We start from the raw sequence: 102057 nt of genomic DNA on the forward strand, positions 1-102057 counted from the left end.
GCCTACCACAACAATAACCATACCGGCAACGATTGGCGGGATTATGTGTTTTACCACTTTACTCAGGACTTTTAAATATCCCAGGGCGACGATTACCAGGCCGCTTATGATAATACTTCCAAAGCACACGGCAAACCCCTGTTTGGAGGCTATCGCGATAATCGCTCCAAGGGACGCGAATGACATGCCCTGGATAACCGGATATTTAAGGAAAAGGCCAGCCTGGATCACAGTCGCTAGACCACAGGCCAAAAACGTCAGCGCAATAAGTGCAGTGGCATCTGAAATGTTCAGCTGCATAACTGCTATCAGCACTACAGGCCCCAGGAACAGGTTGCATGCAAGCACGGATTGAAACCCAAGGAACAATGCGGAGCCCACACCTATCTTCTCATCGATCCCTACCATTCTGATTTCTTTTTCATTTGAACTCATAAAACTCTCCTCTCGATTTACACATTATTATCAAATGACGTATACGGACACTTCTTGGCAGATTATTTCTTTCCGTATGTCATAACTGTGTCAAACATAGCTTCCACATTCTCTCTCTTCGCGTTGTCTATTGATCCGTCTGTATCAAATATATAGCCGCCGCCTGGAGCGCAGATATCGATCAGCCTCTTGCATTCGTCAATTACCTGCTGCTTTGTTCCATATTCAAGCAGATAAATCGGGAGATTTCCGCTCAGACAGGCAATATCCCCAAGAACTCTTTTGGCTTCCATCATATCGGCCTGTTCAAAATGAATGATGACTTTCCCTTTCGGAAGATCAGCCAGCTGCTGGATTCTTGTGTTGTACTTTCCCTCCGTGTACAATACAGGTGTTACCCCCATATCTACAAGTGCATTGATGATTTTCTTCAGTGGCTTCCAATATAATCTCTCATAATTTTCACCGCTCATAAATCCATCCATACCTTTATGCATCGGGAAGAAAACTCTCTTTACAGGCAGAGGTACAAGATTGAAGTATTCATAAGAAGCAATCTGTATGTCAGCAAGCATATAACATACCGCTTCCATTTCATCCGGGCATTCAATCTGGTCCGAAAGGGCAGCCAGTGAACCACGGAAATAGTCACCTATAATATCAAACGGAACTTCCCCCGCTCCCGTCATAAATGGAGGGTAGCCCATTGCGGCAATCTGGGCCGAAACGGCATTTGATGCTTCAGCAGCCAGGGCATCTTCTTTCCCTATCTTTGCAAGCAGTTCATAGGCCTCAAAGGCAGCAGGAGAATACAGAGAGCTCAATGGAGTCGTATTAAGTACGATAGATGGAACAAATCGGATATCACTCAGTCCTTTTAACGCTGGAAATGCACGTGGAATATACTTCCTGATCATAAATCCCGTGAAATCCGTGAGAAGTTCCGGATACTCCTCCTGTGTCATGTATTCATATTCCTTTACCTGATAGGTGGAAAAGTCAGGTACCCTGGTTCCTGGCCTGCCAGGCCAGTCTATCATTTTTGATTGTGCGATTTCATTTGCCCGTCCGCTCGGAAACGCAAGATGGGTAGTCGCATCCGGCTGGAAATCCTGGTAGAATTTTATAAGCGCCTCGCTCGCCCTTGGATAATTGTACATTGAATCTTTATATGTACAGTTGTCCAAAAAATATGGCAACGCACCCAGCATCGGAACAATCGGAACACGGTCAGCTTCTTTTAATGCAACGGAATCTTCAACTCTTTTGATTCGTTCATTGAATTTATCCTGTCCTTCTTCAGAAATAGTCGTCGTATCCAAATCCTTTACAAACCAGGATGAACTGGCTGATTTGTTGACATTTTCTTTTTCCATATCCTCATTAACCTCCTTTTATATTATAAATATATATAACGGTAATAACAAATATGATTCATACAGCAGGATTATGTACAATATGCATTACTTTTTCATTATATTATCATATATTATTGTATAATACTCATAGTTAAAGTGGATGTATCTATACGTTTTTGACATAGTAATAATTCAATTTTCAGATATTTCTATTAATCTAATCAAGTCCAAGTATATGAGCTGTTTCTTTATCCATCTGTTTATAAAGTTCAGGATTTGCAGTCAGAGATATGCCGAAGGAAGGAATCATCTTATGAAGTTTATTTTCCCATCCCGTCATTTCATCAGGGAAGCATCTTTCAATAAGTTCCAGCATAATGCTCACTGCCGTAGAGGCTCCCGGGGATGCACCTAACAATGCAGCTATTGTTCCATCAGCCGATGTGATTATTTCCGTGCCAAACTGGAGCGTGCCTTTCCCGCCTTCTTCCGTGTCCTTTATAACCTGCACCCGCTGCCCTGCGACGACCATATACCAGTCTTTCGAATCAGCTTCGGGAATAAATTCCCGCAATTCCTCCATCCGCTTTTTATCCGACAGCAAAACCTGCTGTATCAGATATTTTGTCAGGGATCTTTCCTTGACCCCGGCAGCAAGCATCGTGAACAGGTTGTCCGATTTTACGGAAGCTATAAGATCGAACATGGAGCCATTTTTTAAAAATTTTGGTGTAAACCCAGCAAAAGGTCCAAACAGCAGGGCTTTTTTGTTATCTATAAATCTCGAGTCAAGGTGCGGAACTGACATTGGCGGAGCACCAACCTTTGCTTTTCCATAAACTTTGGCATGGTGTTTTTGTATTACTTCCGGATTCCTGCATGCCATAAACAGCCCACTGACCGGAAATCCTCCAATATGCATTGCCTCGGGGATTCCGGTTTTCTGCAGAAGCGGCAGGCTTCCTCCTCCTCCGCCAATAAACACAAAATCGGCCCTGTGGTACCTGATTGCACCCGTGGCGTCATCCTTGACCTGCACTTTCCAGAAACCGTTTTTCGTCCTTTTGATGTCTCTCACCGTATGCTCATAGAAAACCTTAACCTTCTGACTACGCAGATTTTCAAACATCTTCAACGTTAAGGTTTCAAAATTCACATCCGTTCCCTTAACCATCCGGGTTGCGGCAATCGGTTCCACTGATTTTCTGCCCTCCATAACCAAAGGGATCCATTCCTTGATTTTTTCAGGGTCGTCGGAAAACTCCATACCACCGAACTGCAGACTGCGCGATAAAGCTTCATAACGTTTCTTCAAAAACAAAACATCCTTCTCGCCGGTCACAAAACTCATATGCGGCAAAGGCATAATGAATGAATGCGGATCATCAATAATATTACTGTTAATAAGATGAGACCAGAACTCTCTGGAAAGAATAAATTGTTCATTGATTTTATTTGCTTTTGTTACATCGATGGAACCATCCTTTTTCTCTGCAGTATAATTAAGTTCACAGAGGGCCGCATGTCCAGTCCCCGCGTTATTCCATACACCTGAACTTTCCCCTCCCGCTTTCGAAAGGCTTTCAAATACTTTGATATCCCACTCCGGTGCCAATTCCTTCAGCATGGTTCCCAGTGTTGCGCTCATTATTCCTGCACCGACCAGAACAACTTCTTTTTTCTTTAGACTCTCCATCCAGCACCCCTTATTTATTTTTATTGCCTTTATTCAGTTTTCTGAACTTTTCCATGCTATCAATCAGCGAAATGCTTATTAAATCCTCATCCGTCATTTTTTCCTGCGTTTCATTAAGTTCAGTTTCCATGTTTCTTTGCCATTCTTCATATGCAAGTCGAAATTCATGCAGATATTTCTCAAATTGTTTAATATCCATAATTCTCCTCCCGGGCCCTATGCGGCCTTTTCCTTTTGCCTCCAGCAAATACATTGCATGTGAAAATCTGCCAAAACATTGTCGAGTCAGCTATTCCCATTCATGAATATTCTACATATATTATATCATACGGGTTTCTTGATGGATATGAATACCTCTGATTAATTATACAAAAAAGCTCTGCCATCAAGACAGAGCTTTCATATTTTCGCAGGTTGGACCGCAGGTCTTTCCTTTATTTTATTTCTGGGATTTTCCGATTTCAAGACCTTTTTCAAAAGCGGCCTTGTTCAATGGAAGCAGCTTTGGCTTTTTGCCAAGTTTGCTTTCGATGGTTCCCCACACAACCTCAGGGGATACAACCTCCGTATAACCCACATATACGCCAAGCATGATTACATTTAATACTTTCGCATTGCCCAGTTCAAGAGCGAGTTCCGTAACAGGAGCCTTGATTATTTTTATATCTTTTCTGGCAATGTCGTCAGACACGATGGAGCTGTTGATGAACAGATTGCCGCCTTCCTTTAAGGTGCAAAGGAATTTATTTAAAGATGGACCATTCATTACAATCAGATCATCCATTACATCACCCAAAGGAGCCCCAATCATTTCATCCGAAATAACAACGAAACAGTTCGCTGTACCGCCACGCTGCTCTGCACCATATGATGGGAAGAAAGTAACGTTTTTATCTGTAGAATCGCAGGTAGCTGATGCTAAGAATTTTCCAAGCGTCATAACACCCTGACCGCCGAATCCGGCAACACACAAGTTGGTTTCCATATCTTCTTCCTCCTATTTATCTCTGATCACGCCAAGCGGGAATTCAGGAAGCATTTTTTCTTCAATATATGTAAGGGAATCCAGCGCTTCAAGTCCCCAGTTCGTTGGACAGCTTGTTACAATTTCAACCATGGAGAATCCTTTTCCATTCAGCTGGTTCTCGAATGCTTTTCGAATCGCTTTTTTGGTCTTCACAACATTTGCCGGCGTATTGCAGCTTGTACGTTCAAGATAGGCCGGAGCTGTAAGCTGGTTTAATATCTCGCACATATGCATAGGATATCCATGCTCCTCTGCAATACGTCCTTTAGGCGCGGTAGATGCCTTCATGCCAATCAGGGTAGTTGGTGCCATCTGACCGCCTGTCATACCATAAATGCCATTGTTGATGAAGATGACGGTGATATTCTCACCACGGTTAGCCGCTGAAACAGACTCGCCAAGACCGATGGATGCGAAGTCTCCGTCGCCCTGGTAGGTAAATACCAGAGATTCCGGATTCGCCCTTTTCATTCCTGTTGCAACCGCACAGGCACGCCCATGGGGAGCAGTCGTATTATCATATGCGATATAGTCCATATGAAGACCGCAGCATCCGATACCAAGCACACAGGCTGCTTTATCGACAATATTCATTTCCTCTAACACTTCACCAATTAATTTAATGACAGTGCCGTGCATGCATCCCGGGCAGAAGCCGGAAACTTTATCTTCTTGGATTGTTTTTGTTCTTGCATAAATCTTTTCCATTTTCTATACCCCCTGCTTTTCATTGATTTTTTTGACTGCTTCAATAATGGCTTCACGGCTTATGATGTTTCCACCTGAACTCAGACAGGTTTCGATCGGGCAGCGTTCTTTTACACCGATTGACACATCCTGTACAAACTGTGCGGGGATGGACATCTCGACATCAAGAACTGCTTTACATATTCCGTAATTAATATTGTCAAACGTTTTATATGGAAATGGATGTACCGTAATCGGCCGGATCAGTCCGACTTTGATTCCTTCTTTACGAAGCATATCCACGACAGATTTTGAAATACGGGCGGAAATGCCATAAGCTGCAATCACGATTTCTGCATCTTCGATTTTATACTCCTCAACCTGCACTTCATTTTCCCATGATGCATAGACAGCGGCAGCCTCTTCATTTGCACGCTGCATATCGCTGGTCTGCCAGTGTCCAGGTTCGATCCATGCCCTGTTTGGATAATCCAATTTATGTCCAACACAAGCCCAGTCTTTTTTGGCCTCTTTCATTGCAGCGACTTCCTCATCCGATTTTGCATCTGGAAGTACAACTGGTTCCATCATAGTGCCGATAACTCCGTCTGCCAGAATCAAAACAGGATTTCTGTCTCTATCTGCATAATCAAATGCCTTGTAAGTCATATCAACAGCTTCCTGAACTGTGGATGGGGCAAATACCAGCATTTCAAATCCGCCGTTACCTGAAGCTTTAGTTGCCTGGAAATAATCCTGCTGAGCCGGCTGAATTGACCCAACGCCAGGACCTCCGCGCGAAATGTTTGCGTAAACCATAGGGATGCGTGCAGACGCGCAGTAAGAAATGCCTTCGCTTTTCAAAGAAATTCCAGGACTTGATGAGGATGTCATGGATCTTGTTCCCATGGAGGCTGCGCCATATACCATGTTTACGGAAGCGACTTCACTTTCTCCCTGTACAAATACTCCTCCAACTTCAGACATTCTTCTTGCAAAATATTCAGGAATCTCATTTTGTGGTGTAATCGGATAACCGGCAAAAAATCTGCATCCGGCTCTTACAGCTGCTTCCGCGATTGCTTCACAGCCTTTCATAAATACTCTAGCCATATCTTTGCTCCTCCCTATTTATATACTTCAATTGCAGCATCCGGACACATTCTCGCACATATGCAGCATGCTATGCAGGCCTCCATGTTAACCGGTACTGAATACTCATAGCCTTTTGAATTAACTTTATCTCCTATAGCGAGCACGCCTTTAGGACAAAACTTAACGCAATACTGGCAGCTTTTACAGCTTTCTGATCTAATCTCTACTCTTGCCATCTGGATTAAATCCTCCTCTCAGATTAAATGATATTTTTTTATTTAAACACTGCCTGCAGTGTTTAGATCTAATTATTCCATTCATACGTAAGATATAAATGAATCGGGAAAACAGGAATATCCGTCTTGCCCCTAACCTCTTCATACAAATAATCCGCGACACAGACAAATCCTATATCCATGAGCGGCCCAATCATCTCGGACGTTTTTTTGCTTCCTTCTATAACTTCTGCCGCCGTGGTTGTGATTCCGTTATTCGGATTGCTTATTAATTGAACTTTGTCCAAGTTAATATGGGATATGTTCAGTATAGAGGACAGGGTCCCATCGATATGTTCCAGATCATCAGACCATGGGCGGTAGGCATTCAGGACATAATACACCTGCGTTTTGTCCTTATTAATCAAGGGAGCAAATCCTCCTATGGCGCGTGCGCCAATATCATTTCCTCCGACATCCATAACCACATAGCAGCTGTCGTCCTTTAACCGAATGTTGACGCCACCGACCAGCGTGGGAGCATCAAAAAACTGTTCCTGAAAATGAAAAACAATTCCCAGGTTTTCGATATCCCTCTGCACATCTCTGGACCGGAACAACGGTTTTGTCATATCCATATCAAAAAAATGTACTGGTTTGTCACCCACGTCAACAAGATATTTCGCGAAATTTATTGCAATCTCACTCTTTCCGCTTCCGGCCTCGCCAACAAAAATGAAATTCGATTTATTCATTATATATTTGTTGTATTCATTATCCATTACTTGCCTCCAAAATCATATTGTATCAGCAATTGCATGTTTCTATATTATATATAATATATATTGCAATATTAGTCAAGTCAATTCGTTGTAACCGCGTTCGCCATTCAAGGCAGGCCGTTTTCTTTCTGACGGCCTGCCTTGATGATTTTACTTTCGGTTCGCAAAGTGATTCATGATTTTACTCCAAACCAGCTGCGTTTCTTTAAATGATTTATAATGCTTTTCCACATTTTTATTATATTCTTCCAGTTCACGCAGCACGATATTAAAATCCGGTCCCTGAAAATATGTATTTATTTTCGGCAGCACTTCCGTAATTTTTCTTCGCATCTCTTCAATTTTCTGATCGTAGCTTTCTGGCTGTGTGAGGTATAAAAGCAGAGGTTTATATCTGATCCACCCTAAGCAGGCTTTGTAGAAGCGGTCTATGATCTGGGAGTTGTCACCACGGATAAATTTCAGTTTTCTTGGAAGCACACCGTCCAACAGATAGTTGTATTTCGAAAATCCATCATGGAAAGTGTAGCACGGAACACGCAGGACCTTTCTTTCACTGAAGCACACACTCAAAAAGGTATCCTCTCCCCTCGCACCCGGTGGGTTGTAGAATGGGAAAACACGTAGCGGATCTGTCAGATTGATACACAGATTCCCACCTGAAATGAATTTTGCTTTGTTCATTTCCTCAACCTCGACAGCATCGTCCGTTTTCAATATATCTGTATCCGCATACGTCACCCCGCCGTTATTCATAATACTCTTCAGACTGTCCCAATTGAGAATATCATTGCTGATGGCTTCAATGAACATGCGGAAATCCGACTCAGTCATATCGTCATTGAATTCCATATATGGAACAGGGGATATATATCCACAGTGGTGTCCATGGGTAACGTCCGCCCCCTTGATATACCCCAGATGGGTTGACAAAATATCCTGACCTGACCAAATTGCCGTTTTATTGTTATGCGTAACCGCCAGAGGGTATTCATCGTCATCCATAAAAATCAGATAATTCATCTTATGCTTAATGGCATTATAAAGTATGGCATTACGCTGTCCGGCATATCCCTTGTTGAAGATCATCTGGGCTTCCCTGCGCGTTAAAACGTTCCCTTTAATCAGATATTCTGTTTCCTCTTCTATGGAATGGTTTCCGATCATCGTGAAGCTGTCAATCTGCTCGACCAGGCCCGGAGCAATGTTTGTGTAATCCGTAATAATCGTTTTCTGATAAGTAAGATCATATGCTATGAAAATATTCAGACTGATCATTTTATCTTCAACGATACCAGATTCACTCCAGCTGTGTATATTGGTCCTCAGCACATTTTGAAAACTCTTTCTCCCAGTTGCAAAACCGATTCCAACCTTAGTCTCTTTCTTCTTCATTGTTATTATTTCCTCTCGATATGCTAAGCCAGAATTGAAAACACCCCTTTGACATTGGATTATCGGTCCATTGCCAGTGGGGTGTTTTTGGTCTAATAACTTCTTAACTCTTTACTACAAATGTGATTTTGACATTTGCGCGATATTTTATTATTTTGCCGTCTTCCACAAGTGCCTGCAGGTTCTCCATGTTGACAGTCTTAATATTGTCGATAGTTTTTGCCGCCTCTGCCACTGCTTCTTTTGCAGCTGTTTCCCAGCTTTCAGAGGATTCCGCGATAAGTTCGATTACTTTTACAACTGACATTTTACTGGCCCCTTTCATATCTGATAGGTTACGCCGACAGCCTGCACCCGGGTATCAGCGTACGCTCTGCATCCCGACTATTTCATGCCTGCATGTATTTTATTACATACACAGTATATACCACTTTCGGGTCGTTTTCAATCTGTTTGTGCCTCGAAGTCTATATCGATGTCTATATTACCAGCCGATCTTTTATTTTCTGCACTCTATTCCGACTTAGGGGTATTTCGTCCTTGAACCCCTCTACCCTGATTCTATAGGAGTTATCAACGCAAACCACCAGCCGTTCAATCTTTGCCATATTGACAATAAAACATTTGTGGCATCTGAAAAAGTCCAGATAAGAAAGTTTCTTTTCCAATTCCTTCAGGGTTCCTCTAAGGAAAAAAGTGTCTTTTTTTGTATGGATTTCAATATGCCCCGAGTTAATAGACAGACAACAGACATCGGACTTCATCATTCATGACGTTAATTCCTTCGCATATTATAATGGAATTTTGCTGTAGTATTTACCGTTCGCACAAGATTTGCAAACTATCTTTCCGTCCTTCGCTACATCCCTTCCGTCCATGATTTTTTCATGACAGATTTCGCAATTGACACTTCTGCTGGGCTTTCCAGGCATATCTTCCATTTTCAGGTCCATGCTCACCGGTTCCATCTTAAAGAGTTCTTCATCTTCGAATTCACCCCAGAAGGCCTCCAGGTCATCTGAAGGCTCCGGATTTCTGTCTGCATTCACGGCTAAGCGGATTCCTTTTTTTGTATCCATATCAATGAAAGAAGCCGCCATCTTCCCGTAATCCAACCATTTCAGCCTTCTCTTCCCAAGGGAGCACCCTGTCACCGACTGGATCGCATCGGAGATGCATCGGTCATTTTCTACGTAAACGATAAAGTCCCTGTTTTTTTCCGGCTCATCAATCCCCAGATAATCCATGGCCGCCCGGGCCATCCGAACTCCCATGATAATACCTCCGCATAAATGTCCATGAAATTCGATAGCATTCTCCAGATCACTTCTAAAACTGTTTTTCACTGTATTGATCTCCTCTCCGCATTTCCTTACTAAACAGACCAGATTACATTGCCCTCTACAGAACTGCCGCGGCTGATAAATTCATTTCTGAAGGCGTTGTTCTTTACATACTGTTCCACAATCCGATCCGTTGAATCAGGTAAATCTTTATAATTTTTCATCATCAGCTGCAAATTTTCTGTAGCTTCACTGATCTTCATTTTCTTCGATTTTTCTATTTTTTTAATATCCATGGATGGCAGATAGCCCCATGCGTACAGAAGATGGAATATATAAAATGGGTCGGAAGGAAATTCCGGCTTCTCCTCGTCAAATATGATCCTCCATAGCTCCTGCTGGTCCATGTCATACTTGCTGATGAATCCATTGTAAAAACAGCCATGAGATGAAGCCTCACACATTTTTTCCAATGTTTCAGCATTGCTGATACCAGGGGTCTTAATGGCGATTACCAGTCCGAACTTTTTCATCCAGTCCATTTCATTCAGGTAAATATCATCCCATGCCATGCATACCGTCTCGATATTATGAATATTCATAGCCTCTGCCCGCTTTTTCAATATAGACAGCATAACGGGAGAAGAATCGAGGGCAACGATTTTTCTGAATCGGCTGGACAGGGGAATGGCATAATTTCCGGTGCCGCAGCCAATATCGAGTAAATCCGTACTCTTATCAATAAAAGATGTGGCCAGAATCTGATTAAGTATGGAATCGTTTTTGCTCTTATCTTCTGTCCTGGCGGCAAAACCCGGTGCCCGCTTATCCCACCAGGAAGTATTGTCTGATATTCTCTGCCTCCTATAAATTGATCTTCTGTATGCTTCCGTCCATTCTTCTTCCCAGTATTTCGCATCCCTCCACATATTATTCCTCCAATGTATCCTTAGCCAGAATGATCCATCGCCCTTCCTCGGGACTGTCAATTATCTCGTGTTTCCATCCTTTTTGGAAAAACAGCTTTTTATATTCCGCTGACGTCAGGGCTTTTGATTCATCATTCCTTTTTTCACCGAAAAACTGAAAGCCGTTCTGACGCATCTTATCCCGGATTTTTTCCCGGGTTTCCGGATTTCCAAGACCACACCCGACAAAAGTTTTTCCACCCGGTGCCAAGACACGGTATATCTCAGTAAACGCAGCTTCCTGGTTTTCCCAAAAAGGCATAGAACCCCGGCTTATAACCAGCTGAAATGTATCCTTTTCAAATGACATGGATTCGACATCCCCTACCCAAAAACTGGACCGTTCCATAAATCCGAGGTCGGCGGCACGTCTTTTTGCTGTTTCGACAGCAGAAGACTGGATATCCAGGAATGAAGCATTCATTTTTGTCTTCTTCAACAAGGAAAATCCCAGGTGCCCTCCCCCGCAGCCGATATCCAGGAATCTGCCTTCCTGCAGATTTATTTTTCTTAACAGGTTATCTGTTATTTCATCATAAATTGGATAAAAGATTGTTTCCGCAATATGATCAAAATCATACCCTGAGTCTTTCATCTTCCTGTCTCCTTCCAAATCATGTTGCAAACCCTAGTACAAGGGTATGCATGTCTGCCTGTTATCCTGTACATCCAGCAGGATTTTATTATCCACGCCATACATTTCATGGACACATTCCTCTGTCACAATATCGGTGCCAATTCCCACTCTCATCCTGCTCCGGTTTTCCATGATGAGCACCCGGCTCTCCGGGATAAACGCGTGGTCCGGATGATGGGTCGTCATAACAACTGTCTTCCCCATGGATACAAGCTTGCGGATATATGAAATCACCTTGGCATGATTTCCAAAGTCAAGATTGGAAACCGGCTCATCCAGAATCATCAAAGACGATCCCTGTACGATTGCCCTGGCCATTAAAACCATCTGACGTTCTCCCCCGCTTATCTGCGTATAGTTCTTTTCAGCCAAATGTTCAATGTCCAACAGGCGCAGGGCATCCTGCACAGCCCGTATATCCTCTTCCCTGACCGCCCCGATACCGTTCTGATACGGATGTCTTCCCATCACAATAATTTCAAATGCCTTAAACGGGAATGGAGGAGTATGGCTTTGAGGGACATAGGATGTCACTTTTGCCAGATCCTTCCTGCTCCACTTTTCCAGCGGCTTATCCTGAACCAGAACCTGTCCGGAAACAGGTTTCAACAGGCCTAACAGGGTCTTGAACAAGGTGCTTTTTCCAATGCCGTTTGCTCCCAAAATACACCAGAGTTCGCCTTCGTTCATCTCAAAATTCAGATTTTCAACGACGGGTACCCCGTCATATCCGCAGCATAAATCCTTAACCTTTAGCAGCATTTTACCACCCCTTATTCTTTTTGGTCAGCAGATACAGGAAAAACGGAAGACCCGCGAGGGATGTAATGACTCCCAGCGGAATTTCCACAGCAAAAACGCTTCTGCAAGCGGTATCGATGATCAGCAGATAGCTGCATCCGAGCAGTAATGAAGCCGGAATAAGCGCTTTGAAATTAGGACCCACAATCATGCGGGCCAAATGTGGGATTACCAGGCCGACCCATCCAATCATTCCACATAGCGAAACGGAAAATGCAGTCAGAATGGTTGCTGTAAATATAACCAGGAGCTGAAGACGTTTTGTATTGACACCCATGGTTTTCGCCTCTTCTTCCCCCAAAGCCAGAATATTAAGTTTCGAGGCACTGCAGATCAGAATAACCATGCAGAGAAGAAACGGGACGATCATCAGGAGAACATCTTTTGGGGTTATTTTCGAAAGGCTTCCTAAAAGCCAGAAAGTAATGGCCGGCAGTTTGTCCGTCGGGTCCGCTGCATATTTAATCAGGGAAATCATGGATTGAAACAGGCTGGAAACAATGATCCCTCCTAAAATCAGAAGGAACAGACTATCATCGCCTCTTCCGAACCGGGTACTTATGAACCAGGTGATAAGCACCGCAATCAGGCCGAATATAAAGGAAGTGGACTTTATTCCGACTGCGCCAAAGGATAAAAGAATACCGAGTGACGCGCCAAACCCTGCTCCGGCGGCCGATCCAAGAATATCGGGAGACACCAGGGGATTTTTAAACATACCCTGGTATGAGGCGCCAGCCATAGAAAGTGCGCCTCCAATCAGCAATCCTCCCAATACCCGGGGAAGCCGTACCACAAAAAGAACCTGGGTAATTTCCGCCGGGACCTCCCTGCCTGCAAACGCCCGCAGGATATCATCCACCGGTATATAATACCGCCCGATAGCCAGTGACAGGATTGTGCTGATCAGCAACAATCCTCCCAGCAGCAGCAGTTTTAACTTTATTTTTTTTTGCTGAACTAAATATCTATCCATGTCCATCCCGGTTTCTGTTCTGTTTTTTACTATAAAGAATTCTCCAGAAGAGATTCTGTTTCCTTATCTGTAAGGTCGTAGTGATAAAATAAAGAATAAAATGTTTTTGCCTCTTCTTTGATATCATAGTCAACCATTTCAGGATATAGTATGGACTGACACCATTTTACACCTATGATTGTGTTGACACTTGGCGGACGGTCAAACCAGTTCTGCGGCACGGAGGGAGTCTGGTATACATGACCATCCTTAACTGCCTGGATAACTGACCATTGTGAATCATTCATTATGGTATTGTAGCTTGCAGAATCGGCATTGCCATTATCCACGCATGAAATAATATATTGCGGATCCCAGGAGATGATCTGCTCCATTGAAACTTCCGTTCTTCCATAACCCTTTGTTATTTCACAGTCGGCCACATTGATGCCGCCGCAAAGATCAATCAGGCGGGAGTGTTCAGAACCGGATGGATCCGTATTAAGTCCAAGCTGTTCCTCTGCATAATATACTGATACCTTTTTTTCTTCAGGAATCGATGCTGCAATTTCCTTAGCGTGGTTTATGGTCTCCTCAGTATAGGCAGCCAGTTCTTCGCCTCTTTCTGCATTTCCTAACAGAGCACCAAGAAACCTGTATGAATCTGCCATAGCTTCAAAACTAGAATCAATATTAACTACCTGTATCCCCAATTTAGCCTGCAAAGCATCAGCCTGTGCAATACTGGCTTCATCGGTTCCGGTACAGATTACGATATCCGGAGCTGTTTTGATGATTTCTTCCACATTTCCTTCATTGCCTTTTCCATACCATCCGCCCAGATTTGGCAGATTCTGATAATATTGTGTTGTATACATTTTTTCAGCATCTGATAATTCGTAATTCGTTACCGCCAACAGAGTATCATCAAATGTGTAAATATAATTTGTCCCTATTGGTCCACTGCAATATACACTTGTTATTGCTTCAGGAAGTACGATAGCCCTTCCTGCCATGTCTACAGAAGGACGCTCTACCTCGACAGCCGATGTCGTTTCTGCACTTTTAGTCTCCTTTGCTTCACCTGAGGACTGCCCACATCCGGCAGCCATCGCAACAACCATAGCCAGGATCAATATCATCCCAATAATTCTTTTTTTCATACTACTTCTCCTTCATATTTGTTCTCTTAATACGTTTCAGAATATATCCCATATTTCTTGATTTGTATGTTGTCTTAACAACATTATTGAAGGATTCTTATTCACCTTCGTATGCATATCATTTCACCGCCATGCTTGAATATATTCATTTTTTTGCCTTCCTGGACTGCTTTCCATATCAGCTTCTCATCTGTAACAATAAATCCTGCTATTATATAAACCCCATATTTAAACAGAACCTCAGAAATCGGCACACTGGGCCCTACCAGTATAATCCTGGCTTTTCTGGAAAGTTCAATAAGCCTTGGCATTGTTTTGTTTGTAAATGCCGTCCCGGTAATAAATACAAAATCTTGTTCCGGGAGCAGGTACTCACATGCGGAATCAGGGTAATCCCCTGCCCATGGGTCTCTTTCAAGAACGGATAAATTGCATATGTCATGAAGCTTTTCCACCTCAGGAAAGTGTCCAATAACTGCAACCTTTTTGTTGACCAGATCTTCTGACAGCAGATTAAAAGCATTATTTTTTCCGTGCTCATGCTCCTTATTCAGGGTCAGACCCGGACTATCCGCACACTGTGGAGCAGTATTAAATGCTGAATTTATTGCGGCCTGTCCCAGTGAAGCTTCCAACATATTCCACGATTTGGCATACTTTGCAAGTTCTTTCAGTTTCAATCCGCTGATTTCACCAATTTCCAATCCTTTCTTACCGCCTTTTATTGTCTTTGCAACACCAATCCCATTTTCCGATTTTACCGCCGTCCAGGAGACCCCGAGCATGCATTCAAGGACTGTCAGATCATCCGGTATGGAATCAATCAGATCATCGTATATTTCCCACACTTTCTTTTTCCCCATTTCTCAATTTTATTTATTAAAAACCATGGTGCGCTTATATTTTACTGCCTGAATTTCTGCCATAATCGATAAGGCAATTTCTGCCGTTTTTTTTCCTCCGAGATCCAATCCTATAGGAGAATGCACTCTTTTGATGAGTTCATCCGGCAAATTAAATGGCTCTAAATTTCTGAAATATTCAGCCACCCGTCGGCTATTTCCTAATACGCCGATGTAATTCGCCTGTGAGTCGATCACCGTACGCAGCGCCTCTTCATCAAACTCATGGTTATGCGTAGCTATTACAATATATGTATTTTCAGCTATCGGATATGTACGAAGATTTTCAATTATATTCCCAGAAAGGAGCTCATGTGCTTCTGGGAATCGATCTTCAGTCAGCATCTCGGCTCTATTATCCAGTACGGTTGTCCTGTATCCAAGCATTCTTGCAATTTTATGGATATTCAGGGATACAGTGCCTGCACCTGCTATTAGCAGATTATCCTGATTACAAAAAGCATTTATAAAAATTTCTATTACTCCCTCATCAACATAAATGGTTTCTTTTCGTGAAAGACCTCTTTTTATGCATATCCGGCCCAGTTCGGCAGCTTTTTTCTCAAGAAGACCGTTTTCAATATTCCCCGCCAATACATTGCCCTGACTATCTGACACCATCATTTTACCTAAGCTGCAATTGTCTATGCCCGCAACATAAATAACTGTAATTAATGCTACTTCTTTATTAGATTCCTGGTATTCAGATACAAGGCGCATTAAATTTTTTTCCATTATAATCATCCTCTGCTCTTTAAATTTCTGGATTAGAGGTGTAAGCCATTTATCGCAAACACCAGTCATATGAAATATTATTTAAAGCGATTCAAAACACAGCCTTTTCAATCCCAGTATAGCGGCTGCACCGGCTATCGTTGTTCCATAAAATATGGTTTCCTTATCCAGGTCCAGAAAATTAACGATTGAACCATTACAAATGGTGCTGCCTGTACACAGAATGACGTCGGCCCATTGAACAGCATCGCTGTAATCCTTAATTCCATCTTCCACCTGAACGCCGTATCTGATCTGCCCGATATTGTCAGGATTCAGATCCAGTACTCTGACCCGAAACCCATCTGCTAGATTCTCCAGCATGGCAGGCTGGTATCCCACCAATGTTATTTTGATATCTGCATACCGTTCTTTAAAATATGACTTGATTTTTTTGGCACATAACTCAGGCCCCTCGTTTTTACAGTGGATTGTATGGTCAGCCAGCCCCAGACTGCACATGACCGCATTCATGGCAGCAATGAAGATCCCCCGGCCGTGACCGCCGCTCGTCAGATCCATATCCAGTACCTGTGAAAGCTTCCCTTCAAATATGGCGGGCGCATCCGTAAAAGCCTGGCCATAAAATCCCTTGTATTCTGCCTGCAGGAGTACTTCTTTGCCCGTAATTATCGGGAAATCTGTGCGTTTTGTGTTCCCTATCGCCTCGTCAATGGACAGGGCTTCAGACCTGATGTTTACCTTATCCATTGAGAGCTGCTTTTCTTCGATTATTTTTGCAAACTCTTCTTTCAATTTAATAAATAATTTTTCCTGTGTCATTCCAGGCTTCCTCTTTTCGTATACCGACTAATTCTCCATGCCAATTTATCTTACCAACCAAAAAAAGACTGTTCCTAAGTCTTTTTTTGAAGCAGATTCAAGAAGGAGTATGAATCGCAAAATGATTTTTTTATCACTCACCTCTGTCAATATATCATCTCGGTTTTATTCTGTATGTTGGTCAGACAACATATTTGTTTGCCATATGCTGTTGTTTGGACAACTGTAAATATTTTTTCATTATGGTATCCTTATGAAAGTGCATTGCACTATATTTTTGAAAATCAAGGGAGAAAGACATGAAATACGCATATTTAAACACTTTTGTTACATCTCAGGGAGAAGACGTCCAAGGGGAATTAAATGAACTTCTTGCATACGCACCCGAGATACAGATTGAAACAATGTATACAACCAGAAAACAGTTAAATGCAATTCTGGATATGCTGCAGCCGGGAGATACGCTTTATGTACATTCTTTTGCTCGTTTCTGCAGGGGATTGAAGGATCTTGTATATTTATCCGAAATTATAATCGATGAAAAAGGGGCAGCTTTAATCAGTTTACATGATGATTTTGATTCGACCACGGAAAAAGGGAAAATTGCAAAGGATGTATACGCAAGAGCAATTCCCCTTTTGATTTCGGACAATTAATGCGTTGACTTTTCACAAAACCGGGTATGTCGTCCGTCACCAGGGCGAATCTCTAGTTTTTTAGTTTTTTCATAGGAGCCACCAGTTTATTGGTGTTGTTTAACCAACATACAAAAATTCATAATCGTGATATTTTTATGTGGGTGAGTATTAAAAACATATTTTGCTTTCATTTTGTTCCTTTCAAGACAGAAAAAGGGTCGGTTCACGGTGCCAGCCCTTTTTCTGTGTGGATTTTCATGATGAGTGGCCCCCTGATAAATTGGCAACGTCCTGATGTATCCATGTATGACAAAACAGAAAAGCCCCTGCATTACCGCAAGGGCTAATTTTATTATTTTGCATTCGACAAACTTTATACCATCTTTATCTTTTAGATAGCCGGGGCTGCACTATTATAAATTAAACAGCAACAGGATTCCGGCCGCCGTCATAACAGCTGTCGCGATAATGCTGACCGTATTGCTCAGCCATTTGTTTGTATAGTACCCCATAACGGTTTTATTATTCGCAATAAGCAGTATCAAGATCATGAGAGGTGGGGCCATCAGGCCGTTGACCGCTGCGGCATAATATAGTGCCTTCATCGGATCGATCCCTATGAAGTTGATGGCGAGACCGATAATAGTAGCAATCGTAATTACCCCATAGAATCCATGGGCTTCTTTCAGCTTTTTCCCAAGACCTGTTTTCCAGCCAAGTGTCTCAGAAATCGCATATGATGATGAACCTGCAAGAACCGGCACCCCCAGAAGTCCCGTCCCGATAATTCCAATGGCAAACAGCAGGTAAGCAAAATCACCAGCCAACGGCCTGAGAGCCTGGGCTGCATCTGTTGCTGTATTTATAGAGGTGATTCCTTCTTTATGCAGGGTTCCTGCCGTTGTGATGACGATCATGAAAGCAGTCAGAGCAGTAAAAACCATGCCGATTATGGTATCTATCCGCATGTCGTTTATATCCAGGTGACTGATCCCCGGCCTTCCGCTCCCAATGGCCTTTATTTTATATTCGACGATTTCCTTTTCTACCTCTTCATCTGCCTGCCAAAAAAACAGATAGGGCGAAATAGTGGTACCCAGAAACGCGACTATATTAAGAATTAAATCTTTAGAAAAATGCTCACTTGGTAAAAAAGTACCATGGAGAATGCCCCCCAAATCCTGCTTTACGACTACCGCTGTAGCAAAATAAGCGAAAAGTGAAAATGTGAGAATTATCAGCACCTTCGAATAAATACGGTAATCCAGAAATATTTCGAGGGTAAGTGTCAATGCGGTCATAATCAATATCCAGAAAACGAAAGGCAGTCCAAAAACCAGCTGAGCCACAGCGGCCATTGCGCCCAAGTCAGCCCCGATATTTACCGTATTCGCAATGAAGAGCAGCACTATCGCGGAATAACTAATCCCTTTTGGATAATTTTCCCTCATGACTCCAGTTAGACCTTTTCCAGTCACTACGCCAATCCGGCCGCACATCTCCTGGATTGCTATCGCAAAGATACACGAAATTGGGGACAGCCATAACAGACCGTAGCCAAACTTCGCTCCAGTCTGAGAATATGTCCCTATTCCCGAAGGATCGTCATCCGAAGCTCCTGTAATAATACCAGGGCCTAACTTTCTTAAGAATGCTTTGATTTTTTTAATCATCACACTACTCTCCTCATACAAATTGTACACCCTTTTTCAAAGACAATCAATACGGCCAAGTCCTTGTCTGCGCACTTCCGACTTTCGGACACCCACTTTCCACCAGTGAATCCAATTGTTATTCTTAAAACAGTTTGATATAATAGCAGAAAAGTAACTATATTATATTACGTGACCGAAAGAAGGAGGCATCATGACATGAAAAAATATAGCGGAATCATACTCATATTAATTACAGTTTTTTCAACATCTTTCTTTTGGTATTTTGCCTCCACGACCAGCCAGATTTCCACTTTTCGACAGTATTCCCAACTGTTAGCTTCCCTCGCACTGTTGGCCTTCGCATGGATCAGCTTCATATCCAGCCGCCTCCGATTGGTGGACAGCATCTTCAACGGTCTTGATAAGGCCTATGTTTTCCATAAATTTCTCGCTATTGCCGCAGTTGTTCTAATCTGGTTGCACAAGTTCATGCTTAACCCGAATATTTTGGAGGAAGATAGCATATCCGCGACATCCTCCGCCACTTCTTATACACCTGGCATCACAAACGGAACAGACTCCCTGGCCGGTTTAGGCAGGGAGCTTGGCCCATTAAGCTTATATGTGTTTTCTGCGCTGGTTATATTTTTCTTAATCAGTTTTATGCTTGAATATGAAACATGGAAATTATTACATAAAGTAATGATTATCCCTTATGTTTTCGGTATCGTTCATTATTATCTGGATGCTGATTATCAGGTCTTTTCATTTGGTTCCTACAGTCTCTGGATGAACCTTATAAATATACTCGGCATCGTATTCTCTCTATACAGCATTTTCTTCTACGAAATCACTTCATTTAAATATCGCTATAAAATCAGTGCTATTGAAGAAGTGGCAAACGGAATAATTGAAATCTCTGCCAAATCTATGGGAAGAGAAATGAAATACAGGGCAGGACAATTTGCTTTTGTGAAAATTGAAGGTAAGCGAAAGATTCTTCCTTCACACCCGTTTAGTATGTCTGCATCCTATAAGCCAGATGAGATACAGTTCTCTATCAAAGGAGCCGGCGATCATACTAATAACTTGAAAAAACAAATGAAAATTGGCGACGTTCTGGCCGTTTCCGGCCCGCATGGAAAGTTCGATTATTTGAATACCGCCAAAAATCAGATTTGGATAGCCGGAGGCATCGGCATAACACCATTTCGGGCCTTTTTACAGTCCGCTGTCCCGGAATCCTATTCTGTCGATTTATTCTATTCATATAACTGCGAACAAGATGGAGCATATATCAAAGAGTTGATTGACCTAAGTACAAGGAATAATGTGAGACTTCATCTCATCGACTACTCAAAGGACGGATATTTACAAAAGAGTAACTTTGAAAACACACTGGATAAAGCCATACAATATGATTTGTATTTCTGCGGTCCAGTTGCCATGAGAAAAAAAATCCTCGAAGATATAAAGCTTTCCAATATTAGACTCAAAAATATCCATTATGAGTATTTCAAGTTCAAATAACATACGTTTCATTAAAAAAATCCAGGATCGACATAATGTCTTCCTGGACTTTTTCTATCTTGCTTTCTGTAATATTTTGACAACCTCATCAACTTTAAGAACCTTGCCATAAGAAACCACCTTGCCATCAATCACAAGAGCAGGAGTCGTCATCACGCCATACGCCGCAATTTGCGAAAAATCAGTTATGTGGTCAACTGCAGGGTCCATTCCCAGCTGTTTTAATGCTTCCTTTGTTGCAGCCTCAAGCTGGTTACATTTTGCACAACCACTTCCAAGTATTTTTACTGATGCTCCTTGCGCATCTTGATTCTCAACTTTAGTCGAGCCTTCAGGATTGCAGTTGCCGCCGCTGCAGCAAGATGTTGTTTCTTCTTCTTTCTTCTTCTTTCCAAACAATGCCATAATTTTAATCTCCTTTATATGTTTTATATAATTCACGTTTTTTCCTTAAGGTTAGCAGCAGTTACCACCACAAGAGCATGCCTGATTTTTCTTCCCCTCAAAGAATGTCTTCAAGTTTTCTGGAAGCTCATATTCTCCATTATCGCAACCGCTTTCGGTTTGTCCAAATACCATTTGCAGGATTGCTTCTGCAAGCATTTTTTTCGGCGCCACCTCATAGGTTTCTCCCTCGTATTCAAACACACGGCAGTCAACATCCGTCCCGCTGATTTCACCGCAACATCCGCAATTGTTCTCGGCGACGGATTGACACACATCCCTTCCATTCACCCGTATTGTGGGAGAAGAAAGAAACTGATACTGTCTAGCCAATTCTTCGGTTTTCATTTCAATATTATTATATTCCACTTCATAACCTGCAATATTTAAAGCAGGAGTAAGAACCATCATCACTTCAACCAAAACATTGTCCGTTCCTATACACCGGTCACAAGTCTGTAAATCCAAATATAAATATTCCACTAAGATTTTCTTGTCTGACGTCCCATTGCTGCCACATGAACAGCCGGTTTCAGCCGATGCAATATCTCCCTTGGGCGGCACCCATCCTGTATCCTCCCCTACATAAGTAATCGCACCAACAGGACAGCGATCGCCACAACCATGACAATGGTCGGTACATTCTTCAGTATACTTTACACTCGGTGAGGGTGCTTTTGAGGTATCATAAACTCCATGAGGACATTTTTCAATACAAATACAGCATTCCACACATTTAATATAATCAATAACCGGGTACCATTTCAGAGCCATTTTTTCAACCTCTTTCTTTACAAGATTATTATTAAGTCTAAGTAAACAAGTAGCCAAGAGCATTAAAGGAATACCCGATGATAATGATCCCAATTGTTACAATGCAAAAAAATACGGCCAGCAGCCTGGTTTTTACGACTTTTTTCAGCATAATCATAGACGGAAGAGAAAGTGCCGTGACCCCCATCATAAAGGATAGTACAGTTCCAAGGCCCACCCCCTTAGATACCAAGGCTTCCGCAATTGGAAGAGTTCCAAATATATCTGCGTACATCGGAACACCAACCAATGTTGCAACTATTACTGAATACCATTTATCCTGGCCAATCACCGCCGTGATTATACTTTCAGGTATCCAGTTATGAATGGCCGCACCGATACCGACACCAATAAGTATATAAAGCCATACTTTTTTAACGATGTCCTTTACTTGGTTTTTTCCAAAATTCATCCTGTCTCTTCTTGTCATTGATTCTTCTTCAATCGATGTCATCTGATTGCTGTAGACAAAAGGCTCCACATAAGCCTCTAATTTTGCTTTGCTTATTATCGTACCGCCGACAACCGCAAGTATCAGCCCGACCACCACATAAGCAATCGCAATTTTCCAATTAAATATACTTGCCAATAGCAGAACGGACGCCAGGTCGACCAGGGGAGAGGATATCAGGAAGGAAAATGTCACGCCTATCGGAAGCCCTGCATTAGTAAACCCAATGAAAAGGGGGATAGAAGAGCAAGAGCAGAACGGTGTTATTGTTCCAAGTAAAGCTCCAAGTATATTTGCCGTAATACCACTGTATCTTCCGAGTATTTTTTTCGTCCTCTCTGGAGGAAAAAAGCTTTGAACATATGAAATGATAAATATGAGTACCGATAGTAATATGAAAATCTTTACCACATCATAAATGAAAAAGTGAAGGCTTCCGCCAAGCCTTTCTGAGACATTCAGGCCAAACACATTTTCCACCAATAGCTTTACTAAATCCGACAACCACATCATTTTTAATAACTGGTCATTTAAAAACTCAAATATAAACATGATTTTCAACTCCTTTTTTATCTAATCATTGATTAGGGCAACACTGATTTAAATACATTTCTTTATCATTAAGCCTTTTCTTGTCGACAATGAGTTTTGGGTAATGCTCCATATTATCAATGATATTTTTCAAAGCATCTGTAAGTATTTTGTTGTCCCATTTCAATGTGTAGAACACAAATTTTTCCTTTCTTTCATCATCCACTAAATTCAGATCCCTCAATTTGGAAAGGTTCTGTGAAATCCTGGGCTGAGGAATACCCAAGATACCGCTGAGTTCACAAACACATAGTTCCTCCTGATAAAGAAGCACCAGCATCCTTAGTCTGTTTTCATCAGATAAAATCTTGAATATATTCGTTAATTGATTCATTCCCACTTCCCCCAATCAAGTAATTCAGTCTTCTAATATTTTAATATGCGCATATGTTAATATGTTTTATCTTACATCCCCATATTGTGTCTGTCAATCTTTTTTGATACTTTTTTAGAATCATATATTAATCGCTACCTTATGCAAAAAACAGACAAACACTGGAACTACAATTCCACTTGTGCTTGTCTGTTAAGGCGTCCGGACAAATTTCAATTATAAAATTTTTTTACCTTGAATCAACCTCACTATTATCAGAATCAATGCAATTACCAAAAGAATGTGAATTAACGGTCCTAAAATTCCAGCTATAAAACCAAGCAGCCACAAAATAATCAGTACAGCTATAATCGTCCACAACATATTAATCACTCTTCCTCATCTATGGTGTTAAATGCGACTTCCTCAGAGCCTCCAAGTCAAGTTTTTTCATTTTCAGTAATGCCTCGGTCACTCTTCGCACTTCATCTTCTGATCCTTCAAACAGGATTTCGTCGAGGTTTGAAGGCACAATCTGCCAGGAAACCCCAAATTTATCCCTAACCCATCCGCACTGCTCTGCTTCGGAAACAGCTGAAAGCTTTTCCCAAAAGTAGTCAATCTCCTTTTGGTCCCTGCAGTTAATGATTAATGAGAAAGCTTCGTTGAAAGTGTAATCCACATCATATCCATTATCCATGGCAGAAAAAGATACACCGTCAAGCTTGAAAGCAGCATAATTCACTTTAGCCTTAGCCGACTTTGCTTCCCGTTCGGCGTATCTGCTTATCATTCCTATTTCCGAGTTTTTAAATACCTCTGCATAGTACCTTACAGCTTCCTCAGCTTTCCCACAGGAATCCTTTGAAAATAGAAGATTTGGGGTTATTTTCTGAACTTCCTGTCCTTCATCTACAAGCATCAATTGCCAGGACAAACCGTAACGGTCCTGAATCCAGCCGTATCTTTTGTTGAATGGGTATTCTCCGAGGGCCATCAGCTCTGTTCCACCCTCAGATAGCATCTTCCATTTTTTGTTTACCTCCTCTTCGGTACTGCAGGCGACCATAAACGATATGGATGGATTGAACTTGAAATAAGGACCAGCGCTGATTGCCACAAACTCCTGACCGGCCAGTTCAAATCTCACAATCTCCGAATCTCCAGATGGAGTATTCTTTATAATTTTAACCGTATCAAGTCTTGACTGTTCAAACATGCTGATATAGAACAGGGCTGCTTCCCTGGCATCCTTGTCATACCATAAATGCGGCACTATTTTCTGCATATTGATTTTCTCCTTCCCCAATCCATCGTAACGAAACAGAAATTGCTCCCACATAAGCAAGAGCAATTACAAATTCGGCAGGTCCTGATTTTACAAATTTTCAGCAACGAAATCCCAGTTAACAATACTCCAGAACTTTTCAACATATGATGGGCGTGCGTTCCGATAATCAATATAATATGCATGCTCCCATACGTCACAGGTCAAAAGTGGTTTTTTCCCAGCAGTCTTTGGATTTCCAGCATTGCTTGTACTCACGATTTCCAGCTTGCCATTTTGATCTTCTACAAGCCAAGCCCAGCCGGACCCAAAGGTCCCAACGGCTGTTTGAGTGAATTTTTCTTTGAAAGCTGTAAAAGAGCCAAAGTTTTGATTTATGGTTTCGGCCAGTTTCCCCTGAGGTTCCTTGCCCCCATCCGGTGAAAGGCATTTCCAGTAAAAAGTATGATTAAATACCTGGGCTGCATTATTAAAGATTCCACCCTCTGCTTTTAAAATGATGTCTTCTAATGACATATTTTCAAATTCAGTACCGGCAATCAGCTTGTTCAAATTGGTTACATAGGCCTGGTGATGTTTTCCATAATGATATTCCAATGTTTCTTTTGATATAGTTGGCTCCAATGCATCCATACTATAAGGCAACGATGGCAACTTATGTTCCATTTTTTCTTCCTCCTCTTCATACCTGCTTAGGATATTCCCATTTCTTTTGACTAATAAAAATCGTATCCAGTCAAGTACATTATACACCTGTTTTTTCAATCAAATCAATTGATTTTAGTCTTTTGCTTCGTATTCTCCCAAAACGACTGATGATATGAGTCACTTGCCCTCCACTTTTTTAACTTCCATAATTTTCTTTCATGCTTTTTTCCAGGTCAGCAGGAGGAGCAAGGAGCGAGACCTGCTAAAGTTTACTGCCAAAGCCCTCCACCAAGGTAATAACAGCATTTTTGTCATTCTCATTGGAGTTAGTGACTTGAGTCCCCTTATCTGAGCAGTTGGTTTATATCTACAATAATACTCTTTAAATACAGCAAGAAGGGCATTGTGATACCATAATAAAAAAACCGCACCTACTTATGGTACGGTTCTCCGTTTATGATTCTGAAGCTTCTGTAAATCTGTTCCAGCAGAATGACGCGCATCAGCTGGTGGGGGAATGTCATCCTGGAAAAGCTCAGTTTTAAGTCTGCAATTCTGGAGATATTTTCATGCAATCCGATAGAACCCCCTATTATGAAAGTTATATGGCTTATGCCGTCTACTCCAAGCCCTTCCACATGTCGGGCCAGCTCCTCCGAGCTGAATTGCTTTCCATCGATCTCCAATGTGATTACATAGGAGCCTTCCTTGACATTTTTAAGAATTCTTTCGGCTTCCCTGGATTTTACGATTTCTTCCTGTCCCTGCGAAGCATTCTCAAGAACTTTCTCATCCGGTGTTTCAATTATCTCCAGCTTACAGTATCTACCGAGCCGCTTAGAATACTCATCGATTGCCATGCTGAGGTACTTTTCCTTGATTTTTCCAACTGTTAAAATCGTGATTTTCATTCAGGCTGCCTTTCGTGTCAGGGATGGTTTTTTATCCGGCCAGGCTGACTTTTCCAGATGGTTTCACTGTCACATTTTTAATCTCGCCCGTCAGATTATTGACCCCGTAATATTTAATGTTGTCGTCCTTCACTGCCTTGAAAATATAATATTCATCATTCTTCAGAATTGTTGTGCTCAGATGCTCACATTTGTAGCCATCACCCAGATAAGCGACCAGAAGGTCCATTGCTTCTGTCAGATCAATTGTTGGAGAAATCTTTAAATCATAAATATTGGTAACAACGGGACTGATAACACCTTTTTCACTTATTGCAATTGCCTGAAAAACATTATTGCCCCTCAACATTTTGATTGGTCCGGTATATGGGGATGAATTTGCGTCCGGTGTACTTCCATCATATGTATAATAAATCTTTGCTCCCTCTGGTGCAGATATAGAAATGGAAGTATCTTGAGAATACGTTCCGGAAGCAGGGGTAATCACAGGCGCTGATAATGTGGTCAGCTGGATGGAGTATTCGAACACGGTCACTTTGCTGAATAAACCGCTCTCACTCATAGTTACAGCTTTAATTATCGTCTGTCCATCTGTCTTTATGCTGATTGGCCCCGTATATGCTGTTGATGCGGAAGAAGGTTCCGTTCCATCCACTGTATAATAAATAACATTATCCCCTTCTGAAATCAATTCAATATCGATAAGTTTATTATATACGCCCGGTTTTAGGCCGGCAGAGGGTGGGATCACTCCATATGAGCTGATTGCTTTGTAGATTTTTTCATCTTCAATTCCGTTGATGAAGTCCTGAGCTTTTGCGTACATTTCATTATCCGAATAAAGGCTAACCAGCGAGATATAATACGCTTCGTCCCCAGGGTTCAAATCAATCATTTCCAGATAAAGTTTCTCAAGCTCCTGAAATTTATCGCCCATCGCTTCATATACAGAAATCAGGCCTTCGTTCACCTTTATAGTATCCGTTTCCGAAACTGCAAGCTCCTTAGCTGCAAGGAGTTCAGTCAGGGATTTACTGTAGGCTTTCTCCCCATAGAGTTCCATACCCGTACTGTAGCGATATTCAAACGTGTTTTTGCTGTTCTCCTTTAAAATATTCACGGAAATGATAACAATGGCAATTATGATTGCAGCAGCAATCACGGAAATTATAACCAGTTTCTTTTTATTTGGAATCTTGCTGTGTTTTATTTCTGTTTCAACTTCCGGGTTCGATGTATGGTCGACCGGTTCCTCTCCCTCGTCATATACTTTTTCTATGCCTAGATTGTCCATTTTATTTAATTCTTCTATATTTTCGTTTATCTCAAAGTCATTACTCAATACTCTTCCGATATTATCGGCAAGTTCTGCCTCTATAATATTGAAATCGGGAGCTATATGTAAAGGCGAACCGCATTTTTTACAAAAAGCCTGATTGTTTCTGCTGGGTTCACCACATCTACTGCATTTCATGGATTTTCTCCTCACAATTCTTGTTTTTCAATCAACAATATACCATATTTGAGGTGTAACCGCAACTTAATAGACAAGACATCTGCTGACAGCAAAAAAACAGGATGTCCTATACCTTTTGGTAGCAGACATCCTGAATAATTTTCTATTTATATATGACTTCCAGCCTGTCCAGCATTGCAAGATAATGCTGCTGAATTCCTTTGGCTGTTGCTTCTGCCTCAAACTCTTCAACCTGTGCATTCATGTGTTCCAGAACTTCAGGTGATAGCTCCTTTTCTGCGAAGGTATAGACCACTTCATTTTCTTTGCCGATATGGCGGATCATCTGGTTTGCGAAACCAACGGCATTAGCGATGACATCCAGTTTTGCCTCATCTTCTCCTTTTTCTACTCGTTCGAGGGCATTCTTTAAATCCATTATAAACAGCCGATTCCATCCGTGCTCAACCAGCATTCCATGCGTGACGAGGTTCTCGCCCAGCTTGCCCAGATTATCTACCATACAGGTGAAAAGGAATTCCTCTTCTTTGCCATGATGATGCGCATCCGCATAATATTTCGCAAAGCTGATCATATCCTTAAAATCATCCTGGTTGATTTCTTCACCTTTTAAAATTCTGTAGGATGCTTTGCGCATTATCTCCAGCATCCTTAATATATTATCATGTTCTTCCACCATAAGCTGTATACTGTTCATTATTTCCTCCTGATTCTGCTGGTCGCTTCGTCTATTTTTTCATATAACAGGTTGGTATCATACAGACAGCCCTGAATGAATTCATCCCTTAACTGATAGTAAATCTCTACCTTTCCTCCGACTTTTTCCCAATACTGCGAATGAACACATGATACCCGTTTCCAAGTAACACTTTCTTCTCCCGTTTCAAGCACCTGATTTGAATGGTCACACGGCATCCCGTCTAGAAGGCTGTCACTGATTGTTTTATAGGCTAAGGAAGCATTTATAGCGGAAATGGAACCCTTGAGGCTTTTACCTGCTTTCATGAAGACATCTGTAAGATTATCAATGAACTTCGGTTCTACGGATAATAATTCCGTAATTCCATAGGCAAGCTTGAACTCGGATCTGGCGACCTGTTCCTGAAGCCAGCCATGGATATTGTTTGCATCGATTACTTGATCCAAGGGTCTGTTCTCCGACAGGCCGAATTTCGTTTCAAGAATGCTCTGTAAATCCGGCTTGATGTCTTCTCCTTCCTTGAGTATATCTTCGATAATCTTATCTTGAATTTGAATTTTATTATACAGTCAGTAATGAATTGGTCCCAAAAAAGCGCTCATTTTCTTTCCTCCTGATTTCTTTATGCTCTTATCATACATTTAAGAAGCATGAATGTGCGTTGCGCGCGCAACATCCATTTTATGATTTTATGTTACATTTATTGTATAAAAAAATATAGGAGGATTTAAAATGCAGAACGTTACAAAAGGAATGCTCATAGGTGAGATTTTAAGAATGAATGAGGATTATGCTCCGATACTGATGGAGTTCGGCATGCATTGTTTGGGATGTCCATCTTCACAGATGGAAACATTGGAGGAAGCCTGCCTTGTTCATGGTATAGACGCTGATTCACTGATACTAAGACTCAATAAATAATATGAAAACAACGCAGCGCCGACCGTGACCGGTTGGTGCTGCGTTGTTTTCAACAGGATATAGACTGTATGCCCTGTCTGACATCTTTCTCACGAAGCTGCTTATTAATCGAGTTCAAAACTTTCTTTTTATCCAGGCTCCACATCGGGGCAACAACCAGGTTGCGCGGTCCATCACCGGTTATCCTGTGGACGACCACTCCGGCCGGAAGGTGTTCAATGCACTGAAGCAGGATATCCATGTATTCCTCCAGTTTTAAAACCTCAAATTTCCCCAATTTATATTCGCCTGCCAGGTCCGTATCCCGAATTACATGTAAAAGCTGAAGCTTAATCCCATCCACGCCTGCCCTTCCCACATAGTCAATGGTCTCAAGCATATCCTGAGAGTCTTCTCCCGGCAGTCCGAGAATAACATGAACTATCACTTTGATTCCCAAACCCTTCAGTTTCCTTACTGCCTCGTCAAAACAGGGAAGCTCGTATCCCCGGCGGATATATTGGGATGTTTTAGCATGAATGCTTTGAAGCCCCAGTTCTACCCATACGGGTTTGATCTGGTTGATTTTCCCCAAAAGTTCCATGACCTCTTCACCCAGACAATCCGGCCTTGTAGATATGGAAAGGATTACTATATCCTCATGCTCAACAGCTTCCCTGTAGATTTTTTCCAGATAGGGAACCGGAGCATATGTATTCGTGAAATTTTGAAAATAAGCAATGTACCTGCTGCCTGTCATTTTATTTCTTATCTTTTTTTTCGCAGCCTCAATCTGCCCTGTAATACTGAGGTCTGGAGATTCGGCAAATTCACCGGACCCCCCTTGGCTGCAGAAAATACACCCGCCAGTGCCAATGGTACCATCCCGGTTCGGACAGGTCATGCTGCCGCTCAAGGCCAGTTTATATATTTTTTCTCCATATTCTTCCTGCAAATAGTCATTCAGGGAATAATAATGTTTTTGAATTCTATTCATGATCTTTTTTAAAAAATGCCAAGACAAAATTAACGATGCCCAGAATTGCAAATATGATCAATCCGACCAGGTATTCCGTTTCCATCCCCTTATCCAATATAATCCCTAAAATGGCCAGGACAAAGGCCAGGCACACGACAAAAGCTATATGGTTTTTTCTGCTTTTAACTTTCAACATAATTCCTCCACTCTGTATCAAATAACACGTCTTAATAAAGCCTTTCGCTCTTTCCAGTCTGGCATGTGCCCTTCAACGAAATCATAGAACTGCCTTGAATGGTTTGGATGCAGAAAATGTGCAAATTCATGTAAAACCACATATTCAATGCATTCTATAGGAGCTTCCAGCAGCTTATTATTCAGAATAATCATTCCCTTATAAGGATGGCAGCTTCCCCATCGTGAGGTCATCTTCCTGGTTTTGATTATAGGATATGCAAGACTGTACGGTTTGAAAATATTATAGACTTCCTTACATATGTCCTCTAAAGTCTGCTTTGGATGAGCGGGTACATTCACCGGGTTATTCAACCTTTCCTTCTGCCTTGTGATTGCATTTTCGATATATTGTCCTTTTGAATTTACAAATTCATCAATATAACCCGAAGGAATCCTGTTCCCGGCAGATACGACTATCTCTCCATTCCCTTTAATACGCAGGTTTATATTTTTGACTTTTTTACGGTATAATTTATAAGCCAGTTCCGTCCCGTTCCACTGAACAGCTCTCTCTTCACACTCTTTTTTCATTGCCAGTTCTTCCAGATTTCCGGTTTATAGCCAACCGTTGCCAGTCTCCCATTTCGGACTACCGGAGTCTTAATCAGGCGGGTATTTTCAAGAACTTTTTCATCCCTATCTTCTTCGGCAAGATATTTTATCAGTGCCAGAAGGTCCCTGTCTTTACAGTTTTCATCAATCATATCTTCCAGCCCGCCTACCGCCTGTTTTACACTGTTAAATTCCCCGCGGCTCATTCCCTTTTCAATGACATCTATAAATTGGACCTTAATCCCGCGTTCTTTAAAATACCTCTCCGCTTTTTTGCTTTCGAAGCATTTTGATTTTCCAAATATCTGAATATTCAAGATTTACTCCTATCTCTCCGGGATAACCTCCAGCCAGTAACCGTCGGGATCCTGGATGAAATAAATACCCATTTGTTCGTTTTCAAAGCAAATACAGCCCATTTTCTCGTGAAGGGCATGGGCACTCTTGAAATCTGGTGTAGTGAATGCAAGATGAAATTCGCAATCCCCCAGATCATATGGTCTTTCTCTGTCTTTCAGCCAGGTAAGTTCCAGTTCAAAATCTGTGGTTTCATTTCCAAGATACACGATTATGAAAGAGCCGTCCTCCGGCGCTATTCTTCGCTTCTCAACAAGTCCCAAGGCTTCATGATAAAACTGCAGGGATTTCTCCAGATTTAACACATTATAGTTTTCATGTACCATTTGAAATTTCATGACATATCCCCCCTATTTCTGTAATTAACCGTTATATTCTATCACATCCAACAGAAAAGTTCCATTCATCTAATTTTAATGATGACAAAATACAACCCTCTTTTCTTCAAAGAGGGTTGGGCTTAATTTGCAGCATCCATTGTCTGCTGTATCACGCTTTTCATAATTTCTTTTGTCATCATGCCCGGTACATATCCTGCAACATTGCCCTGCTTATCAATCATGAATGTAGTTGGAAATGCTGAAATAGAATAATCCGCTGACACTTCTCCCGTTTCGTCGAACACCACTGGAAATGTGTACCCGGCATCAGCCAGAAATTCCACTACTTCTCCCTTTGTGACATCCTGATTGTTTGGATACTGCTGACTTCTTGGATTTGCCACCCCGAGAATTATTATATCATCCCGGTTCAGATTAAATTCCTCATATAACGCCTGTATGTCGGGCATTTCCTGTTTGCAAGGCGGACACCAGGTCGCCCAGAAATTCAGGAACACTATTTTGCCTTTATAATCTGAGAGAGTGTGGGTATTGCCATACTGATCCGTGAGTGTAAAATCAAAAGCCGGAATCGCGTTACTGGCGCTCTTCGAATCCCCAACGGTCGATTCGCTCTCCGTTTGTCCTGTAGGATTCGTTTCTCCCGTGTCTGTGACCTCTGTCGTTGTTACCTGATTCAAATAGCCTGACACCCCGTTCATCCAGCCTGTAAAGGTCATAATTCCCATCAGAATCAGTATGAGCCCTCCCGCTTTAATGGTATATTTCAATGCTTTTTTCTTGTTCCTGAGAAAACCAAGCGCCTGTGTGGTAAATAATCCCAACAGAATAAACGGAATCAGAAATCCAGCTGCATATACCGTAACCAGTAAATTCCCCGTAAGCCTGGAAGATGCTCCCGATGCCATAATCAGCACGGAAGAAAGAGCCGGCCCAACGCAGGGGGTCCATGCAAAACTGAATGTAAATCCCATAACCAGTGCGATAAGAGGATTCACTTTCCTGCTGCCCAGATTAAGGTGGAATTTTCTATCCTTCTGCATGAATTTAAAATCAAAAAAACCAATCTGGAACAAACCAAGCAGTACAATGATAATTCCTCCGACTCTGGTGAAAAGTATCTGTCTGCTGTTGAAGAAATTCCCCAAAGCCGTAAACGACATGCCCAGGATAAAAAACGCAATGGATATCCCCAGTACAAAAAACAAAGTGTGCCATATCATCTTCTTCCTGTTATATGTGACAATTCCATTCTCTGACATCTCTTTGGTGTTTCCCGCGAGATAACTCATATACACGGGAATTAACGGCAAAACACACGGTGAAAAGAAAGAAAATACCCCTTCAATAAATACAAGCAGAAAACTTATATTTCCCGATGCGATTCCTTCGAACATGTTACCTTCCTTTCCTGTACATCAGGCATCCAGCTTCATCTCTGTATCTATTTTCTTTTTGTACCCACATAACTTCCAAATCCACCAGCTACATTTATAACTTTGTAGCCCTCTTTTGAAAGTGCCCGGACCGTTCTGGCGCTCCGGGCGCCCGACTGGCACATAATGTAATATGTCTTATCCTTTAATAGATATTTTCCAGGGTTGTTCTGCAGCTGTCCCATGGGAATGTTTTTTGCAGTCAGAATGGTTCCGCCCCTGAGCTCTCCCGGTTCCCGTATATCAATTAATTCAATTTTTCCGATCAATCCATCAATATCATTGACATGTATAACCTCAGTATCACTTTTTTTCAAAAAATCAAACATAAATTTATCCTCCTTGATTTGCCGCTTTCTATTTGTTTAAATTATATCAATTCTGGATTTTATATCTGTGACTTTGTCACATCTGGATTGTCTTCACATTGATTCCGTTAACCTCGACCTGATCGCTGACTGCTATTACAATACACTTACGTCCATCCACCATTTTTGTCTCCACTAGATCCAGCCTGTCCGGATTAACCTTGATGACAACATCCGCCGTCTTTACTTCAAATGTCCTTGTATTAATTAAATTGGAGGCCTGCAGTGTTTTATTTCCGCCTGCTTTTTCTTCAAAACTGTCATCAAAACCTGCCAGTTTATCCTGTGAAACACCGCTTTCCGTCAACAGAGTTTTTACCTCTGCCTTATTCAGCGTGGCCGGCTCCGGCATATCCTTATTTTCTTCAATAATTTCACTGATTTTTTCATGGATATTTCGGATTACATCATATTCGCAATCGTCTCCCAGAGTTTCCTCCAGCAATTCCTGAAATGCCTGTTTTTGAATCCCTGCGGAAAGGGGAACCTCACAGCCAAACATCTGGCCTACAAACTCATCCTTCAGCTCGTCGGAATCTTTCGAATAATATAAAACAGAATGAATATCCGTGGAGCGGTCATTATATGCCGGAAAAAGAAATCCGTTTAAGGGCGTACCTACAACCCAGTCCTGGATTCTTCCCTGGAACAGTTTTGTATCCGGGTTATAACTCAATCCCGGCTTGGAAAGATTCACCGGACAAATGGAACAAAGTACATGGCTGTACACCTCATCTGAAGCATCTTCCAACATAATCCTGTCGCTGGATTTACCCGGGATATCATAATTGCCATACACCAGAAGGATAAGATAATTTCCGACATAATCATAGATTTGAATCATTCTTTCAAAGAATTCGTCGATCATCGCCTCATCTTTCAGTTCACTGTTTCTTAATCTCAAAAGAAAATCCTGCGTTCCTCCTTCAAATTCCTCTTTCATTGGAAAATCCAGATTCAAGAGGTTTTTTCCTATGGTTCCGGACAATGTTTTTTTCAATATTTCAAAGTATTTAAAGGTCTCCTCTTCGGGCAGGCATAAAAAGGTCTCTTGAAGCTTTGTTTTTATTTCTTTTTCGCCATCGACATAACAGCCGCATATCTTAGTGATTGAACTGTTCGTGTGTGTAAATTGTTTTTTGATTTCCGCTATTTCGCTCTTTGTCATCTTATGTCCTCTTTTTCCTGTTATTCAATAAAGCCGGAAGGAAAGTCAAAACCAAAACTTGTCCTTCCAAGCACAAATTAAAAGCCAGCATCTGCAGACGCCGGCTTTTTTGTTAAAACCTAAATATCGTTCTTTTCCCATTCAGCCTTGAACCTTTCAAGTTCATCTTCCATTACCGGAATGAAGGTTCCGGTCGCACCGCACTGGAGGCAGATGTCATTCTTGAAGCCCTGGTCCGTACATTTTTCTGCGACTTCCTGGACACACCCATAATTGCCGCACTTAGAGCACCTGAAAATAGGATTTTTACAGATATGTTCTTTCTTGATACCTTTACAGGTTGCAACATGGGCCTTTTCCTCTTCTGTCATCTCAAGATGAGGTTTGATGTTCAGCCTTACACCTCCACGATGCCATAATTGGTTATTTGGAAATACTTCAGGCATAAAAAATCACTTCCTTTCCCTCTTGCAAGAAAATTCTGCCAGTAACTTGTTAATGGGTCTGCATGACGTCTGTAGTCTTTACTTATGCGTTAATTGTAACACAATTATTCTGTAAGTACAATCCTGCGCATCCAAAGTATTTGAGATCCGATTACGGTGTTGCATTGCCATTTCCATGAAAACACTGCTTTGGACCAGCCGCTACGCCTCCCCCTTTTTTTCGGATTCTTCCTCTTTTTCCCTTTCAAAAAGGAGCCCCAGGTTTTTCTTAAGCTGCTTCAGTTCAGACATGTATTTCCTGGATGACATTTTAGGAAAGGCTTTCATAAGTCTCTTTTTCCCAAAAAAATCCCGTCTGATGAGTTTTTCCCTCTGTTCCTTTATCTCTTCTGCTTTTACCACCATCTTCATGCTCTCAGAATATAGAAACTCACCTATGTCATCTGAAATATCATGAAACTTTCCTGCAATCCGGTTAAGCTCGGCCAGCTGCCTGTTAAGCCTCAGCACTGTCTGAACAGTCGCCAGAATGTCGATCAGCAATATACTGTATAAAACGATAAGTACGGCATACACTGCCTTATTCGGCAGGATTTCAATCAGTCGGACAAGACCCGGATGAACTATCTTAATCATGAACAGACAGGCAAATCCCCAGAATAGAGAAAACTTAATACAGATATATCCCAGGAAATTAAATGGTTCATCTGAATAATCCCACCATCTTTCATTAAATGCCTTTTCCAATAACCATCCTGAGGCAAGCTCAACAATTGAAGTCAGCAGAACCGCGCCAAAAAACAAAAGAAGCGGATTTTCCTGAACCGGAGACAGAATCCTGACTACTGCAATCACCCCGAATCCATACACCGGACATAGAGGTCCGTTCAAAAATCCCCGGTTGACAAATTTCCCCGTATCAACAGCTGCATATACGACTTCCGTAATCCAGCCCGCAAATGCATAAAACAAAAAAAAGCACAAATACTCGTACATCTTGAGTCCTCCTGTCAGAATTCTGGAACACCCCTCCTTTCCAATTCTGGTTTTGTATTATATAATACCATTATATTGACATTTTGAGAAATAGGATTTTTTTTATTTTATGTTATAGTCAAGAAAAAATGTATGCGAGGTGTCTACAATGAAATTATCTTTGATGCTGATTCACGAGAACCTTCGGAGTCCTTCCGGAATATTAAAAGTGCCTGAACTTCCAGGACCTTTTTATGATGGCGTGCGGGTTTTACCCATGACTCCTCAGGATTTAAATGCGAATTACATTTATGTGGACCTGCATCGGGTTTCAAAACAATACAATCCGGAAACATGGGATGCGGTTGCTTTGATCAGTACGCAAAACCAGACAGCGGCCATACATTCCATCACATTTCAGGAGAATTTTTTCTCGGACGACATTCTCAATCAGATTATTGATATATTTGACAGGTTTGAGCACTGGGAAAATGCAGTCAAAGAAGCCCTGCTGGACAAAAAACCGCTTGTGGATGTATTGAATCTGTGCCGGATGGTCACACGTGAAACTGTCTACGTTACAAATCTCAGCCTGAAAATGATTGCACACACCACTCCTACCATTATGGGAGATATAAGCGCAATATGGCATTACCAGGAGAAGTACGGCTACATGCCCCTATACGTGGTCAAATCTCTGCTGGACAGCGGAGAGCTTGATCGAATAAATTCATTTAAAAACGCCTTTTCTTTTCCTACCAAGGCTTTTAATCTTCCCTATACCTGCCGCAATATATTCTGCGACAATGTCATCAGGGCCCATATCTTCATTGTCAGCATTTACAGCCCTCCCTTACAGACGAACAAGGAAATTGCCGATGTTCTGGGTCGCTTACTTGTTGGATACATAAAGGATAATGTGGATTTTTTCTCCCTGAACGGACTTCTTCATGAGCACTTCTTCCGCGATGTAATCAGCGGAAATCTTGTGGATCATTCACTGATCCAGCAGCAGCTCAGTTCCATCAACTGGAATATAAACGGCGGCTATGCTCTGTTTGTAATGGAAAAAGAGAATAATCCTTCCGAAACGGTCCGAATTTTGAGCCATTCCATGGAAAGACACAATTTCGAATGCAAATCCTTCGAGTTCGAAGACAACCTGATTGTCGTATTCCATGTTGAAAGGGACCATTATAAATTAGGCAGAATCCAGGACTTACTGGAAGAATTTCTGCTTACGCACCATTCCAAAGGGGCCTTCAGCAAATGGTTTGCCAGCTTCAATGACATGAAGGTATACTACCACCAGGCAAAAGTCATAATCTCGTTCTGCAAAAATATCACAAATAATAAAAACCTGTTTATCGAAGAAGAGTTCGGGCTCTATGGCTTCATAAAAGCCGGACTGGAGAACCACAGCGCCATTGAGGTATGTCATCCCGGAATAATCGCACTCTATGAGCATGACAAACAGAATTCGACGGAATATCTGGAGACTCTTTTCCAGTACCTAGTTTGTGACCGTAATGTCGTGAAAGCAGCAAAAACATTGTTCATTCACCGAAATACCATGAACTACCGCATGGAAAGAATCAAATTGCTGATTGATTTCAATGAAGAAAATCCAGATATAAAGAGTTATATTCTGATGTCTATTTATATTTTAAAATATGTTTTAAAAACCCGGCACCCTGACCTGCATCTTCAATAAAAATATCCAACGCAAAAACAGCAGCCCGTATCGAAGGGGACTGCTGTTTTGTATTGGAGAAAATTAAAAGCCTTTATTTGTAGACATCTTTTCTGAAGCTGTCCAGCTCATCATTGATGATTTTCATTTGGTCCGGTCTTACCAGAACAAATGACGGAATATAGCACCCACCTTCAGCCAGTTCCGTTACTTCCTGACGTATGGAAGCCCTCAGCTGCTCTTCTGAAAGATGTCCTGCAGCTTCCAGTACATCATATTTCTGCATATCCAAAAACGTATTGTATACAACTTTATTCCCGGTGATCTTTTTCAGTTCCTTTATATCATTTATAGACATTAACTGAATGGAATCCACCTGTAAATCTTCCACGACTTCAGGCACAAGATCCTTAATCATTCCATCTGAATGAAGCTCGAATATTATCCCTTTGCTTTTGACGTGGTCGACAATGGTCTTTGTATGAGGTTTGATAAGCTTTCTCCACACTTCCGGTGAGAAGAACAGGCCTCTTTGTGTGCCCCAGTCATCATGATAGCAGATGATGTCCGGTTTATAATACTGTGCTAACTTATCCACCAATTTGCATTTGTACTCTGCAATTGCGCCAAAAAGTTCATATACTTCTTCCGGATCCGTAAGAAGTGCACAAAGCGCATTTTCAAATCCCATCAATACGTGAAGACGTTCGAACAAACCATTATGAATCATCTGATACAGAGCATTGTTTTCTCTGTCAAAAACCGGAATCCTGTCTGTTTTTGCAGCTTCTTCCCAGTCAAATGCATCCAGGTCCGGAAATTTTACAATTTCTCTCCATTCACTGACATCCTCCAGTATAAATTCCGGTCCTGGTACAGGAGCCGGATCCCCTGGCTTGAAGGTCCATTGACATCCAAACCAATCTTCTCCCCCCTGGCTTTTTGGTGGTCTTTCATAGTAGCCTGCAACTGGTACATTATTGATTATCCCCGTCCCGAATCTTGGCAGATACTCCGGCTTTTCATGATGAAACAGCTTAAGTACATTTTCTTTTTCAGATAACATATTTTATTCCTTTCCTTTCTCAACCTTGCGGTTAATATCTCCTCTGTTTATGATATCTACATTGTCGCATTTTTTTATCAAATCTTCAACTAAATCCATGCACGAATAATATTTTTGTTATTGTACACGAATGCACAATGGCTGCTACATGCACCTTCTATTTAGAAACTGGACTATCCTCCACCCGCTGGAATTTAGCAAAAAAAAGACCACCCGGCGTATATGCAATATGGCATATATGCTGGGTGGCTTTACTCGTCCCTTCGTTTGCCTTCGGCTAACTCCTGGGACTTCATAAAAATCCTAAGCAAACAGGCGATTTTACTCGTCCTTCGTTAGCCTTTGGCTAACTCCTGGGACTTCATAAAAATCCTAAGCAAACAGGCGATTTTACTCGTCCTTCGTTAGCCTTTGGCTAACTCCTGGGACTTCATAAAAATCCTAAGCAAACAGGCGATTTTACTCGTCCTTCGTTAGCCTTCGGCTAACTCCTGGGACTTCGTAAAAATGCTCTTGCAAGCAAGCATTTTTACTCGTCCCAATTATGATATACTTCCTGGACGTCGTCATCGGCATCCAGCAGGTCCATGGTTTTGTTGAAGTTTTTGATGTCTTCTTCGCTGGTAAGTTCAACGTAGGTCTGGGGAATCATGGTTACTTCGGCACTGGCTAAAGGAATTTTCTGTGTTTCCAATGCTTCTTTGACTTTTTCAAAATCTTCCGGAGCAGTTAAAATCTCATAACTGTCCTCTTCATTATTCAGATCCTCCGCTCCTGCTTCGATTGCAATCATGAGCAGTTCGTCCGGATCCATATCAAATTCTTCTTTGTCTATGATTATCATGCCTTTTTTATCAAACATAAAGGATACGCATCCTGGCGTACCAACATTGCCTCCGCCTTTTGTAAAAGCATTCCTTACATTGGCAGCCGTCCTGTTTTTGTTATCCGTCAGAGCATTTACAATGATAGCAGTGCCGCTAGGACCGTAGCCTTCGTAGGAAACATACTCATAAACCACGCTGCCCGCGTCCCCGGCTGCTTTTTTGATTCCTCTTTCAATCGTGTCATTAGGCATATTGTTTGCCTTTGCCTTAGCAATAATCTCACGTAATTTGTTGTTGTTATTTGGATCCGCGCCGCCATCTTTTACAGCTACGGCAATTTCACGGCCAATAATGGTAAAAATCTTACCTCTGGCAGCATCATTTTTTTCTTTTCTATGTTTAATGTTTGCAAACTTCGAATGTCCCGACATGTTTAAACCCTTTCTTCGCTGATTTCGTTATTTTCTGTTCCCTCTTCCGGAGAATCACCCGCCGGCGGAGTTATTTTTACTAAAGATATCATTTTGTTTTCTACGCTAATAATCTCATAATGATAACCATCCACATACAGATCATCCGGTTTATCATCTTCGGAGGGAATCCTGTCCAGTCTTGAAATAAGGAATCCATTTAATGTATCATAATCCTCCTCATTGAATTCAACCTTGAGGACATCTTCCAGGTCCTCCAAAAACATGCTTCCTTTGACCAGGTAGCTGCCATCCTCCTGATAAATAATATCTTCTTCATCGACGTCATATTCATCCAGAATATTTCCAACGATTTCCTCCAATATATCTTCCATGGCGATGAGGCCGGCAACCTGTCCGTATTCGTCCACCACAATTTCGATATGGATTTTATTGGACTGCATGTCCCTGAAGAGAACATCCAGCTTACGTGTTTCCGGAATGAAATGAGCTTTTCTTAACAATCCCGGTATCTTGGAAATTGGCATATCCCTAAAAGTTATATCCTCGTTGTATATCATGGCGTCCTTCAGGTGAAGAATGCCCAGCACATTATCTATGGCTTCCTCGTATACAGGAAATCTTGAATTTGATTCATTTAAAATGTAAGTGACTGTTTCAGACAGAGTCATATCCCCATTTATGGCAACGATATTCTTCCGGTGGGTCATTATATTTGCGGCTTCCTTATCTCCCAGCTCAAAGATATTGTTTATCATCTCCGCTTCACTGGCCAGAATCGTACCTTGTTCGTGGCCTTCATTCACCATGGACATGATTTCTTCTTCCGTGACTTCTTCCACTTCCTCATTCAGTCCCATTCCAAACATCTTTAGAATTCCTTTAGTCAGAATATTTACGACTGAAGTAATTGGAGTGAAAACCACCATCAGAAATGAAACGATATCAACCAGTGAAAAACACCAGCCTTCAGAATATCTGGACGCAAGCTTCTTAGGTATCAGAACGCCAAAAGATAACACCAGAAACAGGATTATCAAGGTCACAATTATGTAAGAAACCGGTATGACCAGCCAGTTTCCTGTCAACTCCTTCAATGCCCAGTCAGAAAGCATTCCTCCGAATTCATTCAAGACAATAATGCCTATCAAAATATCAGTAATGAAGCTTATGACCTGGATCGTACCTACAAATCTGGCAGGCTTATCAATAATTGCCTGGACTCTCTTTGCCTTTCCGCCACCCTGTCCATCGCGTTTTTCGAGGGACTGATCCGAAATATTCTGTATGGCAGATCCAAAGCCGTACAGAATCATGTTAATGATTATGCATACAATAAGTAAACCTATACTTGATAACGGGCCGCCATCATCCATTTATAACATCTTCTCCTTTAGTTGTATTCAGCTATATAAAGCAAAATATACCATTTAGTGTCTGTTTAGTCAATTTTTTTCTGGTCTTCCCAGGCGCTGATATCGTATTTATCATGAAAATAATCCTTTGTGCATACAATACGATCGTGCCTAAAGTATACCCGGGGCACCCTCTTGCCTATGTCACACACAAATTCATAATTGAATGTGCCTGCAAGCTCTGCCAGTAATTCAACGGTTATGATTTCCTCATTATCTCTTCCGATAATCGTAACCTCATCATCCTCTGCAACATCCATAATACCGGTTACATCGACCATGATCTGGTCCATGCATACGCGTCCGATTATCGGAGCCTTGCATCCCCGGATGAGGACATGGCCTTTATTGGACAGGCTTCTCGGATACCCATCCCCATAACCAATCGGAATAGTCGCAACCTTCGTTTCCTTATCTGCTATAAAAGTCGAACCATAGCTGACACCTGTTCCCGGTTCCACAGACTTCAACTGTACAATATGGCTTTTCATATAAAGCGCCGGCTTCAGCACAACCTTTTCCTTCATTACCTCATCGGAAGGATATAAGCCGTATATTGCAATTCCAGGTCTGACAGTCGTAAAATTAATATCTGAAAGATCCAGGATGCATGCGCTGTTGGAGCAATGAGTAGTTGGAATGTTTATTCCTGCTTCTTCGAGTTTAAGGATAAAAGCTTTGAATCTATCCAGCTGGCTGTTTACCGAAGTCTTATCCGATTCATCCGCTGCGGAAAAATGTGTGAATATTCCGTCGATACGAATGTTCTTCAATCTGGAAATCCCGATTATGGAATTCAGAGATTCTTCGTTATCCTTGAATCCAATCCGGCTCATACCGGTATCTAGCTTGATCTGGATTTTAGCTGCTTTATTAAGTCCTCCGGCCCGCCTGTCTATCCCATATGCTGTTTTCTCATCAAATATAGTCAGATCAATGTCGTTAAGTATTGCCTCCTCATACATGGAGTGATGTGTATGTCCCAGTATATAAACCGGTTTGTCAATTCCGTGCTCTCTGAGGCTTATCGCTTCATTAATGGTAGCAACTGCATAGGAAGCCACCAGACCGTCAATTGTTTTTGCCACCGGAATGGCTCCATGACCGTAGCCATCTGCTTTGATGACAGCTGTTATGGTCGTGTTTGGGGATATCGTCTTTTTAAGCGCCGACACATTGTCATAAACTGCATCCAGATTTATTCCCGCATATACCCTGTAGTACTTTTCTATCTCGTCCATTTTAATCAATCTCCGATTATGTCCTTCAGACCGTCAATTATGTCAGAAGCCATCAGGGCACTTTCTCCTGTTTTTTTTACTGTCCTGTCCCCTGCCAGACCGTGGATGAAAGGACCGATAGAAGACGCAATATCCGTGCCCAGTCCCATAGCCAAAAGTCCTCCGGCTATCCCGGCAAGCACATCCCCAGCTCCTGCTGTCGCCATACCTGGGTTGCCGGATAAATTTATATAAATCCTGTCTCCGGTACAGATTACAGTTCCCGAATCCTTAAGGATGCAGGATATCTTATGTTCTTCACAGTAGCCCCTGCATGTGGAAATAAGATCGTTTTTGATTTTATCTTCTTCAATGCAGGTCAGTCTGGACATTTCCCTTATATGAGGGGTGATGATAATATCACTGTGGTAGCATCCTGTCAGATGCGGAAATTGGGATATTATGTTCAGCCCATCGGCATCTATCACAGTCTTTTTTTTCGCCAGCATAACTTTTTCAATCAGTTTCATGGCATTTTCGCTGATCCCAAGACCTGGCCCTGCCACAATGGCTGATGCCCTATCTATGTACCCAGATATCTCCTCAAAATCCGGATTGGACGCATCATACGTCTTTAGGATGGCTTCCGGCAGCAATGTCTGCAGAATTTCCCGGTTTTCTTTGGGAGTCAGTATCTGAACCAGACCGGTTCCCACCCTGTATGCTGACTTGGCACAAAGAAATGCTGCACCTGCCATATTTTCAGATCCCGCAATAACCAGAAGTCTTCCATAAGAACCTTTATTGGAATTTTTTCTGCGTCTGGGTATGCTGAGAAGATCCTGTTCCTCATGTGCAAAAATATCTGCATGTCCAGTTTGCGGAAAACCGATATCTGCTACAATAACCTGTCCGGCATAATCCGGTCCTTGACTGATGACGAGACCGGTTTTCAGAATTCCGAAGGTAACCGTGATGTCCGACACAAAGCCCGCACCAAGGATTGCCCCCGTATCGCCTGAAAGGCCAGAAGGAATATCTATAGCAATTTTAACTGCATTCGATTCATTCATCCGTTCGATCGTTTCCTTATAGACACCCGTTATTTCCCTGCACAGGCCGACACCAAACAAAGCATCAACAATATAATCATAGGATTCGTACACCGGCCGTTCCGCAACCATAACTTCCAGTTTGTCAGTGACCGACTTTTGAATCTTGAACTCCTGTGTGGCTTTCAGGATATCGCCAATCACCTGAATGTCGACCCTGTAGCCCTTAAGCTTCAGCATCCTGGCCAGAGCAAGACCATCAGCTCCGTTATTTCCGGTACCGCAGACAATCAGGATATTTTCCTGTTTACTGCACATTTTTTCCATTTCGCAAAATACGCTGAATGCAGCTCTTTCCATCAATGCTATGGAAGGGATTCCGATTTCGTTGATGGCATATGAGTCAATTTCTTTCATTTTTGACCCATAAATCAGTTTCTTCATAAAACTTCACCCGCTTTCCGCTATGGCCGTTGCAAATGCAAACTCAGACGTATTTGTAATGGTCACATGTATTCGTGCAATCCCAAGCTGTCTTGCAATACTTTCAGCCTGATTGTACAGATTTACATAGGGTTTTCCCTGGTCATCCCTGAGAACTTCAATATCATTGATCCTGAATCTTTGAAAACCGGTCCCAAAACATTTGGATACAGATTCTTTAACGGCAAAATTTCCTGCAAGGAATGAATTCTTGCCTTTGCTTTGCTCCCGTTCTTTCGGTGTATATACACGACATAAAAAAGCCTCTTTTAAACAGGCTTTTTCAATGCGCTCTATCTCGACAATGTCATTACCGATTCCAAAAATCATCTCATGTCACCGTTAAATACGATAATCCCATTTTCCACTTTTCATAGCTGCCAGGTTAAATGACAATTTCAGGAGACTGTCTGTCATGTGTACGTTTTCTACGACAACATCATCCCCAACATTCAGATCCACCGGAGAAAAATTCCAAATCGCTTTCACACCGGCATTCACAATTTTTTCTGCAAGCGTCTGTGCTTCATCTCTGGGTACCGTGATGGCTGCAATATCAATCACATTATTCACGATAAACTCTTCCATTTCATCCATAGGTCTGACCATGATACCATTCAGCGTTTTACCTATGACGTCTGGATTCACATCAAATATCCCGGAAATGGTGAATCCTCTTTTGGGAAAGGAAGGATATTTTGCTAGAGCAGAACCCAAATTACCGGCTCCAACCAAAATCACATTATGTTTCTGTTCAACACCAAGAATTTTTCCAATTTCACCATACAGGTATTTGACGTTATAACCATATCCCTGCTGTCCAAATCCACCAAAATTATTAAAATCCTGTCTTATCTGTGAAGCAGTAACTTTCATCAGCTTGCTTAACTCTTCTGAAGAAATTCTTTCTTCATCGTTCTCCAGCAACTCACCTAGATATCTGTAGTAACGGGGCAGACGCCCGATAACAGCTTTTGATATATATTTCTCTGACACAAATCCACCGCCTTTTTTTATAAATCATGTTTAATTATAGTCAAACAATCCATTAATGTCAAACTAAACAATTGAAAACGGATACACCAAAACATACAAATTTACACAAGATTTTCCCACTTTTCGTATAAAACTGCTAATTCCGCACTCAATTTTTCTTTTTCTTCAAATAGCTTCAACAGCATATCCGGATTTGAACATACATCTTCACTGGAAAGCCTTGTATCCAAATTATTGATTTGTTCTTCCACTTCATGGATTTTTTCTTCGGTTTTATTCAGATCGCTGGCTTTTTTGCGTTCTCTGGCTTGCTCTTCTTTATAAACTGCCCACTCTTCTCTGGATATGTCCTTATCTTCAGATGCTTTTTCACCAGCTGTTGCACCTGCATCCGGTTCAATTTTTTTCTCCAGATAATAGTCGTAATTCCCTATATAATTAGCAAATTTCTGAGCTTCCAGTTCAAGAATTCTTGTAGCTGTACGATTTATAAAGTAACGATCGTGGGATACATATAACACTGTTCCAGTATAGTTCACCAAAGCATTTTCCAGGATTTCCTTGGACATAATATCCAGATGGTTGGTCGGCTCATCCAGAATCAGAAAGTTTGCCTCGGAAAGCATGAGTTTGGCCAGAGATACCCTGCCCCTTTCCCCGCCGCTTAAGTCCCTGATTTTTTTGAAAACGGCATCCCCCGTGAACATAAACGCTGCTAATATATTTCTGATTCTGGTGTTGTCCAGATTTGGATATTCATCACTAATTTCCTGAAATATGCTTTTTTCCGGGTTCAACACGTGATGTTCCTGGTCGTAATATCCGATATGCACCTTGGCTCCAAGAATAATTTCACCCTTGTCCCATTCCATCCCGCCGGTAATCATCTTAAGAAGTGTTGTTTTTCCAGTACCGTTTTTCCCGATTACTGCCACCCGTTCTCCACGCTTGATTTCGAAATCCGCATCCGAAAACAATACTTTGTCTTTAAAGCTTTTGCTGATATTGGAAACCCGGAGCACATCCTTACCGCTGAGGACATCCGGCTCCAAATGAATGGACATTTGTTTTTCTTCGGTTACTGGTTTATCCAGCACGTCTATTTTGTTCAGAAGCTTTTCACGGCTTTCTGCTCTTTTTACAGACTTTTCCCGGTTGAATGAGCGGAGTTTGGCTATAACTTCCTGTTGAGCCTTAATTTCTTTCTGCTGCTCATTAAAGTGTTTCAGCATATCTGACGCCAGCTTCTTCTTTTTTGCAGAGTACTCGGAATAATTGCCCTTATAGGTCGTAACTTTCCCTCTTTCCACCTCCACGATTTTTGTGACGACCCGGTCAAGAAAATACCTGTCATGGGCCACAACGATCACGCTGCCTTTATAGTTGATCAGATACGTCTCCAGCCAATTAATGGATTCCATATCCAGGTGATTGGTTGGCTCATCCAGCAAAAGCAGATCCGGTTTTAACAAAAGCAGTTTACCAAGGGACACCCTCGTTTTTTGCCCGCCTGAGAGATTATTGGTCGGAGTGTCGAACTCATCTTCCTTGAAACCAAGTCCCTTTATTACACCTGTGACCTCACTTTTATATGAAAATCCGCCTTTGTTTTCAAACTCATTGGTAAGTCTGGTGTAAGACTTTAAAAGAGACTCCAATTCATTCCCGGATTTGTTTTTCATCTCAATTTCAAGAAGTCGGATTTTTTCTTCCAATTCAATTATATCTTTTTTTGCGGTTAAAACCTCTTCGTAAATGCTGCGCTTTCCATCCAGCTCCTGATGCTGGGAAAGGTAGCCCAGGGTCTTTCCGTTTCCAATGATGATATCCCCTGAATCTTTCGACATTTCACCCATGATAATCTTAAGAAGCGTTGTTTTTCCAGCTCCATTGACACCTACAATGGCAGCCTTCTCTCTATCTTCTATGTTAAAGGATACATTATCTAAAATGACTTTTTCCCCAAAAGCTTTTGATATATTATTACACGCCAGTACCATAATTTCCTCCATATTTCACTCTGCTTTACAAGCAATTTATATTTTACCATATTTCTAAACATTGTCACACAATATTGGTTTGTATTTTTTGGCATATTGTCTTATAATATAAATCTAATCATTAAATTCTGATAATATTACGGGGGCATACTATGGAAAAAGATAAAGTTGTAGTTGCATTAGGCAGAAGCGCATTTGGTAACACTCTGCCCGAACAGAAGAAAAAAGTAAGTTTGGCCGCAAAAGCCATCGCAGATTTGGTTGCGGAAAATTATGAGGTTATTATTACGCACAGCAATGGCCCACAGGTCGGCATGATCCAGACAGCCCTGACGGAATTCAGCCGTATTGATCCGGAGTTTACGGCAGCACCAATGTCCGTCTGCAGTGCAATGAGCCAGGGTTATATTGGTTATGATCTCCAGAATGCAATTCGCACGGAACTTTTAAACCGGGGAATATTCAAGCCGGTCTCTACTATTATTACACAGGTAAAGGTGGATCCTTTCGATCCTGCTTTTGATGCTCCTACAAAAGTAATTGGTAGATTTATGACAAAAAACGAAGCGGAAATCGAAGAACATAAAGGCAACTACGTCGTTTATGAGGAATCCAACGCTGGAAAGGGCTATCGCAGAATAATTGCGTCTCCTTACCCAATCGATATATATGAAATCGATGCTGTCAAAGCGCTTGTCGATGCGGGACAGATTGTCATTGCCGCAGGCGGAGGCGGGATACCTGTTTTGGAACAAGGAACCGTTCTTAAGGGTGCCTCAGCCATCATTGAAAAGGATTATACTGCTGCAAAACTTGCTGACATGCTGAACGCTTCCACGCTCTTATTCTTGACATCTGCCCAAAAGCTTTCCATCGAAGATGAAAGCGGGGCAAAAAAAGAGCTCGGACTGCTCTCTTCCTCAGATGCAGCCGAGCTGGTTGACAAGGGATATTTCAACAAAACAACCACACTTCCAAAAGTGCAGTCCGCCCTGAATTTCGTCCAGGCCGGCGAGGGCCGAAGAGCTGTCATCACCAGTCTGGAAAATGCAAAGGATGGTATGCATGAAAGGACTGGCACGATTATCTGCTAGCCAGCGCAAACACCCACCAGTGTAAACACTCGTCAGCGCAAACGGGTGCATTCGAATTTCACCATCATATTAAGGCATTTCAGAAGGCTTTCATACCTTGTCTGGATATCGCCTTCCTCAATTACGACGTCAAGAGTAGCCGCGATATCATCGATGGTCTTGGCGTCAATTTTTTTGCGCATTTCCAGCAGCAGTTCTCTTTTTTTCGTATATGTTTCCGCATCCAGGAAATCCATAAGGGTTGGGATAGGCCTTTCGGACCTTTCCCACGTTTCCTTTATGGTTTCTTTTATGGTTTCCAGCGGTTCAGCTTCAGGCAGGCCTATATCGTCAACGCGTGCAAACCTATATTTTTGCTCGACATCCGGGTATTTTTCATGATCCACCTCACCGGTGAACATCGTCAACGGTCTGGCGTAAATTCTATAATCCCCATATAATGCCTGGTAAACCACCAGCTTCTCTTCCGTTTCGGAATGGATAGCTACAGTCACTATCTGGTACAGCTTGTTTTTAAAATGTCTGTAGAATTCTCCTGGTTTTGGAACTCTGTCCTGCGTCATACCGGTCCCTCTTTTCTTAGATTGATTTTTCTAAATTCTCCCGTATTTTTAGAATAAAGCTCTCTGATGTATGGATTGTCGCATTTTCAATGCTTGTAATCAGGGAAAGATCTTTTGTCATGTGCCCGGACTCAATCGTATCCAGTGTTGCCTTATCCAATTTGTCCGCAAATAATTTCAAATCTTCTGTTCCGTCCAGTTCCGCTCTTTTTCGAAGTGCTCCTGTCCATGCGAAAATTGTTGCAACAGAGTTCGTTGAGGTCATCTGGCCCTTCAAGTGGTTATAATAATGTTTCTGCACTGTTCCGTGTGCTGCCTCATACTCATAAAATCCGTCCGGAGAAACAAGCACAGATGTCATCATGGCAAGTGCGCCGAATGCCGTAGCTACCATGTCACTCATAACATCCCCGTCGTAATTCTTGCATGCCCATATAAACCCGCCCTCTGATTTAATGACACGGGCAACTGCATCGTCAATGAGGGTATAGAGATATTCCAGTCCTGCCAGTTGGAATCCCTCTTTATATTCCTCGTCATAGATTTTTTTGAAAATATCCTTAAAGGTATGGTCATACTTCTTTGAAATAGTGTCTTTTGTAGAGAACCATAAATCCTGTTTTGTGTCCAGTGCATAGCCGAAACAGCTCCTGGCAAAGTTTTCAATGGAATCGTCCAGGTTATACTGGCCCATTATTACTCCGGGACCATCAAAAGAGAATATGGTCTGCGTATTTGTCTCCCCTTTTTCGCTGGTGAAATTCAGTGTGGCGATACCTTTTTCCTCTACTCTGTATTCAACGGCTTTGTAGATGTCTCCGTATGCATGCCTGGCAATGGTAATTGGCTTTTTCCAGGTTCTTACGTAGGGGTCGATTCCTTTCACAATAATGGGGGCCCTGAAAACCGTCCCGTCCAGTATAGAACGGATTGTACCATTAGGGCTTTTCCACATCTTTTTCAGATTATATTCCTTCACCCTCTCTGCATTAGGGGTAATGGTCGCACATTTCACGCCTACCTTATATTTCTTTACAGCCTCTGCCGCATCAACGGTAACACGGTCGTCCGTATCATTCCTTGCCATAAGTCCCAAATCATAATATTCGGTGTTTAATTCAACAAATGGGCTTAGCAGTTCATCCTTAATCATTTTCCAAAGAATCCTGGTCATTTCATCCCCGTCCATTTCAACAATCGGGTTCTTCATCCTAATTCTGTCCATCTGAGCTCTCCGTTTCTTTATTTAACTACAATATTAACTATTTTTCCAGGTACATAAATTTCTTTTACGATGCTTCCAGTCAGCTTGTCTCCAAGTGACTCTTTCGCCTTAATCAGGACATCATCTTTTGCCATATCAGCCGGAATCTCAATGACTGTTTTTGTTTTTCCGTTTATCTGTACAGCCACGCCGATTTCATCATCTTTCAGATACTCTTCAGCATAAACCGGCCAACCCTTTTCCTGTTTGAATACGCTTTCTTTATTTCCAAACGCCGCCCAAAGCTCTTCGCAGATATGCGGCGCAAATGGAGACAGGAGGGTTATGGCGGCCTCCAGTGTCTCTTTATCTATGCCTCCGGTTGTTTTTGCCAGATCAATCATTTTGTTGTTATATTCCATAAAACCGCTAATAACTGTATTCAGACTGAAGCTTTCCAGTCTCTGTGTGATATCATACACCATCCGGTTTCTTATTTTGAGCATTTCCTTAGTAGGCTTTATATTCTTTCCCACACTGTCTGAAGCCAGCTTCCAAAAACGATTCATGAATCGATATACACCTTCGATTCCACGCTCATCCCATTCTGAGTCCAAATCAGGAGGACCCACAAACAGTTCGTACATGCGGAGAGAATCACATCCGTAATCCTTCACCAGCTCATCCGGGGATACCACATTACCCTTTGACTTGCTCATCTTAATTCCGTTCTTGCCAGTGATCATTCCCTGATTGAACAGTTTCTGGAATGGCTCGTCAAAATCCACGACACCGATGTCATTTAAAAATTTCGTATAAAACCGGGAATAGAGGAGATGCAGCACGGCATGCTCTACTCCTCCGATGTACATATCCACCGGAAGATATTTATCTGCTTTTTCCTTCGAAACAAGCGCATCTTGATTTTTATTGTCTACGTAGCGAAGGAAATACCAGGATGACCCCGCCCATTGCGGCATAGTATTTGTTTCTCTTTTCGCAGGTCCTCCACATTCGGGACAGGTTGTATTAACCCATTCGTCAATGGCTGATAATGGCGATTCGCCTGTTCCTGTAGGCTGATAGGATTCAACCTCCGGGAGCAGAACTGGAAGCTGATTTTCGGGCACAGCCACGTTTCCACAGTGTTCACAATGAATAATTGGGATAGGTTCACCCCAGTAGCGTTGTCTGGAAAATACCCAGTCTCTCAATTTATAGTTTACGGTCTTCTTTCCAATACCTCTTTCTTCCAAGATTCCGGGAACATCCCTTTTGGCGTCCTCTGAATTCAATCCGTTAAAATCTTCAGAGTTCAGCATGATTCCTGGTGCGGTATATGCTTCATCCAATTTTGGATTTTCCCTGCCATCTTTGGAAATCACCTGGACAATTGGTATGGAGAATTTTGTCGCAAATTCGAAGTCCCTTTCATCATGAGCAGGCACACACATAATTGCGCCTGTACCATAATCGGCCAGTACATAGTCGGATAGCCATATAGGGATTTTTACGTTATTTACCGGATTAACAGCATAGCTCCCCGTAAATACGCCGGTCTTCTCTTTGTCCTGAAGACGGTCTACTGAAGATTTCATGGATGATTTAAAGATATAGTCCTCCACAGCTCCCCGGGTCTCTTCTGTGGCAAGACCTGCCGCCATCTCATGTTCGGGCGCCAGCACCATAAAGGTAGCCCCATAAAGGGTATCCGGTCTTGTGGTATATACGCTGATGGCATCATTTTTACCGTCAATTTTAAAATCGACCTCTGCGCCGTAGGACTTTCCGATCCAATCTGCCTGCATTTTCCTGACCTTCTCCGGCCAATCCAGTTTGTCCAGATCATCCAGGAGCCGGTCGGCGTATGCTGTGATTTTAAGCATCCATTGTTTGAGATTTTTCTTGGTTACTTCTTCACCGCATCGTTCACAGGTTCCGTTAACAACCTCTTCATTTGCCAGCCCGGTCTTGCAGGAAGGGCACCAGTTAATAGGCATCTCTTTTTCATATGCCAGGCCTGCTTTGAACATTTTCACAAAAATCCACTGTGTCCATTTGTAGAAATCCGGGTCGGTGGTGTCAACTTCCATATCCCAGTCATAGATTGCGGATATTTCCTTGATCTGTCTTCTGATGTTCTGGATATTTTCCGCCGTGGATTTTTTGGGATGCACCTGCATCTTGATAGCATAATTTTCAGCCGGAAGTCCAAAGGCGTCCCAGCCCATTGGATGAATAACATAATACCCCTTAATCAATTTATATCTGCTCCATACGTCGCTGATGACATACCCTCTCCAGTGTCCAACATGCAGACCGCTTCCGGACGGATAGGGGAACATATCCAGACAGTAATATTTAGGTTTCTGTCCGTCGTTTTCATTAATGGGTCGTTCCTCCCATTGTTTTTTCCATTTTTTTTCAATTTCCTTGTGGTTATAAGGGCTTGACATAACTTCTCCTCCTGATTATAAAAATAGCCTTCTCGTCTCCAGTTTTCAATAGAGACGAAAAGGCATTAATTCCGCGGTACCACTCTAATTCGTATCACAAGATACGCACTCAGTATTCTGTAACGTGAATGACACGCCCCCGGCTTATCACCGGAAGAACTCCAAGGCAAGTTCAGGGTTTTCGGTACTGCTTCCCAGCATCCAGCAGCTCTCTGAAACCTATGGCCCGTACTACTCCTCTTCATAGTTTATGTCTTATGAACAAACTTAGAGTTTATTTTACCATATAGGATTTGTTTGTCAAGTGTGGCAGACTAAACTTCACGGCCATGTTCCGCTTCGTGTCTGGCAATTTCATGCTGCTGAACTTCAGGTGGCGCCTGCTCGTAGCGGACAAAGGCGTATTCGTAATTTCCGTAGCCCCCGGTCATGGAACGCAGATTCGTGCTGTATCCAAATAATTCTGACATAGGAATCTCCGCTTCTATCACCTGTTTTCCGTTATCCGTCGGATTCATGCCCATTACTCGACCCCGTTTCTTGTTGAGGTCGCCCATTATGTCTCCGGTGAATCTGTCCGGGATTGTTACTTTCAAAAGGGCTATCGGTTCCAACAGCACAGGAGACGCTTCCATGAAGCCTTTCTTAAATGCATGTATGGTTGCCATTTTAAATGCCATCTCAGAGGAATCGACCGGATGATAGGAACCATCCAGAAGGACCCCCTTAATGCCCACAACCGGATAGCCTGCCAAAGGCCCTTTCTGCACGCACTCCTGAATCCCCTTTTCAACGGCCGGAAAATAATTTTTCGGTACGGACCCGCCAAAAATCTTTTCTTCAAATTCGTAAGGTTTATCCAGGTTGTTGCTTGGTTCAAAGGACATCTTTACATGCCCGTACTGGCCGTGCCCCCCCGACTGTTTTTTGTGTTTGCCTTCCGTTTCCACCTTTTTACGGATGGTCTCCCTGAAAGCGACCCGCGGATGCATAATTTCAATGTCAACCTTATAGTTATCTTTTATTTTACTGGCAACGATTTCCAGGTGCTGGTCACCAACTCCATACAGCAGCATCTGCCTGTTCTCTTCATCATTGACCTGTTTCAGGGTCAGATCCTCTATGGTCATCTTGCTTATTGCCTGAGCAATTTTGTCCTCCTCACCCTTGACCTTGGACGTATAAGCCACGGATGTATAGGGAACAGACATCTTCGGTTTGTTTAAAATAATTGGGAATTCCTTTTTTGAGAGGGTATCGCCAGTTCTTGTAACGGAAAGCTTTGGTATGGCACCGATATCCCCCCCATGAAGCTCCTTGATTTCCGTAGTTGTCTTGCCCCTAAGGACATACAGCTTGGAAATCTTTTCCATCGCATCCCTTTCGGCATTATATACCGTATCGTCTGACTTAAGGATTCCGGAAGAAATCTTGACAAGGGAAAATGCCCCGATGAATGGATCCAGGATGGTTTTGAATACGAACACAGCTAAAGGTCCATCATGATCGCAAGTTGCAATAAAAGGTTCTTTCGTGGCGGTATTGATTCCCTGACGGAAGAATTTGGCTTTATCCGGTGCAGGAAAATATCTCTCAATTGTCTCGAGCACCATTCTCGCACCGAAATTATTAATACTGGATCCAATCTGTACAGGGACGATGTTCCCTTCAAATATCTCATTTCTCAGGGCTCCGACAATTTCCTCGAAAGAAAATTCTTCCCCGTTGAAAAACCTCTCCATATATTCTTCGCTGGTTTCCGCGACGGCTTCCATAATCATATCCCGTACCGGTGCGAGGTCTTCTTTTTCGTTGTCCGGAATCTCGCATTCATCATAACTTCCGTCTGGTCTGTATTTTCTGCCTGCCATCCTGACCGTGTTTACATAGCCTACGAATTTGCCTTCTTCAATAATTGGCAGGTGGAAAGGTGCAACCTTCTTGCCGAAAATATTCTTGAGTTCATTTACCAGTTTCATAAAATCCGCATTTGGGTCATCCATAAAGGAAATATAGAATATTCTTGGGATACTGTATCTTTCACAGTACTCCCAAGCCTTCACGGTTCCAACCTCTACACCCGCCTTGGCAGAGACACAGATTACAGCGCCGTCCGCCACGCTCATGGCTTCTTCCATCTCTCCCACAAAGTCGAAATATCCAGGTGCGTCTAAAATATTTATTTTAATACCATTGAACTCGATTGGTATAACAGATGTGTTTATTGAAAACTTTCTTTTTATTTCTTCTTTATCAAAGTCGCTTATAGTATTTCCGTCGGTAACTTTTCCGAGTCTGTTCACTATACCTGTAGTATAAGCCATAGCTTCCGTTAACGATGTCTTTCCTGAACTTCCGTGACCCATGACGATGACGTTCCTTATGTTGTCCGTTTTGTAAACATTCATAATAAGTACCTCCAAAAGTTAGAATTTTTAGTATGCGGAAAAGCAGCTACTTATTATATTTTAACAATAAAACCGATTGTTATCAATACAAATTTATGCAATCTACACACTATTTTCAACTTTTGGAGGTATTTTCGATTAATATATCAGCATTGCATCTCCGAAACTAAAAAACCGGTATTTGTTTTCCAGCGCCTCATTGTATGCTCGCAAAATTACTTCCCGGGAGGAAAAGGCAGAAACCAGCATCAGCAGGGTTGATTCCGGAAGATGGAAATTTGTTATAAGGGCATCTATTACTTTAAACTCATAACCCGGATAAATGAATATCTCCGTCCATCCGCTTTTGGCTGTGATAAACCCATTTTCATCCGCGGCAGATTCCAGGGTCCTTGTAGAAGTTGTCCCTACGGCCACTATCCTACCGCCCCTTTCTTTCGTTCTGTTGATCAATCGGGCTTCCTCTTCATCGATAGAAAAATACTCTGAATGCATATGATGTTCCAGAATATTTTCCGCCTTGACCGGACGGAATGTTCCGAGCCCTACGTGCAGCGTGACATTCGCGATGGTGACGCCTTTTCTTTCGATTTCCAAAAGAAGCTCTCTGGTAAAATGCAGACCAGCCGTTGGGGCTGCCGCGGATCCTTCATGTTTGGCGTAAACGGTCTGGTATCTTGTTTTGTCTTCCAGGGTGTGTTTTATGTATGGCGGCAGAGGCATTTGTCCCAGCTTGTCCAATATTTCCTCGAAGATTCCCTCATATTCGAAATGTATGAGTCGGTTGCCCTCTTCTACGATTTCCAGAATCTCACCCTTCAATTCTCCATTTCCAAAAACAATACGGGTACCCGGCCTGGCTTTCTTCCCAGGTCTTACCAGAACCTCCCAATTGTTGTTCTCTTTTCGTGTAAGCAAAAGCACTTCAATTATTGCGCCGGTATCTTCCTTTACACCAAAAAGCCTGGCCGGTAAGACCTTAGTGTTGTTAAGCACCAGGCAATCTCCCTCCTGGAGATAATCGACGATATTTCTGAAAATGGTATGACCGGTTTCTCCGGTCCTCCTGTCCACCGTCAACAGCCTGGAACCCGACCTGTCTGCCAGGGGATCCTGTGCAATCAATTCTTCCGGCAGTTCATAGTAATAATCATGTAAATTCATGGTACCCTCTTTTCAATCTTCCAAATTATATCAGTTTAAGTTTTCACTGTATTCTGCCAGGAGGAGATCAACCATCCTGCCGTAGCTTTTGACCCCGTCTTTCTGTCCGTTCAGCTTCAGATAGGTGTCGTTGAGTTTTGTTGAGGCAGAACCTATCGTCTCCCCCAGTTTCGTGTTATCAAACTGCCTCCAATACAGGCTGTTATGATCCAAATCGTTGATTACCCCTTCGTCCAATGATGCTAAAACCTTCTCCCACTCTGCAACATCCTCCCCGTAAAGGGCATTCGTTGCGTTAATCAGGGCGCTCATCATGCCGCTGTATACAAATTCCGGGGAACCGGAGCCTGTACAGGCCAGATAAGCAATAAAGTTGGCTTCATCCTCCCTCATAAAACCTGCCACGTGTGCCAGCTCATGGCACATGTCTGCAGGAATGTTATAATCCGGCTGATCCACATTTATATTTGCTTCCATGGTAAAAGCTGTAAACATCCCTGTTATCTGGGCGTATGACATCATTTTGGAAGCCAGAACTGGTTTGGGCTGGGGATAGTATCGTTTGAGCACAACATACTTATCACCAAGCAGCGACATTGCATCGGCAGCTTCCAATGCCGCTGCTGACACATCACCCAACTGCATGTTCCCATCCTCATCGGTCATGACGGCGTTTCTGGCAGAATTGGTTTTTTCCGCCAGCGACATACATAACCCTGCAAGACTTTCAGATGAAGTCTGCTGTGCCTGCAGGTTCATATAATGCAGAAAATCATACCTGTAATAATTCGTCCCGTTGAGAATCATAAATAAAAAGAAACCTATGCCCATGGCGCACAGAAGATCCAGCAATCCTGACCCTAATACGGAAATGCGTTCCCCTCTGCTTATGACAATTTTTCTGATGAAACCAAAGAATACAAATATGCACATCAGCACAAAAGCATAGAACAGCACTTCCGCAGCCGATATGGGAACCATTCCAAAGAAACGGCTCACCGGCTGGGATATGCTGTCATATATTTTTAATGCAAATAGATTTTCCGCAATCTCGGGATTTGTTTTTGTCACAAAAAGAATTAGCAGAGACAATGGAATAAGCAAAAGCAATATTTTTTTCATCATTTGTTTAATAATTTCATAAATTCCTTAACGTTCTTATCAGCATCCCCTTTAAAAACTGCAGAGCCGGACACAATAATGTTCGCTCCCGCATCAAGTACGGTCTGAACATTATCAAGTGTAATGCCTCCGTCAACCTGAATGTCTGTCTTCAAGCCTCTCCTGTCGATCATATGTCTGAGATCTTTAATTTTCCCGGTGCAATAATCGATATATTTCTGCCCTCCAAATCCAGGATTGACGGTCATAACGAGTACCGTATCCAGCTTGTCCAGAACATATTCAATTGAAGACAGGCTTGTAGCAGGGTTTACAGAAACTGCTGCCTTGCATCCCATCTCTTGTATGGCACTGATTGTCCGGTCCAGATGCGAAGTCGCTTCCGCATGGACGGTAATGATATCCGCTCCTGCCTCCTTAAAATCGGCCAGATATCTATCCGGGTCCGTAATCATCAGGTGGACATCGAAAATCTTATCCGTACATTTACGTAAGGACTTGATTACTGGCATTCCAAAGGAGATGCTGGGAACAAAAATCCCATCCATCACATCGATGTGAATATATCCGGCTCCCGCCATGTCTATTGTTCTTACGGCATCACCCAGATTGGCAAAATCCGCCGATAAAATCGATGGTGCTAATATGTTCATCTTTATTCCTCTCAATACTTTCTGATTTCTTTTAACTCATTATATAAATGAATGTAATTATCGTATCTTTCCCTTGGAATCTCATTATTTTCCAGAGCCTCTTTCACTGCGCATCCCGGTTCATTGATATGGATGCAGCCTTTAAATCTGCACTCCCCGGCATAATAGAGAAACTCTTCATAATAATCCTTCAACTCTTCTTTTTCACAGTCCAGAACGGACATGGAACTAAACCCCGGCGTATCCATTATATATGTGTTGTTTTCCAGATTGAAAATTTCCGAGTGCCTGGTTGTATGTTTTCCCCTTTTTATCTTCTCACTGATGATGCCGGTCTTAGAGTGTGCTTCAGGCATCAGTACATTCAAGAGGGAGGATTTTCCGACCCCGGAAGGACCTGCAAATACAGTTGTCTTACCTCTGACGGCATTCTCAATGCTGTCCATCCCGGATTGTTCTTTCACACTCGTAAACAAAATCCTGCATCCGGATTTTTCATATATTTCCTGAAGTCTTCTGCAATCGGTTTCTGTAGATCTGTCCACCTTATTAAAGCATATAACGACCGGTACGCCCTGCTGCTTCATGGAGATAATAAAACGGTCCAGAAGATTCAGGTTCGGTTCTGGTTCTTTTATGGCAAATACCACCACGGCCTGGTCCACATTGGCAACAGCCGGCCGGACCAGGACATTGTGTCTCTCTAAAATATCCGCTATGTTTCCCAGCTTCTTCTCTTCATCCAGGACGTCCATTTCCACATCGTCGCCTACCAGAGGTTTTATTCCCCTATTTCTGAATATTCCTTTTGCCTTACATTCATAAATTCCAAATCCTTCTACGTGTACGTAGTAAAAACCGGCAATTCCTTTTATGATTTTTCCCTGCATTTTTCACTGCCTGTCTGTTGTGATTGTTTTACTGGGTTGCTTGTCCGGAATCATTTTTTTTGGTAGTTGTCTCCGTTACAGTGGTCGTCTCGGTCGGTGTTTCTTTTCCCAGAACAACGTCCACACTGGAGCCCTGTTCCAGGACAGAGTATGCGGTGGTAAGCTGGCGGATTACTTTATCGATATTTGCAGCTGTCGTTTCTTCGTAGGTAACCTTTCCCAGCGTAAGGCCCACTGAAATCAGCGCATTTTCAGCCTGGGTCTTAGTCAGTCCCATAAGATTTGGCACCTCCACACTTTTCACTTCCGCCCCTCTGCTTACATAAAGGGTAATGGTGTCTCCATATTTCACTTTTTCCGATGCGCCAGGAGTAGTGTTGTACACCGTGTCCAGAGGGTATCCTGCATTGTATTCGGTAACAACCGTATTATTCAGCCCCAATGCAGTAAGCTGCGCAATAGCATCACTCTTACTTTTTCCAATCAGGTCCGGAACCAGCACTTCTTCTTTTCCCTGGCTGATAGCCACTTCTATAGTCGTATTTTCATCCACCATTTCTCCGGCTCCGACGGACTGGGATATAGCAAGGCCCTGCTCCACGTCATTGCTGGCCTCGTAAGTGAATTTCACCCCAAGGGCCAGATTTTCCAATGACGCCCTTATTTCGTCTTCACTCAGACCAACAAGCTCCGGCACTTCAACCTGCGCCGCACTTACTTCCTGTGTTGTCGTTTCCGTACTGGTGCTGCCAGAGCAGCTTTCCAATCCGCCCAAAAACTTCACAATCAGAAGTATGAAGATAATCAGTATAACCACCCCGGCAGCAATGGATCCGATGGTAATCAGTTTGTCAAGTTTGGGATTCACTTCATTCAGTTCATCATCTTCCTCAAAACCATCATCATTCAGGTCATCTTCCAAAGCGGATTCTTTAAGAGAATCTTCCCTGCTTCCATTGCGGATTGCCGTAACTTCGGCATCAGAGAGCATGACTGTGGATGAGTTGTCATTAACCGGAATAATTTTAACAAAATCTTCATCCGGCGAAATGAGGGATTTTTTCAGATCCGCAATCAGCGACGAAACTTTCAGATATCTGCGGTCTGGTTTCTTCTGTGTGCATTTTTCGATAATCCGGCATACGCTCATTGGAACTTCAGGCACTTCCGCCCTTATCGAAGGCAGTTCGTCCTGAATCTGCCGGAGGGCAATCGTTACGGTTGAGTCCCCATCAAAGGGAACATGTCCGGTCAACATCTCGAACATGGTAATTCCCAAGGAATATATATCGCTTTTTTCGTCCACAAAGCCTCCCCTGGCCTGCTCAGGAGAAATATAGTGGACAGACCCCATTGCAGCACTGGAAGTGACGGTGTTAGCCGATGCAGCCCTTGCTATACCAAAGTCTGTCACTTTTACCTTCCCTTCCCTGGAGATGAGAATATTCTGAGGTTTTATGTCTCTGTGCACGATCTGGTTGTTGTGAGCAGCTTCAATCCCCTGGGCAACCTGAATGGCAATGCTGACTGCTTCCTTTACACCAAGGCGTTTTTTCTTTTCGATATACCGTTTAAGTGTAATTCCTTCCACATACTCCATGACGATGTAATTGATTCCGTCATCCGTACCCACATCATATACATTTACAATATTGGAATGTGTAAGGCCCGCAACCGACTGGGCCTCCACCTTAAATTTCATAAGAAAATTTTTATCCTGGGCAAATTCTTTCTTCAGTACTTTTATGGCCACAAATCTGTTGAGCTTGTGGCATTTTGCCTTGTATACATCAGACATTCCGCCAGACCCGATTAATTCGAGGATTTCATATCGCTCCCCGATAAACATGCCTTTTTTTAACATATAAGTATCCTTTCCATATTTTTAGTCCGTTTGAATCAAAATTGCCGAGATATTGTCCCGCCCTCCATTGGTATTAGCTGTTTCTACCAGCAATTCCACGATATTTTCCGGTTCATATCCGACCTCTATAATATTTTGTATAAAAGAATCTTCTACCATATTTGTGAGTCCATCCGAGCAAAGGAGTACTTTGTCCCCTTCTGTGATCTCCACTTCAAAAAAATCAGCATCCAGCACCGGGCTGACACCTACTGCTTTTGTAATAATATTTTTATTCACATTGATTCTGGCACTTTCTTTATCCAACCCGCCATTATTGATCATCTCTTCCACCAGAGAATGGTCCCTGGTTATCTGTTTCAGTTCATTGTTGGAAACATAGAGCCTGCTGTCTCCCACGTTGGCGGCAAACAAAGTAGTGTCCAGGATAGTTGCCGCTACAAGGGTAGTGCCCGTTCCTTCAAGATCAGGATTATCAGCGGCCGATTCATAAACTGCCCTGTTTGCGGCATCAATGGCATTCTTCATAAGCCGGGCGACATCTTCGTTTTCTGATTTGTCGATGTATTTGACAAATTCATTGACAGCACAGCTGGATGCAAAATCACCTGCTTTGTGTCCGCCCATTCCGTCTGCTATTACGTATAAATTAGGGAGGTTTCCAACTGGCGCATCCGAACAATAGACATAATCCTGGTTGGTAATTCTGGCAAGTCCTTTGTCGGTTAATGCAGCTGATTTCATCGTTATCCTCCTACTTCTCATTGGTATCCCTGTATGTTTTCCTTAACTGTCCACAGGCACCCTGGATATCCGTCCCCATTTCCCGCCTTATTGTAACAGGAATTCCATGGTCTGACAGATAATTTTTAAATCTGTGAATCTGATCCTTTTTTGTTTGCATAAAATCCCGTTCTTCGATAGGATTTACGGGAATCAAATTCACATGGCAGTTAAGACCATGCAGCAGAGTCCGCAGCCTGGCAGCATCCTCCATAGTATCATTGACTCCTCTTATAAGACTATATTCAAATGTCAGCCTGCGACCGGTTTTTGCAAAATAATATCTGCAGGCGTCCATAATTTCTTCAATGGAATATTTATTGGCTATCGGCATAATTGTCTTTCTGGTTTCATCATCCGCAGCATGCAGTGAGATAGCCAGGGTGATCTGGAAGTTTTCATCTGCCAGTCTCCGGATGCCCGGCACAATACCGCATGTAGACATTGTAATATTTCTCTGGCTGATATGCAAGCCATTTTCATCCGACAGCATGCGTATAGTCTTCATGACATTTTCGTAATTATCCAGCGGTTCTCCTGTACCCATCATGACCACGTTGGAAACCCTTTCGCCCGTGAGTCTTTGAATGGTATATATCTGTCCGAGCATCTCGGACACCTCCAGGTTTCGGGTCAGTCCTCCAATCGTTGAAGCACAGAACCTGCACCCCATCCGGCACCCGGCCTGCGTAGATATGCAGACGGAGTTGCCGTGCTTATATATCATAAGGACACTTTCTATCACGTTTCCGTCTTCCAGTCTGAAGAGATATTTTCTTGTTCCGTCCGTTTTAGAAATCTGCACTTCCACCGGCTCCAGGTCTGCCACTCTGTATTTTTCTTCCAGCTTGTCCCTTAATTCTTTTGACAGATTCGTCATATCAGCAAATGAGGATGCCAGCTTCGCATGCAGCCAACCGTATATCTGTCCAGCCCTGAAAGCTTTCTCCCCAATGGAAGCGATTTCATTTTTTAATTCCACTATGTTCAATGATTTTAAGTCTATTTTATTCATTCATTTTTCTCCGAAATCTCGCGATAAAAAAGCCATCATTTCCATGTTTTCCAGGAAAAAGCTGTGTCCAGCCCTCTTCTGCGGATTCCTCCAGAAATGTTTCCGGCAGCAGACCCTTCAGGCTTTCCAGTGTATAAGGGTGATTTTCCAAAAACCATCTGACATTGTCCTGGTTTTCCAATATGTTAATCGTACATGTACTATAAATAAGGACTTTTCCTGGTTTAACATACCGCGCGGCATTTTTGAGGATATCCCTCTGCAGGGCTGCAAGGTTTTTCAGGCTGTCTCTCTGAATTTTGTAGCGCAGATCCGTCTTTTTTGCCAGTACTCCCAGTCCTGAACAGGGCAGGTCAGCAATCAGGACATCTGCCATGTCTACGGACGATTCATCAAATACCGTGGCATCCTTCACTTCCGTCCGGATATTCCCAAATCCGCTTCGAGCGATGTTTTCCTGAATCAATCCGGTTTTATATTCCGTTACATCCCGGGCAACCACCTGTCCGCTTCCCTTAAGTAAATCTGCCGCATGGATGCTCTTTCCGCCAGGCGCCGCACACAGATCCAGCACAAAGTCTCCCGGATGAATGTCCGCCGCATACCCTACAAGCATGGAGCTTATGTCCTGGATTTGTATATATCCTTTTTGAAAAGCTTCAATATTTCCGGGGGAATCATACCCTTCCATATACAGCGCGTCTTCTAAGAATGGATTCTGAACCACTTGAATATTCTGATTTTCCAGACTGGATACGATATCTTCTTTTCTGGCAAGGCTTAAATTACATCTTACACTCAGAGGATTCCTTACGCTGAATCCATCTAATATCTCCAGTGTTTTATCCTCTCCAAGCTGTTCCAGCCATAATTCAATGATCCATTCCGGCATGGAGTATTTCACAGAAAGCGCAAGAACAGGGTTTCCTTCTTCCTCCGGATATTCGATACTGTCCGCATTTCTTGCTACGGTACGCAGCACCCCGTTCATATATCCTTTCAGGCTAACAAATCCTCTTTTGGCGGCAATATTGACAGCCTCGTTGCATACAGCCCTGTCCGGCACATTATCCATGTACAAGATCTGATATACAGACAACCGCAGAAGGTTTCGGATCAGCGGCTTCATCTTTGCCACCTTCACTTTGGAATACAGGTTGAGGATATAATCAATCTTAATCAGATTTTCAATAGTGCCTTCCGTAAGCCGGGAGATGAAGCTCCGGCTCGATTTATCCAGCTCGGGATGTTTCCCTAGCGTCTTCCTCAGCACCAAATGGCTGAAGTGATTTTTTTCCAATATTTCAATAAGCATTTCAAGGGCAATTTCCCTGGTATCCGGAATCTTAATCACGTCTTCGTCCTCCAAAAAGGAGCAGAAGCCTCAAGAGCTGCAGCACCATTGCGGCGGCCGATGCCACATAAGTTAGCGCAGCAGCAGAAAGTACCTTTTTTGTCATCTTCAGCTCTTCCTCCGTCAGCAGCCCTCTTTCATCCAATATATGCACCGCTCTTGCAGAAGCGTTAAATTCCACCGGAAGGGTAATCAGATGAAACAGCACGGCTGCGGAAAAGCAGATGATTCCTGTATTAATCAGCAGCTGGGATGCGCTGCTGTTTATAAAAAGTCCTATGATGATCAAAAACCAGGAGACACCGGAACCGAAATTTGCCACTGGAACCAGGGCGCCCCTGATTTTCAAGGGAACATACGCATTTGCATCCTGAATTGCATGTCCGCATTCATGGGCTGCGACACCAATGGCTGCGACGGATGCGGAAGCATAGGTAGCATCAGAAAGGTTCAGTTCTTTTGTTCTGGGATCGTAATGGTCATTCAAATTACCGCTAATATGATTAATTCGCACGTCATACAGACCTTCTGCCTGTAAAATCTTTTGAGCCGCCTGGGCTCCGGTAATACCCGAAAGACTTCTCACATGGGAATACTTATTGAAACTGGATTTGACCCTTGATGAAGCTACAAGACTTATCACAATGCCGATAATGACCATCCAATATGTTGAATCATAGTATCCATATATCATTTCTTTTCATTTCCTTTCCCCAAAAAACTAACCAAGAACAGTTCCTTTGATTACTTTATATCCACGCAGGAAATCGTTCGTGTTCATTTTCTTCTTCCCTTCCATTTGAAGACTCGTTATGGAAAGCGTTCCCCTGCCCGTCTTCACATACAGGCTCTTGTCGGTCAATTCAACGATTTCTCCAGGAATGCCTGGATATTCGTCATCCAGTACCACCGCGTCCCAGATTTTAAGATTTTTTCCGTCCAGTTTTGTATACGCGCTGGGCCATGGGTTAAGTCCCCTGATCAGCCGTTCAATTGTCTCGGCGGAATCGGTGAAGTCAATATGTCCCGTCTGTTTATGTATCATTTTCGCATAATTGGAAACGGAAGAATCCTGGACAGTACGTGCAGCTTCACCCTTCTCAAGCTTATCCAGCGTCACCAGCAATAATCTGGCTCCGGCCAGGGACAGCTTATCATGAAGTGAACCATAGGTCTCCTTATCCTCAATCGGAATCTCGATTTTATCTATCATATCCCCTTCATCAAGACCTTCCGACATGAACATGGTTGTAACGCCGGCAGTCTTTTTTCCATCCATTATCACGCGTTGGATCGGGGCGGCCCCTCTGTAGGCAGGCAGAAGCGATGCATGCACATTTATACAGCCAAATCTTGGGATGTCCAGTATCTCCCTGGGAAGAATCTGCCCAAAGGCAATAACGACTATTATATCCGGATTCCATCCTTTCAGTTGGTTGATGAATTCAGGATTGCTGACCTTGTCCGGCTGATATACCGGTATTCCATATTCCAAAGCTGCCTCCTTCACTGGAGTAAACTGCATATTTTTGCCTCTGCCTTTAGGTTTGTCGGGCTGCGAAATCACCGCCAGGATTTCGTGTCCAGCTCTGATTAGCTCATGCAGGGAAGGTACGGAAAAATCGGGCGTTCCCATAAACACGATTTTCATAATTGTTCCTCAGCTCCTATTTCTTCTTCATCATAACTCATATCCAGAATGTCTCCGACAACCCTGTCTGTAAAGAGTACGCCGTCCAGATGATCCAGTTCGTGGCAGATTGCCCTGGCAAGCAGCTCTTCTGCTTCTAATTCATATTCATCCATTTTCTCGTCACAGGCTCTTACCTTTACAAAATTCGGTCTGGTAACCTCACCGACTTTACCGGGATTGCTGAGGCATCCTTCTTTATCAGTCTGCTCGCCCTTTGATTCAAGTATTTCCGGGTTGATGAGCACCAGCGGTCCCTCTCCGATGTCGATCACGGCGATTCTTTTTAATATGCCCACCTGAGGTGCAGCCAGACCTACGCCTTCTCCCTCATACATTGTTTCAAACATATCGTCTATCAGCTCCTGGACCCTGGGAGTTATTTCTTTTACAACTTTTGCCTTTTTTCTTAATACATCGTCTCCAAAAATTCTAATATTTCTAATCGCCATTTCAAACCTCTTTTCAATAATTGTTCATTGGATCAAAATCAAACTGAACGCCTGCCTGTCCAAAACTGCCGTTTTCCTTAATTTCTTTTTCGATTTGGTTTTTAATCTTCACCAGAATGTCATTCTCCTCATGCTTCAGGTAGATGACCTTCCTATAAATATCTTTTATTTTTGCTATACCTGCATCTGATGGCCCGATTACCTGCAACCCTTCACCGGCAGCAAGCCGGTCAACCAAAGCTGCAATGAATGCTGCCAGATTATCGGCACAGGTCTTATCCGGAGAAGTTATGATGACCGCCACCATACCTGTAAGCGGTGGATAATGGGACAACTTTCGGTACAGGATTTCCTGCTGGTAAAATCCAGGATAATCCTGATTTGCAGCGTACGTTATGCAGTAGTTATCCGGGCTGTATGTCTGTATCACGACTTCGCCTTTGTCTGTTCCCCGGCCGGAGCGTCCCGCAGCCTGGGTCAGCAGTTGAAAGGTCTTCTCTGCTGCCCGGAAATCACTGGCATAAAGGGAAAGATCTGCAGCGATTACCCCCACAAGGCTGACAAGGGGAAAGTCATGTCCCTTCACAATCATCTGGGTACCGATCAAAATATCCGCCTCATGATTTGCAAAGGCGGCCAGAATCTTTTCATGCCCGCCCTTCTGGGAGGTCGTATCTGTATCCATCCGAAGAACCCGGGAATCTGGAAAGATTTTTTTTACATAGGCTTCCACCTTCTGTGTTCCGATTCCAAATGCGGCGATATATTTGGAGCCGCATTCCGGGCAGGCCTTTGGTGTCGGTATTCTGTATCCGCAATAATGACAGACCAGATTTCCATCATTATGAGCCGTCATCCCCACATCACAATGTATGCATTTAACCGGTTCACCGCAGGAGCGGCAGGAAACAAATCCTGCATAACCTCTTCTGTTGATAAAGAGTATGATCTGCCTGTTTTTTTCCAGGCGGTCTTTCATAAGATTCAAAAGCCTGTCGCTGAAGATGGAGCGGTTGCCGTTTTTCAACTCTTCCCTCAGATCTACAAGATGAACCTGGGGCAGATCATTGACCGTTGCCCTGTTTTCCAATACGCTGAGTCTGAAGATATTGTTGGATGCTTTGTAATACGACTCAACACTGGGAGTAGCTGACCCCATAACGACCAGAGCATCTGTCATTCTGGCCCGTTCGATTGCTGTTTCCCTGGCATGGTATTTGGGCACCATGTCGCTTTTATATGCTGATTCATGTTCTTCATCGATAATGATTATACCAATTTTTTTAAAGGGAGTAAATACGGCTGACCTGGGTCCGATCATAATATCGATATCTCCATTTACCGCCTTTTCGAACTGATCATGTTTTTCTCCCTGGGAAAGGCGCGAATTGATAAAGGACACTCTGTCCCCGAACCGCTTGTAAAACCGCATTACCGTCTGATAGGTCAGGGCAATTTCAGGTATCAGGACAATGGCCTGCCTGCCTCTGGAAATCACCTCTTCAATCAGGCTTATATAAATTTCCGTTTTTCCGCTTCCAGTCACCCCGAAAATCAGGTGAGGTGTCATGTCCCCAGATTCCATGTCTTTTTTGATCCTGTTTACAACAGCTGCCTGTTCTGTATTTAAGGAGACAGGATCCGACTTCGCATCGTGATAATGCACAGTGTCCCTTAAAGACGTTTCTACGGAAATTCTTATAATTCCGGATTTTTCCATGGATTTTAAAGTGGAATCAGAAATATTCAGTTTGTCTGTAACGATGTCCCAAGGAAGCATCTTTTCCTTTGACAGTTCTTCCATCAGACGGTATCTGGCTACAAATTTCTTTGTATTTCCGTATATTTTCAATAAGCCGGCCGCCTCCTTATCGGAAACGTCCAGTTCAATATATTTTTTTGTTTTAGGTCTGACCTTCGTCTTAACCGGGATAACCGTTTTCAAAGCCTGATTCATGGTGGATCCATAATTTTCCTTAATCCACCATGCCAGCTGGATCAACTGGGATTCGATAGGCAAACTGTCTTTACTGACAGAGTGGATCTGCTTCAGGAGACGTTCATCGCAGGCACTTTCATCTGTTGCCTCAATTACGTATCCCTTGATGAGGCGGTTAGCCCTTCCAAATGGGATTTCAACCCTCACACCCGGAAATATTTCTGTTGCCATTTCAGCAGGGATCAGGTATTGGAATGTTTTATCCAGCTTTTCATGAGAAATGTCTACAATAACATTGGCATATTTTGCCTTTACTGCCATCCAATCTCCTCCAGTATATCTTTTATGACAACCCTCTCATCAAATGGGTATCGCTCTCCTTTAATCTCCTGGTAATCCTCATGGCCTTTCCCAAGCAAAAGGATAATATCACCTTCCCGGGCATTTTGTATACTGTACTTTATAGCCTCTTTTCTGTCAGGAATTACCACGTATTCACCATTCGTCTTATGCATTCCTGTCAGAATATCTGCGATTATATCATTTACGTCTTCAAACCGGGAATTATCCGCGGTCAATATGGACAGATCCGCCAATCTGCCGGATATTTCACCCATCTCAAATCTGCGGAGTTTTGAACGGTTTCCTCCGCAGCCGAAAAGGCTTACCATTCTTTTCGGATTATAATCCCTCATAGTTGTGAGTATACTCTCCATGCTCATGGCATTATGGGCATAATCAATCAGGAGTGTGAATTTGTCGGAAATCCTGACATTCTCCATCCGGCCCGTCACCAGGACATCATGCAGGGCTTCTTTCATAGGAAGCGTATCAATTCCGCACAAAAAAGTAATGCCAATGGCAGCCATTGCATTGTATGCCGTGAATTTTCCAGGCATGCCGACCAGAAATTCGTCTGCAACCGTTCCTTCCGTCCTCATTTTGATTCCAATAAACCCGCCATCACGGAGATAGTGAACTTCGGCTGCCCTAAGCCCTGCTTCCGGTCGGAAACCATAGGTATGTATGGAACAGGTCGCATCTTCCATCATGTATTCTGCGTGTTTGTCATCGATATTGAATAATCCCTGTCTGCACTGGGAAAACAGAATCTTCTTGCAGCGAAGGTATTCCCCATAATCCTTATGCTCATTTTCACCAATATGGTCTGGGGAAATGTTGGAAAAAAGCCCAAAGTCAAAAACGATTCCGGCTGTCCTGCCTACCATAAGAGCCTGTGAGGAAACTTCCATAACTGCGTATTTACACCCCTCATCTGCCATTTCCCTCAGATATTTCTGGATTTCATAAGATTCCGGTGTGGTATTATGCGTCTCAATATGTCTTTTATCGGTGAACACTCCCATGGTACCTATTATACCGGCCTTTTTACCGGCTTTTTCCAGGATATCCTTTATCATAAAGGATATGGTGGTTTTTCCCTTTGTTCCGGTAAGCGCTATGGTCGTCAGCTCGTCCGCCGGATACCGAAAGAATGCTGCGGAAATATATGAAAGAGCCTGCCTGGAATTCTCTACGATTATCGGTACGCAACCGTCCGGAAGGTCCATCTCCCGTTCTGCAATAATGGCTGCTGCTCCCTTTAAAACAGCATCCGCAGCATATGCATGGCCATCGCTGCTTGCACCAACAAGGCACACAAATACGCACCCTGGCACAACCTTTCTTGAATCATATATTACATCGGATATCTCCGCATCGTTTATTTCACTTTTGCACGTGTATTCACACTTTTCAAGAATTTCTGACAGTCTCATCTATAACCCCATCCCTTTCGTCTCTATCTCACCGTCAAAAACATGCGTGGCAGGTCCTTTCATAATTACATGCCCATTTTCCAGATAAGTATCCTTTAGCTGTCCGCCCTTGAGATTGATTGTAATTTCCTCATTTATATGACAATAGCCGTTCAAAACTGCAGCAACGGCAACAGCGCAGCTTCCTGTTCCGCAGGAACTGGTTTCTCCCGAACCTCTTTCCCACACGCGCATTTTCAGAGTATGAGGGCTGGTGACCTCCACAAACTCCGTATTTACCCGTTCTGGAAATATAGGATGGTGTTCGAACATTGGTCCGATTTTTTCAAGATCCAGGCTGTCGATATCTCTGGTGAATATTACTGCATGAGGGTTTCCCATGGAAACGCATGTAATTTCATACTCCTGATTATTCACAATGACCGGCTTGGAAATAAAATCCGAAGCTTTGGGGTCATCCGTGATTACCGGAATATCCTTGGGGTTCAGGATTGCTTTTCCCATATCTACCGTCACATAATCGACCTTTCCATCCTGTACGGTGAGCTTCAATTCCTTTATTCCGCTTTTTGTTTCTACGGATATTTCTGTTTTATCAACAATGCCATTTTCATAGGCGTATTTTGCTACACAACGTATTCCATTCCCGCACATTTTACCTTCAGATCCGTCAGAATTATACATTATCATCCGTACATCAGCTTTTTCGGAGGGCGCGATCATTATCATACCGTCCGAACCGATTCCGAATCTTCTGTCGCTGATTCTGCGTATAAACTCTTCAATATTCTCAAAGTGGTAGTCATGTTTAAACATATCTATATAAACATAATCATTTCCTGTGCCGTGCATTTTAGTGAATTCAATCTTCATTTTCCTGTCCTTTCCGGATATCATCTTCCCTGAGCTGTTCAAATTCTTCCAGTGACAGCAAGACTTTTCTAGGCTTTGGACCCTCTTCGGCTCCTACAACCCCGAGATCTTCCATCTGGTCAATTATCCGTGCCGCTCTGTTGAATCCGATATTAAAACGTCTCTGCAGCATACTGGCAGATGCTTTTTCTTTTTCAATGACAAGCTTTCCAGCCTCTTCAAAATATTCGTCTCTTATATTTTCCTGCCTGGATGGATTTTCCGACAGAGATGCCTCTTCCTGGATATGCTCCCGGACCGCATTGTCATAATTGGCTTTCTCTCCGTTTTCCTTGAGAAATTCAACTGTTTTGGACACTTCTTCTTCAGATACGAACGCGCCCTGTACCCTGACAGGCTTCACATAGCCAGAGGGATAAAAAAGCATATCTCCGTTCCCAAGAAGCTTTTCCGCACCATTCATATCCAGTATCGTCCTGGAATCCGTACCAGACGAAACCATCAAAGCAACCCTGGAAGGTATGTTGGCTTTAATCAGTCCGGTTACGACATCTACGGAGGGCCTCTGCGTGGCAATGATCAGATGAATTCCAGCCGCTCTGGCCAGCTGGGCCAGTCTGCATATGGAATCCTCTACGGCCTTGGCTGCCACCATCATCAAATCTGCAAGCTCGTCGATAATGATCAGAATCTGAGGCAGCTTTTCAAGGATTTCGCCTGTTTCAATCTTAATCTCATCAACCTTGTTGTTGTAGCTTTTAAAATCCCTGACATTATATTCGGCCAGCAACTTGTATCTTCTGGTCATTTCCGCTACCGCCCAGTTCAGGACGGAGGATGCCATCTTTGGATCCGTAACCACTGGGCTCAAAAGATGCGGGATACCATTATATACGCCAAATTCTACGACCTTGGGATCGATGATGATCAATTTCACTTCGGAGGGTTTTGTCCGGAAAAGTATCGTCATGATTATGGAATTCATGAACACCGACTTGCCTGAACCCGTGGTACCTGCAACCAGCATGTGGGGCATCTTGGCTATGTCCGTGACCACTACCATACCACTGATATCCTTGCCGGCCGCAAAAGCGATCCGGCTCTTATTTCCGGCCAGTTCCTTTGACTCAAGAAGTTCTCTCAAATATACAGTTTCGCTTCCATCATTGGGTATTTCAATACCAACGGCTGCTTTGCCCGGAATGGGAGCCTCTATCCGGATGTCCGATACTGCCAGGTTTAACTTGATATCATCTGCAAGAGATGTGATCCTGCTGACTTTCGTTCCCATTTCCGGCTGAAGCTCGTACCTGGTCACGGAAGGTCCCTGACTGTAGTTGGTTATGGTAACATTTACGCCAAACGTCTCCAGTGTCTGCTGCAGCTTCATTGCCGTCTGACTTAAAGAATTCTCATTGCCGCTTCTTTTTTTATGGGAAGGTTTGGCTAGCAGGGAGAGCGGAGGATATACATAATCGGAATCATCCATGTCCTGGGGCGGAGAGAACTCCGTAGGATTTTCCGTGTCTGTTTTATGCTCCTCCACCTTCTTCGGTTCGGTTTTCTGGACAGCCTGATTCCGTTCCGGTTCCTGGATTTTAGACGCATCCCTCTGTCTTATTTCCGTGTTTTCAACGGAAAGTCCATTCATAAAGTCGTCTGGTGTGATTTCGTGAACATCGTCTCCAGCATCAGGGTTATCTGTAAGCTTTAGATCCTTCTGGACGCCTCTGACCTTTTTTTCTATCCTGGCAACCCTGGGTATTTTCTCCATGGCTGCTTTTTCTCTCTGCTCTTTTATTTTTATCACGTCATCCTTGGCGGAATTGTACACTTTAGAACTGCTCTTTTGGATACCGCCTATAAATGATTTTTCTGTCAGCACAACTACGCAGATAATGCAAAGTGCAATCAGCACCACATATGCCCCTGCCGTTCCAACAATCAGTGAAAGCCCCTTCACAGCAAGTCCCCCGATCAAGCCTCCGCCTGTCCTGTTTTCGGCGGACAAAGCGTAATACCCCGACGCCTGGGTTTCAGGGTTGAAAACGTTAAAAATAAGCTGTATCAGTGAGCAGACAGCCAAAAAAAGAACGGTCCCGGCTGCAAACTTCAGCTTAGACTTGCGAGAACTTTTGTTGGAAACAAGAAATAGAACCCCCAGAAGAAGGATAATTGGAAAAATATACGCTAAGAAGCCGAATAGCCCAAAGAGGAAATAAGCCAGATAACCTCCTGCTTTCCCGCCAAAGCCAAAAATACTCAATTCCAGAATTACCGTAATGGCAAAAAGCAGCAGAAGCTTAATCTCTTTCTCCACAAATCCGCTGCTGGCTTCAGGCTTGGTCCTGCTTTTCTTTTTTTTATTCAAGTTTTTTTTCGATGCAGTCATGCTGCCCTCCTAAACGTTTTTGCTACATCATGAAATTTGCAATAATTGCAACCGTACCTGCAAAAAAACAGTAAAATGCAAAAAATTTAAATTTCTTTTTCCGGATAAGCACAAGCATGGTCTTAATGCTGATGAATCCGATTATTGCGGCGACCAGCATTCCAATCAGATAATTGATGATATCACCGGAGGACAGATTTTCGCTTCCCAAATTGCCAAGCTCCAGAACCGATGCTCCCAGGATTGCCGGGATGGATAAGATGAAGGAATATTTCACAGCATACGTCCTGTCGAATCCACTGAGCAGACCCGCCGTTATTGTCGATCCGGATCTGGATAAACCGGGCAATATGGCTATGCCCTGCACAATCCCGATGAGGAATGCATTTCTATACTTAGTACCGGCAACCTTTTTTACCCCTCCTTCAATTGTGTCGGAAATCAAGAGAAGAACACCTGTAATAAGAAGACAGATTCCCGGTATCAGCAGTCCGGCTGCTGCCTTTTCCACCACCGAGCTGAATACGATTCCCAGAATACCTGTGGGTATTGTTGATATAATAATAAGAAGGGCGAATTTCCGGTGCTTTGTGCGGATGATTTTTCTATAATCCGGCTCACCGTGTCTGAATTTAGACATAGAAAAAATATATGCATTCATGAAAATATCCGTGATTATTCCGATTCCGTCAAAAATCAGCCTGCTGATATCCTTCCAATATACAACAAAAACCGCCAAAAGTGTTCCCAGATGAAGCAGGATATCAAAAGCCATTCCAACCTCACTCAGTCCGAAGACATTCTCAAATATTGCCAAATGCCCCGAGCTGCTGATTGGCAAAAATTCTGCCACCCCTTGTACAAATCCAAGAAATACCGCTTCTAACAGATTCACGGATACGCCACCCCCAATGTCATATTATTGCCTAACTTATACCATTTTACTATTAATAGCCGTAATATTCAACCGGATAATACAGGGGCAGACGTTCAACGCCTGCCCCTGTGCCGATACTATTTGTTTCTTTCAACAACCTGTCTGTAGCTCAGATTTCCTCCGAATATATCTAACGCACTTCCAATTGTATAATCCAGCCTGCCGCCGGATAAAAGGGAGAGCCTGTCTATATCTTTAAAATTACGGATCCCTCCAGCATAGGTCACAGGAATTCCATCCCAGTCTCTTAAAAGCTTAATCAGATCTTCCTCGATACCGGACATTTTTCCTTCCACATCTACAGCATGAACCAGAAATTCCGCACAATAACCGGCAAGCCGGTCCAGCTGCTTCTCACTGACGGTCTCTTCGGTAAATTTCGTCCACCTGTCCGTTACAATGAAGTATTTATCTGCTCTTTTTCGACAGCTGAGATCCAGAACCAGCTTATCTCTGCCTACAGCCTCAGAAATCAGTTTCAGATTTTCAAAGTTGATTATTCCATCCTTGAAAACGTAGCTCGTCACTATGACATGGGATGCGCCATTTTCAAGAAACATCCAGGCATTATCCGCATTTATGCCTCCGCCCGCCTGAAGCCCCCCCGGATACTCTCTTAAGGCCTCCAGAGCCTGCCGGAGGGTGCCTTCATATTGCGGGGACCCGGCAGGATTAAGAAGAATCACATGTCCCCCCGTCAGACCGTCTTCTTTATACATCCTGGCAAAATAACGGCTGTTATGGCCGGAAACAAAATTTTCACTGCATGCTTCTTTTTCATCAGTAAGGCTGGATCCAACAATCTGTTTCACCTCACCATTATGAATATCTATACATGGTCTGAATTTCATAAATATCTCTTCCTGCCTAAGCCTTTTCAATTTTAACAGCACATACCTTGTATTCCGGAATTCCGGAAAGCTCGTCCGTTACGGAATTGGTTATTTCATTAACGTTTCCGTCCGCAAAATGAAAGGTCATGAACACTTCGTTCGGAGACACTACGTTTCCGATTCTTGCTGAAGTGATTACTTCTCCACGCCTGGAACAGATCTTGACCTTTTCACCATCGCGGATATTCATCTTCTCCGCATCCTGAGCATTTATTTCTACATACGATTCATTACTGATTTGTACGATGCCTTCCGTCCTGCCTGTCATTGATGCATTATTATAATGGTAGAGCATACGTCCCGTAATCATGGTTAATGGATATTCAGCGTCGGGCAGTTCATCCGGTTCCTTGAATTCAATCGCCTTGAAAAGACCACGTCCTCTGGTAAATTCATCCATATGAAGAATGCAGGTCCCTTTGTCTGTTGAACTGGTACAAGGCCATTGCAAGGACTCTCCCCCATCAAGGCGTTCATGGGAAACACCGGCAAAGCTAGGCGTTACGCTTGCGACTTCCCGCATAATATCCGCTGCAGAATCAAAATGTGCCGGGTATCCAATTCTGGTCATGACATCGCAGAAAACATCCGAATCCAGTCTCATTTCTCCTTCCAGCTCCACTGCCTTTCGTACCCTCTGAACTCGGCGCTCCGTATTCGTGAAGGTTCCCTCTTTTTGGGCGTAGCTTGCTCCAGGAAGGATTACGTCGGCGTATTTTGCCGTTTCTGTCATGAACAATTCCTGCACTACCAGGAAATCAAGTTTTTCTAAAGCTTTTCGAATATGATTGGAGTCCGGGTCTGTTGCAGCCGGATCTTCGCCGAAGATATATAATGCTTTTATCCGGTCTTCAAGAATCGCCGGAAAAACTTCTGTGGAACGCAGACCCTGCGTAGTACTGAGTGTACATCCCCAGGCTTTTTCAAATTTAGACACATTGTCCGGGTTACTGGTTTTCTGGTATCCTGGAAAATCACCTGGAAGACATCCCATGTCACAGGCACCCTGTACGTTGTTCTGCCCTCTGAGTGGATTGACTCCGCATCCGTATTTTCCCAGTTTCCCAACCAGAAGAGCCATGTTGGACATGGACATTACACCTTCCGTACCGGTGGAATGCTCTGTTACCCCCAGACAGTAGATGATGGGAGCCCTGTCTGCCTTCGCATACATGAGAGCCGCTTCAATAAGCATTTCTTTATCAATACCACAGATCTGTGCTACTTTTTCCGGAGTATATTCTTTAACCAGATCTTTAAGTTCTTCATAACCTTCTGTTCTTCCTGCAATATAATCCTGATCCTCAAGACCGTTCGAAATGATAACATTCATGATACCATTGGCAAAGGCTACGTTGGTGCCGGGTCTGATCTGCATATGCATATATGTGTAATCCATCAGATCAATGGCACGTGGGTCTGCGACAATCAGTTTGGCTCCTCTTAACACTGCCTGGCGGATCTGTATACCGATTACCGGATGCGCCTCTGTTGTGTTGGATCCAATCAGGAAGATTACCTCCGGCGCTTCCATAATGTCCGCAATGGAGTTTGTCATGGCTCCGGATCCCAAAGTCGTTGCAAGTCCCACAACGGAAGGTCCGTGGCACAATCTGGCGCAATTATCCACATTATTGGTTCCAATTGCAGCCCTCATCATCTTCTGGAAAACATAATTATCTTCATTCGTAGATCTGGAGCAGGAAAATCCCGCAATAGCGTCTGGTCCTGATTCCTTTTTATGCTGGAGAATTTTCGCTGCGATCAGATCTAAGGCTTCATCCCATGAAGCTCTTTGGAATTCACCATTTCTTTTAATCAGAGGATATTTAATACGGTCTGGATGTTTAACAAATTCAAAAGATCCATATCGTCCTTTGACGCAAAGCATTCCTCTGTTGGACGGTCCCTCCAGAGCTTCCGTTCCAATGATTTCATCATCCTTTACAATAAGGTTATACTGGCAGCCTACTCCGCAGTGAGGGCATGTTGTCCCGACCTTTTTAACATCCCATAGTCTCGGTATGCCCTTAATCTTTTTATCCAAAAGAGCCCCTGTCGGACAGTTTGCGACACAGTTCCCACAGGATTCACAGTTTGATTCGGACCACTTTATATCATAAACCATGCTCATATGGGTTCCGATTCCACGTCCGTTAATGGAAATAACTTTACGGCCCTGCAGACTGGTACATACCCTTTCGCATTTTCTGCACATGATGCATGCATTTGGATCAAAATCAAAGAATGGGTTGGATGTGTCCACGTCAAATCTGGGAGCATCCCCAGGATACGTTGTATCCTCAACGCCATATTCCATACATAGTTCCTGAAGCTGACAATGGGAGTTCTGCCTGCACGTAAGACACCTTTTTTCATGAATGCTCATAAGCATATCAAGGATAAAGCGCCTTGAATCAATTACGGCTTCGGAACGGGTTTCAACCTGCATTCCCTCCGCGCAATGCTCAGAGCATGCGGTAAAGAGACCTTTTTTTCTTCCTCCCTTGACTTCAACCACGCACATCCTGCAGGATCCGTCAGGTGTAAGATCTTTCAAATAACATAATGTAGGAATTTCAATACCAATGCTTTCGGCCGCCTTCAGAATGGTGGTTTCTTCAGGTACCGTGACCTTAATGCCGTCTATTTCAATATTTACATTTTTCATCCGTTCAGCCTCCTAATCCATTTTGCATGTTCCGGCCGGACATACTCCGCGAGTATGGGCAATGAATTCATCCCGTCTGTATTTCAAGGCGCTATCCATAGCCGTTGAAGCTGCCTGTCCCAGTCCGCATAATGACAGTCTGGCTACATGAATTGACAGATCTTCAAGCCTGTCTAAATCTCCTGGAACTGCTTTCCCGGTTGTGAACTTGGTAAGCAGTTCCAGAATCCTGGTAGTTCCAATTCTGCAAGGGGTGCATTTCCCACAGGATTCATAAGCAAAAAAGGACATGACATGCTTAACATAGTCAACCAGACAGACCGTTTCATCCATAACCGCAATGGCCCCTGAACCAACTGTCAGTCCTGCATCCTTCAGTTCTTCATAACAGTATCTAGTATCAAGCTGCTCCGGAAAGCATAAAGGACCTGCCTGTCCCCCGATATGAAGGAATTTGAATTCTTTTCCGTCAGGGATCCCTCCACCCAGTTCCTCATCGAAAACTATGTCGCGTAAGGATGTGCCTATACGGATTTCATAAGTTTTTCTATTTTTTATATGTGTGGATAAAGAAATCAGTTTTGTTCCGCCGTCTGTTGAGGTGCCATAAGATTTGAATTCCTGAGCACCGATATTCATCAACACTGCTACGCCGGCATAAGACTCGACATTATTAACCAGGGTTGGCTTGCTGTACAGCCCCACCTCGGCAAGGTGAGGCGGCTTAATCCTGGGCCTCGAAACTAATGATTCAATGGAATTAAGCAGGGCCGAATTTTCACCGCATACATAGGAACCGGCTCCGTTTACAATGGTAATTGTATAATCGAAGCCTTCCATTCCCATTATGTTTTTGCCAAGATATCCTGCTTTTTGTGCATTTTCCAGTGCCTGTGCAAAAATATCCGTAATATTTCTATATTCGCCCCTGATATATATAATTCCACGTTTTGCTTTAAACAGATATCCGGCAATAAGCATACCTTCGATAATACGAAGTGGCGCATGCTTAATCAGTTCCCTGTCTTTATATGTTCCAGGTTCGCCTTCGTCTGCATTACATACAACGTACTTAGGGTCGCCTTCGATATTATAAAGCTGCTCCCACTTTCTGCCAGTTGGATAGGATGCTCCGCCTTTTCCCAGAAGCGCAGATTCTTTGATCTCATCAAGAATTTCCCGGTCTGTCATGGCTACTGCCCTTCGAATGCCTTTAAATCCGCCATATTTAATATAGTCTTCGACTGATGCAGGATTTGTTTCTCCGACTCCACTCAATAACAGTGCTGCTGTTTTTAACATATCAGATATTCCTTTCCGTGTTTTATTGATTTTCCGCTTTAAGATTGGAAATGATCTGTCTGATTTTTTCCTCATCCAGATCCCCATGTATTTCATCACCGATTTTAATAACCGGTCCAATATCACATGCTCCCACGCATTCGGTAAAGGAAAGTTTGAACTGTTTATCAGGAGTAGATTCTCCCATCTTTATACCCAGTATACGTTCCAGGATTTCAATGATCGTACCGGATTTTGTATAATAACAGGGAGCACTCGTACATACTTCTATCAGATTTCTGGCCTGTGGAGTGTCCTCAAGCATGGCATAGAAAGTAATGATATCAAATACGTGGGTGAGCGATATGCCAATTTCCTTTGCAACAAGACCGGCTGTTTCCTCGTCAATATAATTCATTTCCGATTGTGCCTGCAATTCCAGTAGAATTGCCAGCACATGTTCTCTGTCGGCACCTTTTGAATGGATGATTTTTAACTTTTCCTCTCTAGTCAGTCCGTGTTTTTTAATGCTGTCGTTCATCAAAACCTCCTGTTATTACACTTGTAATTTAAAAGCTCCTGCCTGCACCAGCAGGCAGGAGCTTTATTTTGCATCAGATTATTCTACATCTTTTATGCTGAAACTCATTCTGCCCATTTTATCTTTCCCAAGACATACAACCTTGACCTTGTCTCCAACGGAGAGCACATCCTCAACCTTTTCGACTCTGTCTTTTGAAATCTTAGATATATGAACCATACCTTCCTTGCCAGGGGCAAACTCAATGAATGCTCCAAATTCTTTGATGCTGACCACTGTACCCTCCAGAATATCCCCTGCCTTGAATTCCTTGACAATTGTCTGGATTATATTGATGGCCTCATCCATTCCTTCTTTTTCAACTCCGCAGACGGATACGGCTCCTTCATCGTTAATATCGATCTTCACGCCGGTTTTCTCAATAATGGCATTGATTACCTTGCCTCTTTGTCCTACAACTTCACCGATTTTAGAAGGATCAATCTGAATCTGAACGATTTTCGGAGCATACTTGCCTACTTCAGGTCTTGGTTGCGCAATAACCGGATTCATGACTTCATGAAGGATATATGTTCTTGCTTCCTTTGTCCTGTGTATAGCTTCTTCGATGATTGGACGTGTCAGTCCATGAATCTTTATGTCCATCTGGATGGCGGTAATACCTGTATCCGTTCCGGCCACTTTGAAGTCCATGTCGCCGAAGAAATCTTCAAGCCCCTGAATATCAGTCAGAACAAGGTAGTCATCGTCCGTATCACCTGTAACGAGTCCGGCAGAGATTCCGGCAACCGGTGCTTTGATAGGAACTCCTGCCGCCATAAGGGACATGGAAGAAGCACATACACTCGCCTGGGAAGTAGAGCCGTTGGATTCAAAAGTTTCCGATACGGTTCTTATTGCATATGGGAAATCCGCTTCCGATGGAAGGACTGGAATCAATGCATTTTCTGCCAGGGCTCCGTGTCCAATTTCTCTTCTGCCCGGTCCTCTGGATGGTTTTGTTTCACCAACCGAGTAAGATGGAAAATTATAATGATGCATATAGCGTTTTGATGTTTCACTTTCATCCAGGCCATCGATTCTCTGTGCCGCAGATAAAGGTCCCAGTGTAGTCGCCGTCATAATCTGGGTCTGTCCCCTTGTAAACATGGCGGAACCGTGTACCCTTGGGAGAAAATCAACTTCGGCTGCAAGATGCCTTATTTCATCGACTGCTCTTCCGTCAGGACGTTTCTGGTCTTTAAGTATCATTTTTCTGACTGTCTTTTTCTGGTACTTATAAATTGCTTCATCCACAGCTCCAAGCCAGTCTTCATGGCTTTCCGCAAAGGCTTCCTTTATTCTGGTCTTGATGGATCTGATATTGTCATCTCTGATCTGCTTAACATCTGTGAATACAGCCTCTTCCATTTCCTGGGAAGGCACGAGTTCCTTGATGGCATCCATCATTCCTTCCGGAATGAGGTGTCTGCTGTATTCATGTTTTTCTTTACCGCACTCTGCAACAATTTTTTCAAAAAAGGCAATAATCTGTCGGTTCAAGCCGTCTGCTGCATATATGGCCTCAATCATTTTGTCTTCCGGCACTTCGTTTGCACTGGCTTCTATCATGATCACCTTATCTTTTGTGGATGCAACGGTCAGCTCCATGTCAGATGCTGCCTTCTGCTCTGCCGTCGGATTGAACACAAACACACCATCAACCATACCCACCTGGGTAGCTGCAATGGGTCCGTCAAAAGGGATATCCGATATTGCAGTTGAAATTGCTGATCCAAGCATAGCAGTCAGCTCCGGGCTGCAATCCTGGTCCACTGACATCACCAGGTTGCTGATTGTAACATCATTCCTGTAATCATCAGGGAAAAGAGGTCTCATTGGTCTGTCGATCACCCTCGAAGTGAGGACAGCATTCGTGGATGCCTTTCCTTCCCTCTTGTTGAATCCTCCGGGAACCTTACCAACGGAATACATTTTTTCTTCATATTCCACACTTAAAGGGAAGAAATCTATCCCTTCCCTGGGTTTTTCAGAAGAAGTAGTAGTCGACAATACTACCGTATCGCCGTAATGCATGAGTGCTGCACCGTTTGCCTGTCCTGCTACTCTGCCGATATCAATTGAAAGTGTCCTTCCGGCAAGCTCCATACTATAAGTTTTATACATATTTGTTCCTCCTCGTTCTTACAGAAGCCTCCGAAACTACTGAAAAATACACCATTTTCATCATGTTCTTTTCAGCGGTCTCGGCTATCCACTTCTGCAGATATTTTTATATAACAATAGACTTAACGCCTGGGCGCCAAGTCTATTAAGTTAAACAAACGTTATTTTCTGATACCTAAACGCTCAATCAATACACGATAACTTTCAACATCGTTTCTCTTCAGGTAATCAAGTAATCCTCTTCTCTGTCCAACAAGCTTAAGAAGACCTCTTCTGGAATGATGATCTTTTTTGTGGATTTTCAAATGCTCTGTAAGTTCAGTAATTCTTGCTGTCAAAATGGCGATCTGAACTTCCGGTGAACCTGTGTCGCCGGGCTTTCTTCCGTAATCGTTAATCAATTCTGCTTTTTTTTCTTTTGCTATCATATTTGTTTCCTCCTAATATTTTATTCACCATGTTCATCAGAATCAGGTCGGAGTTTCCAGAATCCGAGAATAGGCAAAATCTACAGTGTGAGTATATCACAGGGGCTATTTTTTGTCTAGTTGTTAATTCCTCTGATGGCTTCCCTGCAACGCTCAATATCGAGTAAAATCTGATTTTTCAAAGTATTCACATTGTCAAACTTCTTCTCTGGTCTGATAAATTCCAGAAACTGCACTTCGATAATTTTTCCATACAGATTCCCTTCAAAATCAAGCAGATGCGTCTCCACTCCCCTTACCATTTCATCAGAAACCGTGGGCTTGCAGCCAACATTCGTTATACCATCATGGCTTTTCCCTTCAATGATTGTCCGTGTCGCATAGACGCCATCCGGGGGCAGAATCTTATTCCTGGGCGGAAGCAGGTTTAGTGTCGGTGAACCCAGCATTCTTCCAAGCTGGTTTCCATATACAACCCGTCCGATTACCGTGAAGGGATATCCCAGCATTTCATTTGCCTTTTTTAGATTTCCTTCAATCAGTTCCCTTTTGATTAATGTACTGCTGATTTCCCGGTCTCCGTCCCTCTCCAGTTCCAGCACGATCGTATCAAAGCCATAGCGCGAGCCCAGTTCCTTTAATAGTTCTGTGTCTCCGTGCCGATTGTGTCCAAATCGAAAATCACTGCCGCACACCAGACTTTTGACCCCAAGGGACTTTACCAGGATTTCACTCACAAAATCCTCCGGTTCCATTTTGGCAGTTTCCATATCAAATGGAAATTCAATCAGAACATCAACACCGTTTTCTTCGTGGAATATCCTTCTTTCGTCTCTGGTCAGAAGATAGACAGGTTTATCCCCGCAGATCAAGCTGACCGGCGGCATATCAAACGTGAATACCACAGAAAGACATCCTTTTTTCTTCTCTTCTGCAAGAACGGCCAGAAGTTTTCTGTGCCCTTTATGGAGCCCGTCAAATTTACCCAGAGTAATGGCAGTATCCGTTAATGAAAATTCCTTTGTACCGGTAATATATTCCATACATTCTCCTCATCACCTAAAACATCTTCACGCATTTATATAGCTGCATTGCATCGTCAAACGCATACAATGCATGAAAATCTCCTGTCTCGTCGTATACCCTTACGGTTTGGGAGCCTTCCTTCGAAATTGAGTTGAAATATTCTTCTTTAAGTACGTTTCCGTTCAGAAGCATGTTCAAATAAGAATTCGAAATCACAGCATCAGAATATTGTTCAAACATCTTATCGATTGGAATGATAAAAGAGTCCAGCTCACTGCAGCCGGCAAGAGCTTCAACGTCTGCAAGCCGAAGACTGTCTTTCAGCTGAAAACTTCCAGCCTTCGTCCGCACAAGACTTTCCATACATCCATAACAACCAAGTTTTTCTCCAATATCATTGCAGAGTGTCCTGATGTAGGTCCCTTTAGAGCACTCCACGGAAAACTCGACCCTGGGCAGCTGGATCGAATGTATTTCAATGGAGTAGATGTGAATCCGTCTGGCTTCCCTCTGGATTGTAATTCCCTGTCTGGCCAAATCGCAGAGTTTTTTCCCTCCAACCTTCAAAGCCGAGTACATCGGCGGAATCTGGTCGTATTCTCCCAGAAAGGAGAGAATTGCCTCTCTGACCTTTTCCTGCGTAAGCGCAAGTTCCATGGCACTTATATCAATCTGGTTCAGAATATTTCCCGTAATATCCTGGGTATCCGTCTGGATTCCCAGCAACAGCACGGCTTCATACACTTTATCCTTATCCGTCAATAAATCACATAACTTTGTAGCTTTCCCGAGGCACACCGGGAGCACCCCCTCCGCATCCGGATCAAGGGTACCTGTATGTCCGATCTTCTTCTGTTTCAGTATCCCCCTGAGCTTAGCAACAACGTCATGGGAAGTATACCCTTTTTCTTTATATACGTTCAGAATTCCATTCATAAGATAATTCTCCGGCTATAACACCTAATATTTTTCTGATGGCAAAATCCGCCGGTCCTTTCAGGGAGCAGCCTGCAGCCCTTACGTGGCCTCCGCCTCCGAATTGTTGCGCCACCTTGTTCACATCCAGGTACTCACTGGATCTCAGGCTGGCCTTAAATGTTCCATCCTCCAGCTCATAAACAAACAGGGCACACTCCACCCCCGTTGTGTTTCTGAGCTGTTCCACGATTCCATCCAAATCGGAGCTGTTCACCCCGTATTGGTCCATGATATCCCTGGTAACCAGAGAATAGATGCATATATCGCCAAAAACCAGTTTTGAATCCAACAGGGCTCGTCCCATGATTCTGTTCTGCTTGTATGTAGAAGCATAAAAACTATTGTCGATGATTTTTGTAAAATCAATTCCATAGCTTATAAGCTTACCAGCAATGTTCATGGTTTTCTGAGAAGTATTCGAATATTTGAACACCCCGCTGTCAAAGATAATCCCTGTATAAAGACATGTCGCCATATCCTTGTTCAACCTGTCCGGATCCAGCAGACCATAAAGAACTTCGGCTGTGGAGCTCGCATCAGGAATCAGAATATTTTCTTCTGCAAATAATTCGTTGCTTATATGATGGTCGACCGCAAGGGTCGCAGAAGCACCCGCGAAATATTTCACAGACTTCCCCATACGCTCATGATCGCTTGTATCCAGAACTATGAATATATCAAAATCTGATTCGTCCCCATAAGACGAATCCACAGACTCCGCTCCCGGCAGAAACAAAAATTTTTGCGGCAGTGGTTCCAGATACAGCTTCACAAAAATCTCCGGATAGTTCACTCTTATATAATTATATAATCCGAGACAGGAACCGGCGCAGTCACCATCCGGTCTGATATGACCAGTGATGCCTACGCTGTTTTTTCCTGCCAGGATATCATCTATCCTGCCCATCACCAATCACCTCATCAATCAGTTTGGACATTCTTGTACCATATTCAATGGACTGGTCCATTACAAATGAAATTTCCGGTGTGTTTCTTAAATTGACATTGGAGGCCAGCTGTCTTCTGATATATCCAACCGCACTCCTGAGGCCGGCCAGCGTGTTCTTCTGCTCTTCCTCGTTTCCTAAAACACTGATGAATACCTTGCAGTGTTTCAGGTCTGTGGTTACCTCAACAGCGACAACGCTTGTAAGGGGATGGATCCGGGGATCCTTTATCTGCGTCCGGATAATATTGCTGAGTTCCCTCTGTATTTCCATATTTGTTCGTGTATGTTTTACAGAATTTTTTCTCACCGGTAAACCTTCCTTTCAAAAACTTATCTTGGAATTTCTTCCATCTCAAAGGCTTCAACCTGGTCATCTTCCCTGATATCATTATACTTTTCAAGGACAAATCCAAATTCGTAGCCGTCTCTCACTTCCTTGACATCGTCTTTAAATCGTTTCAGGGATGCAAGCTTTCCTTCATATACGACTACATTATCTCTTAACAGACGTACGGAACAGTCTCTTTTCAATATACCGTCCGTCACGTACGCACCAGCAATGGTACCAACGCCGGATGCCTTGAAAGTCTGACGAACCAATGCATGACCGATTACTTTCTCCTGGAATACAGGATCCAGCATACCTTTCATTGCAGCCTCAACATCATCTAAAGCGTTATAAATGACTCTGTACAGTCTTACGTTTACTTTTTCTTTATCTGCAATTTCTTTTGCAGTGTGGTCTGGTCTGACATTGAATCCGATGATGATTGCATTGGATGCGGAAGCCAGGATTACATCAGATTCATTGATTGCTCCAACGCCTCCATGGATAACCTTAACCACAACTTCTTCATTCGACAATTTCAGAAGACTCTGTTTCAGCGCCTCAACGGATCCCTGTACGTCACCTTTAATAATGATGTTCAGTTCTTTTACGTCACCGGCCTGTATCTGGGTGAACAGATCCTCCAAAGATAACTTCGCTTTGGTCTGCTCTATAAGTCTTTCACGGCCTTCAGAAATAAAGGTTTCCGCAAAGCGCCTTGCGTCCTTGTCATTATCTGTTGCCACGAAGATATCGCCTGCATTCGGAACGTTATCCAGTCCAAGAATTTCCACTGGCGTAGATGGACCTGCTGACCTGATTTTTCTGGCTTTATCATCCGTCATCGCCCTGACTTTTCCATAGCTGGAGCCAACGGCAATGTGGTCGCCCACCTTAAGTGTTCCTTTTTGAACAAGAAGAGTCGCGATAGGTCCTTTTCCTTTGTCCAGACGGGCTTCAATAACAAGACCTCTGGCTTTTCTATCCGGATTTTCTTTGAGTTCACCAACCTCTGCTGTTAAAAGGATCATTTCAAGCAGAGTTCCGATGCCTTCTTTTGTGTGTGCAGAAACAGGTACAAATATAGTATCGCCACCCCAGTCTTCCGGAATCAGTTCGTACTCGGTAAGTTCCTGTTTTACTCTCTCAATATTGGCACTAGGCTTGTCTATTTTATTAATTGCAACGATAATAGGTATCTTTGCAGCCTTTGCATGGTTTATTGCCTCAACGGTCTGAGGCATGACACCATCATCCGCTGCCACAACGAGAATGGCAATATCGGTAGACATAGCCCCTCTCATACGCATGGATGTAAACGCCTCGTGTCCTGGTGTGTCAAGGAATGTGATCTTTTCCCCTTTAATGTCTACGACATAGGCTCCAATGTGCTGTGTGATTCCGCCGGCTTCTCCTGAAATAACATTTTCCTTACGAATAGCGTCCAGAAGGGAAGTCTTGCCATGATCGACATGACCCATAACACACACAACCGGTGGTCTTGGCTTTAAGGTAGACGCATCTTCCTCTTCCTCTTTGAGGAGCTCTTCAATGACGTCGATTTTCTCTTCCAACTCACAAATAACATCGTATTCCATTGCAATTTCTTCTGCAAGCGCAAAATCGATCTCCTGGTTGATTGTTACGACTTTCCCCTGAAGAAACAATTTCTTTACGAGAGCCGAGGAGTTGACCTTCAATTTATCAGCGAGTTCCTTTATTGTAAGTGATTCCGGGATTATAATGACTTTAATTGTCTCTTCTTTTGGCTTTTCCGCCATAGGAGCACTAGAGCGCTGATTATATCTGCCCCCTTGGTTTGGTCTTCTTCCCTGATTCGGTCTGTTTCCCTGGTTTGGTCTGTTGCTCTGAGCCGGCTTGTTGCCTTGGGCTGGTCTGCCTGCCTGAGCCGGTCTGCCTGCCTGGGCTGGTCTGCCTGCCTGAGCTGGTCTGTTATCCTGAGTCGGTCTGCCTGCCTGAGCTGGTCTGTTTGCCTGGGCTGGCCTGTTTGCCTGAGCCGGTCTGTTATCCTGAGCCGGTCTGCCTGCCTGTGCCGGCCTGTTTGCCTGAGCTGGCCTGTTTGCCTGGCCTGGCCTGTTATCCTGAGCCGGTCTGCCTGCCTGTGCCGGCCTGTTTGCCTGAGCTGGCCTGTTTGCCTGACCTGGCCTGTTATCCTGAGCCGGTCTGCCTGCCTGAGCTGGTCTGTTGGTCTGGGCTGGCCTGTTTGTCTGGGCTGGCCTGTTATCCTGAGCCGGTCTGCCTGCCTGAGCTGGTCTGCTGGCCTGAGCCAGTCTGCCTGCCTGAGCCGTTTCTGTGGACTTCTGATATTCGCCCGTCTTCCTATTATCTGAAAAACTTCTGTCTGTACTCTTCTTTTCTTCCATTCTACCAGTTTCTGACGGTTTTTCCACGTGTCTATTATCCATCGATTTATTATCCGCAGCCTGGGCTGCGACAGGTCTTCTCTCGCCCTGTTTTGCTGCAGGATGTTCCTGACGTGTTTGCGTATCTCTTGCCGGCTGTACGCCTGACTGGTTTCTGTCTGTATTGAAATTTCTGTTCGGACTGGTCTTCATACCGCTGTTCTGAGGATGATATACCTTTGAGATTCTGCTTGCTTTGGGTTTTTCCTGCTCTTGCGGAGCAGCAAGCGTCTTCCTGATAAGGGCAATTTCCTCGTCAGAAATAGTGCTCATATGGCTCTTTGCTTCTATGTTATGGTCGGTCAGCACCTTTATTATATCTTTACTGTCTTTATTTATTTCTTTCGCGAGTTCATGTATTCTTATTTTCACCATTCATTTTCCTCCATTTACTTCATATCTGTCTTATCCTTTAACAGTTTCTTAATTGCGTTGGCTATCCCGGCATCCGTAACCGCTACGGAAGAACGGAACTGTTTTCCAATGCAATGCCCCAGTTCGTTTTTGGTCGCATAAAAAATCATCGGCACGTTATAATGAATACATTTATTTGTAAACAGCTTCTTCGTATTGTCTGAAGCATCCTCTGCGACTATTACCAGAAACGCCTTGCCTTCTGTAATAGATTTTTCCACTGAAAACTCCCCGCTTGAGGCTCTTCCGGCTTTGGCCGCAAGTCCCAGCATTGATAATATTTTATCCATGGCTCTCTTTCAGCTCCTCTTTCAGTCTCTCAAAGATTTCCTGTGAGATTTTTGTCTTAAGGGATCTCTCGAGTCCTCTGTTTTTCATTGCTTTATTCAGGCACTCCTCGGATTTACAGATATATGCGCCTCTGCCATTCTTCTTTCCGGAAAGGTCAATCAATATTTCATCCTCGGAGGTTTTTATTACTCTGATCATTTCTTTCTTGGATTTCATCTGTCCGCATCCGGTGCATTGCCTTAATGGTATTTTTTTTGTAGTACTCATTTCGAGCTCCTTTCCGGTAACGGCAGCTTACTCTTCTACATATGAGTCATCTTCATCGTCGAATTCTCCAAGCTCTCCTGCCTGTGTTTCACTTTTGATATCTATCTTAAATCCGGTAAGTTTTGCAGCCAGTCTTGCATTCTGTCCCTCTTTGCCAATGGCCAGAGACAACTGGTAATCCGGTACTACCACGCCAGCCTTCTTCTCTTCATCATCCGCAACGACATATACAACTTTAGCCGGACTCAAGGCATTTTCTATCAGTTCCGCAGGATTTTCACTCCAATTGACGATATCGATCTTTTCGCCTCTGAGTTCACTTACGATAGCGTTAACTCTCGTTCCGTTGACTCCGACACATGCTCCGACAGCATCCACGTCCGGATTGTTTGACCAGACAGCAATCTTGGTCCTGGAACCTGGTTCTCTTGCAATACTTTTGATCTCAACCGTTCCGTCCTTCACTTCTGTTACTTCCGCCTCAAAAAGTCTCTTGACCAGATCAGGATGTGTTCTTGACACCATGATTTTGGGTCCCTTTGTTGAGCTTTTCACTTCCAGGATGTAGAGTTTTACGCGTTCGTTCGGTTTAAGGACTTCACCCTTGACCTGTTCATTTTCAGCCAGCACTGCATCAGCCTTGCCAAGATTGATGCTGATGTTCTTGCCATAAAACCTTTGCACAATTCCGGTAACAACATCTTTTTCCTTGCCGTAGAATTCATCATAAATGACTTTCTTTTCTTCTTCTCTGATTGTCTGAAGAATGACGTTTTTCGCATTCTGAGTTGCTATGCGTCCAAATTCCTTTGATTTTATCCGGATATTCACTATGTCGCCGACATTGTAATCAATGTCGATTTTCTTAGCATCTTCCAGACTGATCTCCGTTGAATCGTCCTCAACTGTATCAGCAACTGTTTTTTCAGCAAAGATAAGAAAATCCCCATTAACAGGATCTATCTCTACCTTGACATTTTCTGTTTTTCCATAGTGGTTCTTGTAAGCAGCCACCAAAGAATTTTTTATAGCCTCTAAAAGGACTTCTTTGCTGATGTCCTTTTCTTTTTCAAGAACATTTAAAGCTTCCATCAATTCATTATTCATCTTTTTATCATCCTCCTAACAATCAAAAATCAAATGCGAGTCTTATAAGAGCGATTTCCGCTCTTTTAAATTCGATGCTACGGTCTTCGGTCTCAATAGTCACTGTCTCTTTGCTGTATTCCTTCAAAACGCCCCTGAATTCCTTTTTTTTCTCAAATTGGTTGTAGAGCCGCAGTTCCACTTCCTTACCCAGGTTGCGTTGAAAATCCTTATCTTTTTTCAATGGCCGGGACAGTCCGGGAGAACTTACCTCAAGAATGAAAGCTTCTTTAATGAAATCATCATTATCCAGCATCTCGCTCAATGTCCTGCTTACAATCTCACAGTCATCGATTGTGATTCCTCCCTGTTTGTCGATATAGAGCCGCAGAAAATAGTTTCCGGCTTCTTTTACATACTCGACATCAACCAGTTCAAAATTCTTTTCCTGTAAAAACGGTGATATCATCTGCTCCGTTCTTGCTTCATATTCTTTCCTAGACAAGTATATCTCTCCTTCCGTCCTAACGGACCCACACTACATAGAAAGAGTGGACCTGCGCCCACTCCGTAATAAACAATCTGATTCAACAGATAGAGTATAACACTAATAAATTTTGAATGCAAGGAATATTTTAGCTTTCCGCATCCAGTTCAAACCAGAATACTACGCCATCTCTGACATTTTCAACACCATACCCTTTGTTCAGGGAATCCTGGACAGCCTTTACAATGGACAGTCCGATTCCGCTGCCTCCATATTCCCTGGTCCTGGCTTTATCAACCTTGTAAAACTTATCCCAGATTTTCCCTATGTCCTCCTGCGGGATGTTTTTTCCTGTATTATAGACACTTACCCTGACAACTTTCTCCAGCTGCTCCACGTCGATTCGTATTACCATTTCCCCTTCCACATGGTGCAGTGCATTGCTCAGGTAGTTGGCAATGACCTGCTCTGTCAGAAATTCATCTGACCAGACATACACTGGTTTTCTATCATCAAAATATACCGTGACATTTTTCTGCTTGATCAGTATGCTTGAATTATTCAGGCTGCCGCAAATCAGGGAAACTACATCAAACCTTTCCATATATAAGAGATTTTTTCCGGACTCAATCTGGTTGAGTGCGAGAAGCTTCTTCACGATATTATTCATCTTGACTGCCTCATCCATAATAACATCACAATAGAAGTCACGGCTGCCCTCATCTTCATTCACGCTTTCCTTCAATCCTTCCGCATATCCCTGAATCAGCGCAATAGGAGTTTTCAGCTCATGAGAAACATTGGACAGGAACTCCTTGCGTATCTCGTCCATTTCCGACTTTTTCTCCAGATCCCTCTTCAATTCATTGTTGGCTGTCTTTAATTCGGATATTGTTTTTTCCAGTTTTTCAGACAGTTGATTGATACTGCTGCCCAGAGCACCTAATTCATCATCTTCCTGCCCCTTATAACGGATTCCGAATTCCAGGTTCGACATCCTGCGTGCAATGCCGGACAGTTCCAGAATCGGTTTCGTAAAATGCCTGGAAATAGACAGCATTATCACATAATCAATAAAAATAAGCATCAGCCCCACATAACTGAAGAACTTATTGGAGATATCAACGCTTTCCTGAACGCTGTCATATGACATCCGCACTATGAAATATCTCTGCTGGCCAAGTATCCCCCACATTTCCAGATAAGAGGATCCTGAGATTTTTTCTGTGGTTGTCTGAATAACATATTTTTCATTTTCTTCTAAAACGGATACGTCATTGGATTTTCCAAGAAAAATAATTTCCTGAAGACGGGCCGCCAGAATCTCATTTGCTCCATAGTTGAACTTTTCAACTCCGGCTGCATCCGTCACGAGCAGGCTGACCCCGTAGGATTCGCATAATCTTGTCATGTAATTCCGGCTGGACACGTCAACCTCAGTATTCTCGTCAAAAAACTGGCTGATACTGGTATATAGATTAACCAGATCCTGCCGCTTCTCATTCCGGTAATATCCTTCCAGGAAGACTGTATTGATGGCAAAATACACGAGAAATGTACCCGATACAAAGACGAGGAGAAGTACTGCCAGTTTTATTCTTATAGACGATTTCATTATCAGGCGGCCTCCATTCCTCTATTCTTCATATTTGTAGCCCATGCCCCAGATTGTTTTAATGCGGGCGCCTTCCTCTCCCAGCTTGCTTCTGATTTTTTTAACATGGGTATCGATGGTTCTCGCATCCCCAAAATAATCATAATTCCAAACATTATTTAATATTTTTTCCCGGGAAAGGGCAATATTTTTGTTTTCTATAAAATACGTAAGAAGCTCAAATTCCTTATAACTTAGATCGATATTCTCACCATCTACGCTCACGATATGAGCGTCTTTATCAATGACTATTCTGCCGGATCGGATTGTACCGGTCTCTCCCACAGTTTTGCTTCTTCGCAGGATGGCGTCAATCCTTGCCACCAGAATTTTGGGACTAAAAGGCTTGGAAATATATTCATCGACTCCCAGCTTAAACCCAAGCAGCTCATCCTGTTCATCAGATTTGGCAGTCAGCATGATTACCGGAACCTCCGAGTGCTTCCGGATTTCCGTACAGACCTGCCATCCATCCATTTTTGGCATCATCACATCAAGTATGATCAGAGCAGTATCTGCGTTCTGATTAAAAATTTCCAGAGCTTCTTCCCCGTCCGCCGCCTCCAATACAATATAGCCGCTTTTGACCAGAAAATCCCTGACAAGTTTTCTCATTCTGCTTTCATCATCCACTACCAGAATTTTCAGATTATTATTCATTATTATTTCCTCCGGGCCATTTACAACAACTTATATAACCTTGACACAAGCTGTCTTTATAGTTACACTATACCTAAATATATACGGAGTTACAATAAATAATGAAAAAGAAATCCATCTTCAGTTTTCTGGTTATCATAATTGCTGCTCTTGTCGTCCTGTTTACGCATACTCCCTCACCGATAGAAAAACCAATGGGAGAGAGAGAATTATACCTTTCTTATATAACTTCCATTATAGAAGAAAATATCGACGATTCCATGTCCGATTATGAAAAGGCAAAAACTATCCATGATTATATAATAATAAATACCGATTACGACACCTCGGACAACCTTAACGATTCTGCCTTTTCTCCGGAAGGGGTGTTCGTATATGGCACTGCCGTGTGCCAGGGATACGCCGAGTCCTATATGCTTATCCTAAATGAGCTGGGAATAGACTGCAAACTTGTCACCGGCACTGCGAACGGTATAGTACATGCATGGAACGTAGTTAAAATTGATGGGGAATGGTACAATGTTGATGTAACGTGGGATGACCCCATCGTCAGCGGCGAAGTGGTCAGCGGAACCGGTAATCTGAGTTATGCATATTTCATGAAGCCAGACGCCGTCCTGTATACAGATCACACTGCTTCTTCCTCCCCGCCCGCATGTACCTCCGATAAGTATCTGTATATTGAGCAATATTACGGAATCCCCTATGTAATCCTGGATTCAGTCGATCAGATACCGGAAGTTTTTTCTTCATATTACGAATCCGGAATACGAAGCCTCACAATGTATTTTCCGGAGGACGCAGACCCAGCTGAAAATGGACTCCTCTCCTCATTAGGGCAGGATTTGAACCGACACAGTACACAGGGAATCCCAGTACATTATTACCCTACACTCAGATATTTTGATTATTCTTATATCACCATTTTTACGGAATAATGCTAAAACAATTCACGAAGGACTAAATCAGTTGTGCCCTGATTTAGTCCTATTTCAATTCGTATCACTTTTGGATTATTCCTGTAAGTCTTTAATATCATCTGCTTCAGGCTGGTTCCCCCGTGGTACCCATGGATCAGCCTGAGCCTGTAGATATCTTTTTTAGCAGACTTCAATCTGCTGTCAATAAATGTCTTTGCCTGGAAAGAATTCATCCCATGAAGATCCAGCTCCACGATCCCGTTATTCACTGTTTTTTCCTCCTGAACTAACTGTTTTTCATAACAATTGATTCGAGGATATCAGCAGCATTTTCACAGCAATCAAAACATTTTTCCAGGTAATCATAGATATCCGTCCACACCATCAGCTCAATCGGATCTTTTATGGTTTTGAACATATTGCGGACCGTGCTGTAATATAACTTGTCTCCATCCTCTTCCAAATGGTTGACTTCAATAATCTTATCCTTTAAAATCAGCGATTTTTTATATCGAGGAAATTCCTCAATTGCAATCTTCAGGGCATCACAGCATTTAATTATCAGGTTGACAAAATCGATTACATCCGGCTTCAATTCCTTCACATTAAACATATGCAACTTAATCAGAACATCTTCAATGGCATCCGTTATATTGTCAATTTCCTGGGAAAGGTTCACTATGTCTTCCCTCTCAATCGGCGGAAGAAATTCTTTCGTTAGTGCGGTAATCATATCATGCTTTTTCAAGTCCGCTTCATGTTCAATCGAATGGATTTCTTTAATCCTGTCTTCAATCTTGGATTCATCAAAATCTACAATTGTTTCCTGGAGAAATTTTGCACATCTGCAGGAGGAATCAACCAATTCAATAAATCCATCAAAATAGTTGTAATTTTTTTTGTTTTTCATATTCTACATAATTCCTTTCAAAAAATTCTCATAAACAACAGTGTCATCAGATATCCAATCAGACCACATCCCGGGAATGTAAGTATCCATGTCAGTACCATTTCCTTCACAGTCCCCCAGTTCACCGACGACAGTCTCTTTGAAGCACCCACCCCCATAATCGCCGTGGTCTTCGTATGGGTCGTACTTACGGGCATTCCGGTTGTTGAAGAAATAAACATACATAATGTCGCCGCCAGGTCTGCAGCAAACCCCTGGTACCTTCTAAGTTTGACCATGCCCATACCAACAGATTTGATAATCTTGTATCCGCCGATTGAAGTTCCTATGCCCATAACCAATGAGCACACAATCATCAGCCATATTGGAATCTCAAAAGACGAAGCATCTCCGACTCCATTCGCCAGGAATATCCCCAACATAAATATTCCCATGAATTTCTGTCCGTCCTGGGCACCATGCATGAAAGCCGTACCGGCGGCCGTAACAATCTGACCATTTTTGAAGAAACCTCTGGTCTTGGAATTCTCCATATCTTTAGCAGTAAATTCAATGATTCGCGTGATTATAAATCCCAGTCCGAATCCAAGAAAAGTTGAAATCACAAGTCCATAAACAACCTTCATCCACTCATGAGGATTAATTCCGCTAAAACCTCCCTGCAACGCGATCGCCGCACCGGATATTCCAGCAATCAGTGCATGGCTTTCACTAGTGGGTATACCAAACACCCAGGCTCCGACTGCCCATACAACAATCGCAATCATAGCGGCACACAAAGCTATCAGTGCATCATGAGAATCGCCTCCAAAATCTACCATTTTATAGATTGTCTGGGCAACCTTTGCATTCACCATCGTCATAAACAAAACGCCTAGAAAATTAAAAACCGCCGCCATCATTATTGCATGTTTTGGATGTAAACATCTGGTAGCCACACAGGTAGCAATTGCATTAGGTGCATCGGTCCACCCATTTACCAGAATGACTCCCAAGGTTAAGACTACGGTAACCAGAAGAGGCATATTAGTAAATACCTGCGCAAGAAAGTCCGTTAGTGTTATTGTCATCCTTATCCTCCCATAGTTATATGTTTTTTATATAATAATTTTTATTTTCAATACAGTTTGTATAATAACACTAATTTAAAATTAAATAAACATGAATTTCCTTGAAAAATGAAATGATATTTACTATAATATGTAGGATGTCAATATCTACAAAAAGATAACTTCTACCTGACACAGGTTTTCGTTAAATTCAAGGAAGGAATACGGCTTATGAATGATAATATATTTATACTCGACCACCCGTTAATCCAGCACAAAATCACAATGATGAGGGTGCGGTCCACTGGCACCAACGAATTCAGGAGGCTGACTGATGAAGTCGCAATCCTCATGGGATACGAGGCACTCCGGGATCTCCCTTTGAAAAACATTGATATTGAGACACCTCTCCAGAAGTGTTCGGCTCCTGTTCTTGCCGGCAAGAAACTTGCCATCGTCCCTATCTTAAGAGCCGGCCTTGGAATGGTAAACGGATTGCTCAGCCTGGTTCCTTCAGCAAAGGTGGGCCATATCGGTCTCTACAGGGATCATATTACTCACGAACCCCACGAATACTACTGCAAACTTCCGGACAGCATCGAAGAACGAACAATCGTGGTGCTGGACCCAATGCTGGCAACTGGAGGTTCCGCTTGTACAGCCATTGATTTCATCAAGCAGCAGGGTGGAAAACACATCAAATTCATGGCTATCATTGCAGCACCGGAAGGTCTTAAGAAATTAGCCGATGCGCACCCTGATATTCAGATTTATTGTGGCCACCTTGATGAATGTTTAAATGATGAATGCTATATCTGTCCAGGTCTTGGAGACGCTGGTGACAGAATTTTCGGCACCATATAACAAATACCATTCTGCTGCCTCTTGACAATTATGTAAACTTAATGTATGATGATTCTAAAGTACGCAACAGTAATTCCCGATTCGGGGTTGTACTGGTTTCGACGGGGTTTTAGAAGTTAAGGTAGCCACCCGCGGTTTGGGTCCGCGTCACCAATCCAAACACTAAAATAAACGCAAACAATAATAAATTAGCGTACGCTGCCTAGTGGCAGCTGTCGTCCTTAAGCTTCTCGCTGCTTAAGAGTTCGGCATAAAATTTTGCGGGGCACTTTGTTTCCAAAGCTTTGAGGGAATAAAAGAACTATGAAGCTACTGAAACCTTAAGCCTGTCATTAGGCGTCTGGTAGAGGGAATGTCAATATAATGACTGTGGTGGGAGAAGCTTTAATGGAAGAGATTTCGGACAGGGGTTCGATTCCCCTCAGCTCCATTGGAATTTCATAGATGATATGAACGATAGAAGTGCTTTAAACTCAATGTTTCCATGGGTTTAGAGCACTTTTTTGGTTGATTTTATAACGCGTGAAATTTCAAATAATATCGCATAATACCATATTTATACCATATTTTCCGTAACTTAGTTGGTCAAATAGTTGGTCATTTTTATATGCATTCCAGCAACGCAACCGCTTGTATCGGAAGTGCTTGCTTTGGTTTCCTTTTCCTGTGCACTCCCTCCTGAGAAAGCGGGAGGTTATCATCACTTTTATCTTTTAAGAGCTTTTTCCCGTAGGATTCATGGTTTTTGTTTATTTCCTTTTTGAGCAGTTCTTCATAAAACAGGTTTTCTTCCCTTGCAATCCGTTTCTGCATCTTTTTGCTGTTGGCACAGGCTTATACTTGCGTTGCATCTACGAATACTTCGCGTGATCAACAAACTTCAGCTTCTGACATTCCTCAAGAATCCAGCTGAAAATCTGCTCGAACAGCTCCGTATCTTTAAATCATTTTGATTCCATACAGACGCTGTATAAATGATGTTCCAGTCGATCGCTTTATTTAAATCCAGAGAAGATGATTCTGTGTCATCATAATCATTCGCACCGCCTGTATTTGATGATACTATTATATCAAAAAAGCTTTAAAGTCTTGTGAATACTGACTTTTATGGCTCTTTAACGAGAAAAGTCCGAGGCTTTTACCTCGGACTTTATCTACAGTCTGAAACCTGTACACGCTAAAATCGTGTACAGGTTTTTTCATAGCTTCTATTAGCGGATTGAAAATATTCTGCGGACAGAATAGAATCCAGCAATGAGGGCTACAAGAAGCATGAGTATGCAAGGAATTATATTGGCGGTATCACCGGTGTTTACAGGGGCTGTTTCCGATGAAGCAAGAGGAAGCCACCTTGCATAAAGCGTCGTGTCAGAGCTTACCGTATCCGTTGTGAAATTCCAAACCTGTGTGAAGGCAGTATCTTTATACCAGCCGCCGAACTGGTAGCCGGTCCGGGCAGGCGCAGCGGAAAGGCTGAAGGTGCTCCCATATCCAATCCCCTGTACGGGTTCCAGTGTATTTCCGCCATTGGTGTTGAAATTTACAGAAAAGGTCTGCTGTATCCATTTTGCATAAATGTTTGTATCCGCCGTTACAGTGTCCGTGCCAAACGTCCAGGGAAGCGTCAGCTCCGCATCTTTATACCATCCGGCAAAGGTATATCCTGTTTTCGTCGGGTCTTCTGGTTTTGAAACGGTATTTCCGGATGGCAGGTCGGTGACAGAATCTACCGCAGAACCTCCGTTACTGACGAATGTCACGTCATAGATTTCTATTACATTCATGTCTCTTGAAACGGAAGATGAAATAGCTCCATCACTGTCCTGTGCATATATCGTAACGGTGTGGGTTCCTGTGGATATCTCGGATGGAACCAGCATTTCTGCAGAAAACGCTCCCGGTGCATCATCGAAAGTGTACGCCAGGACAGGCTCTCCTTCATCGATAGCATAGTATATCCTAGAATTAACTGAATTTTCGTAATCAGAAACGGCTCCGTTAAATTCATAGCCTCCCCCTTTGACAACATCCCCAAAGGAAGTTTCAGGAGCGGTAACCGCGATTGAAGGGGCTTTGTTTACATTTCCTACACCCATCAGGACGGAAAGAGTCATGCTTTCGCCGGGGGCGATAATTCTATCTTTCCATGAAAAAGCCATTCCGCTGTCTGTTCCTGTTAATGAGGGGGATGAAACCTGAGTAAATGTAGAGGGATAATTATCCCAATATACACCATACCAGTATGTATCCACGTCCGTCACGCCGTATGCATTCTTGCCTATGAAATTAAATTGGGCAGAATTGCCGTCTGTCATATAGAAACCAGACCAGTCGTCAAAACTGTAGATCGGTGCATAATCGTTGCCACCTATTTTGACATCAGAATAAGAACCCAATGAGACGGTCTGAGGGTTTTCTGAAAGATTGCGGACAACATACTGTATTTTTACATATCTTCCATTATTTACCAGGGATAGGTTCTGGGTAATCCCTGTCATGTCATTGTTATAAAGTTTTTCTGCACCATTTTGCAAATAGTTTAATTCATAGGATGTTCCATCTACTAATAAACGAGTTCCGTAACCGTAATTTCCATATGTAGTTTGAATCCACTGTCCATCGACATTGCCCTGGATATTGAACGAACCTTCTATATTTGTCCAGTATTGCATATAGCTGCTCTGTTCGTTGTCTGCAGCAAAAACTTCTGTAACGTTTGTCAGCAGTAACGTGAGCGTTAGACATACTGAAAATATTGTTCCTATAAATTTCCCGATTATTTTCTTCATAAATTCCTCCGTTTATTCGTGATGTTAAAATTCAATGTCCGTTACATGCATAATCAATTCACAAAATATTGCCTTCTTCTGTCCCGCGAAACTAGTAAACTCCCTTCATAATAGTCATCAATATCCTCACAAAAACAAAAAAAGCAATCATAATCACTGTGTATCCACAGTGATTATAATTGCAACTTTACGGTCATAGCGAAAATCGCCTTAGACTAATAGCTTTGCGTCGCCAATTTTCATTGGCTTTGCCAAATATTGAATTGTGAATTCATTATATACTATAGGCAGAGAAATATCAACATTGGGTGCCTGGCATGTGTTTTTTTCGAGCTTATTGAAGGTAGAAATTCACTGTCTGCACTGAATAAAAAAAGTAGTGAAAATCTATGCAATACAAGAAATCCTTGATTATCTAACTGTTGATTTTATTACTACTTTTCATATGATTTATCCTAACATCATTTTGAATATTACAGAAGCTCCTGATTCTATTGTATTAGAAAAATTGAAGAGCAAATGGAACGATGATTAAATGATCCGTCAAAAATCATAAAAGCATAAAAAGCGGTAAGCTTCTAATGGATAAAGTGATCAAAAAAAGTGCCTGCGCCGCCCGAATAAAATCTCCATTTTCATAAGTGACATTTTCATAGTACGAATCATACAAAGTGCAAGAAAAAGCAGAAACAATTATTGTATTCTCAATACATTTAAAGATAGGACTATAACGAATATAATGGATTTAAAATATAAGGAGGTACTGTTACATGAGTACAACAATGAAAGAAAATTTTTTGAGACTTATGAGAAATGACAATCCTAAATGGCTAGGTGATCCCTGGGATTGTTTTAATGAAAACAAATTTTTCAGACCTGCCCTTTTTGATGGGGGAACAATTTCCTGGAATCCGGCAACTCCCGGAGCAAAAGGACATGTAGATGCCTGGGGTGTACTTTGGGACTGGCCATTCGATCAGCCGGGTGCAACTCCGCATGTAACAAATGAAAATGCAGTGGTAAAAGATATTACTCAATGGGATAAATACTTAAATTTTCCAGATCTCAACAAAATTGACTGGACTGGTTTTGATCAGCAGGCAGCACATCTGGATCGTGAAAACAAACTGGTCATGGTGGCAAACTTTACCGGGATGTTTGAATTTAGTCATGTGATAATGCCTTTTAATGAAGCATTATGTAATTATTTAGAAGAACCGGAGGCAATGTTTGAAATGCTTTCTGCATACACAGACTGGAAAATCAAAGCAGTTGCAATGAGCATTGAACATTCAAAACCTGACATGATTCACTTCCATGATGATTGGGGTACTAAGAAATCCTTATTTCTTTCTCCTGAAATATGGAGAAAAGCGATTAAACCTCATTATGAAAGATTATATGGATTTGTCAAGAGCAAGGGTGTATTGATTCAGCATCATTCTGACTGTTATAACGAACCGCTCGCAAGAGATATGGTGGATTTAGGTATTGATATGTGGCAGGGAGCAATTCCGCAGAACAATATCAAAAAAATGATTGAAGAAACTGAAGGAAAACTTTGTGTAATGGGTGGAATGGATATGCAGCTTATTGATCTCCCTGACGCCCCGGAACAAGTAATCCGCAATGAAGTTAGAAGAGCAATAGATGAATATGTACCTTTAGGAAGCTTTATTCCGTGTGTTGCAAATGTATTCCCAATTCATAAAAATGTTGAAGAGATCATCAACGACGAGTTGAGAACTTATGGGGCTGAATACGCCGCAAAACATTTTTAAGGAACTATTCTGTTTCCATAAACTTAATTTTTAAATGAATTTTTAAGCATTCTTCTCTGTTGGATAGTAAACGAATAGTTTTGGGGTATTTTCCAAAACTTATTTCCGGATCCTTAAGCGGTAAATAATCGGCACCTCGCTCCTAGTTAATTTTTTGAAATAATAATCCATAGCTTTAAAAAACTACAAGTTTTTCGGAGGCTGCTGTCACGAACACCAAATAATACAAATGCGATTCCTATGTATCGTCTGGAACAGGAATTAGCCCGCAATGATGTCCACATCTCACGTCAAGTCATGGCAAACTGGACTATCTTGTGTGCAGAGCGGTATCTCTCCTTGCTGTGGAATTATTTCCACGACCAGTTGCATAAATGCTCTGTAATCCAAGCAGATGAAGCTCCCGCTTTAGTGAACAAGGATGGGCGTAAAGCCGGTTCAAAAAAATTTATGTAGGTGCACTGGATCGGAAAAATGTATGGTGCACCACCCATTTTACTTTATGAATGCCAGAAGACCCGTAATTCCAGCCATCCCCGGGGATTCCTGAAACAGTACAAGGGAACCTGTGTCACAGATGGCTATCAGGTCACCATTCTCTTGGAAACGAACGGGACATTCTGAAGCCCTACGGGTATTTTGGACATCCGCTTACTGAAATCCCCAAACATCAGGAGGATACCAGTCTGGATTTCATAAAAGAACTGCTTCCATGGGCCGAGTCGCTTCCTGAGGACTTCCACAAAACAATAGCTAATAAACAATCAAGTATTTGCCGCCAGCAATGGCGGCATTCTTTGTCAAGGTACACATGGACTGCAGTTTACTTGATTAGGACGTCAAGATAATCTCTGTCGCTTTTAACCTGGGTATTCCGATTGAATAGTGCACGCTTTTCGCTTTTTCGGTGCACCTGTTTCCGGTAAATCAGTGCAGGTGATTCCGATTGCCAGTGCATTCCTCTATAATAAGTTCATACACATGTAAATGTGTAAATACTATTATGGAGGTCGATAATCATGGTGAATTATCGAGATATTATCAGGCTCAAGAGCCTGGACTACAGCAACGTAAGCGTTGCGAGCAGTAGCGGCAGTTCCAGAAATACCGTTGCCGAGGTATGGAAACTGGCACAGGATATAAATCTGGGCTGGCCGATACCGGATACCCTTACTGATAAGGACATCGGACTGATCCTATATCCGGATCGTGG

At 42.8% G+C, this 102057-nt stretch carries 100 protein-coding genes, 1 other RNA gene, 3 pseudogenes, 1 riboswitch and 1 other annotated feature; of the genes and pseudogenes, 11 read left to right on the forward strand and 93 right to left on the reverse strand.

All coding sequences use genetic code 11. The features are described 5' to 3' along the window. The 21 genes from BUA79_RS04545 to BUA79_RS04645 form a co-directional block, all read right to left on the reverse strand. A partial coding sequence (locus BUA79_RS04545) for a solute carrier family 23 protein (RefSeq protein WP_178138535.1) occupies positions 1 to 435 on the reverse strand: 435 nt, incomplete at its 3' end. A gap of 62 nt (positions 436 to 497) precedes the next feature. Continuing rightward, positions 498 to 1811 (reverse strand): uroporphyrinogen decarboxylase family protein, encoded by a 1314-nt coding sequence (locus tag BUA79_RS04550; protein WP_094757314.1) that lies wholly within the window; start codon positions 1809 to 1811, stop codon positions 498 to 500. Positions 1812 to 2010: 199 nt separating this feature from the next. After that, positions 2011 to 3489: a malate dehydrogenase (quinone) gene (mqo, locus tag BUA79_RS04555; protein WP_073993186.1), complete on the reverse strand. Its 1479-nt coding sequence runs from the start codon at positions 3487 to 3489 to the stop codon at positions 2011 to 2013. 10 nt (positions 3490 to 3499) lie between these two features. Further along, complete coding sequence (locus BUA79_RS04560; RefSeq protein ID WP_073993187.1) at positions 3500 to 3688, reverse strand: hypothetical protein; 189 nt, start codon at positions 3686 to 3688, stop codon at positions 3500 to 3502. Positions 3689 to 3928: 240 nt separating this feature from the next. After that, positions 3929 to 4474 carry a 2-oxoacid:acceptor oxidoreductase family protein gene (locus BUA79_RS04565; RefSeq protein ID WP_073993188.1) on the reverse strand — a complete coding sequence of 182 codons (546 nt, stop codon included), beginning with the start codon at positions 4472 to 4474 and terminating at the stop codon, positions 3929 to 3931. 12 nt (positions 4475 to 4486) lie between these two features. Beyond that, positions 4487 to 5224 carry a thiamine pyrophosphate-dependent enzyme gene (locus BUA79_RS04570; RefSeq protein ID WP_073993189.1) on the reverse strand — a complete coding sequence of 246 codons (738 nt, stop codon included), beginning with the start codon at positions 5222 to 5224 and terminating at the stop codon, positions 4487 to 4489. 3 nt (positions 5225 to 5227) lie between these two features. Then, positions 5228 to 6316 (reverse strand): 3-methyl-2-oxobutanoate dehydrogenase subunit VorB, encoded by a 1089-nt coding sequence (vorB, locus tag BUA79_RS04575; protein ID WP_073993190.1) that lies wholly within the window; start codon positions 6314 to 6316, stop codon positions 5228 to 5230. Between the two features lie 14 nt (positions 6317 to 6330). After that, positions 6331 to 6534: a 4Fe-4S binding protein gene (locus BUA79_RS04580; RefSeq protein WP_178138536.1), complete on the reverse strand. Its 204-nt coding sequence runs from the start codon at positions 6532 to 6534 to the stop codon at positions 6331 to 6333. Positions 6535 to 6602: 68 nt separating this feature from the next. Next, positions 6603 to 7295: a hypothetical protein gene (locus tag BUA79_RS04585; protein ID WP_073993192.1), complete on the reverse strand. Its 693-nt coding sequence runs from the start codon at positions 7293 to 7295 to the stop codon at positions 6603 to 6605. A gap of 150 nt (positions 7296 to 7445) precedes the next feature. Continuing rightward, complete coding sequence (locus tag BUA79_RS04590) at positions 7446 to 8690, reverse strand: hypothetical protein (protein WP_073993193.1); 1245 nt, start codon at positions 8688 to 8690, stop codon at positions 7446 to 7448. Positions 8691 to 8793: 103 nt separating this feature from the next. Continuing rightward, on the reverse strand, positions 8794 to 8997 hold the full coding sequence (locus BUA79_RS04595) for a dodecin family protein (protein ID WP_073993194.1): 204 nt from the start codon (positions 8995 to 8997) through the stop codon (positions 8794 to 8796). Positions 8998 to 9169: 172 nt separating this feature from the next. Then, the gene (locus BUA79_RS04600) at positions 9170 to 9457 is read right to left on the reverse strand and encodes a LytTR family DNA-binding domain-containing protein (protein ID WP_073993195.1); all 288 of its coding nucleotides are present in this window, start codon (positions 9455 to 9457) and stop codon (positions 9170 to 9172) included. Between the two features lie 24 nt (positions 9458 to 9481). After that, a complete protein-coding gene (locus tag BUA79_RS04605) occupies positions 9482 to 10036 on the reverse strand; it encodes an FmdE family protein (RefSeq protein ID WP_073993196.1) in 555 nt (184 codons plus the stop codon). Between the two features lie 29 nt (positions 10037 to 10065). After that, positions 10066 to 10902, reverse strand: a complete 837-nt coding sequence (locus tag BUA79_RS04610; protein WP_073993197.1) for a class I SAM-dependent methyltransferase — start codon at positions 10900 to 10902, stop codon at positions 10066 to 10068. 1 nt (position 10903) lies between these two features. Then, positions 10904 to 11536, reverse strand: a complete 633-nt coding sequence (locus BUA79_RS04615) for a class I SAM-dependent methyltransferase (RefSeq protein ID WP_073993198.1) — start codon at positions 11534 to 11536, stop codon at positions 10904 to 10906. 33 nt (positions 11537 to 11569) lie between these two features. Beyond that, positions 11570 to 12340: an ABC transporter ATP-binding protein gene (locus BUA79_RS04620; protein WP_073993199.1), complete on the reverse strand. Its 771-nt coding sequence runs from the start codon at positions 12338 to 12340 to the stop codon at positions 11570 to 11572. Between the two features lies 1 nt (position 12341). Beyond that, positions 12342 to 13292, reverse strand: coding sequence for a FecCD family ABC transporter permease (locus tag BUA79_RS04625; protein ID WP_242941640.1), 951 nt, complete (start codon positions 13290 to 13292; stop codon positions 12342 to 12344). A gap of 92 nt (positions 13293 to 13384) precedes the next feature. Then, the gene (locus tag BUA79_RS04630) at positions 13385 to 14497 is read right to left on the reverse strand and encodes an ABC transporter substrate-binding protein (RefSeq protein ID WP_073993201.1); all 1113 of its coding nucleotides are present in this window, start codon (positions 14495 to 14497) and stop codon (positions 13385 to 13387) included. A gap of 101 nt (positions 14498 to 14598) precedes the next feature. Beyond that, a complete protein-coding gene (locus tag BUA79_RS04635; protein WP_242941641.1) occupies positions 14599 to 15360 on the reverse strand; it encodes a DUF364 domain-containing protein in 762 nt (253 codons plus the stop codon). 9 nt (positions 15361 to 15369) lie between these two features. Continuing rightward, positions 15370 to 16134: an XdhC family protein gene (locus BUA79_RS04640; protein WP_073993203.1), complete on the reverse strand. Its 765-nt coding sequence runs from the start codon at positions 16132 to 16134 to the stop codon at positions 15370 to 15372. 81 nt (positions 16135 to 16215) lie between these two features. Then, positions 16216 to 16956, reverse strand: a complete 741-nt coding sequence (locus BUA79_RS04645; RefSeq protein WP_073993204.1) for a Rossmann-like domain-containing protein — start codon at positions 16954 to 16956, stop codon at positions 16216 to 16218. A 299-nt stretch (positions 16957 to 17255) separates the two neighbouring features. Here BUA79_RS04645 and BUA79_RS04650 point away from each other — a divergent pair, with 299 nt between their 5' ends. Next, positions 17256 to 17612, forward strand: a complete 357-nt coding sequence (locus tag BUA79_RS04650; RefSeq protein ID WP_073993205.1) for a recombinase family protein — start codon at positions 17256 to 17258, stop codon at positions 17610 to 17612. Positions 17613 to 18007: 395 nt separating this feature from the next. Here the strand turns inward: BUA79_RS04650 and BUA79_RS04660 are convergent, their stop codons facing one another. Then, entirely contained in the window at positions 18008 to 19267 is a 1260-nt protein-coding gene (locus tag BUA79_RS04660) for an NRAMP family divalent metal transporter (RefSeq protein WP_073993207.1), read from the reverse strand. Between the two features lie 198 nt (positions 19268 to 19465). Here BUA79_RS04660 and BUA79_RS04665 point away from each other — a divergent pair, with 198 nt between their 5' ends. Continuing rightward, complete coding sequence (locus BUA79_RS04665; protein WP_073993208.1) at positions 19466 to 20779, forward strand: ferredoxin reductase family protein; 1314 nt, start codon at positions 19466 to 19468, stop codon at positions 20777 to 20779. 54 nt (positions 20780 to 20833) lie between these two features. Here the strand turns inward: BUA79_RS04665 and BUA79_RS04670 are convergent, their stop codons facing one another. The 11 genes from BUA79_RS04670 to BUA79_RS04715 all read right to left on the reverse strand — a co-directional run bounded on the left by BUA79_RS04670 (position 20834) and on the right by BUA79_RS04715 (position 28861). Next, positions 20834 to 21184 (reverse strand): thioredoxin family protein, encoded by a 351-nt coding sequence (locus tag BUA79_RS04670; RefSeq protein WP_073993209.1) that lies wholly within the window; start codon positions 21182 to 21184, stop codon positions 20834 to 20836. Positions 21185 to 21235: 51 nt separating this feature from the next. Continuing rightward, complete coding sequence (locus tag BUA79_RS04675; RefSeq protein ID WP_073993210.1) at positions 21236 to 21997, reverse strand: DUF2703 domain-containing protein; 762 nt, start codon at positions 21995 to 21997, stop codon at positions 21236 to 21238. 37 nt (positions 21998 to 22034) lie between these two features. Then, positions 22035 to 23039 carry a permease gene (locus tag BUA79_RS04680; RefSeq protein ID WP_073993211.1) on the reverse strand — a complete coding sequence of 335 codons (1005 nt, stop codon included), beginning with the start codon at positions 23037 to 23039 and terminating at the stop codon, positions 22035 to 22037. Positions 23040 to 23064: 25 nt separating this feature from the next. Beyond that, entirely contained in the window at positions 23065 to 23412 is a 348-nt protein-coding gene (locus tag BUA79_RS04685; RefSeq protein ID WP_073993212.1) for an ArsR/SmtB family transcription factor, read from the reverse strand. 216 nt (positions 23413 to 23628) lie between these two features. Next, entirely contained in the window at positions 23629 to 23775 is a 147-nt protein-coding gene (locus BUA79_RS12970) for a lmo0937 family membrane protein (RefSeq protein WP_143147874.1), read from the reverse strand. A 19-nt stretch (positions 23776 to 23794) separates the two neighbouring features. Next, positions 23795 to 24679, reverse strand: a complete 885-nt coding sequence (locus BUA79_RS04690) for a VOC family protein (RefSeq protein ID WP_073993213.1) — start codon at positions 24677 to 24679, stop codon at positions 23795 to 23797. A 90-nt stretch (positions 24680 to 24769) separates the two neighbouring features. Next, positions 24770 to 25345, reverse strand: a complete 576-nt coding sequence (locus BUA79_RS04695) for a superoxide dismutase (protein WP_073993214.1) — start codon at positions 25343 to 25345, stop codon at positions 24770 to 24772. 413 nt (positions 25346 to 25758) lie between these two features. Beyond that, positions 25759 to 26238: a 23S rRNA (pseudouridine(1915)-N(3))-methyltransferase RlmH gene (rlmH, locus tag BUA79_RS04700; RefSeq protein WP_073993215.1), complete on the reverse strand. Its 480-nt coding sequence runs from the start codon at positions 26236 to 26238 to the stop codon at positions 25759 to 25761. 31 nt (positions 26239 to 26269) lie between these two features. Then, a complete protein-coding gene (locus BUA79_RS04705; RefSeq protein ID WP_073993216.1) occupies positions 26270 to 27712 on the reverse strand; it encodes a chitobiase/beta-hexosaminidase C-terminal domain-containing protein in 1443 nt (480 codons plus the stop codon). A 145-nt stretch (positions 27713 to 27857) separates the two neighbouring features. Then, complete coding sequence (locus BUA79_RS04710) at positions 27858 to 28412, reverse strand: hemerythrin domain-containing protein (protein WP_073993217.1); 555 nt, start codon at positions 28410 to 28412, stop codon at positions 27858 to 27860. Continuing rightward, positions 28412 to 28861 carry a hypothetical protein gene (locus BUA79_RS04715; protein WP_073993218.1) on the reverse strand — a complete coding sequence of 150 codons (450 nt, stop codon included), beginning with the start codon at positions 28859 to 28861 and terminating at the stop codon, positions 28412 to 28414. Before BUA79_RS04715 ends, BUA79_RS04710 begins: the two co-directional genes overlap by 1 nt. A gap of 286 nt (positions 28862 to 29147) precedes the next feature. Here BUA79_RS04715 and BUA79_RS04720 point away from each other — a divergent pair, with 286 nt between their 5' ends. Beyond that, complete coding sequence (locus BUA79_RS04720) at positions 29148 to 29336, forward strand: DUF1858 domain-containing protein (RefSeq protein WP_073993219.1); 189 nt, start codon at positions 29148 to 29150, stop codon at positions 29334 to 29336. Positions 29337 to 29385: 49 nt separating this feature from the next. On the opposite strand, the gene BUA79_RS04725 is transcribed toward BUA79_RS04720, so the two are convergent. The 10 genes from BUA79_RS04725 to BUA79_RS04770 all read right to left on the reverse strand — a co-directional run bounded on the left by BUA79_RS04725 (position 29386) and on the right by BUA79_RS04770 (position 36195). Further along, positions 29386 to 30312, reverse strand: a complete 927-nt coding sequence (locus BUA79_RS04725; RefSeq protein WP_073993220.1) for a tRNA modification radical SAM protein MnmL/YtqA — start codon at positions 30310 to 30312, stop codon at positions 29386 to 29388. Further along, complete coding sequence (locus tag BUA79_RS04730) at positions 30305 to 30490, reverse strand: hypothetical protein (protein WP_073993221.1); 186 nt, start codon at positions 30488 to 30490, stop codon at positions 30305 to 30307. The genes BUA79_RS04725 and BUA79_RS04730 overlap by 8 nt, the downstream gene beginning before the upstream one ends. A gap of 17 nt (positions 30491 to 30507) precedes the next feature. Further along, on the reverse strand, positions 30508 to 31062 hold the full coding sequence (locus BUA79_RS04735) for a M48 family metallopeptidase (RefSeq protein WP_073993222.1): 555 nt from the start codon (positions 31060 to 31062) through the stop codon (positions 30508 to 30510). Next, complete coding sequence (locus BUA79_RS04740) at positions 31059 to 31400, reverse strand: arsenate reductase family protein (RefSeq protein WP_073993223.1); 342 nt, start codon at positions 31398 to 31400, stop codon at positions 31059 to 31061. The genes BUA79_RS04735 and BUA79_RS04740 overlap by 4 nt, the downstream gene beginning before the upstream one ends. 9 nt (positions 31401 to 31409) lie before the next feature. Next, entirely contained in the window at positions 31410 to 31778 is a 369-nt protein-coding gene (locus BUA79_RS04745; RefSeq protein WP_073993224.1) for a VOC family protein, read from the reverse strand. Between the two features lie 122 nt (positions 31779 to 31900). Further along, positions 31901 to 33178 carry a redoxin domain-containing protein gene (locus tag BUA79_RS04750; RefSeq protein WP_073993225.1) on the reverse strand — a complete coding sequence of 426 codons (1278 nt, stop codon included), beginning with the start codon at positions 33176 to 33178 and terminating at the stop codon, positions 31901 to 31903. A gap of 47 nt (positions 33179 to 33225) precedes the next feature. Continuing rightward, positions 33226 to 33546 carry a rhodanese-like domain-containing protein gene (locus BUA79_RS04755; protein WP_073993226.1) on the reverse strand — a complete coding sequence of 107 codons (321 nt, stop codon included), beginning with the start codon at positions 33544 to 33546 and terminating at the stop codon, positions 33226 to 33228. A 76-nt stretch (positions 33547 to 33622) separates the two neighbouring features. After that, the gene (locus BUA79_RS04760; RefSeq protein ID WP_073993227.1) at positions 33623 to 34753 is read right to left on the reverse strand and encodes a DUF4317 domain-containing protein; all 1131 of its coding nucleotides are present in this window, start codon (positions 34751 to 34753) and stop codon (positions 33623 to 33625) included. 119 nt (positions 34754 to 34872) lie between these two features. Beyond that, a complete protein-coding gene (locus tag BUA79_RS04765; protein WP_073993228.1) occupies positions 34873 to 35199 on the reverse strand; it encodes a hypothetical protein in 327 nt (108 codons plus the stop codon). Between the two features lie 201 nt (positions 35200 to 35400). After that, positions 35401 to 36195 carry a putative ABC transporter permease gene (locus BUA79_RS04770; RefSeq protein ID WP_073993229.1) on the reverse strand — a complete coding sequence of 265 codons (795 nt, stop codon included), beginning with the start codon at positions 36193 to 36195 and terminating at the stop codon, positions 35401 to 35403. 148 nt (positions 36196 to 36343) lie between these two features. On the opposite strand from BUA79_RS04770, the gene BUA79_RS04775 reads away from it, so the two are divergent. Further along, complete coding sequence (locus BUA79_RS04775; RefSeq protein WP_073993230.1) at positions 36344 to 37888, forward strand: PucR family transcriptional regulator; 1545 nt, start codon at positions 36344 to 36346, stop codon at positions 37886 to 37888. Positions 37889 to 37961: 73 nt separating this feature from the next. Here BUA79_RS04775 and BUA79_RS04780 read toward each other — a convergent pair whose 3' ends face one another. The 8 genes from BUA79_RS04780 to abc-f form a co-directional block, all read right to left on the reverse strand. Then, complete coding sequence (locus BUA79_RS04780; protein ID WP_073993231.1) at positions 37962 to 38933, reverse strand: uroporphyrinogen decarboxylase family protein; 972 nt, start codon at positions 38931 to 38933, stop codon at positions 37962 to 37964. A gap of 529 nt (positions 38934 to 39462) precedes the next feature. Next, a complete protein-coding gene (locus tag BUA79_RS04785; RefSeq protein ID WP_073993232.1) occupies positions 39463 to 40191 on the reverse strand; it encodes a YebC/PmpR family DNA-binding transcriptional regulator in 729 nt (242 codons plus the stop codon). Positions 40192 to 40193: 2 nt separating this feature from the next. Beyond that, complete coding sequence (locus BUA79_RS04790; RefSeq protein ID WP_073993233.1) at positions 40194 to 41567, reverse strand: hemolysin family protein; 1374 nt, start codon at positions 41565 to 41567, stop codon at positions 40194 to 40196. Positions 41568 to 41632: 65 nt separating this feature from the next. Beyond that, entirely contained in the window at positions 41633 to 42838 is a 1206-nt protein-coding gene (gene alr, locus BUA79_RS04795) for an alanine racemase (protein WP_073993282.1), read from the reverse strand. Positions 42839 to 42852: 14 nt separating this feature from the next. After that, positions 42853 to 44322, reverse strand: a complete 1470-nt coding sequence (locus tag BUA79_RS04800; protein ID WP_073993234.1) for an NAD(P)H-hydrate dehydratase — start codon at positions 44320 to 44322, stop codon at positions 42853 to 42855. Between the two features lie 6 nt (positions 44323 to 44328). Further along, positions 44329 to 44691 (reverse strand): holo-ACP synthase, encoded by a 363-nt coding sequence (acpS, locus tag BUA79_RS04805; protein WP_073993235.1) that lies wholly within the window; start codon positions 44689 to 44691, stop codon positions 44329 to 44331. A gap of 12 nt (positions 44692 to 44703) precedes the next feature. Then, complete coding sequence (locus BUA79_RS04810; RefSeq protein ID WP_073993236.1) at positions 44704 to 45357, reverse strand: redox-sensing transcriptional repressor Rex; 654 nt, start codon at positions 45355 to 45357, stop codon at positions 44704 to 44706. Positions 45358 to 45458: 101 nt separating this feature from the next. Next, a complete protein-coding gene (abc-f, locus tag BUA79_RS04815; RefSeq protein ID WP_073993237.1) occupies positions 45459 to 47357 on the reverse strand; it encodes a ribosomal protection-like ABC-F family protein in 1899 nt (632 codons plus the stop codon). A 152-nt stretch (positions 47358 to 47509) separates the two neighbouring features. Between abc-f and arcC the strand changes: the two genes are divergently transcribed. After that, positions 47510 to 48451: a carbamate kinase gene (gene arcC, locus BUA79_RS04820; protein WP_073993238.1), complete on the forward strand. Its 942-nt coding sequence runs from the start codon at positions 47510 to 47512 to the stop codon at positions 48449 to 48451. Between the two features lie 32 nt (positions 48452 to 48483). Here arcC and BUA79_RS04825 read toward each other — a convergent pair whose 3' ends face one another. The 37 genes from BUA79_RS04825 to BUA79_RS05005 all read right to left on the reverse strand — a co-directional run bounded on the left by BUA79_RS04825 (position 48484) and on the right by BUA79_RS05005 (position 92531). Continuing rightward, the gene (locus tag BUA79_RS04825; protein WP_073993239.1) at positions 48484 to 49014 is read right to left on the reverse strand and encodes a DUF1653 domain-containing protein; all 531 of its coding nucleotides are present in this window, start codon (positions 49012 to 49014) and stop codon (positions 48484 to 48486) included. Between the two features lie 16 nt (positions 49015 to 49030). Then, positions 49031 to 50239 (reverse strand): NADP-dependent isocitrate dehydrogenase, encoded by a 1209-nt coding sequence (locus BUA79_RS04830; protein ID WP_073993240.1) that lies wholly within the window; start codon positions 50237 to 50239, stop codon positions 49031 to 49033. A gap of 17 nt (positions 50240 to 50256) precedes the next feature. Further along, entirely contained in the window at positions 50257 to 52674 is a 2418-nt protein-coding gene (gene leuS, locus BUA79_RS04835; RefSeq protein WP_073993241.1) for a leucine--tRNA ligase, read from the reverse strand. Positions 52675 to 52721: 47 nt separating this feature from the next. Continuing rightward, positions 52722 to 52928: a binding site (T-box leader), on the reverse strand. A gap of 60 nt (positions 52929 to 52988) precedes the next feature. Then, entirely contained in the window at positions 52989 to 55082 is a 2094-nt protein-coding gene (locus BUA79_RS04840; protein WP_073993242.1) for an elongation factor G, read from the reverse strand. A 138-nt stretch (positions 55083 to 55220) separates the two neighbouring features. Continuing rightward, entirely contained in the window at positions 55221 to 56246 is a 1026-nt protein-coding gene (gene queA / locus BUA79_RS04845; protein WP_073993243.1) for a tRNA preQ1(34) S-adenosylmethionine ribosyltransferase-isomerase QueA, read from the reverse strand. Positions 56247 to 56276: 30 nt separating this feature from the next. Continuing rightward, positions 56277 to 57317: a DUF3810 domain-containing protein gene (locus tag BUA79_RS04850; RefSeq protein WP_178138537.1), complete on the reverse strand. Its 1041-nt coding sequence runs from the start codon at positions 57315 to 57317 to the stop codon at positions 56277 to 56279. Positions 57318 to 57367: 50 nt separating this feature from the next. Continuing rightward, positions 57368 to 58021: a ribulose-phosphate 3-epimerase gene (gene rpe / locus BUA79_RS04855; RefSeq protein WP_073993245.1), complete on the reverse strand. Its 654-nt coding sequence runs from the start codon at positions 58019 to 58021 to the stop codon at positions 57368 to 57370. An 11-nt stretch (positions 58022 to 58032) separates the two neighbouring features. Then, complete coding sequence (gene rsgA, locus BUA79_RS04860) at positions 58033 to 58911, reverse strand: ribosome small subunit-dependent GTPase A (RefSeq protein ID WP_073993246.1); 879 nt, start codon at positions 58909 to 58911, stop codon at positions 58033 to 58035. Positions 58912 to 58939: 28 nt separating this feature from the next. Further along, complete coding sequence (pknB, locus tag BUA79_RS04865) at positions 58940 to 60775, reverse strand: Stk1 family PASTA domain-containing Ser/Thr kinase (RefSeq protein ID WP_073993247.1); 1836 nt, start codon at positions 60773 to 60775, stop codon at positions 58940 to 58942. Positions 60776 to 60796: 21 nt separating this feature from the next. Beyond that, a complete protein-coding gene (locus BUA79_RS04870) occupies positions 60797 to 61519 on the reverse strand; it encodes a Stp1/IreP family PP2C-type Ser/Thr phosphatase (RefSeq protein ID WP_073993248.1) in 723 nt (240 codons plus the stop codon). Between the two features lie 10 nt (positions 61520 to 61529). Further along, positions 61530 to 62573 (reverse strand): dual-specificity RNA methyltransferase RlmN, encoded by a 1044-nt coding sequence (rlmN, locus tag BUA79_RS04875; protein ID WP_073993249.1) that lies wholly within the window; start codon positions 62571 to 62573, stop codon positions 61530 to 61532. After that, the gene (gene rsmB, locus BUA79_RS04880; protein WP_073993250.1) at positions 62566 to 63927 is read right to left on the reverse strand and encodes a 16S rRNA (cytosine(967)-C(5))-methyltransferase RsmB; all 1362 of its coding nucleotides are present in this window, start codon (positions 63925 to 63927) and stop codon (positions 62566 to 62568) included. Before rsmB ends, rlmN begins: the two co-directional genes overlap by 8 nt. Continuing rightward, positions 63920 to 64621, reverse strand: coding sequence for a zinc metallopeptidase (locus BUA79_RS04885; protein WP_073993251.1), 702 nt, complete (start codon positions 64619 to 64621; stop codon positions 63920 to 63922). The genes rsmB and BUA79_RS04885 overlap by 8 nt, the downstream gene beginning before the upstream one ends. A 27-nt stretch (positions 64622 to 64648) precedes the next feature. Continuing rightward, positions 64649 to 65578: a methionyl-tRNA formyltransferase gene (gene fmt / locus BUA79_RS04890; RefSeq protein WP_073993252.1), complete on the reverse strand. Its 930-nt coding sequence runs from the start codon at positions 65576 to 65578 to the stop codon at positions 64649 to 64651. After that, positions 65575 to 66069 (reverse strand): peptide deformylase, encoded by a 495-nt coding sequence (gene def, locus BUA79_RS04895; protein WP_073993253.1) that lies wholly within the window; start codon positions 66067 to 66069, stop codon positions 65575 to 65577. Before def ends, fmt begins: the two co-directional genes overlap by 4 nt. Before the next feature lie 13 nt (positions 66070 to 66082). Then, positions 66083 to 68329, reverse strand: a complete 2247-nt coding sequence (priA, locus tag BUA79_RS04900) for a replication restart helicase PriA (protein WP_073993254.1) — start codon at positions 68327 to 68329, stop codon at positions 66083 to 66085. Continuing rightward, complete coding sequence (locus BUA79_RS04905; RefSeq protein ID WP_073993255.1) at positions 68320 to 69786, reverse strand: UDP-N-acetylmuramoyl-L-alanyl-D-glutamate--2,6-diaminopimelate ligase; 1467 nt, start codon at positions 69784 to 69786, stop codon at positions 68320 to 68322. The genes priA and BUA79_RS04905 overlap by 10 nt, the downstream gene beginning before the upstream one ends. Continuing rightward, positions 69787 to 70653 (reverse strand): diaminopimelate epimerase, encoded by an 867-nt coding sequence (gene dapF / locus BUA79_RS04910; protein ID WP_073993283.1) that lies wholly within the window; start codon positions 70651 to 70653, stop codon positions 69787 to 69789. Continuing rightward, positions 70649 to 73051, reverse strand: a complete 2403-nt coding sequence (locus BUA79_RS04915; RefSeq protein WP_073993256.1) for a DNA translocase FtsK — start codon at positions 73049 to 73051, stop codon at positions 70649 to 70651. Before BUA79_RS04915 ends, dapF begins: the two co-directional genes overlap by 5 nt. A gap of 22 nt (positions 73052 to 73073) precedes the next feature. Continuing rightward, positions 73074 to 73946 carry an undecaprenyl-diphosphate phosphatase gene (locus BUA79_RS04920; RefSeq protein ID WP_073993257.1) on the reverse strand — a complete coding sequence of 291 codons (873 nt, stop codon included), beginning with the start codon at positions 73944 to 73946 and terminating at the stop codon, positions 73074 to 73076. A 119-nt stretch (positions 73947 to 74065) separates the two neighbouring features. Further along, positions 74066 to 74839, reverse strand: coding sequence for a phosphoribosylformimino-5-aminoimidazole carboxamide ribotide isomerase (gene hisA, locus BUA79_RS04925; protein ID WP_073993258.1), 774 nt, complete (start codon positions 74837 to 74839; stop codon positions 74066 to 74068). A 16-nt stretch (positions 74840 to 74855) separates the two neighbouring features. Continuing rightward, on the reverse strand, positions 74856 to 77552 hold the full coding sequence (fdhF, locus tag BUA79_RS04930; protein WP_073993259.1) for a formate dehydrogenase subunit alpha: 2697 nt from the start codon (positions 77550 to 77552) through the stop codon (positions 74856 to 74858). A 12-nt stretch (positions 77553 to 77564) separates the two neighbouring features. Beyond that, positions 77565 to 78854 (reverse strand): complex I 51 kDa subunit family protein, encoded by a 1290-nt coding sequence (locus BUA79_RS04935; protein WP_073993284.1) that lies wholly within the window; start codon positions 78852 to 78854, stop codon positions 77565 to 77567. Between the two features lie 22 nt (positions 78855 to 78876). Further along, positions 78877 to 79374 carry an NADH-quinone oxidoreductase subunit NuoE family protein gene (locus tag BUA79_RS04940; RefSeq protein WP_073993260.1) on the reverse strand — a complete coding sequence of 166 codons (498 nt, stop codon included), beginning with the start codon at positions 79372 to 79374 and terminating at the stop codon, positions 78877 to 78879. Between the two features lie 78 nt (positions 79375 to 79452). Next, positions 79453 to 81540, reverse strand: a complete 2088-nt coding sequence (locus BUA79_RS04945) for a polyribonucleotide nucleotidyltransferase (RefSeq protein WP_073993261.1) — start codon at positions 81538 to 81540, stop codon at positions 79453 to 79455. Between the two features lie 161 nt (positions 81541 to 81701). Then, complete coding sequence (gene rpsO, locus BUA79_RS04950; protein WP_073993262.1) at positions 81702 to 81968, reverse strand: 30S ribosomal protein S15; 267 nt, start codon at positions 81966 to 81968, stop codon at positions 81702 to 81704. Positions 81969 to 82084: 116 nt separating this feature from the next. Then, positions 82085 to 83011 (reverse strand): bifunctional riboflavin kinase/FAD synthetase, encoded by a 927-nt coding sequence (locus tag BUA79_RS04955; RefSeq protein ID WP_073993263.1) that lies wholly within the window; start codon positions 83009 to 83011, stop codon positions 82085 to 82087. A gap of 16 nt (positions 83012 to 83027) precedes the next feature. After that, on the reverse strand, positions 83028 to 83930 hold the full coding sequence (gene truB / locus BUA79_RS04960) for a tRNA pseudouridine(55) synthase TruB (protein WP_073993264.1): 903 nt from the start codon (positions 83928 to 83930) through the stop codon (positions 83028 to 83030). Then, complete coding sequence (locus BUA79_RS04965; RefSeq protein ID WP_073993265.1) at positions 83905 to 84879, reverse strand: DHH family phosphoesterase; 975 nt, start codon at positions 84877 to 84879, stop codon at positions 83905 to 83907. The genes truB and BUA79_RS04965 overlap by 26 nt, the downstream gene beginning before the upstream one ends. After that, a complete protein-coding gene (gene rbfA / locus BUA79_RS04970) occupies positions 84863 to 85228 on the reverse strand; it encodes a 30S ribosome-binding factor RbfA (protein ID WP_073993266.1) in 366 nt (121 codons plus the stop codon). Before rbfA ends, BUA79_RS04965 begins: the two co-directional genes overlap by 17 nt. Positions 85229 to 85251: 23 nt before the next feature. Next, entirely contained in the window at positions 85252 to 88047 is a 2796-nt protein-coding gene (infB, locus tag BUA79_RS04975; RefSeq protein ID WP_073993267.1) for a translation initiation factor IF-2, read from the reverse strand. Positions 88048 to 88061: 14 nt separating this feature from the next. Beyond that, a complete protein-coding gene (locus BUA79_RS04980) occupies positions 88062 to 88376 on the reverse strand; it encodes a L7Ae/L30e/S12e/Gadd45 family ribosomal protein (protein WP_073993268.1) in 315 nt (104 codons plus the stop codon). Further along, complete coding sequence (gene rnpM / locus BUA79_RS04985; protein WP_073993269.1) at positions 88369 to 88644, reverse strand: RNase P modulator RnpM; 276 nt, start codon at positions 88642 to 88644, stop codon at positions 88369 to 88371. The genes BUA79_RS04980 and rnpM overlap by 8 nt, the downstream gene beginning before the upstream one ends. A gap of 27 nt (positions 88645 to 88671) precedes the next feature. Continuing rightward, entirely contained in the window at positions 88672 to 89751 is a 1080-nt protein-coding gene (gene nusA / locus BUA79_RS04990) for a transcription termination factor NusA (protein ID WP_073993270.1), read from the reverse strand. Between the two features lie 22 nt (positions 89752 to 89773). Continuing rightward, positions 89774 to 90235, reverse strand: coding sequence for a ribosome maturation factor RimP (locus tag BUA79_RS04995; protein ID WP_242941642.1), 462 nt, complete (start codon positions 90233 to 90235; stop codon positions 89774 to 89776). Between the two features lie 130 nt (positions 90236 to 90365). Next, on the reverse strand, positions 90366 to 91832 hold the full coding sequence (locus tag BUA79_RS05000; protein WP_073993271.1) for a sensor histidine kinase: 1467 nt from the start codon (positions 91830 to 91832) through the stop codon (positions 90366 to 90368). Between the two features lie 21 nt (positions 91833 to 91853). Further along, a complete protein-coding gene (locus BUA79_RS05005; RefSeq protein WP_073993272.1) occupies positions 91854 to 92531 on the reverse strand; it encodes a response regulator transcription factor in 678 nt (225 codons plus the stop codon). Between the two features lie 101 nt (positions 92532 to 92632). On the opposite strand from BUA79_RS05005, the gene BUA79_RS05010 reads away from it, so the two are divergent. Next, entirely contained in the window at positions 92633 to 93469 is an 837-nt protein-coding gene (locus BUA79_RS05010; RefSeq protein ID WP_073993273.1) for a transglutaminase domain-containing protein, read from the forward strand. A 2-nt stretch (positions 93470 to 93471) separates the two neighbouring features. Here the strand turns inward: BUA79_RS05010 and BUA79_RS05015 are convergent, their stop codons facing one another. Genes BUA79_RS05015 through BUA79_RS05025 form a run of 3 tightly spaced genes read right to left on the reverse strand, consistent with a single transcriptional unit; the run spans position 93472 to position 95431 of the window. Continuing rightward, a complete protein-coding gene (locus BUA79_RS05015; protein ID WP_073993274.1) occupies positions 93472 to 93720 on the reverse strand; it encodes a Smr/MutS family protein in 249 nt (82 codons plus the stop codon). Positions 93721 to 93737: 17 nt separating this feature from the next. Then, positions 93738 to 94361: a DUF47 domain-containing protein gene (locus BUA79_RS05020; RefSeq protein ID WP_073993275.1), complete on the reverse strand. Its 624-nt coding sequence runs from the start codon at positions 94359 to 94361 to the stop codon at positions 93738 to 93740. A gap of 17 nt (positions 94362 to 94378) precedes the next feature. Then, positions 94379 to 95431, reverse strand: coding sequence for an inorganic phosphate transporter (locus BUA79_RS05025; protein ID WP_073993276.1), 1053 nt, complete (start codon positions 95429 to 95431; stop codon positions 94379 to 94381). A 210-nt stretch (positions 95432 to 95641) separates the two neighbouring features. Here BUA79_RS05025 and upp point away from each other — a divergent pair, with 210 nt between their 5' ends. Both upp and ssrA read left to right on the forward strand, forming a co-directional pair. Further along, a complete protein-coding gene (gene upp, locus BUA79_RS05030) occupies positions 95642 to 96274 on the forward strand; it encodes a uracil phosphoribosyltransferase (protein ID WP_073993277.1) in 633 nt (210 codons plus the stop codon). Positions 96275 to 96357: 83 nt separating this feature from the next. Then, positions 96358 to 96707, forward strand: a transfer-messenger RNA (tmRNA) gene (ssrA, locus tag BUA79_RS05035). Positions 96708 to 96908: 201 nt separating this feature from the next. Here ssrA and BUA79_RS12710 read toward each other — a convergent pair. Together BUA79_RS12710 and BUA79_RS05045 are read right to left on the reverse strand one after the other, a co-directional pair. Next, positions 96909 to 97218 (reverse strand): annotated as a pseudogene (locus BUA79_RS12710) (IS5/IS1182 family transposase); the annotation flags it as partial. 267 nt (positions 97219 to 97485) lie between these two features. After that, a complete protein-coding gene (locus BUA79_RS05045) occupies positions 97486 to 99063 on the reverse strand; it encodes an InlB B-repeat-containing protein (RefSeq protein WP_073993279.1) in 1578 nt (525 codons plus the stop codon). Positions 99064 to 99240: 177 nt separating this feature from the next. Then, positions 99241 to 99326: riboswitch (cyclic di-GMP riboswitch) on the reverse strand. Positions 99327 to 99833: 507 nt separating this feature from the next. Between BUA79_RS05045 and BUA79_RS05050 the strand changes: the two genes are divergently transcribed. The 3 genes and pseudogenes from BUA79_RS05050 to BUA79_RS05065 form a co-directional block, all read left to right on the forward strand. After that, entirely contained in the window at positions 99834 to 100844 is a 1011-nt protein-coding gene (locus tag BUA79_RS05050) for a uroporphyrinogen decarboxylase family protein (RefSeq protein ID WP_094757316.1), read from the forward strand. A 234-nt stretch (positions 100845 to 101078) separates the two neighbouring features. Continuing rightward, a pseudogene (locus tag BUA79_RS12715) lies at positions 101079 to 101468 on the forward strand (IS66 family transposase). Between the two features lie 395 nt (positions 101469 to 101863). Next, positions 101864 to 102057: pseudogene (locus BUA79_RS05065) on the forward strand (IS21 family transposase); the annotation flags it as partial.

The sequence above is a fragment of the Parasporobacterium paucivorans DSM 15970 genome (assembly GCF_900141895.1).
GTDB classification, from domain to species: Bacteria; Bacillota; Clostridia; order Lachnospirales; family Lachnospiraceae; genus Parasporobacterium; species Parasporobacterium paucivorans.

Bases quoted from the DNA above. Each gene is read 5' to 3' on its own strand.
- BUA79_RS04550 (WP_094757314.1), bottom strand. From the start codon at position 1,811: ATGGAAAAAGAAAATGTCAACAAATCAGCCAGTTCATCCTGGTTTGTA.
- mqo (WP_073993186.1), bottom strand. From the start codon at position 3,489: ATGGAGAGTCTAAAGAAAAAAGAAGTTGTTCTGGTCGGTGCAGGAATA.
- BUA79_RS04560 (WP_073993187.1), bottom strand. From the start codon at position 3,688: ATGGATATTAAACAATTTGAGAAATATCTGCATGAATTTCGACTTGCA.
- BUA79_RS04565 (WP_073993188.1), bottom strand. From the start codon at position 4,474: ATGGAAACCAACTTGTGTGTTGCCGGATTCGGCGGTCAGGGTGTTATG.
- BUA79_RS04570 (WP_073993189.1), bottom strand. From the start codon at position 5,224: ATGGAAAAGATTTATGCAAGAACAAAAACAATCCAAGAAGATAAAGTT.
- vorB (WP_073993190.1), bottom strand. From the start codon at position 6,316: ATGGCTAGAGTATTTATGAAAGGCTGTGAAGCAATCGCGGAAGCAGCT.
- BUA79_RS04580 (WP_178138536.1), bottom strand. From the start codon at position 6,534: ATGGCAAGAGTAGAGATTAGATCAGAAAGCTGTAAAAGCTGCCAGTAT.
- BUA79_RS04585 (WP_073993192.1), bottom strand. From the start codon at position 7,295: ATGGATAATGAATACAACAAATATATAATGAATAAATCGAATTTCATT.
- BUA79_RS04590 (WP_073993193.1), bottom strand. From the start codon at position 8,690: ATGAAGAAGAAAGAGACTAAGGTTGGAATCGGTTTTGCAACTGGGAGA.
- BUA79_RS04595 (WP_073993194.1), bottom strand. From the start codon at position 8,997: ATGTCAGTTGTAAAAGTAATCGAACTTATCGCGGAATCCTCTGAAAGC.
- BUA79_RS04600 (WP_073993195.1), bottom strand. From the start codon at position 9,457: ATGATGAAGTCCGATGTCTGTTGTCTGTCTATTAACTCGGGGCATATT.
- BUA79_RS04610 (WP_073993197.1), bottom strand. From the start codon at position 10,902: ATGTGGAGGGATGCGAAATACTGGGAAGAAGAATGGACGGAAGCATAC.
- BUA79_RS04615 (WP_073993198.1), bottom strand. From the start codon at position 11,536: ATGAAAGACTCAGGGTATGATTTTGATCATATTGCGGAAACAATCTTT.
- BUA79_RS04620 (WP_073993199.1), bottom strand. From the start codon at position 12,340: ATGCTGCTAAAGGTTAAGGATTTATGCTGCGGATATGACGGGGTACCC.
- BUA79_RS04630 (WP_073993201.1), bottom strand. From the start codon at position 14,497: ATGAAAAAAAGAATTATTGGGATGATATTGATCCTGGCTATGGTTGTT.
- BUA79_RS04635 (WP_242941641.1), bottom strand. From the start codon at position 15,360: ATGGGGAAAAAGAAAGTGTGGGAAATATACGATGATCTGATTGATTCC.
- BUA79_RS04640 (WP_073993203.1), bottom strand. From the start codon at position 16,134: ATGGAAAAAAATTTAATGCGCCTTGTATCTGAATACCAGGAATCTAAT.
- BUA79_RS04645 (WP_073993204.1), bottom strand. From the start codon at position 16,956: ATGACACAGGAAAAATTATTTATTAAATTGAAAGAAGAGTTTGCAAAA.
- BUA79_RS04650 (WP_073993205.1), top strand. From the start codon at position 17,256: ATGAAATACGCATATTTAAACACTTTTGTTACATCTCAGGGAGAAGAC.
- BUA79_RS04660 (WP_073993207.1), bottom strand. From the start codon at position 19,267: ATGATTAAAAAAATCAAAGCATTCTTAAGAAAGTTAGGCCCTGGTATT.
- BUA79_RS04665 (WP_073993208.1), top strand. From the start codon at position 19,466: ATGAAAAAATATAGCGGAATCATACTCATATTAATTACAGTTTTTTCA.
- BUA79_RS04670 (WP_073993209.1), bottom strand. From the start codon at position 21,184: ATGGCATTGTTTGGAAAGAAGAAGAAAGAAGAAGAAACAACATCTTGC.
- BUA79_RS04675 (WP_073993210.1), bottom strand. From the start codon at position 21,997: ATGGCTCTGAAATGGTACCCGGTTATTGATTATATTAAATGTGTGGAA.
- BUA79_RS04680 (WP_073993211.1), bottom strand. From the start codon at position 23,039: ATGTTTATATTTGAGTTTTTAAATGACCAGTTATTAAAAATGATGTGG.
- BUA79_RS04685 (WP_073993212.1), bottom strand. From the start codon at position 23,412: ATGAATCAATTAACGAATATATTCAAGATTTTATCTGATGAAAACAGA.
- BUA79_RS12970 (WP_143147874.1), bottom strand. From the start codon at position 23,775: ATGTTGTGGACGATTATAGCTGTACTGATTATTTTGTGGCTGCTTGGT.
- BUA79_RS04690 (WP_073993213.1), bottom strand. From the start codon at position 24,679: ATGCAGAAAATAGTGCCGCATTTATGGTATGACAAGGATGCCAGGGAA.
- BUA79_RS04695 (WP_073993214.1), bottom strand. From the start codon at position 25,345: ATGGAACATAAGTTGCCATCGTTGCCTTATAGTATGGATGCATTGGAG.
- rlmH (WP_073993215.1), bottom strand. From the start codon at position 26,238: ATGAAAATCACGATTTTAACAGTTGGAAAAATCAAGGAAAAGTACCTC.
- BUA79_RS04705 (WP_073993216.1), bottom strand. From the start codon at position 27,712: ATGAAATGCAGTAGATGTGGTGAACCCAGCAGAAACAATCAGGCTTTT.
- BUA79_RS04710 (WP_073993217.1), bottom strand. From the start codon at position 28,412: ATGAACAGTATACAGCTTATGGTGGAAGAACATGATAATATATTAAGG.
- BUA79_RS04720 (WP_073993219.1), top strand. From the start codon at position 29,148: ATGCAGAACGTTACAAAAGGAATGCTCATAGGTGAGATTTTAAGAATG.
- BUA79_RS04725 (WP_073993220.1), bottom strand. From the start codon at position 30,312: ATGAATAGAATTCAAAAACATTATTATTCCCTGAATGACTATTTGCAG.
- BUA79_RS04730 (WP_073993221.1), bottom strand. From the start codon at position 30,490: ATGTTGAAAGTTAAAAGCAGAAAAAACCATATAGCTTTTGTCGTGTGC.
- BUA79_RS04735 (WP_073993222.1), bottom strand. From the start codon at position 31,062: ATGAAAAAAGAGTGTGAAGAGAGAGCTGTTCAGTGGAACGGGACGGAA.
- BUA79_RS04745 (WP_073993224.1), bottom strand. From the start codon at position 31,778: ATGAAATTTCAAATGGTACATGAAAACTATAATGTGTTAAATCTGGAG.
- BUA79_RS04750 (WP_073993225.1), bottom strand. From the start codon at position 33,178: ATGTTCGAAGGAATCGCATCGGGAAATATAAGTTTTCTGCTTGTATTT.
- BUA79_RS04755 (WP_073993226.1), bottom strand. From the start codon at position 33,546: ATGTTTGATTTTTTGAAAAAAAGTGATACTGAGGTTATACATGTCAAT.
- BUA79_RS04760 (WP_073993227.1), bottom strand. From the start codon at position 34,753: ATGACAAAGAGCGAAATAGCGGAAATCAAAAAACAATTTACACACACG.
- BUA79_RS04765 (WP_073993228.1), bottom strand. From the start codon at position 35,199: ATGCCTGAAGTATTTCCAAATAACCAATTATGGCATCGTGGAGGTGTA.
- BUA79_RS04770 (WP_073993229.1), bottom strand. From the start codon at position 36,195: ATGTACGAGTATTTGTGCTTTTTTTTGTTTTATGCATTTGCGGGCTGG.
- BUA79_RS04775 (WP_073993230.1), top strand. From the start codon at position 36,344: ATGAAATTATCTTTGATGCTGATTCACGAGAACCTTCGGAGTCCTTCC.
- BUA79_RS04780 (WP_073993231.1), bottom strand. From the start codon at position 38,933: ATGTTATCTGAAAAAGAAAATGTACTTAAGCTGTTTCATCATGAAAAG.
- BUA79_RS04785 (WP_073993232.1), bottom strand. From the start codon at position 40,191: ATGTCGGGACATTCGAAGTTTGCAAACATTAAACATAGAAAAGAAAAA.
- BUA79_RS04790 (WP_073993233.1), bottom strand. From the start codon at position 41,567: ATGGATGATGGCGGCCCGTTATCAAGTATAGGTTTACTTATTGTATGC.
- BUA79_RS04800 (WP_073993234.1), bottom strand. From the start codon at position 44,322: ATGAAGAAACTGATTTATGGGTCAAAAATGAAAGAAATTGACTCATAT.
- acpS (WP_073993235.1), bottom strand. From the start codon at position 44,691: ATGATTTTTGGAATCGGTAATGACATTGTCGAGATAGAGCGCATTGAA.
- abc-f (WP_073993237.1), bottom strand. From the start codon at position 47,357: ATGGTACTGGCGTGTAATAATATATCAAAAGCTTTTGGGGAAAAAGTC.
- arcC (WP_073993238.1), top strand. From the start codon at position 47,510: ATGGAAAAAGATAAAGTTGTAGTTGCATTAGGCAGAAGCGCATTTGGT.
- BUA79_RS04825 (WP_073993239.1), bottom strand. From the start codon at position 49,014: ATGACGCAGGACAGAGTTCCAAAACCAGGAGAATTCTACAGACATTTT.
- BUA79_RS04830 (WP_073993240.1), bottom strand. From the start codon at position 50,239: ATGGACAGAATTAGGATGAAGAACCCGATTGTTGAAATGGACGGGGAT.
- leuS (WP_073993241.1), bottom strand. From the start codon at position 52,674: ATGTCAAGCCCTTATAACCACAAGGAAATTGAAAAAAAATGGAAAAAA.
- BUA79_RS04840 (WP_073993242.1), bottom strand. From the start codon at position 55,082: ATGAATGTTTACAAAACGGACAACATAAGGAACGTCATCGTCATGGGT.
- queA (WP_073993243.1), bottom strand. From the start codon at position 56,246: ATGAATTTACATGATTATTACTATGAACTGCCGGAAGAATTGATTGCA.
- rpe (WP_073993245.1), bottom strand. From the start codon at position 58,021: ATGAACATATTAGCACCATCGATTTTATCGGCGGATTTTGCCAATCTG.
- rsgA (WP_073993246.1), bottom strand. From the start codon at position 58,911: ATGCAGGGAAAAATCATAAAAGGAATTGCCGGTTTTTACTACGTACAC.
- pknB (WP_073993247.1), bottom strand. From the start codon at position 60,775: ATGTTAAAAAAAGGCATGTTTATCGGGGAGCGATATGAAATCCTCGAA.
- BUA79_RS04870 (WP_073993248.1), bottom strand. From the start codon at position 61,519: ATGAAATCAGCTGCATTAACCGACAAAGGACTTGCCAGAATTACCAAC.
- rlmN (WP_073993249.1), bottom strand. From the start codon at position 62,573: ATGAATAAAATAGACTTAAAATCATTGAACATAGTGGAATTAAAAAAT.
- BUA79_RS04885 (WP_073993251.1), bottom strand. From the start codon at position 64,621: ATGATATATGGATACTATGATTCAACATATTGGATGGTCATTATCGGC.
- fmt (WP_073993252.1), bottom strand. From the start codon at position 65,578: ATGAAAATCGTGTTTATGGGAACGCCCGATTTTTCCGTACCTTCCCTG.
- def (WP_073993253.1), bottom strand. From the start codon at position 66,069: ATGGCGATTAGAAATATTAGAATTTTTGGAGACGATGTATTAAGAAAA.
- priA (WP_073993254.1), bottom strand. From the start codon at position 68,329: ATGGCAGTAAAGGCAAAATATGCCAATGTTATTGTAGACATTTCTCAT.
- BUA79_RS04905 (WP_073993255.1), bottom strand. From the start codon at position 69,786: ATGAGACTGTCAGAAATTCTTGAAAAGTGTGAATACACGTGCAAAAGT.
- BUA79_RS04915 (WP_073993256.1), bottom strand. From the start codon at position 73,051: ATGACTGCATCGAAAAAAAACTTGAATAAAAAAAAGAAAAGCAGGACC.
- hisA (WP_073993258.1), bottom strand. From the start codon at position 74,839: ATGAAATTCAGACCATGTATAGATATTCATAATGGTGAGGTGAAACAG.
- fdhF (WP_073993259.1), bottom strand. From the start codon at position 77,552: ATGAAAAATGTAAATATTGAAATAGACGGCATTAAGGTCACGGTACCT.
- BUA79_RS04935 (WP_073993284.1), bottom strand. From the start codon at position 78,854: ATGTTAAAAACAGCAGCACTGTTATTGAGTGGAGTCGGAGAAACAAAT.
- BUA79_RS04940 (WP_073993260.1), bottom strand. From the start codon at position 79,374: ATGAACGACAGCATTAAAAAACACGGACTGACTAGAGAGGAAAAGTTA.
- BUA79_RS04945 (WP_073993261.1), bottom strand. From the start codon at position 81,540: ATGTATAAAACTTATAGTATGGAGCTTGCCGGAAGGACACTTTCAATT.
- rpsO (WP_073993262.1), bottom strand. From the start codon at position 81,968: ATGATAGCAAAAGAAAAAAAAGCAGAATTGATTAACGATTACGGAAGA.
- BUA79_RS04955 (WP_073993263.1), bottom strand. From the start codon at position 83,011: ATGGAATATATTACCGGTACAAAGGAATTTTCATTAACGGATACTGCC.
- truB (WP_073993264.1), bottom strand. From the start codon at position 83,930: ATGAATGGAATTCTGAACGTATATAAAGAAAAAGGGTATACTTCCCAT.
- BUA79_RS04965 (WP_073993265.1), bottom strand. From the start codon at position 84,879: ATGGGCAGGATAGATGATATCCTGGCAGGAAAAAACAGCGTAGGCATC.
- infB (WP_073993267.1), bottom strand. From the start codon at position 88,047: ATGGTGAAAATAAGAATACATGAACTCGCGAAAGAAATAAATAAAGAC.
- BUA79_RS04980 (WP_073993268.1), bottom strand. From the start codon at position 88,376: ATGGATAAAATATTATCAATGCTGGGACTTGCGGCCAAAGCCGGAAGA.
- rnpM (WP_073993269.1), bottom strand. From the start codon at position 88,644: ATGAGTACTACAAAAAAAATACCATTAAGGCAATGCACCGGATGCGGA.
- nusA (WP_073993270.1), bottom strand. From the start codon at position 89,751: ATGAATAATGAATTGATGGAAGCTTTAAATGTTCTTGAAAAAGAAAAG.
- BUA79_RS05000 (WP_073993271.1), bottom strand. From the start codon at position 91,832: ATGAAATCGTCTATAAGAATAAAACTGGCAGTACTTCTCCTCGTCTTT.
- BUA79_RS05005 (WP_073993272.1), bottom strand. From the start codon at position 92,531: ATGAATAATAATCTGAAAATTCTGGTAGTGGATGATGAAAGCAGAATG.
- BUA79_RS05010 (WP_073993273.1), top strand. From the start codon at position 92,633: ATGAAAAAGAAATCCATCTTCAGTTTTCTGGTTATCATAATTGCTGCT.
- BUA79_RS05020 (WP_073993275.1), bottom strand. From the start codon at position 94,361: ATGAAAAACAAAAAAAATTACAACTATTTTGATGGATTTATTGAATTG.
- BUA79_RS05025 (WP_073993276.1), bottom strand. From the start codon at position 95,431: ATGACAATAACACTAACGGACTTTCTTGCGCAGGTATTTACTAATATG.
- upp (WP_073993277.1), top strand. From the start codon at position 95,642: ATGAATGATAATATATTTATACTCGACCACCCGTTAATCCAGCACAAA.
- BUA79_RS05045 (WP_073993279.1), bottom strand. From the start codon at position 99,063: ATGAAGAAAATAATCGGGAAATTTATAGGAACAATATTTTCAGTATGT.
- BUA79_RS05050 (WP_094757316.1), top strand. From the start codon at position 99,834: ATGAGTACAACAATGAAAGAAAATTTTTTGAGACTTATGAGAAATGAC.